This window comes from Streptomyces sp. NPDC053560 (genome assembly GCF_044544605.1).
Taxonomy (GTDB): domain Bacteria; phylum Actinomycetota; class Actinomycetes; order Streptomycetales; family Streptomycetaceae; genus Streptomyces.
Map to the genome: position 1 here is coordinate 1 of NZ_JBITXI010000020.1, position 115,066 is coordinate 115,066.

General features: G+C 72.9%; 92 protein-coding genes and 1 pseudogene (1 of these 93 cut by a window edge). 46 read left to right on the plus strand and 47 right to left on the minus strand.

The window, feature by feature from the left end; genetic code table 11:
* The 4 genes and pseudogenes from ACIGQF_RS35225 to ACIGQF_RS35240 form a co-directional block, all read left to right on the plus strand.
* Window positions 1–95 (plus strand): annotated as a pseudogene (locus ACIGQF_RS35225) (2-hydroxy-3-oxopropionate reductase); the annotation flags it as partial.
* A gap of 27 nt (window positions 96–122) precedes the next feature.
* Window positions 123–1,637, plus strand: a complete 1,515-nt coding sequence (locus ACIGQF_RS35230; protein ID WP_399719107.1) for a thiamine pyrophosphate-binding protein — start codon at window positions 123–125, stop codon at window positions 1,635–1,637.
* A 205-nt stretch (window positions 1,638–1,842) separates the two neighbouring features.
* Window positions 1,843–3,315, plus strand: coding sequence for a catalase (locus ACIGQF_RS35235; RefSeq protein ID WP_399719396.1), 1,473 nt, complete (start codon window positions 1,843–1,845; stop codon window positions 3,313–3,315).
* A gap of 450 nt (window positions 3,316–3,765) precedes the next feature.
* Window positions 3,766–4,488, plus strand: coding sequence for a hypothetical protein (locus tag ACIGQF_RS35240; protein ID WP_399719109.1), 723 nt, complete (start codon window positions 3,766–3,768; stop codon window positions 4,486–4,488).
* Window positions 4,489–4,713: 225 nt separating this feature from the next.
* Here the strand turns inward: ACIGQF_RS35240 and ACIGQF_RS35245 are convergent, their stop codons facing one another.
* From ACIGQF_RS35245 to ACIGQF_RS35275, 7 genes are all read right to left on the minus strand, one after another.
* On the minus strand, window positions 4,714–5,715 hold the full coding sequence (locus ACIGQF_RS35245; protein WP_399719111.1) for a proline racemase family protein: 1,002 nt from the start codon (window positions 5,713–5,715) through the stop codon (window positions 4,714–4,716).
* Window positions 5,712–6,653, minus strand: coding sequence for a dihydrodipicolinate synthase family protein (locus ACIGQF_RS35250; protein WP_399719114.1), 942 nt, complete (start codon window positions 6,651–6,653; stop codon window positions 5,712–5,714). Before ACIGQF_RS35250 ends, ACIGQF_RS35245 begins: the two co-directional genes overlap by 4 nt.
* Window positions 6,650–8,125: an FAD-dependent oxidoreductase gene (locus ACIGQF_RS35255; protein ID WP_399719117.1), complete on the minus strand. Its 1,476-nt coding sequence runs from the start codon at window positions 8,123–8,125 to the stop codon at window positions 6,650–6,652. The genes ACIGQF_RS35250 and ACIGQF_RS35255 overlap by 4 nt, the downstream gene beginning before the upstream one ends.
* The gene (locus ACIGQF_RS35260; RefSeq protein ID WP_399719120.1) at window positions 8,122–8,451 is read right to left on the minus strand and encodes a (2Fe-2S)-binding protein; all 330 of its coding nucleotides are present in this window, start codon (window positions 8,449–8,451) and stop codon (window positions 8,122–8,124) included. The genes ACIGQF_RS35255 and ACIGQF_RS35260 overlap by 4 nt, the downstream gene beginning before the upstream one ends.
* Window positions 8,448–9,659, minus strand: coding sequence for an NAD(P)/FAD-dependent oxidoreductase (locus ACIGQF_RS35265; protein ID WP_399719399.1), 1,212 nt, complete (start codon window positions 9,657–9,659; stop codon window positions 8,448–8,450). Before ACIGQF_RS35265 ends, ACIGQF_RS35260 begins: the two co-directional genes overlap by 4 nt.
* A gap of 126 nt (window positions 9,660–9,785) precedes the next feature.
* Window positions 9,786–10,394 carry a helix-turn-helix domain-containing protein gene (locus ACIGQF_RS35270; RefSeq protein ID WP_399719123.1) on the minus strand — a complete coding sequence of 203 codons (609 nt, stop codon included), beginning with the start codon at window positions 10,392–10,394 and terminating at the stop codon, window positions 9,786–9,788.
* 208 nt (window positions 10,395–10,602) lie between these two features.
* Entirely contained in the window at window positions 10,603–11,385 is a 783-nt protein-coding gene (locus ACIGQF_RS35275; RefSeq protein ID WP_399719126.1) for a glucose 1-dehydrogenase, read from the minus strand.
* Between the two features lie 209 nt (window positions 11,386–11,594).
* Between ACIGQF_RS35275 and ACIGQF_RS35280 the strand changes: the two genes are divergently transcribed.
* From ACIGQF_RS35280 to ACIGQF_RS35300, 5 genes are all read left to right on the plus strand, one after another.
* Window positions 11,595–12,986 (plus strand): nucleotide sugar dehydrogenase, encoded by a 1,392-nt coding sequence (locus tag ACIGQF_RS35280; RefSeq protein ID WP_399719402.1) that lies wholly within the window; start codon window positions 11,595–11,597, stop codon window positions 12,984–12,986.
* Window positions 12,983–14,440: a glycosyltransferase gene (locus ACIGQF_RS35285; RefSeq protein WP_399719129.1), complete on the plus strand. Its 1,458-nt coding sequence runs from the start codon at window positions 12,983–12,985 to the stop codon at window positions 14,438–14,440. The genes ACIGQF_RS35280 and ACIGQF_RS35285 overlap by 4 nt, the downstream gene beginning before the upstream one ends.
* A 100-nt stretch (window positions 14,441–14,540) precedes the next feature.
* Window positions 14,541–16,148 carry a polysaccharide deacetylase family protein gene (locus ACIGQF_RS35290; RefSeq protein ID WP_399719131.1) on the plus strand — a complete coding sequence of 536 codons (1,608 nt, stop codon included), beginning with the start codon at window positions 14,541–14,543 and terminating at the stop codon, window positions 16,146–16,148.
* On the plus strand, window positions 16,148–17,056 hold the full coding sequence (locus ACIGQF_RS35295; protein WP_399719134.1) for a hypothetical protein: 909 nt from the start codon (window positions 16,148–16,150) through the stop codon (window positions 17,054–17,056). Before ACIGQF_RS35290 ends, ACIGQF_RS35295 begins: the two co-directional genes overlap by 1 nt.
* Before the next feature lie 4 nt (window positions 17,057–17,060).
* Window positions 17,061–17,423: an MmcQ/YjbR family DNA-binding protein gene (locus tag ACIGQF_RS35300; RefSeq protein ID WP_399719136.1), complete on the plus strand. Its 363-nt coding sequence runs from the start codon at window positions 17,061–17,063 to the stop codon at window positions 17,421–17,423.
* On the opposite strand, the gene ACIGQF_RS35305 is transcribed toward ACIGQF_RS35300, so the two are convergent.
* Window positions 17,404–19,062, minus strand: coding sequence for an AMP-binding protein (locus ACIGQF_RS35305; RefSeq protein ID WP_399719139.1), 1,659 nt, complete (start codon window positions 19,060–19,062; stop codon window positions 17,404–17,406). The genes ACIGQF_RS35300 and ACIGQF_RS35305 overlap by 20 nt on opposite strands.
* Window positions 19,059–20,744 (minus strand): AMP-binding protein, encoded by a 1,686-nt coding sequence (locus ACIGQF_RS35310; protein WP_399719142.1) that lies wholly within the window; start codon window positions 20,742–20,744, stop codon window positions 19,059–19,061. Before ACIGQF_RS35310 ends, ACIGQF_RS35305 begins: the two co-directional genes overlap by 4 nt.
* Before the next feature lie 93 nt (window positions 20,745–20,837).
* Here ACIGQF_RS35310 and ACIGQF_RS35315 point away from each other — a divergent pair, with 93 nt between their 5' ends.
* Both ACIGQF_RS35315 and ACIGQF_RS35320 read left to right on the plus strand, forming a co-directional pair.
* Window positions 20,838–21,677 (plus strand): response regulator transcription factor, encoded by an 840-nt coding sequence (locus ACIGQF_RS35315; protein ID WP_399719144.1) that lies wholly within the window; start codon window positions 20,838–20,840, stop codon window positions 21,675–21,677.
* A 118-nt stretch (window positions 21,678–21,795) separates the two neighbouring features.
* Window positions 21,796–23,487 (plus strand): SpoIIE family protein phosphatase, encoded by a 1,692-nt coding sequence (locus ACIGQF_RS35320; RefSeq protein ID WP_399719147.1) that lies wholly within the window; start codon window positions 21,796–21,798, stop codon window positions 23,485–23,487.
* A 9-nt stretch (window positions 23,488–23,496) separates the two neighbouring features.
* Here the strand turns inward: ACIGQF_RS35320 and ACIGQF_RS35325 are convergent, their stop codons facing one another.
* The 6 genes from ACIGQF_RS35325 to ACIGQF_RS35350 all read right to left on the minus strand — a co-directional run bounded on the left by ACIGQF_RS35325 (window position 23,497) and on the right by ACIGQF_RS35350 (window position 30,616).
* Window positions 23,497–23,652, minus strand: a complete 156-nt coding sequence (locus tag ACIGQF_RS35325; RefSeq protein ID WP_399719149.1) for a hypothetical protein — start codon at window positions 23,650–23,652, stop codon at window positions 23,497–23,499.
* 107 nt (window positions 23,653–23,759) lie between these two features.
* Complete coding sequence (locus ACIGQF_RS35330; RefSeq protein ID WP_399719152.1) at window positions 23,760–24,953, minus strand: XdhC family protein; 1,194 nt, start codon at window positions 24,951–24,953, stop codon at window positions 23,760–23,762.
* A gap of 81 nt (window positions 24,954–25,034) precedes the next feature.
* Complete coding sequence (locus ACIGQF_RS35335; RefSeq protein ID WP_399719155.1) at window positions 25,035–26,474, minus strand: NCS2 family permease; 1,440 nt, start codon at window positions 26,472–26,474, stop codon at window positions 25,035–25,037.
* Between the two features lie 226 nt (window positions 26,475–26,700).
* Window positions 26,701–29,085 carry a xanthine dehydrogenase family protein molybdopterin-binding subunit gene (locus ACIGQF_RS35340; RefSeq protein WP_399719158.1) on the minus strand — a complete coding sequence of 795 codons (2,385 nt, stop codon included), beginning with the start codon at window positions 29,083–29,085 and terminating at the stop codon, window positions 26,701–26,703.
* A gap of 2 nt (window positions 29,086–29,087) precedes the next feature.
* Window positions 29,088–29,723, minus strand: a complete 636-nt coding sequence (locus ACIGQF_RS35345; protein WP_399719160.1) for a (2Fe-2S)-binding protein — start codon at window positions 29,721–29,723, stop codon at window positions 29,088–29,090.
* Window positions 29,714–30,616: an FAD binding domain-containing protein gene (locus ACIGQF_RS35350; RefSeq protein WP_399719162.1), complete on the minus strand. Its 903-nt coding sequence runs from the start codon at window positions 30,614–30,616 to the stop codon at window positions 29,714–29,716. The genes ACIGQF_RS35345 and ACIGQF_RS35350 overlap by 10 nt, the downstream gene beginning before the upstream one ends.
* Before the next feature lie 299 nt (window positions 30,617–30,915).
* Between ACIGQF_RS35350 and ACIGQF_RS35355 the strand changes: the two genes are divergently transcribed.
* The 3 genes from ACIGQF_RS35355 (at window position 30,916) to ACIGQF_RS35365 (ending at window position 35,310) form a co-directional block, all read left to right on the plus strand.
* On the plus strand, window positions 30,916–32,592 hold the full coding sequence (locus ACIGQF_RS35355) for a PucR family transcriptional regulator (RefSeq protein ID WP_399719165.1): 1,677 nt from the start codon (window positions 30,916–30,918) through the stop codon (window positions 32,590–32,592).
* Window positions 32,593–32,707: 115 nt separating this feature from the next.
* Entirely contained in the window at window positions 32,708–33,985 is a 1,278-nt protein-coding gene (locus ACIGQF_RS35360; protein ID WP_399719168.1) for a DUF1266 domain-containing protein, read from the plus strand.
* A 476-nt stretch (window positions 33,986–34,461) separates the two neighbouring features.
* On the plus strand, window positions 34,462–35,310 hold the full coding sequence (locus ACIGQF_RS35365; protein WP_399719171.1) for a hypothetical protein: 849 nt from the start codon (window positions 34,462–34,464) through the stop codon (window positions 35,308–35,310).
* 44 nt (window positions 35,311–35,354) lie between these two features.
* Here the strand turns inward: ACIGQF_RS35365 and ACIGQF_RS35370 are convergent, their stop codons facing one another.
* Window positions 35,355–36,185: a GntR family transcriptional regulator gene (locus tag ACIGQF_RS35370; protein WP_399719174.1), complete on the minus strand. Its 831-nt coding sequence runs from the start codon at window positions 36,183–36,185 to the stop codon at window positions 35,355–35,357.
* Window positions 36,186–36,301: 116 nt separating this feature from the next.
* Between ACIGQF_RS35370 and ACIGQF_RS35375 the strand changes: the two genes are divergently transcribed.
* Window positions 36,302–37,150: a (2Fe-2S)-binding protein gene (locus ACIGQF_RS35375; protein ID WP_399719176.1), complete on the plus strand. Its 849-nt coding sequence runs from the start codon at window positions 36,302–36,304 to the stop codon at window positions 37,148–37,150.
* Window positions 37,151–37,359: 209 nt separating this feature from the next.
* On the plus strand, window positions 37,360–38,493 hold the full coding sequence (locus ACIGQF_RS35380; RefSeq protein ID WP_399719179.1) for a DUF2637 domain-containing protein: 1,134 nt from the start codon (window positions 37,360–37,362) through the stop codon (window positions 38,491–38,493).
* Between the two features lie 170 nt (window positions 38,494–38,663).
* Here ACIGQF_RS35380 and ACIGQF_RS35385 read toward each other — a convergent pair whose 3' ends face one another.
* From ACIGQF_RS35385 to ACIGQF_RS35430, 10 genes are all read right to left on the minus strand, one after another.
* On the minus strand, window positions 38,664–39,146 hold the full coding sequence (locus ACIGQF_RS35385) for an ATP-binding protein (protein WP_399719182.1): 483 nt from the start codon (window positions 39,144–39,146) through the stop codon (window positions 38,664–38,666).
* A 407-nt stretch (window positions 39,147–39,553) separates the two neighbouring features.
* On the minus strand, window positions 39,554–41,296 hold the full coding sequence (locus tag ACIGQF_RS35390; RefSeq protein ID WP_399719185.1) for a pyruvate dehydrogenase: 1,743 nt from the start codon (window positions 41,294–41,296) through the stop codon (window positions 39,554–39,556).
* A 149-nt stretch (window positions 41,297–41,445) separates the two neighbouring features.
* Complete coding sequence (locus ACIGQF_RS35395) at window positions 41,446–42,870, minus strand: protein phosphatase 2C domain-containing protein (protein ID WP_399719188.1); 1,425 nt, start codon at window positions 42,868–42,870, stop codon at window positions 41,446–41,448.
* A gap of 64 nt (window positions 42,871–42,934) precedes the next feature.
* Entirely contained in the window at window positions 42,935–43,441 is a 507-nt protein-coding gene (locus tag ACIGQF_RS35400) for a methylated-DNA--[protein]-cysteine S-methyltransferase (RefSeq protein ID WP_399719191.1), read from the minus strand.
* The gene (locus tag ACIGQF_RS35405) at window positions 43,419–44,879 is read right to left on the minus strand and encodes a bifunctional transcriptional activator/DNA repair enzyme AdaA (RefSeq protein ID WP_399719404.1); all 1,461 of its coding nucleotides are present in this window, start codon (window positions 44,877–44,879) and stop codon (window positions 43,419–43,421) included. Before ACIGQF_RS35405 ends, ACIGQF_RS35400 begins: the two co-directional genes overlap by 23 nt.
* 96 nt (window positions 44,880–44,975) lie before the next feature.
* Window positions 44,976–46,100 (minus strand): ribosome small subunit-dependent GTPase A, encoded by a 1,125-nt coding sequence (gene rsgA / locus ACIGQF_RS35410; protein WP_399719194.1) that lies wholly within the window; start codon window positions 46,098–46,100, stop codon window positions 44,976–44,978.
* Window positions 46,101–46,419: 319 nt separating this feature from the next.
* Window positions 46,420–47,220: an inositol monophosphatase family protein gene (locus ACIGQF_RS35415; RefSeq protein ID WP_399719197.1), complete on the minus strand. Its 801-nt coding sequence runs from the start codon at window positions 47,218–47,220 to the stop codon at window positions 46,420–46,422.
* Entirely contained in the window at window positions 47,210–47,857 is a 648-nt protein-coding gene (locus ACIGQF_RS35420; protein ID WP_399719199.1) for a hypothetical protein, read from the minus strand. The genes ACIGQF_RS35415 and ACIGQF_RS35420 overlap by 11 nt, the downstream gene beginning before the upstream one ends.
* A gap of 1 nt (window position 47,858) precedes the next feature.
* On the minus strand, window positions 47,859–48,842 hold the full coding sequence (locus ACIGQF_RS35425; RefSeq protein ID WP_399719202.1) for a hypothetical protein: 984 nt from the start codon (window positions 48,840–48,842) through the stop codon (window positions 47,859–47,861).
* Window positions 48,839–54,658, minus strand: a complete 5,820-nt coding sequence (locus ACIGQF_RS35430) for a TIR domain-containing protein (protein ID WP_399719204.1) — start codon at window positions 54,656–54,658, stop codon at window positions 48,839–48,841. The genes ACIGQF_RS35425 and ACIGQF_RS35430 overlap by 4 nt, the downstream gene beginning before the upstream one ends.
* A 46-nt stretch (window positions 54,659–54,704) precedes the next feature.
* On the opposite strand from ACIGQF_RS35430, the gene ACIGQF_RS35435 reads away from it, so the two are divergent.
* From ACIGQF_RS35435 to ACIGQF_RS35445, 3 genes are all read left to right on the plus strand, one after another.
* Entirely contained in the window at window positions 54,705–55,916 is a 1,212-nt protein-coding gene (locus ACIGQF_RS35435) for an SLC13 family permease (protein WP_399719207.1), read from the plus strand.
* 281 nt (window positions 55,917–56,197) lie between these two features.
* A complete protein-coding gene (locus ACIGQF_RS35440; RefSeq protein ID WP_399719209.1) occupies window positions 56,198–57,163 on the plus strand; it encodes a hypothetical protein in 966 nt (321 codons plus the stop codon).
* A gap of 176 nt (window positions 57,164–57,339) precedes the next feature.
* Window positions 57,340–58,791: an amino acid permease gene (locus tag ACIGQF_RS35445; RefSeq protein WP_399719406.1), complete on the plus strand. Its 1,452-nt coding sequence runs from the start codon at window positions 57,340–57,342 to the stop codon at window positions 58,789–58,791.
* Window positions 58,792–59,081: 290 nt separating this feature from the next.
* On the opposite strand, the gene ACIGQF_RS35450 is transcribed toward ACIGQF_RS35445, so the two are convergent.
* Window positions 59,082–60,290 (minus strand): YihY/virulence factor BrkB family protein, encoded by a 1,209-nt coding sequence (locus tag ACIGQF_RS35450; protein ID WP_399719212.1) that lies wholly within the window; start codon window positions 60,288–60,290, stop codon window positions 59,082–59,084.
* A gap of 406 nt (window positions 60,291–60,696) precedes the next feature.
* On the opposite strand from ACIGQF_RS35450, the gene ACIGQF_RS35455 reads away from it, so the two are divergent.
* The 14 genes from ACIGQF_RS35455 (at window position 60,697) to ACIGQF_RS35520 (ending at window position 73,149) form a co-directional block, all read left to right on the plus strand.
* Window positions 60,697–62,004 carry a GAF domain-containing protein gene (locus tag ACIGQF_RS35455; RefSeq protein WP_399719215.1) on the plus strand — a complete coding sequence of 436 codons (1,308 nt, stop codon included), beginning with the start codon at window positions 60,697–60,699 and terminating at the stop codon, window positions 62,002–62,004.
* Between the two features lie 162 nt (window positions 62,005–62,166).
* A complete protein-coding gene (locus tag ACIGQF_RS35460; RefSeq protein ID WP_399719218.1) occupies window positions 62,167–62,688 on the plus strand; it encodes a cytochrome P450 in 522 nt (173 codons plus the stop codon).
* Between the two features lie 67 nt (window positions 62,689–62,755).
* On the plus strand, window positions 62,756–63,322 hold the full coding sequence (locus tag ACIGQF_RS35465; protein ID WP_399719220.1) for a GNAT family N-acetyltransferase: 567 nt from the start codon (window positions 62,756–62,758) through the stop codon (window positions 63,320–63,322).
* Window positions 63,323–63,453: 131 nt separating this feature from the next.
* Entirely contained in the window at window positions 63,454–63,537 is an 84-nt protein-coding gene (locus tag ACIGQF_RS35470) for a putative leader peptide (RefSeq protein WP_351598321.1), read from the plus strand.
* A 221-nt stretch (window positions 63,538–63,758) separates the two neighbouring features.
* Window positions 63,759–65,450, plus strand: a complete 1,692-nt coding sequence (locus ACIGQF_RS35475; RefSeq protein ID WP_399719222.1) for a nitrite/sulfite reductase — start codon at window positions 63,759–63,761, stop codon at window positions 65,448–65,450.
* A complete protein-coding gene (locus tag ACIGQF_RS35480) occupies window positions 65,447–65,629 on the plus strand; it encodes a hypothetical protein (protein WP_361565413.1) in 183 nt (60 codons plus the stop codon). Before ACIGQF_RS35475 ends, ACIGQF_RS35480 begins: the two co-directional genes overlap by 4 nt.
* A complete protein-coding gene (locus tag ACIGQF_RS35485) occupies window positions 65,626–66,327 on the plus strand; it encodes a phosphoadenylyl-sulfate reductase (protein WP_399719226.1) in 702 nt (233 codons plus the stop codon). Before ACIGQF_RS35480 ends, ACIGQF_RS35485 begins: the two co-directional genes overlap by 4 nt.
* Before the next feature lie 40 nt (window positions 66,328–66,367).
* Entirely contained in the window at window positions 66,368–66,901 is a 534-nt protein-coding gene (gene cysC, locus ACIGQF_RS35490) for an adenylyl-sulfate kinase (protein WP_399719229.1), read from the plus strand.
* The gene (cysD, locus tag ACIGQF_RS35495; protein WP_399719232.1) at window positions 66,898–67,854 is read left to right on the plus strand and encodes a sulfate adenylyltransferase subunit CysD; all 957 of its coding nucleotides are present in this window, start codon (window positions 66,898–66,900) and stop codon (window positions 67,852–67,854) included. The genes cysC and cysD overlap by 4 nt, the downstream gene beginning before the upstream one ends.
* A 2-nt stretch (window positions 67,855–67,856) precedes the next feature.
* Entirely contained in the window at window positions 67,857–69,191 is a 1,335-nt protein-coding gene (locus ACIGQF_RS35500) for a sulfate adenylyltransferase subunit 1 (protein ID WP_399719235.1), read from the plus strand.
* 241 nt (window positions 69,192–69,432) lie between these two features.
* The gene (locus ACIGQF_RS35505; protein WP_399719238.1) at window positions 69,433–70,557 is read left to right on the plus strand and encodes an aliphatic sulfonate ABC transporter substrate-binding protein; all 1,125 of its coding nucleotides are present in this window, start codon (window positions 69,433–69,435) and stop codon (window positions 70,555–70,557) included.
* Window positions 70,558–70,593: 36 nt separating this feature from the next.
* Window positions 70,594–71,397 (plus strand): ABC transporter ATP-binding protein, encoded by an 804-nt coding sequence (locus ACIGQF_RS35510; protein WP_399719241.1) that lies wholly within the window; start codon window positions 70,594–70,596, stop codon window positions 71,395–71,397.
* Window positions 71,384–72,310 (plus strand): ABC transporter permease, encoded by a 927-nt coding sequence (locus tag ACIGQF_RS35515; RefSeq protein ID WP_399719244.1) that lies wholly within the window; start codon window positions 71,384–71,386, stop codon window positions 72,308–72,310. Before ACIGQF_RS35510 ends, ACIGQF_RS35515 begins: the two co-directional genes overlap by 14 nt.
* 80 nt (window positions 72,311–72,390) lie before the next feature.
* Window positions 72,391–73,149 (plus strand): sirohydrochlorin chelatase, encoded by a 759-nt coding sequence (locus tag ACIGQF_RS35520; RefSeq protein WP_399719410.1) that lies wholly within the window; start codon window positions 72,391–72,393, stop codon window positions 73,147–73,149.
* A 41-nt stretch (window positions 73,150–73,190) separates the two neighbouring features.
* Here ACIGQF_RS35520 and ACIGQF_RS35525 read toward each other — a convergent pair whose 3' ends face one another.
* From ACIGQF_RS35525 to ACIGQF_RS35555, 7 genes are all read right to left on the minus strand, one after another.
* Window positions 73,191–73,997 (minus strand): pentapeptide repeat-containing protein, encoded by an 807-nt coding sequence (locus ACIGQF_RS35525; RefSeq protein WP_399719247.1) that lies wholly within the window; start codon window positions 73,995–73,997, stop codon window positions 73,191–73,193.
* An 81-nt stretch (window positions 73,998–74,078) separates the two neighbouring features.
* Entirely contained in the window at window positions 74,079–75,245 is a 1,167-nt protein-coding gene (locus tag ACIGQF_RS35530) for an aldose epimerase family protein (protein WP_399719249.1), read from the minus strand.
* Between the two features lie 44 nt (window positions 75,246–75,289).
* On the minus strand, window positions 75,290–76,525 hold the full coding sequence (mmsB, locus tag ACIGQF_RS35535) for a multiple monosaccharide ABC transporter permease (protein ID WP_399719252.1): 1,236 nt from the start codon (window positions 76,523–76,525) through the stop codon (window positions 75,290–75,292).
* Window positions 76,526–76,533: 8 nt separating this feature from the next.
* Entirely contained in the window at window positions 76,534–78,069 is a 1,536-nt protein-coding gene (gene mmsA, locus ACIGQF_RS35540; RefSeq protein WP_399719413.1) for a multiple monosaccharide ABC transporter ATP-binding protein, read from the minus strand.
* A 38-nt stretch (window positions 78,070–78,107) separates the two neighbouring features.
* Window positions 78,108–79,211 carry a multiple monosaccharide ABC transporter substrate-binding protein gene (gene chvE, locus ACIGQF_RS35545; RefSeq protein ID WP_399719254.1) on the minus strand — a complete coding sequence of 368 codons (1,104 nt, stop codon included), beginning with the start codon at window positions 79,209–79,211 and terminating at the stop codon, window positions 78,108–78,110.
* 61 nt (window positions 79,212–79,272) lie between these two features.
* Window positions 79,273–80,274: a zinc-binding dehydrogenase gene (locus ACIGQF_RS35550; RefSeq protein WP_399719257.1), complete on the minus strand. Its 1,002-nt coding sequence runs from the start codon at window positions 80,272–80,274 to the stop codon at window positions 79,273–79,275.
* A complete protein-coding gene (locus ACIGQF_RS35555) occupies window positions 80,271–81,431 on the minus strand; it encodes a mandelate racemase/muconate lactonizing enzyme family protein (RefSeq protein WP_399719260.1) in 1,161 nt (386 codons plus the stop codon). The genes ACIGQF_RS35550 and ACIGQF_RS35555 overlap by 4 nt, the downstream gene beginning before the upstream one ends.
* Window positions 81,432–81,662: 231 nt before the next feature.
* Here ACIGQF_RS35555 and ACIGQF_RS35560 point away from each other — a divergent pair, with 231 nt between their 5' ends.
* On the plus strand, window positions 81,663–84,185 hold the full coding sequence (locus tag ACIGQF_RS35560) for an alpha-L-arabinofuranosidase C-terminal domain-containing protein (RefSeq protein ID WP_399719263.1): 2,523 nt from the start codon (window positions 81,663–81,665) through the stop codon (window positions 84,183–84,185).
* A 58-nt stretch (window positions 84,186–84,243) separates the two neighbouring features.
* The gene (locus tag ACIGQF_RS35565) at window positions 84,244–85,296 is read left to right on the plus strand and encodes a family 43 glycosylhydrolase (RefSeq protein ID WP_399719265.1); all 1,053 of its coding nucleotides are present in this window, start codon (window positions 84,244–84,246) and stop codon (window positions 85,294–85,296) included.
* Window positions 85,297–85,312: 16 nt separating this feature from the next.
* Here the strand turns inward: ACIGQF_RS35565 and ACIGQF_RS35570 are convergent, their stop codons facing one another.
* The 6 genes from ACIGQF_RS35570 to ACIGQF_RS35595 form a co-directional block, all read right to left on the minus strand.
* On the minus strand, window positions 85,313–85,606 hold the full coding sequence (locus ACIGQF_RS35570) for a YkvA family protein (RefSeq protein WP_399719268.1): 294 nt from the start codon (window positions 85,604–85,606) through the stop codon (window positions 85,313–85,315).
* 70 nt (window positions 85,607–85,676) lie between these two features.
* Window positions 85,677–86,699, minus strand: a complete 1,023-nt coding sequence (locus ACIGQF_RS35575; protein ID WP_399719271.1) for a LacI family DNA-binding transcriptional regulator — start codon at window positions 86,697–86,699, stop codon at window positions 85,677–85,679.
* A gap of 180 nt (window positions 86,700–86,879) precedes the next feature.
* Window positions 86,880–88,082: a S8 family serine peptidase gene (locus ACIGQF_RS35580; RefSeq protein ID WP_399719274.1), complete on the minus strand. Its 1,203-nt coding sequence runs from the start codon at window positions 88,080–88,082 to the stop codon at window positions 86,880–86,882.
* A 275-nt stretch (window positions 88,083–88,357) separates the two neighbouring features.
* Complete coding sequence (locus ACIGQF_RS35585; RefSeq protein ID WP_399719416.1) at window positions 88,358–89,677, minus strand: ABC transporter substrate-binding protein; 1,320 nt, start codon at window positions 89,675–89,677, stop codon at window positions 88,358–88,360.
* A gap of 206 nt (window positions 89,678–89,883) precedes the next feature.
* On the minus strand, window positions 89,884–90,756 hold the full coding sequence (locus ACIGQF_RS35590) for a carbohydrate ABC transporter permease (protein ID WP_399719277.1): 873 nt from the start codon (window positions 90,754–90,756) through the stop codon (window positions 89,884–89,886).
* A complete protein-coding gene (locus ACIGQF_RS35595) occupies window positions 90,753–91,682 on the minus strand; it encodes a carbohydrate ABC transporter permease (protein WP_399719280.1) in 930 nt (309 codons plus the stop codon). Before ACIGQF_RS35595 ends, ACIGQF_RS35590 begins: the two co-directional genes overlap by 4 nt.
* Window positions 91,683–92,194: 512 nt before the next feature.
* Between ACIGQF_RS35595 and ACIGQF_RS35600 the strand changes: the two genes are divergently transcribed.
* The 3 genes from ACIGQF_RS35600 to ACIGQF_RS35610 all read left to right on the plus strand — a co-directional run bounded on the left by ACIGQF_RS35600 (window position 92,195) and on the right by ACIGQF_RS35610 (window position 94,657).
* The gene (locus ACIGQF_RS35600; RefSeq protein ID WP_399719283.1) at window positions 92,195–93,106 is read left to right on the plus strand and encodes an aminoglycoside phosphotransferase family protein; all 912 of its coding nucleotides are present in this window, start codon (window positions 92,195–92,197) and stop codon (window positions 93,104–93,106) included.
* 210 nt (window positions 93,107–93,316) lie between these two features.
* Window positions 93,317–94,180, plus strand: a complete 864-nt coding sequence (locus ACIGQF_RS35605; RefSeq protein WP_399719286.1) for an SAM-dependent methyltransferase — start codon at window positions 93,317–93,319, stop codon at window positions 94,178–94,180.
* A 126-nt stretch (window positions 94,181–94,306) separates the two neighbouring features.
* The gene (locus ACIGQF_RS35610) at window positions 94,307–94,657 is read left to right on the plus strand and encodes a VOC family protein (protein ID WP_399719288.1); all 351 of its coding nucleotides are present in this window, start codon (window positions 94,307–94,309) and stop codon (window positions 94,655–94,657) included.
* Between the two features lie 33 nt (window positions 94,658–94,690).
* Here the strand turns inward: ACIGQF_RS35610 and ACIGQF_RS35615 are convergent, their stop codons facing one another.
* A complete protein-coding gene (locus tag ACIGQF_RS35615) occupies window positions 94,691–95,401 on the minus strand; it encodes an exonuclease domain-containing protein (protein ID WP_399719291.1) in 711 nt (236 codons plus the stop codon).
* A gap of 221 nt (window positions 95,402–95,622) precedes the next feature.
* Between ACIGQF_RS35615 and ACIGQF_RS35620 the strand changes: the two genes are divergently transcribed.
* Window positions 95,623–96,387, plus strand: coding sequence for an SDR family NAD(P)-dependent oxidoreductase (locus tag ACIGQF_RS35620; protein WP_399719295.1), 765 nt, complete (start codon window positions 95,623–95,625; stop codon window positions 96,385–96,387).
* 125 nt (window positions 96,388–96,512) lie between these two features.
* Here the strand turns inward: ACIGQF_RS35620 and ACIGQF_RS35625 are convergent, their stop codons facing one another.
* On the minus strand, window positions 96,513–97,751 hold the full coding sequence (locus ACIGQF_RS35625) for an SAV2148 family HEPN domain-containing protein (RefSeq protein WP_361565340.1): 1,239 nt from the start codon (window positions 97,749–97,751) through the stop codon (window positions 96,513–96,515).
* Window positions 97,752–98,266: 515 nt separating this feature from the next.
* Between ACIGQF_RS35625 and glgX the strand changes: the two genes are divergently transcribed.
* Entirely contained in the window at window positions 98,267–100,396 is a 2,130-nt protein-coding gene (gene glgX / locus ACIGQF_RS35630) for a glycogen debranching protein GlgX (protein ID WP_399719298.1), read from the plus strand.
* Here the strand turns inward: glgX and ACIGQF_RS35635 are convergent.
* Complete coding sequence (locus ACIGQF_RS35635; RefSeq protein ID WP_399719300.1) at window positions 100,350–101,741, minus strand: MFS transporter; 1,392 nt, start codon at window positions 101,739–101,741, stop codon at window positions 100,350–100,352. The two genes, glgX and ACIGQF_RS35635, sit on opposite strands and share 47 nt — an antisense overlap.
* A 121-nt stretch (window positions 101,742–101,862) precedes the next feature.
* Here ACIGQF_RS35635 and treY point away from each other — a divergent pair, with 121 nt between their 5' ends.
* Window positions 101,863–104,481, plus strand: a complete 2,619-nt coding sequence (gene treY, locus ACIGQF_RS35640) for a malto-oligosyltrehalose synthase (protein ID WP_399719302.1) — start codon at window positions 101,863–101,865, stop codon at window positions 104,479–104,481.
* On the opposite strand, the gene ACIGQF_RS35645 is transcribed toward treY, so the two are convergent.
* On the minus strand, window positions 104,468–105,013 hold the full coding sequence (locus ACIGQF_RS35645) for an FHA domain-containing protein (RefSeq protein ID WP_399719304.1): 546 nt from the start codon (window positions 105,011–105,013) through the stop codon (window positions 104,468–104,470). The genes treY and ACIGQF_RS35645 overlap by 14 nt on opposite strands.
* Before the next feature lie 286 nt (window positions 105,014–105,299).
* Between ACIGQF_RS35645 and ACIGQF_RS35650 the strand changes: the two genes are divergently transcribed.
* On the plus strand, window positions 105,300–106,217 hold the full coding sequence (locus tag ACIGQF_RS35650) for a GNAT family N-acetyltransferase (protein WP_399719308.1): 918 nt from the start codon (window positions 105,300–105,302) through the stop codon (window positions 106,215–106,217).
* Window positions 106,218–106,285: 68 nt separating this feature from the next.
* Entirely contained in the window at window positions 106,286–108,076 is a 1,791-nt protein-coding gene (treZ, locus tag ACIGQF_RS35655; protein ID WP_399719311.1) for a malto-oligosyltrehalose trehalohydrolase, read from the plus strand.
* A 25-nt stretch (window positions 108,077–108,101) separates the two neighbouring features.
* Here the strand turns inward: treZ and ACIGQF_RS35660 are convergent, their stop codons facing one another.
* Window positions 108,102–109,574, minus strand: a complete 1,473-nt coding sequence (locus ACIGQF_RS35660; RefSeq protein ID WP_399719314.1) for a purine-cytosine permease family protein — start codon at window positions 109,572–109,574, stop codon at window positions 108,102–108,104.
* 196 nt (window positions 109,575–109,770) lie between these two features.
* Between ACIGQF_RS35660 and ACIGQF_RS35665 the strand changes: the two genes are divergently transcribed.
* Window positions 109,771–111,291 (plus strand): PucR family transcriptional regulator, encoded by a 1,521-nt coding sequence (locus ACIGQF_RS35665; protein WP_399719419.1) that lies wholly within the window; start codon window positions 109,771–109,773, stop codon window positions 111,289–111,291.
* A 19-nt stretch (window positions 111,292–111,310) separates the two neighbouring features.
* Here ACIGQF_RS35665 and ligD read toward each other — a convergent pair whose 3' ends face one another.
* On the minus strand, window positions 111,311–112,393 hold the full coding sequence (gene ligD / locus ACIGQF_RS35670; protein ID WP_399719316.1) for a non-homologous end-joining DNA ligase: 1,083 nt from the start codon (window positions 112,391–112,393) through the stop codon (window positions 111,311–111,313).
* A gap of 74 nt (window positions 112,394–112,467) precedes the next feature.
* On the opposite strand from ligD, the gene ACIGQF_RS35675 reads away from it, so the two are divergent.
* Entirely contained in the window at window positions 112,468–113,541 is a 1,074-nt protein-coding gene (locus ACIGQF_RS35675; RefSeq protein WP_399719318.1) for an ATP-dependent DNA ligase, read from the plus strand.
* A 36-nt stretch (window positions 113,542–113,577) separates the two neighbouring features.
* On the opposite strand, the gene ACIGQF_RS35680 is transcribed toward ACIGQF_RS35675, so the two are convergent.
* Window positions 113,578–114,168 (minus strand): cysteine hydrolase family protein, encoded by a 591-nt coding sequence (locus ACIGQF_RS35680; protein ID WP_399719321.1) that lies wholly within the window; start codon window positions 114,166–114,168, stop codon window positions 113,578–113,580.
* 195 nt (window positions 114,169–114,363) lie between these two features.
* Here ACIGQF_RS35680 and ACIGQF_RS35685 point away from each other — a divergent pair, with 195 nt between their 5' ends.
* Window positions 114,364–115,066, plus strand: partial view of a GlxA family transcriptional regulator gene (locus tag ACIGQF_RS35685; RefSeq protein WP_399719324.1) — the 5' portion only. 314 nt of this gene lie beyond the right edge of the window; only the first 703 of its 1,017 coding nucleotides appear in the window; the start codon lies at window positions 114,364–114,366; its stop codon lies beyond the right edge, outside the window.

Sequence of the window (115,066 nt, forward strand, 5' to 3'; positions counted from 1 at the left end):
TCGCCTCCCTGCGCGCCCAGGGCGACGGCGGCCTGGACCACTCCGCCCTCCTCCGCGGCGTCGAACGCCTCTCCGGCCTCCCCACCCAGGCCTGAGGGACGGGCCGAGAGGGGGAGCGACCGATGCCGACACCGAGGACGACCGCAGCGGCGGTGGCCGCCCGGATCGTCCGGGACGAGGGCGCCGACCACGCCTTCGGCTGCCCGGACGCGCCCGGCGACCCGCTGTACGCGGCGTTCCCGGCGGCGGGCCTCGGTCGCCGTACGGCCCGTCATCCCCAGTCGGCCGTGCACATGGCCGACGGCTGGGCCCGCGCGAGCGGGCGGCCGGGGGTGGTCGTCGCGGGCGCGGCGTCCGGACCGGGACTGGCGCCCGGCCTGCACGCCGCGCACGCCGACGGCGTCCCGCTGGTCTGCCTCGCGGCCGGGCCCGGCGCCGCCGGACCGGCCCGGCCGGTGACCAAGCAGGTGCTGCCGGCCGTCTCCGCCGCCCGCCTGCCGTGGGTGCTGCGCGAGGCGTTCCGCACGGCCCGCGAGGGCCGGCCGGGCCCGGTCCTGGTGGAGCTGTCCCCGGGGACGGCCGAGACGGAGATCGCGTACGTGCCTGCGACCGACGCGTCACTGCCGGTACGGAGCGGCACGCCCCGGCCCACGCAGGTCACGGCCGCGCTGGAGCTGCTGCTGGCCGCGCGCCGGCCGCTGCTGCTGGCGGGCGGCGGGGTGCCGGAGTCAGGGGCCGGCACCGCGCTGCGCACGTTGGCCGAGCGGCTGCGGGTGCCCTTCGTCGACACTCCCGGCGGCCGTGGCTGCGCGGGGGACGGCCACGCCCTCCACGTGGGGAGCGTCGGGTGCCCGTCGGGGACGGGAGGCCGGGCGCTCGCCGCTGCGGACTGCGTCCTCGCGCTCGGCACCGGCCGCGGCAGCGACCTCCTCACGGGGGCGCGGACGGTGGTCCAGGTGGACGCCGACCCCGCGGCGCTCGGTGGGTACGGCACGCCGGGCATCGGCATCGTCGCCGACGCGCGGCTGTTCCTGGAAGCGCTGCTCGGCGCCGCCGGGGAGCGCGCGGAGCGGCCGCCCCACCCGTGGGCCGAGCCCGCCGGGGCCGCGGTCCGGGCGGCGGGCCCGCGGAGCGGCCCGGTACCCGCCGGGCAGGTGCACGCAGCGATCGACGCGGTCCTCGGCACGGACCCCGACACCTGCTTCGTGCTCACGGAGGAGGTGTACGCGGAGTGGGGCGCCGCGGCGTTACCGGTCCGCCGGCCGCGCCGGCTGCTGCTGCGCGGCCGCGGCGGACCGCCGGGGTGGGAGATCCCCGCGGCGCTCGGGGCCCGGGCGGCACTGTCCGCCACGGCGCCGGACGCACTGGTGGTGGGGATCGCCGCGGGGCCCGGACTGCCGCCGTTCGCCGAGGAGATGGCGGGGGCGGCGGAGGACGGAGTGCCGTACGTGCAGCTGCTGCTCGACCGTGACGAGCGCGGCCCGGACACGGTGCGCCTCGCCCAGGCGTACGGCTGCTCGGGGCGCCGGGTCACCGGCCGGGGGGACCTGCGCTCGGCATTGGAGTGGGCCCGCAAGGAGACCGTCTCCACGCGGCGCCCGGTACTGGTCTCCGTCCTGGCCGCACCCGAGGCGTGAGCCTCGCACACAAGCTTCCGGCGGCGGCGCCGACACCTGTCCTGTCGCGCCCAGGTGCCGCCGCCGGGACCCTTTTCCGGCCGCTGCGTGCGGTGGTAGAAGGACCCCAGCAAGTTTTCAACAAACTGTTGACGTTTGGTTGGAGCCCTCCATACGCTCCAACATGCGGAAGTCGGCTTCCGCGCTCTTCGTACGGAAGGTCACCATGTCGAAGCCCACGCTGACGGCGCGCACACTCACCACGGAGTCGGGCGCCCCCGTCGCCGACAACCAGAACTCCGCCACCGCCGGCGTCGGTGGCCCGATCGTCCTCCAGGACCAGCACCTCATCGAGAAGCTCGCCCGCTTCAACCGGGAGCGCATCCCGGAGCGCGTGGTCCACGCCCGCGGCTCCGGCGCCTACGGCTACTTCGAGGTGACCGACGACGTCACCGGCTTCACCCGCGCCGACTTCCTCAACACCATCGGCAAGCGGACCGAGCTGTTCATCCGCTTCTCGACCGTCGCCGACAGCCTCGGCGGCCCGGACGCCGCCCGTGACCCGCGCGGCTTCGCGGTCAAGTTCTACACCGAAGAGGGCAACTACGACCTCGTCGGCAACAACACCCCGGTGTTCTTCATCAAGGACCCGATCAAGTTCCCCGACTTCATCCACTCCCAGAAGCGCGACCCCTTCACGGGCAAGCAGGAGCCGGACAACGTCTGGGACTTCTGGGCGCACGCCCCCGAGGCGACCCACCAGGTCACCTGGCTGATGGGCGACCGCGGCGTGCCGGCCTCCTACCGCCACATGAACGGCTACGGTTCGCACACCTACCAGTGGACCAACGCCAAGGGCGAGGCCTTCTTCGTCAAGTACCACTTCAAGACCAACCAGGGCATCCGCTGCCTGGACGCCGACCAGGCGGCCGAGCTGTCCGGCAAGGACGCCAACTCGCACCAGACCGACCTGCTCCAGTCCATCGAGCGCGGCGTGTACCCGTCCTGGACGCTGTACGTGCAGGTCATGCCGGCGGCCGAGGCGGCGGACTACCGCTTCAACCCGTTCGACCTCACCAAGGTGTGGCCGCACAAGGACTACCCGCTGCAGCGCGTGGGCCGGATGGTACTGGACCGCAACCCCGACAACGTCTTCGCCGAGGTCGAGCAGTCCGCGTTCTCGCCGAACAACTTCGTGCCCGGCATCGGCCCGTCGCCCGACAAGATGCTCCAGGGCCGGCTCTTCGCCTACGCCGACGCGCAGCGCTACCGCCTGGGCGTCAACCACACCCTGCTGCCGGTCAACGCCCCCAAGGCGACCACCGCGAACAACTACGGCCGGGACGGCCTGATGGCCGCCAACTCCCAGGGCCGGGGCGCCAAGAACTACGAGCCGAACAGCTACGACGGCCCGGTGCAGACGAACGAGGCGCTGTCCTCCCCGTTCGCCGTCAACGGGCACACCGGCACCCACGAGGCCCCGCAGCACACCAAGGACGACGACTTCTTCCAGGCCGGCGAGCTGTACCGGCTGATGTCGGAGGACGAGAAGAAGCGTCTGGTGGCGAACATCGCCGGCGGCCTCTCACAGGTCTCCCGCGACGACGTCATCGAGAAGAACCTCGCGCACTTCCACGCGGCGGACCCGGACTACGGCAAGCGCGTCGAGGCCAAGGTCCGCGAACTCCGCGAGGACTGACACCGGTCCTTCGTCCTTCGAGGCTGCGTGAGGGCTGACGGGAGGTCAGCACCCTTGCGCGTCCGTACCGTCCGGCCCGTTGAGGGGTGGCCGGACGGTACGGACCGGCCGGCGGCCTCGGTCGCCGGCCGACGGTGGCTCCGCGGTGCCGTGGGAGTAACCAGTGCGGTGGGACGGACGCGTCTCATAGGGAAGGGCGCGTCCTCTCCCCGTCACCGCGGAGCACGCCATCGTCACTCCGGCCCCCTCCACCAGACTCCGTCCGGTGGCGCGTGTCCTGTCGCGCCTGTAACCCGCGTCACCGGACGGGCACCACCCGCAGGGCCCGGCACTCCGTACGGTCACGGAGCGCCGGGCCCTGTGTCGCTCTCCGCGCGTTTCGCCGCGCGAACGACGTATTCCGGGGGACCATGGGCGGTGATGAACCGACCAACCCGCCAGGAGCCGAACATGGCCGACAGCGTGCCGGTGCGCTGCCCTACGTGCCGCCGCGAGAACGCCTTCACGCCGCCCACCTTTCCGTGCGCGTGCGGGGCACCGCTGACCATGCCCGTGCTGCGCGGCGGGGTGCCCGTCGAGATCCAGCACCGCACCTGGCAGAGCTCCTGGGTCGAGGTGCGGTGCGAGTCGTGCGGGCGGCTGGACGAGTGGCCGGCGCCGGAGTCGGCTTGCTCCTGCGGTACGGTCGCCCGGGTCCCGGTGATACCGGCACCGGGGCCGCCGGCCCCGGAGACCACCCCGCCCGGCCGCGCTTCGCACCGCTACCGCTCCCCCGCGCCGCCGGCCGTGCTGCGTCCCGCGTTCCGGCCCGTGACGATACGGACCGCGCGGGACTGCGTCACCGCGGCCGTCCAGTACCTGAAGTGGCTGGGCTTCACCGAGGTCGTCCGGGCTCCTGAGCGCAGCTCTTCGGGGGTGGACGTGCGGGGGCGCGGACTGGTCGCCCAGGTCGATCCGACCACCCGCCCCACCCGGCTCCGCGAGATCGAGACGGTCTGGCTGAACGGCCTCAACGACTCGGCGCTCGCGGTGTTCTTCTCCCTGGCGGGCTACGCAAATGACGCCCGGACCCGGGCCGACACCCTCCACCTCCCGTTGTTCGTCATGGACCTCACCGGCACACCGCAACCGGTCAACGACGCGGCGGACGAACTGATCAGGAGCGGGCCCTGACGGTTGCGTCCGGGGCGCGGTCCTGGGGCACGTGGTGGTGCCGGGGGCGGGGGCTGCGGGGTGGGGTCCTGGACCCATGATTTACGGCCCGTACGGCGCCGTCGCACATGCGGCCCCCGTTGGGCCACAAATCACGGGCAGTCGTCCAGGACCCCACCCCTCCGCCCCCACCCCCTTCGGTGCGATGTCAACCGCAGCGGCAAGGCCCGCGCAGCGCCCCCCCTTTCAGAGGACGAAGCCCTCGGGGAAGGGGTCGCGTGGGTCCAGTAGGTAGTTCGCTGTGGCGGTGATCCAAGCGCGGCCTGCGAACTCCGGTATGACGGCCGGTCGTCCGCCTACCTCGGTGGTGCCGGTCAATCGGCCCGTGAAGCGGGTGCCGATGAAGGACTCGTTCACGAAGGCGGTGTGGAGCGGGAGTTCGCCTCGGGCGTGGAGTTGCGCCATGCGTGCCGAGGTGCCCGTGCCGCAGGGGGAGCGGTCGAACCAGCCCGGGTGGATGGCCATCGCGTTGCGGGAGTGCCGGGCGTTCGAGTCCGGTGCGATGAACTGGACGTGTTTGCAGCCTGCGATGAGGGGGTCAATGGGGTGGGCGGGGCGGTTCTGGTCATTGATCGCGGCCATGATGTCCAGGCCCGCGGAGAGGATGTCGTGCTTGCGGGATCGGTCGAACGGGAGGGAGAGGTCGGCCAGTTCGACGATTGCGTAGAAGTTGCCGCCGTATGCCATGTCGTAGCGGATCTCGCCGAGGCCGGGTACGTCCACCTTGGCGTCGAGTTCGAGGGCGAAGGCGTCCACGTTTCGGAGGGTGACCTTCTCGGCGGTGCCGTCGCGTACCGATACGCGCGCCTCGACCAGGCCGGCCGGGGTGTCCAGGCGGACGGTGGTCTCCGGTTCGGTGACCGGGACCATGCCGGTCTCGACCAGGACCGTGGCGACGCCGATCGTGCCGTGGCCGCACATCGGCAGGAAGCCGCTGACCTCGATGTAGAGGACGCCCCAGTCGGCGTCGGGGCGGGTGGGCGGCTGGAGCAGGGCGCCGCTCATCGCGGGGTGGCCGCGCGGCTCGTCGACGAGGAAGCGGCGGAGGCCGTCCAGGTGTTCGACGGCGTACCGGCGGCGGTCGGCCATCGTGGCGCCGGGGATCGGGGCGACCCCGCCGGTCACCACGCGGGTGGGCATGCCCTCGGTGTGGGAGTCGACGGCGCTGAGGGCGCGGATCGATCTCAACGGGACGCTCCCAGCTTTTCGAGGGCGGTGATGGCTCGGGCCATGTCGGTCTGGAGCTGGGCGCGGTGTTCGGGGACGAGCGGGCCGCGCGGTGGGCGGCAGGGGCCGCCGTACCGGCCCACCTGGTCCATGCCCGCCTTGATGGCCTGCACGAATTCGGTACGGGAGTCCCAGCGGAAGGCGGCGACCAGCGGCTCGTACAGTGCGCGTGCCTCCTCCAGGCGCCCGGCCCTGGCCAGCGCGTAGAGCCTTGCGGACTCGGCGGGGAAGACGTTCGGGAAGCCGGCGAACCAGCCGGTCGCGCCCATCAGCAGGCTCTCCAGCACGACGTCGTCCGCGCCACTGATGACGTCCAGGCCGGGGGCCTGTTCCTTGATCTGCAGTACGCGGCGGACGTCGCCGGAGAATTCCTTCACCGCCACGATGTTGTTGATTTGGGCGATCTCGTGGAGGAGGGCGGGCGTGAGGTCGAGTTTGGTGTCGTAGGGGTTGTTGTAGACCATGACGGGGAGGCCTGCGGCGGCCACCGCCTCGAAGTGGGCGATCACTTCGGCGGGGTTGGCGCGGTACATCGTGGGTGGGAGGCAGAGCACGCCGTCGGCGCCGTCCTCGGCGGCCGCCTCGGCCCAGTGGCGGGCCTGGTGGCTGCCTGCGCCGTGTACGCCGACGATGACGGTGCCGTCGCCGTTCGCCGCTTCGACCGCGGTCCGGGCGACCGCTCGGCGTTCGGCTTCGGTGAGGGAGGAGTACTCCCCCAGCGAGCCGTTCGGGCCGATCCCGTCGCACCCGTTGTCCAGTAGCCAGCGGCAGTGTTCGGCGTAGCGGTCCAGGTCGACGGCGAGCCCGGCGGGCGCTGCGGGGTCCTCGCGGTACGGCAGCGCGGTCGCGACGACCACGCCGCCGAGACCTGCGGGGCGGTGGGAGGCGGTGCTGTTCATGCGGTGCTCTCCTTCGGGTCGGTGGGAGTGCCGGCCAGTTCGCCGAGGCGGATGGGCTGGGCCAGGGGGCGGCGGTGCGGGGACGCGGGTGGCAGGCCCTCCGCCGGGTGGGCGGGCGGGGTGCCGCGCGGCCGGGTGGTGAGTGCGGCGGCGGTGGGGCCGCAGATACGGGCCTGGCAGGGGCCGAGGCCCGCGCGGGTGGCGAGCTTGGTGACGCGGGGTGCGGCGCCGGACGCGTCGGTGGCGGCGCGGCAGAGCGTGCCGTAGTCCGTCCCCTCGCAGCGGCAGATCACCGTTTCTGGGCGCAGCCAGCCGGGCCAGGCGGGGCCGATGGGGTGGGCCGCGGCCAAGCGGGCTGCGAAGGCGCGGCCGTGGTCGCGGTTGCGGCGTACCCGGCGCAGTGCGGGGGCCGCGGGGTCACCGCCGGCGGCGAGCCAGCCGGCGAGTGCGCCTTCGGTACGGGCGGCGGGTGCGCCTGCGATGCCGGTGGTCTCGCCTGCCGCGTAGACGCCGGGAACGCTGGTGAGCTGGTCGTCGTCGACGGCGACGAACTCACCGGCCGGGGTGCGCAGCAGCGCGCAGCCCGCGGCGAGCGGCAGTTCCAGCTGCGGGCTGAAGCCGTGGCCTACGCAGAGGGCGTCGATGGGGACGGTGCGCTCGGTGCCCGGGACCACTGACCAGTCGGTGCGCAGGCGTGCGGTGACGGCCTCTTCGACATGGCCCTCGCCGCGTGCCTCGATCACCGTCCGGGCGGTTTTGTACGGGACCTGGTGCTGGATCAGGAGGGTTACGTAGTGAGCCAGTTCAGCTGTCTTGGTGGGCTGGGATGCGAGCTCCCAAGGGCGGTTCGTCCAGCCGCGGGCGACCGTCGCTGCCGGGTTGGCCTCCAGGACGGCCCGCAGGCCGGCGCCGGCGGCCAGCAACGTGGCGGCGACCGGGAGGAGGAACGGGCCGGTGCCCGCGAGCAGTACGGTGTCGCCGATCACCAGCCGCTCGCCCTTGACGAGCGCCTGCGCGGCACCGGCCGTGTACACCCCGGGCAGGTCCCAGCCGGGGAAGGGCAATACGCGGTCGTGGGCGCCGGGGGCGAGGACCAGGGCGTCGGGGGCGAGGACGCGGCGGGGCCTGTTGGTGCCGTCGGCGGGGCCGGTCAGGGTGTGGACCAGGGGCGGGCCCGGCTCTCCGGGGGCTGGGCGCTCCAGTGCCCAGACGGAGGTCTCGGCGAGCCAGGTGCAGCGGGGGTGGCCGAGGACGCGGCGGCGGAGGCGGTCGAAGCGGGACCCGGTGTCGTGGGGTCCGCCGAACTCCTCGGCGAGCGTGCGGTGGTACTGGCCACCGGGCCGCTCCGCCGCGTCGGCGAGGGTGACCCGGGCCCCGGCCGACAGTGCGGAAGCGGCGGCGGCGAGGCCGGCGGGCCCGGCCCCGACGACGACCACATGGCGGCGGGCGTCGGTGCGCGGTGCGGCCGTCATGCCTCGTCCTCCCCGCCGTCCGGTGCGGTCCGCGTCTGTGTCGCCACCACGTCTCCGTCCGCGGCGCGGCGGCGGCAGGCCCGTACGTCGGGGACGCCGTTGACGGTCAGGACGCAGTCGAAGCAGACGCCGATGCCGCAGAACACGCCGCGCGGGGCGCCCGAGCGCGCGGTGCGCCAGGACGTGCGGCCGGCCGCGAGCAGCACGCCCGCGATGCTCTGGCCCGCGATGCCGGTGACCGGTTCGCCGTCCACGGTGATCCGCAGCGGGCGTTCGGGCCGCTGTCCGGGGGTGCGGGCAGGAGTGCGGAACAGTCGGGGGCTCATGCGCTCTCCTCACTCGGGGCGGTGGCGTCGGTGCCCAGTACGGCCGGGCGGTCCACCCGGAAGGGGGCCGGGTCGATCTCCGGGGCGTTGCCGCGCACCAGGTCGCTCAGCAGGCGGGCGGTGCCGAGGGAGAGGCCGATGCCGGCGCCCTCGTGGCCGCTCGCGTGCCACAGGCCCGGCAGCCTCGGGTCGGCGCCGATGACGGGGAGGTGGTCGGGGACGTACGGGCGGAAGCCGCCGTAGGCGCGCATCACGGCCACGTCGGCGAGGCCCGGGAAGAGCCGGAGGGCCTTGGCGGCGATCGCGGACAGCACTTCGGGGCGCAGCCGGTCGTCGAAGCCGGCGCGGCGGCGGGAGGAGCCGAGCAGCACGCTGCCGCCGCGGGTCGCCTCGACGACGGCCGAGGTCTGCAGGTCCTCGGCGCTGCTGCCGACCGCGCCCACGTAGTCGGCGTCGTAGACCTTGTGGAAGACGGTGGGCGGCAGCGGCGCCGTGACGAGGATGTCGCCGCGGCGCGGGCGGACGTCGACGGGCGCGCCGAGGCGGGTGGCGAGCCGCCCGGACCAGGGGCCTGCCGCGTTGACGAAGAGGTCGGCCGGCAGGTCGCCTTCGGCGGTACGGACTGCGGTGAGCCGGCCGCCTCGGGTGCGGGCGCCGAGCACCTCGCAGCCGGTGCGGAGGGTGGCGCCGTGCGTGAGGGCGTCGCCGAGCAGGGCGGCGGCCGCTGCGGCGGGCTGGACCTGGGCGTCCTCGGGGTAGTGCAGAGCCGCGGTGTGGTCGCGGGTGAGGTGCGGCTCGGCCGCGGCGAGTGCGGCGGCGTCCAGCGCGTCGGCCCGTACGCCGGCCGTGCGCTGGGCGGCGGCGAAGCGGGTGAGTTCCGCGGCGCCGGCCTCGGTGGTGGCGACGACGATGCCGCCCTTGGGGTCCCATTCGACGGCGCGTACGGCGTCGGCGGCGCGGGGCGAGCGGCCGGCGACGGCGGCCAGCGTCTCCGGCCACAGGCGGCGGGAGAGCTGGGCCAGCCGGAGTTCGGGGCCCGGGCCCTTGTCGGAGACGAGGACGTTGCCCTCGCCGTGTGCGGTGGTCGCCTCGGCGGCGCCGCCCCGGTCCACGACCGTGACCCGGAAGCCGCCGGCCAGGGCGAGTTCGCGGGCGCAGGCCGCGCCGACGATGCCGGCGCCGATGACCACCACCCGCGTTCCGTTCATCGACTGCATAGGCCGCTCCTTCGTTCGCTTTACCGAACGATGCGAGGCTAGGAGGGGCTCAGGGGAAGGTCAATGGGGCGGGTAGGGGATTGGCCTGACGAGGCGTCAGGGATGGGTGTCCGCCCTTCAGGCGTGCGGCCCCAGAGCCGGGTGCGCGTCCTGGCCCGCCGGGCGCCGGCCCTTTCCGTAGTGGAGCAGCAGTACCGAGCGGACGGGGCCGCCGAGCGCGGTGTAGGCGTGCGGCCGCGAGGCGTCGAAGCCGATGTAGTCACCGGGCCCGAGCTCGATGCGCTCGCCCTCGACGTCCACGGCGAGCCGGCCGGCCTGCACGATCGTGTGCTCGGTGCCGACATGACCCAGCGAGTTCTGCCGCGCCCCCTCGCGCACCTGCTGGTCGTACACCTCGAAGCCGCCCTCCCCCGGCTCGAAGCGGCGCAGCGGGCGCAGGTCCACCGCGTCGCCGCTGAGCACCTCCACGTCCGCGGCGCGCACCACGGTCGGGCCGTCGGCGGGGCGGGTGTCCAGCAGTCCGGAGATCGGCACCTCCAGTGCGCGCGAGAGGCTGAAAACCGTCTCGATGGTGGGGTTTCCGGTGCCGGACTCCAGCTGTGACAGCGTCGCCTTGCCGATCCCGGAGCGGCGGGACAGTTCGGAGAGCGAGAGGCCGCGCTGCGCCCTGGCGTGCTTCAGGTTCGCCGCCAGCGTGTCCCGGATCGAGCCCTCGGGGACGCTCATCCTGCCCGCCCTTCCGCGGCGATGCGGCCGCGCTCCTGTTCCGTCGACCGAACACCACGACCGGAGGTGTCGTTCGTCTTCCCGAACAGTTTACGGACTGCGGCGGCAGCAAGAAGGGCGCACGGAACCGGCCGTGAACCAGCCGGTACCGTGCGCCCGTTCTGTCGTGCCACGCCCCCTTCGCCCCTGGCGGAACGGCGGGCGAGACTTATCCCACAGCGGCCGCCTCGCCCTGCGGGGCGGCCGGCGGCACCGGGCCCGCCGACGAGCCGCCGTCCACGGCGATCTCGGCGCCGGTGAGGTAGGCGGAGGCGTCCGAGGCGAGGAAGGCGACCAGGCCCGCGACGTCGTCCGGCAGGCCGATGCGGCCCAGCGCCACGCCCGGCGCCGCGCCGCCGTTCGGCATCGCCGCCACCTCGGCCACCATCGGGGTGTCGATGACGCCCGGGTGCACGGAGTTGACCCGGATGCCGTACTCACCCAGCTCCAGCGCGGCGATCTTCGTCAGGCCGCGCAGACCCCACTTGGACGCGCCGTAGCCGCCGGTGCGGGGGATGCCGGTGAGGCCGCCGACGGAGGAGATGTTGACGATCGAGCCGCCGCCGGCCGTGATCATCGCCTCCCGGACCGCCTTGATGCCGAGGAACGGGCCGACGAGGTTGATCCGCAGCGTGCGCTCGAAGTTCTCCATGGTCTCGTCGGCCAGCGGCATCGAGCGCAGCACGCCCGCGTTGTTGATCAGCACGTCCACGCCGCCGAACTCCGCGACCGCGGTGGCCACGACCGTCTGCCACCCCGCCTCGTCGGTGACGTCGAGGTGGACGTAGCGCGCCGCCTCACCGATCTCGTCGGCGACCCGCTTCCCGGGCTCGTCCAGCACGTCGGCCAGGACCACGCGCCCGCCGAGCCGGGCGAACAGCCGCGCCTCCGCCTCTCCCTGGCCGCGGGCGGCACCCGTGATGACCGCGGTCTTGCCTTCGAGCGTGAGCACAGAGCTTTCCTCCATCACCTCGTCAAGGGGCCTTTCAATCAGCCATATGACGAGTAGACAGGTCAAGAGCGTTGCGCGATCTTCCCCGAAGGACGCCGCCCGCTGTGACCTCCTCCTCCGGCCGGGTGAACTTGGCCGGTCATGTGCTTGCTGTTGCCGCATCAATTTCATCGCATGACAGGACGGGCTGAAATGTTCCTTGTGTGAGCATCCACGACGACACACGTAGTCAGCGGCCGGCGCCCGAGACGCGGGCGGCAGCCCGTACACCGGTCCTCGCCCCTCCCGACGCACCGGAGACCGCCGACGGCCCGAACGTACCGGCCCAGCAGCCGGCCCACCGCTGCGCGACCGTCGCCGTGGTCGGCCTGGGGTACGTGGGCCTGCCGATGGCGCTCGCCCTGCGCGCCGCCGGGACGGCGGTCGTCGGCATCGACACCAGCGCGCCCCGGCTGCGGCAGATCCGCGCCGGCGAGGCCGACCTGCTCCCGGAGCAGCGCCACGCGCTGCGGACCGCGGTCACCGAACCCGGATTCCGGCTCACCGCCGAACCCGCGGCCGTGAGCGGCGCGGACGCCGTGATCATCTGCGTACCGACCCCGGTCGACCGGCACCTCGTCCCCGACCTCGGTGCCCTCTCGGCCGCCTGCGCCTCCGTAGTGGCCCACGCGGTGCCCGGCCAGCTGCTGATGCTCACCTCCACCAGCTACGTCGGCACCACCCGCGACCTGCTCGTCGAGCCGCTCGCCCGACGGGGGCTGCGGGCCGGTACGGACGTCTTCGTCGCCTCCGCGCCGGAGCGGATCGACCCGGGCGACACCGGGCACACCCCGGACCGCACGCCCCGGGTGGTCGGCGGGGCCGGTCCCCGCAGCACCGAACTCGCCGCCGCACTGCTGGCCCGTACGGCGCCCGCGGTGCACCGGGTCGACAGCCCCGAGGCGGCCGAGATGAGCAAGCTGTGGGAGAACACCTTCCGGGCCGTGAACATCGCGCTCGCCAACGAACTGGCCGACCACTGCCTGGACCTGGGGCTCGCTCCGCTGTCCGTCATCGAGGCCGCCGCCACCAAGCCGTACGGCTTCATGCCCTTCTACCCGGGGCCCGGCGTGGGCGGCCACTGCATCCCGTGCGACCCGCACTACCTCCTGTGGCAGCTGCGGGGCAGACGCGCCGCCTCGCCGCTGGTGGACACCGCCATGACCGCGATCGCCGGCCGCCCCGCGCAGATGGCCGGGCGGGCCCTGGCAGCGTTGGCCGCCCGGGGGCTGCCCGCGGCCGGCGCCCGCGTGCTGCTCGTCGGCGTCACCTACAAGGCGGCGGTGGCCGATGTCCGGGAGAGCCCGGCGCTGGAGATCATGGACCGGCTCGCCGCCGCCGGCGCCCGGGTGGCGTACGCCGACCCGCTGGTGCCGAGCCTGGAGCGGAACGGCACGGTCCTGCACAGCGTCGAACCCGCGACGGGCGGCGACTGGGACCTGGTGATCGTCCACACCGTGCACCCCGGCACGGATCTGGCCTGGCTGGCCGGGAGCACCGTACTGGACGCGACCCATCGCCTGCCGGCGGCGCGGGCCGAGGCGGCCGGAGCGGCCGGATGAGCGTGCGTACCAACGCCGGTCCCTGGCGCGGCCGCCGGGCTCCGGCGCGCCGGGCGACGGCGCTCATGGACCGGCTGGACCCCGCCACCCGGCACGCCCTGCGCCGGGTCCTCACCCTCTGCTGCCTGCTGCCCGTGCTCCTCGTCCTCGCCCGTCAGGCGGTACGGCTGCCCGAAGAGGCGAGCCTGCCCGCGCTCTACGGCATCACCGTGCTGACCGGCACCCTCACCATGCTCCACCTCGCCTACACCCGCTACGACGACCCGGCCGTCCGCGAGCTGCGCCGGCGCCCGCGGGCGACCGAGGAGTTCCCGCCGCTGCCCGCCGAACCCCGCGTCAGCTTCCTGCTCGCGGTCAAGGACGAGGTGCACCGCATCGAGGACTGCGTACGCTCCATGGCCGCCTCCGACCAGCCGCGCACGCAGATCGTCGTGGTGGACGACCACTCCGAGGACGGCACGGCCGAGGTACTGGAACGTCTCCGCGACGAGCTGGGGGTGACCGTCCTGCGGCTGCCGGAGAACGTCGGCAAGAAGCACGCGCTGGTCCGGGCGTGCGAGATCGCCGACGGCGACGTCCTCGTCTTCACCGACTCCGACTGCGTCCTCGCCCCCGACGCGCTGCGGCGCTGCGTGGACGCGCTGGTCCGGCACCCGGAACTGGGCGCGGTCAGCGGCCACTGCCGGGCGCTCAACGCGGAGACCAGTCTGCTCGCGCGCGCCCAGGATGTCTGGTACGAGGGGCAGTTCAGGATCGCCAAGGCGGCCGAGGCGTCCTTCGGGTCGGTGTCCTGCGTCTCCGGCCCGTTGGCGGCCTTCCGCCGCGACGCCGTCTACAACTACCTGCCGGCGTGGGCGGCGGACAGGTTCCTCGGCGCCCCTTTCCGCTTCGCCACCGACCGCCAGCTCACCGGCTACGTGCTCGGCCAGCTCTGGCGCGGCGAGGCCCTGAAGCAGGCCTACCGGGACTCCCCCTTCGTCGCCGGGCACGACTACCCCGCACGCAAGTGGCGGGTGGGCTACGTCCGTTCGGCGCAGGTGTGGACCGACGTACCCGCCCGCGTACGGCCCTTCCTGCGGCAGCAGGTCCGGTGGAAGAAGAGCTTCATCCGCAACCTCTTCTTCACCGGTTCCTTCATGTGGCGCCGCGGCCCCGGCCCCGCCGCGCTGTACTACGGGCACGTCCTGTGGGTGGTCGCTGCCCCCGTCATGGCCGCCCAGCACCTGCTCTGGGCGCCCCTGCACGGCCTCGGCTTCCTGACCCTCCTCTACCTGTGCGGCGTCCTGCTCAAGGGCTGCGTCTGGGGGCTGGCCTACAAGGCGGACCACCCCGGGGACACCCGCTGGCGCCACCGCCCGCTGATGAGCCTGGTCTCCTCGGTGCTGCTGGCCTGGCTGCTGCCGTACTCGCTGCTGACCGTCCGGCGCGGCATCTGGTCCAGGGGGACGGCATGAGAGCCGCGTTGCGCACCGCCGGCCGGGCGCTGGCCGCCCTCCTGGTCACCGCGGCGGTCGTCGCGGTCTACCTGCTGGTCCTCACCCGGGGACGGCCGCTGTGACGGCCGCGCCGCGCTCCGGGAAGCGCGCTGCGGCCCGCCCGTTCGCCCGGGTGCTGCTGTCCCTGCTGGCCGCCGTCCTGCTGTGCCTGCCGTTCGGTGCGGCCTGGCAGTACCACGCGTACCGGCAGGCCGTCGCCCGGCAGGAGCCGGTTCCGGAACATGCTCCGGAACCGGCTCCGGAGGCCGGGAAGAACCCCGGAAGCCCGGCCGCCGCCCTGGCCCGGCAGCCGCGCCCCAGCGGCCCCGTGGTGCTGGCGTACCACGACGTCCGGCCGGACGGCCACAGCCCGTACACCGTCACCCCCGAGGCCTTGGACGCCCAGCTCACGGCGCTCGCCGACGCCGGCTACACCACCCTGACCAGCGCGGAGTTCACCCGCTACCTGCGCGGCGGGCGGGTCCCGGCACGGTCGGTGTACCTCACGTTCGACGACGGTGCGCAGGGCCTGTGGCAGTACGCCGACCGCGTCCTGGCAGCGCACCGGATGCGTGCGGCGGCCTTCCTGATCACCGGGCAGGTCGGCCGGCGCCACTCCTACTACCTCTCCTGGGACGAGATCCGGCGGATGGCGGAGTCGGGGCGCTGGGACTTCCAGGGCCACACCCACGACTCCCACCACCGCGCCACGGTGGACGCGGCCGGGCACCGCGGCTCCGCCCTCACCAACCGGCTCTGGCTGCCCGGCGCGGGGCGCCGCGAGACCCCGGCGGAGTACCGGCGGCGGGTGGTCCGCGACCTGGACCGGTCGGTCGCCGAGATGACCGGGCACGGCCTGCCGCGGCCGACGGTCTTCGCCTACCCGTTCTCCGAGACGGCGGAGGACTCCAATCTGCGGCCCGGCGAGCCGTCGCCGCAGCGCCTCCTGCGGCAGCGGTTCGCCGTCACCCTGACCAACGCCACCGGCAGCGCGCTGCCGCCCGGCCCGCGGGCGGCGGCGGCCGGGCGTGTCCAGCGCCTGGAGGTGACCGCCCGCACCGGGGTCCGGGAGCTGATGGAAGGGATCGCGGAGTGGACGCCGGTCGCCCCCGGCGCGGTCCCGCGTCCCCTCCGGGACCCGGCCCGGTGGCGGCTCCGCGGCGACCTGGCCACCGCGGGCGGCGTGCGGCCCGGCTCCCTCGCCGGCCACGGCCCCCTCCCGGCGCGCCGCGGCTGCCTCGCGGCGGACTACCGGAGCATCGGCTCCGCCGATTGGACCGGCTATGCGGTGGGGGCCACGGCGGCGGGGCTGCGCGGTACCGGCAACCACACCGTGCTCACCGTGCGGAAGGGCAGCCGGCACCCGCTGACGGTCTACCTCAGCCGGGACCGCGTCCGGGTCGCGACCGGCAGCCCGGCCCGCCTGCGTACCGCCGCCGTACGGGAGTTGGCGCCCGCGTCCCGGCACCGGCTGCGGGTGCTCGTCGGCCCGGGCCGGATCGCCGTACGGGTGGACGGCAGCACCCGGATCGCCGTACGGACGCCGGCCGGCACGCCGGCTTCCCGGACGGCCGGCGGCATCGCCCTCGGCATCTGCACCACCGGTGCCCGCGCGCCGTGGCCGCACTTCGCGGCCCTCACCCTGGCGGACCGGCGGCCCGCCACGACGCCGGACGGAGGCCGCTGATGGCGGGACGACCGCAGGCGTACGGCCGGGACGGTGCGCGGGGCACACGCAGGTCCGCGCTGTCCCGGCGGGCGCTGCTGACCACGGCACTCGGCACAGCCGCCGGCACGCTGGCCGCGGCCGCGCCCCTGTACGAGGCGCGGCGGAGCCCGGCCGGCGGGACGGCGTCCGCGGCGGTGCGGGGCAGCGGCGGCACGCCGCCGGATCAGGAGGCCTGCCCGTCCTGGCCGCGTCCGTTCCGCCCGGACTTCCCGCCGGCGGGGCTGGTGACCAATGAGTACGCGTACCGCCGTCCGGACGCCGCCGACGCCCGCACCAGCGCCGACTGGCAGGTGACCAGCGGTTCGCTGTTCGCGCGCCGGGGCTGCGGCTGGACCGGCGTCCCCGACGGGGAAGCGCCGGGCCCGGACTCCCGCGAGCACACCGGCTCCGCCGTCTTCCGGCTGGTCGGCCGGCGCCGGGACTTCGGGGACGCCACCGTGCGGTGCTGGGTGCTGCTCGACCGCCCCGTAACCACCGCGCGGACCCCGGCCGTGGACTGGGACGGCGGGCACCTCTGGCTCCGGTACCACGGCCCGCAAGAGCTGTACGCGCTGAGCTTCCGCCGCCGGGACGGCGCGGTGGTCCTCAAGCGGAAGCACCCGGCAGCGGGGCGCACGGGCGGTACGGAGGGCGAGTACACCACCCTGGCCGAGGGCCGGCACGCCCTGCCCTACGGCCGCTGGCACCAGGTCACGGCGGCCGTGCGCACGGTCGCCGAGGACACCGTCCGGCTCCGGCTGGCCCTGAACGGGCGCACCGTGCTGGACGCCGAGGACCGCGCGCCCGGCCGGCTGGTGGCGCCGGGCGGGGTCGGCCTGCGCGGCGACAACACCGAGATGCGGTTCGCCCACTTCTCGGCACAATGACCTCATGTTCGATCACCGCGCCCTGCGCGCCTTCTGCCTGGAATTCAACGGCGCCGTCGAGGAGTTCCCCTTCAACCCCGACACGGCGGTCTACAAGGTGGGCGGGAAGATCTTCGCGCTCTCCGCGCTCGACGCGGCCGACCCGCTCACCGTCAGCCTCAAGTGCGACCCCGAGGAGGCGGTGCGGCTGCGCGCAGCGCACCCCGAGATCGTCCCCGGCTACCACCTCAACAAGCGGCACTGGAACACCGTGACGCTGACCGGTGACCTCCCGGAGCACCAGGTCAAGGAGCTGATCGAGGACTCCTACGACCTGGTCGTCGCGGGGCTGCCGCGCGCGCAGCGCCTCAGGCTGGACCGTCCCTGAGCTCCGCCGCCAGCCTGTCGCGGAGTTCGACCTTGCGTACCTTGCCGCTGACCGTCATCGGGAAGGCGTCCAGGAGGTCGAGGTAGCGCGGGACCTTGTAGTGGGCGAGCCGGTCGCGGCAGAAGTCGGCCAGCTCCGCCTGCGTGAGGGTGTCCGCCGGGTCCTTGAGGATGACGCAGGCGGCGATCTCCTCGCCGTACTTCTCGTCCGGTACGCCGACCACCTGCACGTCCGCGATCTTGGGGTGGGAGTAGAGGAACTCCTCGATCTCGCGCGGATAGACGTTCTCGCCGCCCCGGATGATCATGTCCTTGATGCGGCCGACGATGCGGAGGTAGCCGTCGTCGTTCATGACGGCGAGGTCCCCGGTGTGCATCCAGCCGTCCGCGTCGATGACCTCGGCCGTGCGCTCGGGCTCCTCCCAGTAACCGAGCATCACGCTGTACGCGCGGGTGCACAGTTCGCCCGGCTCGCCGCGCTCCACCGTCTCCCCCGTGGTCGGGTCCACGACCCGCACCTCGATGTGCGGCAGCACCCGGCCGACGGTCTCCGTGCGGTGCTCCAGGTCGTCGTCGCGGCGGGTCTGGGTGGAGACCGGCGAGGTCTCGGTCATGCCGTAGCAGATGGAGACCTCCGCCATGTGCATCTCGGCGACCACCCGCTTCATGACCTCCACCGGGCAGGGCGAGCCGGCCATGATGCCGGTGCGCAGCGAGCTCAGGTCGTAGGAGGCGAAGTCGGGGAGGTTCAGCTCGGCGATGAACATGGTGGGGACGCCGTAGAGCGAGGTGCAGCGCTCCTGCTGGACGGCGCGGAGCGTCGCGGCCGGGTCGAAGGCGGGCGCCGGGATCACGGAGCAGGCGCCGTGCGAGGTGATCGCGAGGTTGCCCATGACCATGCCGAAGCAGTGGTAGAAGGGCACCGGCAGGCAGACCCGGTCCGCTTCGGTGTAGCCGACGGCCTCGCCCACCCAGTAGCCGTTGTTGAGGATGTTGCGGTGCGAGAGGGTGGCGCCCTTGGGGAAGCCGGTGGTGCCGGAGGTGTACTGGATGTTGATGGGGTCGTCGGGCGTGAGGGTCGCCGCGATCTCCGCCAGCCGTGCCGCGGGCACCGAGGTCCCGGCCGCCAGCAGCTCCTCCCAGGTGGGGTCGGCGATGAAGACGACCTCGCGGAGGCGCTCCGCGTCCGGGCGCACCTCCGCGACCATCCGCCGGTAGTCGCTGGACTTGTGCGCGGTCGCGGAGACCAGCACCTCGATGCCCGACTGGTTGAGCACGTAAGCCAGTTCGTGCGTCCGGTAGGCCGGGTTGATGTTGACCATGACGGCGCCGATGCGGGCCGTGGCGTACTGGGTCAGCGTCCATTCGGCGCAGTTGGGCGCCCAGATGCCCACCCGGTCGCCCTTGGTCACGCCCTTGGCGAGCAGGCCGAGCGCGACCTCGTCGACGGCGCGGCCGAACTGCTCGTACGTCCAGCGCCGGCCGCCGGCCACGTCGACCATCGCCTCGCGGTCGCCGAACCGCTCGATGGCCAGCTCCAGGTCGGCGCCGATCGTCCGGTCCAGCAGGGGCCGGTCGCGCTCGCCGCTCTCGTAGGACAGCGGACGGCCGTCCGGCGCCGTGGTCTCGTGCGTGCTCATCGGTGGTCCTCCTCGCGGTACTCGGCGCCGCGGTCGCCGCCGGCGGTGCGCTCGCGCAGCTCGATGCGGCGGATCTTGCCGGACACGGTCTTGGGCAGCTCGGCGAACTCCAGGACGCGGACGCGCTTGTAGGGGGCCAGCACCTCGCGGGAGTGCTCGAAGAGCGCCTTGGCGGTCGCCGGGCCCGGCTCCCAGCCGGCGGCCAGCACGATGTACGCCTTGGGCACGGCGAGCCGCAGCGGATCGGGCGCGGGGACGACGGCGGCCTCGGCGACCGCCTCGTGCTCCAGCAGCGCGCTCTCCAGCTCGAACGGGCTGATCTTGTAGTCGGAGGCCTTGAAGACGTCGTCGGCACGCCCGATGTAGGTCAGACAGCCGTCGCCGTCCCGGGAGCCGATGTCGCCGGTGCGGTAGTAGCCACCGGCCATCGCCTCGGCGGTGCGCTCGGGGTCGCCGTGGTAGCCGGCCATCACGCCGACCGGCCGGTTCCGCAGATCGAGCGCGATCTCGCCCTCGTCGCCCGGCTCGCCGGTCACCGGGTCCAGCAGGACCACGTCGTAACCGGGCGTGGGGCGGCCCATGGAGCCGGGCTTGAGGGGCTGGCCCGGGGTGTTGGCGACCTGGACGGCGGTCTCGGTCTGGCCGAAGCCGTCGCGGATGGTCACGCCCCAGCTCTGCCGGACCTGTTCGATGATCTCCGGGTTGAGCGGCTCGCCGGCCGCGACGGTCTCGCGAGGCGCGGTCTTCAGCGCGCTCAGATCGGCCTGGATGAGCATCCGCCAGACAGTGGGCGGCGCGCAGAAGGTCGTGACGTGCGCCCGGTCCATCTCCGCCATCAGCCGGGCCGCGTCGAACCGGGTGTAGTTGTAGAGGAAGACGGTGGCCTCGGCGTTCCAGGGCGCGAAGAGGTTGGACCAGGCGTGCTTGGCCCAGCCCGGCGAGGAGATGTTCAGGTGCACGTCGCCCGGCCGCAGGCCGATCCAGTACATCGTCGCGAGGTGGCCGACCGGGTACGAGGTGTGGGTGTGCTCCACCAGCTTGGGCCGGGCCGTCGTCCCGGAGGTGAAGTACAGCATCAGCGGGTCGTCCGGCGCGGTGTCGCCGGTGGGCTCGAAGGTGTCGGGGCTGTCGTACGCGTCCTCGTACGCGAGCCAGCCGGGCGCCGCGCCGCCCACCGCGATCCGAGTGTACTCGCCGGGCACGCCGTCGAACTTGGCCGTGTCGGAGGACCGCACGATCACATGGCGGGCGCGGCCCCGCTCGACGCGGTCGGTGAGGTCGGCGGGGCCGAGCAGCGGCGTCGCGGGGATGACGACGGCGCGCAGCTTCATCGCGGCGAGCGCGGTCTCCCACAGTTCGGCCTGGTTGCCGAGCATGACGATGATGCGGTCGCCGGCGCTTACCCCTTTCGAGGTGAGCCAGTTGGCCGCGCGGTTCGACCGGCGGCGCATCTCCTCGAAGGTCAGCCGGGTCTCCCGGCCGTCCTCCTCGACGATGTGCAGCGCGAGCCGTTCGTTGTCGCGGGCGATGGCGTCGAACCAGTCCAGCGCCCAGTTGAAGCGCTCGGGGCGCGGCCAGCTGAAGCCCTCGCGTGCGGCCTCGTAGTCCTCCCGGTGCCGCAGCAGGAAGTCCCGTGCTGCCCGGAACGTTTCCGTCGGGCTCGTCCCGCGCGTGTCCGCCATGTGTCCTCCTCATTGCCCCGCGGCTTCCGGCCATCGTGTAATCAGTGACGCAGGTCTCACCACCCCCGAACGGGGGGAAGCGGAGGGTAGCGCGTGCGGAACGATGCGGAGCGGAACGAGTCCGCCGAAGTCAGGGCGGCGCTGCTGCGGCTGCGCCGGGCCAGCGGACTGCCCGTGGCCTTCGGCGGTCTGCTCTCGGGCAGCGGCCGCTTCCGCATCGGCGAGATGACCGGTACCGCCACCACCGCGCTGCGCGGTCTGCGCATCGACTCCGGCAACGGGCTGGGCGGCAAGGCAGCGGCCCGCTCCCGGCCGTTCGCGGTGACCGACTACCACTCCTCCGTGGTGATCAGCCACGAGTACGACGCGGCGGTGGCGGCCGAGGGGCTGAAGTCCGTCCTGGCGGTGCCGGTCGTGGTGCGGCGCCGGGTGCGCGGCGTGCTGTACGGGGCGCTGCGGCAGCCGCTGCAACTGGGTGACCGGCCGCTGTCGGCCGCGCTGGAGGCGGCCAGGGAGCTGGAGCAGGCGCTGGTGGTGCAGGACGAGGCGGAGCGGCTGCTGTCGGTGGCCCGGCAGCCGACCGCCGCCGATCCGGTGATGTGGGAAGAGGTCAGGGAGGCGCACAGCGCGCTGCGTGCCCTGGCCAACCGGGTCGGCGACGAAGCACTGCGGCAGGAGATGCTGGCGGCCTGCGGCCGGCTCGCGGCGGCCTCGGGCGGGTCCCACGGCGGCCCCGCGGTGGCCCTCGCGCCGCGCGAGGTGGACGTGCTGTCCTGCGTGGCCTCCGGCGCGACGAACGCGGCGGTCGGCGAGCGGCTCGGGCTGCGCCCGGAGACGGTCAAGGGGTACCTGCGCTCCGCCATGCGCAAGCTGGGCGCCCACAGCCGGCTGCAGGCCGTGGTCGCGGCCCGCCGGGCCGGCCTGCTGCCCTGAGGCGCCGGGCCGCGCGTACGCCACGCGCCCGGCCCACCGGGCAGGCCGCGGACGCGTTCCTGGGAGAGGCTGGAGGCTGCCGTCGGTCGGTGTGTGGCGTCAGTGAGGAGGGCGGCCCGTGTCAGGTCCCGCGACCGGGAGCGAGGGAGGGCCCGTGCTGCCGGCGGGGCTGGCGGCCGGGGTCTACGTCCAGGACGGCTTCGGGCGGATCTCCTATGTCAACGCCCGGGCCGAGGAGCTGCTGGGCCGCCCGGCCGCCGAGCTGGTGGGCGGCGATCCGCACGAACTGCTGCACCGCAATGCCGACGGCACCCGGCTGCCGCGCCCGAACTGCACGCTGCTCCAGGCGTTCCTGGCCGGTGAGACCGTGGCCCTGGACGGCTGCCAGTGGTTCGCGCGCGGGGACGGCGAGCAGATCTGCGTCGGCGGGCTGTCCGTGCCGTACGAAGTGGACGGCGCACCGGCCGGCGCCGTCGTCCTCTTCTTCCGGCGCCCGCCCGAGGAGGAGCGCGAGCCCGCCGACGCGGCGAACGTCGCGGCCCTCACCGACCTCGCCGACCGGCTGACCATGGTCGCCGAGACCACCGCCGTGCTGACCTCCACCCTTGATCTGGACGAATCGCTGAAGCGGCTCGTACGGCTGGTAGTGCCCCGATTGGCGGACTGGGCGGTGGTGGATCTGCTGGAGGAGCAGCACTCGCTGCGCCGGGTCGCCGTCGTGCACCACGTGAACGGGCAGCACGTACGGGTGGACGAGCTGGCGGGTCCGATGCCGCCGGTGCTGCAGACCTCGCGGATGCCGCTGTCCAGCGTGCTGCGCGGGGCAGCGCCGCGGATCGTCTCGCCGGAGGTCTACGAGGGGCCGCCGGACTCGGGCATCGCCGTCCAGCAGCGCGAGATGTTCAAGGCGATCGGCATGCGCTCCGCGGTGATCGCGCCGCTGCGCGGCCCGGGCAAGGTGCTCGGCGCGCTGACGCTGGTCCGCACGGGCCAGGAGAAGCCGTTCGACTCGGCGGAGCTGGCGCTGGTCGACGACATCGCCCGCCGGGCCGGGCTCGCGGTGGACAACGCGCAGCTGTACGAGCGGCAGCGGCGGGTCGCCGAGACCATGCAGCGTCACCTGCTGCCGCCGCTCCCCCGCATCGAGGGCCTGGAGATGACGGTGCGCTACCACCCGGCGCCGCACGCCTCCCGGGTCGGCGGCGACTGGTACGACGTCTTCGGGCTGCCGGACGGGAAGACGGCGCTGGTCATCGGGGACGTGGTGGGCCACGACCTGCAGGCGGCCGCCTGCATGGCCCAGGTGCGCAACATGCTGCGGGCGTTCGCCTGGGAGCACACCGAGGCGCCCTCGGTCACCGTCGACCGGCTGGACCGGGCGCTGGTGCACATCAGCGAGGTGCAGCTGGCGACCATGATCCTGGCGCAGGTCGAGCGGGACGGCGACTGGCGGCTGCGCTGGACCAATGCCGGGCATCCGCCGCCGCTGCTGGTGCACGCCGACGGCCGGGTGTGCTTCCTGGAGCAGGACGCCGCCGACCTGGTGCTCGGTACGGAGCTGTCGCCGGGGCGCACCGACTTCCGGCAGGTGCTCCCGCCGCGGAGCACGGTGGTGCTCTACACCGACGGGCTGATCGAGGCGCGCGGCCTGCCGCTGAGCGAGGGGCTGGACCAGTTGGCCCGCTTCGCCGCCGCGCTCGCCGACCGCTCGCTGGACGACTTCTGCGACCAGCTCATCAGCCGCGCCCTGTACGCCGCGAACGAGGACGACGTGGCGCTGCTGGCACTGCGGGTGCCAGGGGACGGCTGAGGCGGGGCGCTACTGCGCCGAGGGCGCGGGCATCCCGAAGTCCAGTACTTCGTTGGCTTCCCGCTCGGTCTTCTCGGCGTACTCGCGCGCCTCGGTGGCGACGTCACCCTGCTCGGTGATGAGCTGATCGTAGATCGGGGTGAGCGGTCTGTCCGGCGAGTTCATCGTGCAGTGTTCCTTCGTTCTCGGACATGGCGACAGCCGCCCACGAATGGCGCGGACGGCCGGCCGCCGATCTTATCGTCCGCCTACCGGGAGCAGTACCCGCTGTCTCAGGCAACGGACCCGATACGGCGTGCGGTGACCGATGTGTCGTGATGGATCGGGGTATGTGCGCCGGTGAGCGGCGTGCCCGTACCGCCGCGGCGCGCTGCGACGATCTCGGCGGCGATCGACAGGGCGGTTTCCTCGGGCGTACGGGCACCGAGGTCGAGGCCGATCGGCGAGCGGAGCCGGTTCAGCTCCAGGTCAGTGAGGCCGGCCTCGCGCAAACGGCGCAGCCGGTCCAGGTGGGTGCGGCGGGAGCCCATGGCGCCGACGTAGGCGACGGGGAGCCGCAGGGCCCGCTCCAGCAGCGGGACGTCGAACTTGGCGTCGTGAGTAAGCACACAGAGCACGGCGCGGGGGTCCAGCTCCTGGGAGTCCAGGTAGCGGTGCGGCCAGTCGACCACGATCTCGTCGGCGTCGGGGAAGCGCGCCTGCGTGGCGAAGACGGGCCGGGCGTCGCAGACCGTGACGCGGTAGCCGAGGAATTTCCCGGCCCGGACCAGGGCTGCGGCGAAGTCGATGGCGCCGAAGACCAGCATCCGCGGGGCCGGCACGGACGATTCGACGAGCAGGGTCAGCGGGACGCCGCACCTGCTGCCGTCGGCGCCGATCTCCACGGTGGTGGTGCGGCCCGCGTCCAGCAGGGCGCGGGTCTCCTGGAGCGCGGTGCGGTCCAGCTCGGGGTGGCCGCCGAGGCTGCCGGCGCGGCTGCCGTCGGCGCGGACGAGGAGGGCGCGGCCGAGGAGGTCGGCCGGGCCGGAGACGATGCGTGCGAGGGCCGCCGCCTCGGCGGAGACGGCGGCGGCCACCGCGGCCACGAGCGTCCTGGAGGTGCTGTCCACCGGGGCCGAGGGGTCGTCCGGCCCCTGCGATGGCTCCGGGGCGCTCGCGCGTACCGGGGTGACGAGGATGTCGATGATGCCGCCGCAGGTCAGGCCGACGGCGAAGGCGTCCTCGTCGCTGTATCCGAACTGCTCCAGTACCGGCTCACCGGTCTCCAGGGCCTGTTGGCACAGCTCGTACACCGCACCCTCCACGCAACCGCCGGAGACGGACCCGATCGCCGTGCCGTCGCGGTCGACGGCGAGCGCGGCGCCCGGTTGCCGGGGCGCGCTGCCGCCGACGCCCACCACGGTGGCCACGGCGAAGTCGCGTCCCTGCTCGACCCACCGGTTCAGCTCGTCGGCGATGTCCAGCATGTCCAGCTCCTTGTCTGCGATTGCGCGGAGGGCCGATGCGGCCTCCGCCCGGGCACGGTGCCCGGCTCGGGCGGGTCTCCCCTACCCGATGTCGTTGAAGGCGAAGTTGGCGATGAAGACCAGCGCCAGGATCCACATCAGCGGGCCCGGCTCGCGCCACTTGCCCTGCGCGAGCTTGATCGCGCAGTACGAGATGATGCCGACGGCCACACCGTTCACGATCGAGTAGGTGAACGGCATGATCACCACGGTCAGGAAGACCGGGATGGCCACGGACCGGTCGCGCCAGTCCACGTGCCGTGCGTTCTGCATCATCATCGAGCCGATGACGACCAGCGCGGCGGACGCGACCTGGGCGGGCACGATCTCCGCCAGTGGGGTGAAGAGCAGTGCCGCACCGAAGAGCAGGCCGGTGACGGTGGCCGACAGGCCGGTACGGGCACCCTCGCCGACGCCGCTCGCGGACTCGATGAAGACGGTCTGGCCCGAGGCGCCGGAGACGCCGCCGATCGCACCGCCCGCACCGTCGATGAGCAGCGCCTTGTTCAGCCCCGGCATCCGGCCGAGGTGGTCGGCGAGCTTGGCCTCCTGGCCGACGGCGATGATCGTGGCCATGGCGTCGAAGAAGCCGGCCAGGACCAGGGTGAAGACGACCATCGCCACGGTGGTGGCCCCGAGCTCGGCGAAGCCACCGAACTCGATCTTGCCGAACAGGCTGAAGTCCGGCGACGAGACCAGGGTGTCCGGCAGCGACGGAGTGGCCAGGCCCCACTGCTTGTCGCCCAGCCCGAAGGCCGCGGTGACGATGAGCGAGAAGACCGTGCCGACGGCGATGCCGATCAGGATCGCGCCGGGGATGTTCCGGGCCAGCAGCATGAAGATGACGACGAGGGTGAGGCAGAAGGCCAGGACGGGCCAGCCGGACAGATGGCCGTGGACGCCGAGGGTGACCGGCGCCGAGGCGTTGCCGATGCCGACGAACCCGGCCTTGACCAGGCCGATCATGGTGACGAAGAGGCCGATGCCGATGGTGATGGCGTGCTTGAGGCCCAGCGGGATCGCGTTCATGATCTTCTCGCGGAGCCCGCTGATCACCAGGAGCATGATCACGACACCGTAGATCACACACATGCCCATGGCCTGCGGCCACGACATGTCACTGATCACCTGGGTGCCGAGCACGCCCGAGACGCTCAGACCGGCGGCGAGCGCCAGCGGGACCTTGCCGACGACGCCCATGAGCAGCGTCGCGACCGCGGCCGCGAAGGCGGTCGCCGTGATCACGGCGCCCGGCTCGAGTGTGCCGCCCACCGCGTCCTTGCCGCTGAGCAGGACGGGGTTGAGCAGGAGGATGTACGCCATCGCCATGAAGGTGGTGATGCCGCCGCGCAGCTCCCGGCCGAGGGTGGAGCCACGCTCGGATATGTGGAAGTACCGGTCGAGCCATGACCGGCCGGCGGGCTGGCGCGAACCCGCGCCTGCGTCCTCCGCCGTGGTCGGCTCGATGGTGGGCTGGGTCATGGTGCCTATCTCCCAAGGTTCATAGGGGCACTCACAAGGGGGGAAGTGTGAGATTTGGGATGGAGCGGGCCGCACGACCCGGGGGACGGCCCGAGACGAACGTTTTTCAGCCAATGCGGCGCCGGAGGGATCCTAGGAGCCGCTGCTGATGTGGGGGAAACTCCGGGCGGTACGAACCGCGGGAGGACGGACAGGACACCCCAAACCATCCGTACCGCCCGGAGCATCAGGTGCCGGTGAGGTGTTCGGGCCGCACCGGCGTTTTCGTGAGCGCCAGACCTGTCGCCGCCCGGATGGCGGAGAGGACAGCCGGGGTCGAGGACAGGGTCGGCGCCTCACCGATGCCGCGCAGCCCGTAAGGAGCGTGTTCATCGGCAAGTTCGAGGACGTCCACCGGGATGGTGGGCGTGTCCAGAATGGTGGGGATCAGGTAGTCGGTGAACGAGGGGTTGCGGACCTTCGCCGTCTTGGGGTCGACGACGATCTCCTCCATGACCGCCACGCCCAGGCCCTGGGTGGTGCCACCCTGGATCTGGCCGACGACGGACAGCGGGTTGAGCGCCTTGCCGACGTCCTGCGCGCAGGCCAGCTCGATGACCTTGACCAGGCCGAGCTCGGTGTCGACCTCGACGACCGCGCGGTGCGCCGCGAAGGAGTACTGCACGTGGCCGAAGCCCTGGCCGGTCTCCAGGTCGAAGGCCTCGGTGGGGCGGTGCCGCCACTCCAGCTCGACCTCCACGGCCTCCTCGCCCAGCACGTCCGCGATGTCGGCGAGCACCTCGCCGCCGTCGGTTACGACCTTGCCGCCCTCCAGGAGCAGCTCGGCGGTGGCCCACGCCGGGTGGTACGTGCCGAACTTGATCCGGCCCTTCTGCAGGACCTGCTCGCGCACGGCCTCGCAGCTGTTCTTCACCGCGCCGCCGGTGACGTAGGTCTGCCGGGAGGCGGAGGTGGAGCCGGCGGAGCCGACCTGGGTGTCGGCCGGGTGGATGGTGACCTGCTGGACGCCCAGCTCGGTACGGGCGATCTGCGCGTGCACGGTGATGCCGCCCTGGCCGACCTCGGCCATCGCGGTGTGCACGGTCGCGACCGGCTCGCCGTTGATGACCTCCATCCGCACCTTCGCGGTGGAGTAGTCGTCGAAGCCCTCGGAGAACCCGACGTTCTTGATGCCGACGGCGTAGCCGATGCCGCGGACGACGCCCTCACCGTGGGTGGTGTTGGACAGGCCGCCGGGCAGCGCGCGGACGTCGGCGCCCTCGGTGGTCTCCCACTGGTTCTCCGGCGGCAGCGGCATGGCCTTCACGCGGCGCAGCAGCTCGGCGACCGGCGCGGGCGAGTCGACCGGCTGCCCGGTCGGCAGGAGCGTGCCCTGCTCCATGGCGTTGCGCTGCCGCAGCTCGACGGGGTCCATGTCCAGCGCCTTGGCCAGCTTGTCCATCTGCGCCTCGTAGGCGAAGCACGCCTGGACCGCGCCGAAGCCGCGCATGGCGCCGCACGGCGGGTTGTTCGTGTAGAGCGCGACGGCCTCGATGTTCACGTCGTCGACGACGTACGGGCCGACGGCGAGCGAGGAGGCGTTGCCGACCACGGCCGGGGAGGCCGAGGCGTACGCGCCGCCGTCCAGCACGATGCGGCACTTCAGGTGGGTGAGCTTGCCGTCCTTGGTGGCGCCGTGCTCGTACCAGAGCTTGGCGGGGTGCCGGTGGACGTGCCCGAAGAAGGACTCGAACCGGTTGTAGACGATCTTGACGGGCTTGCCGGTGCGGAGCGCCAGCAGGCAGCCGTGGATCTGCATCGACAGGTCCTCGCGGCCGCCGAAGGCACCGCCGACGCCGGAGAGCGTCATGCGTACCTTCTCCGGCGGCAGGCCGAGCACCGGCGCGATCTGGCGCAGGTCCGAGTGGAGCCACTGGGTCGCGACGTACAGGTCGACGCCGCCGTCCTCGGCCGGCACCGCGAGGCCGGACTCCGGGCCGAGGAAGGCCTGGTCCTGCATGCCGAAGTCGTACTCGCCGGTGACGATCACGTCGGCGCGCTTGGCGGCCTCGTCCGCGTCGCCGCGGATGATCGGCTGGCGGTGGACGATGTTCGGGTGCGGTACGTGACCCGCGTGGTGGTCGTTGCGCCCCGGGTGGAGCAGCGGGGCGTCCTCGGCGAGGGCCGAGGCCTCGTCGGTGACGACCGGCAGCTCCGCGTAGTCGATCTTGATCTTGGCGGCGGCCCGCCGCGCGGTCTCCGGGTGGTCGGCCGCGACCAGCGCGACCGGCTCGCCGTGGTGCCGTACCCGGCCGTGGGCCAGTACGGGCGTGTCCTGGATCTCCAGGCCGTAGTTCTTCACCGCGGTGGGCAGGTCGTCGTAGGTGAGGACCGCGTAGACACCGGCCTGGGCGAGCGCCTCGGAGGTGTCGATGGAGCGGATCTCGGCGTGCGCGACGGTGCTGCGCAGCGTGAAGCCCCACAGCATGTCCTCGTGCCACATGTCCGAGGAGTACGCGAACTCGCCGGTCACCTTCAGCGTGCCGTCCGGGCGCAGCGTGGAGGCCCCGATACCGGCCGGCGTCTTGCTGCCCTGGGTGAGATTGGTGGGTGTCCGGGTGACTCCGGCCATGGTCAGGCCCCCGTTCCTGCGGTCTCGTTCTCGCCGCGGGCGGCCGCGAGGCGGACCGCGTCGAGGATCTTCTCGTAGCCCGTGCAGCGGCACAGGTTGCCGGACAGCGCCTCGCGGATGTCGGCGTCGGACGGCTGGGAGTTGCGCTCCAGCAGCTCGTCGGCGGCGACCAGCAGACCCGGCGTGCAGAAGCCGCACTGGACGGCGCCCGCGTCGATGAAGGCCTGCTGGATGGGCGAGAGAGCCGTATGCGGGGAGGTGCCCTGCTCACCCGTCCGGCTGTCCTCCGGACCGGCGGGCTTGGCGGCCCAGCCCTTGGCCTCGTCCAGCGTGGTGCCCTTGGCCCCGCCACAGGCACCCGTGCCGCAGCCGGTGCGCTCGGCGCGCTGCTGGGCGAAGTCGGCCAGGCCCTCGACGGTGACCACGTCGCGGCCCTCGACCTGCCCGGCGGCGACCAGGCAGGAACACACCGGCACGTCGTCCAGCCGGACCGTGCAGGAGCCGCACTCGCCCTGCTCGCAGGCGTTCTTCGAACCCGGCAGGCCCATCCGCTCGCGGAGCACGTACAGCAGGCTCTCGCCTTCCCAGACGTCGTCGGCCGTCTGCTCGCGGCCGTTGACGGTGAACTTCACGCGCACTGTGCGCCTCCCTGTGCCGTGCGGCCGTTGCCGCGGTAGGACTCCCACACCCAGCCGAGCGTGCGGCGGGCCATCACACCGACCGCGTGCCGGCGGTACTTCGCGCTGCCGCGCACGTCGTCGATCGGGTTGCAGGCACCCGTCGCCAGCTGCGCGAACTGCTTCGCCACGGACACCGGGACCGGTGCGCCGGACTCCCAGAGACCGGCCTCCTCCAGCGCCGCCGCGAGGAAGGTCTCGGCCTCCTTGGCACGTACCGGGGTGGGCGCGGCCGAACCGATGCCGGTCCGTACCGTCTTCGTCTCCGGGTGCAGCGCGATACCGAACGCGCACACCGCGATGACCATGGCGTTGCGCGTACCGACCTTGGAGAACTGCTGGGCCCCGGTGGCCTTGGGCAGGTGGACGGCGCGGATCAGCTCGTCCTGCTCCATGGCGTTGCGCTTGACGCCTACGTAGAAGTCGTCGATGGGGATCATGCGCACGCCGCGGGCCGCCGACTCCACCTCGACCTCGCCGCCCGAGGCGAGCAGCGCGGGGTGCGCGTCGCCGGCCGGGGAGGCGGTGCCGAGGTTGCCGCCGACGCCGCCGCGGTTGCGGATCTGCGGGGAGGCGACGGTGTGCGAGGCGAGCGCCAGGCCCGGCAGCTCGGTACGCAGGTTCTCCATGATCCGGGTGTACGGCACGGAAGCGCCGAGCCGTACGGTGTCCGCTCCGGTCTCCCACTCCCGCAGATCACCGATGCGGTTCAGATCCATCAGGTATTCGGGGCGGCGGTGGTCGAAGTTGATCTCGACCATCACGTCCGTGCCGCCCGCGATCGGCACAGCGGTGGGGTGCTCGGCCTTCGCGGCGAGCGCCTCCTCCCAGCTGGCGGGGCGAAGGAAGTCCATGTGTGGCTCTCTTCTCGGAAAATCGTGCCGTAACCACTACGGTCGGCGGTGTCAACGGGCCCTACGGTGACGGGGCCGCCGCCGTAGCCATCCGGCCGCCGTCTCTCGGGTTGTTCATATGTCGTTCACGCGATGTGACCCAGTACACGCGCCCAGCGCCCGCCCGGTGCAGTCACCGAAACCATGAAGCGGTTGGCTGGCCAGGGCACCCGTCTTGTAGATTCGAACGAAAAGCGGGGCCCGGCAACCTCGCGGTATTCCACCGGCAACACGAGACGGAAAGATCGGCGGGCGAGGTCATGCGGCTCCGCGCACTTCTGGACACCGACTCCCTTGGCCTGCGGCTTCTCGGGGGCGAGGACGAACTGGACCGCACGGTGCGGGGGGTGATGACCACCGACCTGCGGGATCCCAGCCGCTACCTCAACGGGGGCGAACTGGTCCTCTCCGGCCTGGCCTGGCGGCGGGAGCCCGAGGACTCGGAAAACTTCGTCCGGATTCTTGCCACGGCCGGAGTGGCCGGGCTGGCGGCCGGCGAGGCGGAGCTGGGCTCCGTCCCCGAGGACCTGGTGCTCGCCTGCGCGCGCCACCGCCTGCCGCTGTTCTCCGTCTCCGAGGCGGTCTCCTTCGCCTCGATCACCGAGTACGTCGTACGGCAGGTCTCCGGTGAGCGCGCCGGCGACCTGGCCGCCGTCGTGGACCGGCACCGTCGCCTGATGACGTCGGGCCCGGCGGGCGGCGGCCCCGAGGTCGTCCTGGACCTCCTCGGCTCCGACCTCGACCTGGCCGCCTGGGTGCTCTCCCCCACCGGACGGCGGATCGCGGGCGCAACGCCCGGGGGCGAGGCGGCGGGCGCGGAGGACACCGCCGGCACGGCGGACGGCGCGCGGCTGGCGGGCGAGCACCTGGCGGCGGCCCGCAGCGGGCGCCGCAGCCCGCACCGGGTCCTGCTCGGCAACACCACGTACTCCCTCTTCCCGATCCGCAGCGGCGGCCGCGACCTGCGCGAGACGCTGCTCTCGGACTGGCTGCTGGCGGTCGAGGCGGACGCCGGCGACTGGCCGGCGGAGCGGCTGGACCTGCTGCACGGCGTCACCCAGCTGATCGCCGTCGAGCGGGACCGGCGCGACGCGGCCCGTACGGTGCGCCGCCGGCTCGCCCAGGAGGTCCTGGAGCTGGTCCAGACGGGTGCGCCGCCCGCCGAGATCGCCGCCCGGCTGCGGGTCGCCGCGCCCGTGTTGCTGCCGGGCCTCGGCACCGCGCCGCACTGGCAGGTCGTGGTCGCCCGCGTGGAGTGGGAGGGCGGCGATCTCCCCGGCGGCCCGGTCGCCCAGTCCCTCCTGGAAGAGATCCTGGTCGACCCCGGGGCCGCGGGGCCCGACCCGGCCGACCGGATCGCCGTGGCGCACACCGGGGACGAGGCGGTCGCGCTGGTACCGCTGCCCGCCCTGCACGACGACGACTCCGACGCCAAGGCCGAGGGGCTGCACGCCGGCGCGCTGCTCGCCGCGGTCCAGGAGCCGCTCTCCCGCGGGCTGGCCGACGACGGCCGGCTCACCCTCGGCGTGAGTGCCGCCGTCCACTCGGCGGAGGGCCTGCGCGGCGCGCTGGAGGAGGCCCGGCACGCCCGCCGGGTCGCGGCGGCCCGGCCCGGCGCGGTGTGCGCCGCCGGCCACGAGGAGCTGGCCTCGCACGTCCTGCTGCTGCCCTTCGTCCCCGACGACGTGCGCCGAGCCTTCACCGCCCGGCTGCTGGACCCGCTCCGGGACTACGACCGGCGGCACCGTGCCGAGCTGATCCCCACCCTGGAGGCGTTCCTGGACAGCGACGGCTCCTGGACCCGCTGCGCCGGCCGCCTCCACCTGCACGTCAACACCCTCCGCTACCGCGTCGGCCGCATCGAGCAGCTCACCGGCCGCGACCTGTCCCGCCTGGAGGACAAGCTGGACTTCTTCCTGGCCCTGCGGATGACGTGAGGACCGTTCCGGCCGAGGACGTGACCGCCCCGCGGAGGACATGAGCGCGGGTGGCGCCGGGGGCCGCGTGCCGGGCCCCGCACACCCCCTGATCACGGCTCGATAAGGTTTTCCCATGGCGATGACGGACGGGCCGGAGGCGGCCGCCGAGCCGGGGCCGGCGGAAGCGGCGGCACCGGACTGGCAGGCGCCGAGCGAGGTCGAGCAGCAGCTGTACGACGCGAAGGCGCGCGGGGACTGGTCCGCGTACTTCGACGTGCTGGCCCGTACCGAGCTGTACATCGCCGACTCCCGGGCCGCGGCCGACGCGCACCCGGGAACGGTGCGCTTCCAGCCGTACTGGGACCAGCGGACCGGGACGCCCTGCCTGGCCGCCTTCACCACCGGCATGCTGCCCGCGCCCGTCGCCGACCCGGTCTTCTGGTCCGGCTCGCTGGACTGGTACGCGCGCAACTGGGAACCGCACGACCCGCCGTGGCTGGCCGTCAACCCCGGCAGCCCGTGCGAGGCGTACTTCCCGGCCTCGCCCGAGCACCGCGCCCTGTGGCAGCGGCACGCCGCGGCCGCCGCCTCCGCCCAGGAGGAGCCCATCAGGCTGCGCGCGCTGCACCTGGGCGGGCCGCTGCACGGCCCGGTGGCGCACGGACTCGCCTGCGGGGCGCTGCTGTTCGTCAAGAACGGCCAGCCGTGGAACGCCATGGCCCACCACGGCCGGGGCTACTACCCGGAGAAGAAGCAGCTCGCCGAGTTCTGGGGCGTCACCGACCGGGCCGGCTGGCAGCAGTCCCAGGAGCGGCTGATCGCCGCCGACATGGTCAGCGAGGTCTGGGAGTTCGCGCTCGCCGTACGGCGCTCCCTCGCGCTGGACTTCGCGGGCGCCGTCAGCGTGGACCACTGGCGCGGGGTGGCCGAGCGGGTGCTGCGGCACAACGCGGCGAAGGGCGCCGAGGTCAAGATCGGCCCGGAGGGCGTGACGAAGACCGAGCCGCCCGGCGAGGCGGAGGTCGCCTCGCAGGTCGCGGGGGTGCAGCGGCTGATCGGCCGGATCGCCCGGTACGAGGCGCGGTTCCGCGCGGACGGTGTGCTGCCGGAAGGGAAGTTCGTCCGCTCCACCGAGGCGTGGGACTACGGGCGCGCCTCCGGCATGGCCCGCTGGGGGCTCGGCGCGCGCTACTGCGACCTCCAGGAGGCGGAGCAGGCCGTGCTGCGGGCCGGCCGGGCGAGCCGGAACGCGTACCGGTCCTGGGAGGACTTCTCGGCCGGTTTCATCCTCGGCCGCTGCCTGCAGTTCGACGAGGAGGAGTTCGGCCACTGGTACGGGGACATGGTCACGGCGCACCGCATCCTGACCACCGACCCGGCCAGCCCCTGGCGGAACATCCCCTGGGAGTGACGCCCCGCCTCCGGTGACGCACGGCTCTCGACGCGCACGTCACCCCGCGCGCGTCCCCGCGCCCGCCGCGCACCCCCCGATCCGGTGGACCGGACCCCGCCAGGCGTCCACTGCCGCCTCCTGCAGCGGGACCGGGCGACGGGATCATGGGGCGGCCGGCGAGCGGCGGACGGCGCGCGGCCGACGGCACGACACCACGTCACTCCTTCGAGCGTATTTCGCGTGACGCCGCTGTGCCGATCGAAGCGCCAGGTCACGGCATTCCAGGACGGACCGCCCGGCCCGTACGCCCCACCGGAGAGCCGCGATCCGCTCTCCTAGCGGCTCAACTCCGCCCCGTACACGGCCCGTGGGAGATTGTGAAATCATTCACCCAGCCCCTTGGCCCCACGCCGAAATTCGTGCTGAGATTCGCCCACTGCTTCCAGTCCAGGCTCAAAGGTGCGCTCGGGGAGGGCAATGTGGCGGATACCGCCATGCCGGAATCTGCGGAATCCGACGGCTCCGAAGGGACCGTCGAACGACTGCCGGTGCCGGGGGCACCGGTGACGGGACTGCCGGCCGCGCGGACGGCCGAGGGAGCCGCCGACGAGGACGGCCCACTGGACCGGGCCGTGTGGCGACTCCGCTCCCGCGGCTGCTGGGAGGACGCGGCCGCCCTGCTGGAACCGCACGCCGCCGCGCACGCGCCCGCCGCGCTGCGCCGCGCCGCGCTTCTCGTGGAGCGCTCCATGTTCACCTGCGCGGGCTGGGCCGAGGCCGAGGACGCCCTGCGGTACGCCGAGGCCCGCGCGGCCACCGACGACGAACGCGGCGACGCGGCCTGCGAGCGCGGCCATCTCGCCTACGCCGCCACCGTCCTGGGCGTACGGGACCGCGCCGACGAGGCGCGCGCGGCACTCGGCCGCGCCGCCGCCCTGCTGCCCCCGGCGGCGCCGGGACGCGCCCTGCTGGACTTCCGGCGCGGCCTCATGGCCGAGCACCTCGCCGACAGCCCGCAGTCGGCCCGCGCCGCCTACCGCCGCGCGCACGCCGCCGCCACCGCCCACGAAGACCCGCTGCTGCTCTCCTTCACCTGGCGGCACCTGGCCGGACTCGCCCTCCGCGACGGCGAGTTGGCGGAGGCCCGGCACGGCTTCGCCGAATCCCTCCGGATCCGCGAGGAACTGGGCTACCTCATCGGCACGGCCCCGGCACTCGCCGCCCTCGCCGACGCCGCCCCCGAAGAGGAGGCCCCCCGCCTCCGCGCCGAGGCCGCCCGCCTCTTCCGCCTCATGGACGGCGTCCCCACCTGGCTCGCGGACCACCTGCCGACGGCGGCATAGCACGGCTCCGCCGGGCGCCGTGGAGGCGCCCGGACGGCGCGGGCTCAGTGCGGGAAGCGCGTGCCCGTGAGGTGGTCGCGGAGGATGCGTTCGGCGAGGGCCGGGTCCTGGGCCGTGAGGGCGTCGAGGAGGGCCATGTGGTCGGCGGCGTCGGCCAGGAGGTCGGCGACGCCCGCCGTAGCGCCGCCGCAGGGCCAGCCCGTGCGGCGGTGCAGGTCGTCGGCGACGAGCATCAGCTGCCGGTTGCCGGTCAGGTCGAGGAGCGCGCGGTGGAAGGCGCGGTCGGCCTCCGCGTACGCCACGCAGTCACCGTGGCCCGCGGCCGTGACCGTCGCGGCGGCCGCGGGGCGCAGCTCCTCCCAGCGCTCGGGCGGCAGGGCGCGGGCCAGCCGCAGTACGGCCGGCACCTCCAGCATCGACCGGACCTCGGCCAGTTCGGCGAGGTCGCGGGGGGTGCGCTCGGCGACCCGGAAGCCGCGGTTCGGCACCACCTCGACCGCGCCCTCGACCGCGAGCTGCTGCATCGCCTCGCGGACCGGGGTGGGGGACACGCCGAAGCTCTCGGCGAGCGCGGGCGCCGAGTAGACGGCGCCGGGCGCCAGCTCGCCGGAGAGCAGGGAGTCGCGCAGTGCTGCCAGGACCTGCGCGCGTACGGAGTGCCGCTGGGGCTTGCGCACGGTCGCGGCGGGGGGCGGCGCGGCCGCGGCGTGGATGCGGGCCGCGGGCTCGGAGTCCGCGCGGGGGCCCGGCGTGGCCGGTACCCGCTGCGCGCCGTCCGCGTCGGCGGGGTGCCGCCCGCGCACCGGCTCCGCGCGCCCCTGAGCGGGCACGCGGGCGCGTATCCGCGGGGGCTGCTCCGCCGCGCGCTGCTCCATGGGTACCTCCTGATGTCCTTGTGCACCATAGGCGGCCCCCGTCGCAGGTCAAACCTCGCAGTCTTCCGCTAAGGTAAGCCTTACCTGCCAACGACAGCGATTCGGTGGTCCCTCGCATGGCTTCTTCCGCGCTCGCCGCCCCGCCGTCCACTTCCCCCGTGACCGGCGCGTATGCCCGGCTCACCGAGGTCTTCCCCCATCTGCGGATCACCGAGCTCGGTCCGGAGGACCCGGCCCCGACGGGCGAGGGCTGGACCGGCGCGGCGGAGCTGGCGGCCGGCGGCGCGGCCCTGGACGCGTTCCTGGCCTGGGACGACGCGCAGGTGGTCGAGAACTACGGGAAGCAGGCGCGCCCCGACGTGGTCGCCAGCTTCGGCCTGCACCGTTACGCCTGGCCCGCCTGTCTGCTGATCACCATGCCGTGGTTCCTGCACCGCCGGGTGCCGCGGCTGCCCGCCGGCGCCGTCTTCTTCCCGCGCGAGATGGGCCACGCGGCGGTCCGCATCACCTCCTTCGCGTGCCTGCCCGGCGACCCGGCGGCCGAGCTGCCGGGCGCCGTGGTCGTCGCCGACGAGGAGGCGCTGCGCGCCGAGGTGCGGTCCGCCGTCGCCGAACACCTCGCGCCCGTACTGGACGGCTTCCGCCCCCGCGTGCGGCGCGGGCCGCGCGCGCTGTGGGGCATGGCGACGGACGAGATCGTCGAGGGCATGTGGTACCTCGGCCATCTGCTCGGCGAGGAGCCGCGCGCGGTGGCCGAAGTCGAGCGGCTGCTGCCGGGCGCGACCGCGCCGTACGTGGGCGGCGCGGGCTTCCGCGAGCTGACGGGGCCGGCCGGGGAGAAGCTTCCGACGCGGGACCGCGCGAGCTGCTGCATGTTCTACACGGTGCGTCCGGAGGACACCTGCGTCACCTGTCCGCGTACATGTGACGCGGACCGGGTCGCGCGGCTGACCGCGAGCGCCTGACTCCGAGCCACTCCTCCATCCGCACCCGATCGAGCGGCGAAAATCGAACTCAACTGCCACCCCTCTCAAGGGTGTACGAACAGTTCACCCCTCCCGGCGGGCCCCGGCGCCTCCTTGGCGTTCTCTTGCCCCGAAAACCCCTGCGGAACCGGCCGACTCCGCCAGGATGTCGCGCGAAAACGCGTACCGCGATGCACAAGGGGTCCCAGATGGCAATGACGGACATATCGCTGGACTGGCTCATTCCGGGAGCCCTGCTGCTCATCGGTGTCTCGGCAGCCGTCGCCGTGGTCCTGCGCGGCAAGCGCGGCCCGGCGAAGACGACGGCCGACGACTCCTGGGAGCGCAGCGAGGAACGCCGGCGCCGCAAGGAGGCCGTCTACGGCTCGGCGGCCTACCTGCTGCTCTTCTGCTGTGCCGCGGTGGCCGCCGCGCTCTCCTTCCACGGCCTGGTCGGCTTCGGCCGGCAGAACCTCAACCTCTCCGGGGGCTGGGAGTACCTGGTGCCGTTCGGCCTGGACGGCGCGGCGATGTTCTGCTCCGTTCTGGCGGTGCGCGAGGCCAGCCACGGTGACGCGGCGCTCGGCTCCCGGATATTGGTGTGGACGTTCGCGGGCGCGGCCGCGTGGTTCAACTGGGTGCACGCGCCGCGCGGCCTGGACCACGCGGGCGCCCCGCAGTTCTTCGCGGGCATGTCCCTGTCGGCCGCCGTCCTCTTCGACCGCGCGCTGAAGCAGACCCGCCGGGCGGCGCTGCGCGAACAGGGCCTGGTGCCGCGGCCACTGCCGCAGATCCGCATGGTGCGCTGGCTCCGCGCGCCGCGCGAGACCTTCGCGGCCTGGTCGCTGATGCTGCTGGAGGGCGTACGGAGCCTGGACGAGGCGGTCGAGGAGGTACGCGAGGACCGGCGCGAGCGGGAGCGCACCCGGCGCCGCCGCCGCGAGCACCGGAAGCTGGACCGGGCCCGGGTACGGGCGCTGAACCGGCAGCACCGATGGGGCCGCGGCGCCCGTCAGCTGCCGGCCGTGGACGCCGGGCGGCCCGCCGCGCAGCAGTCCGAGGCCCCGGCCCTCGAAGGCCAGGCGGTCGGAGTGCCGGCAGCGGGGGGCCGGGCCGCCGAGAACCCCGCACTCGACGGCCCGGCGGCCGATGACGGGACGGTCGCCGGTGACACGCTCCGGTCCCGTCCCACTCTGAAGGCCGTGGCCGGCCGTACCGGCAGCGGTGCCGAGCGGTCCGGCGGGCGGACCGTGGACCTCACCGCCGAGGACGACACGCAGACGCTCCCGCGGCTGGACTCCCTGGAGGAGAAGCTCGCCGAGATCGAGCGGCAGTTCGGCTGAGCGGACCGTGGCCCCGGGCCACGGCGGGGGGGGGGGGGGGGGGGGGGGGGGGGGGGGGGGGGCGGGGGGGGGGGGGGGCGGGGGGGGGGGGCGCCGCCGCCCCCCCCCCCCCCCCCGCCGCCGTGTGCCGGTGCGCGGCCCGCGCGTACGGGAGGTACGGAGAACGGCCTTCAGGTCCCCGTGCCGCCCAGTTCGAACCACACGCACTTGCCGACTCCGTGCATCCGTATGCCCCAGGCGTCGGCGAGCGAGCGCACCAGCATCAGTCCCCTCCCCGAAGTGCCTTCGGTGGTCGGTCTGCGGGACCGCGGCCGCCGGGACACGAAGTCCCGCACCTCCACCCGCAGACGGTCGGTCACCGTGGCGGTCACCACGGCCCCCCGGTCGGTGTGCACCAGAGCGTTGGTCACCAGCTCGCTGATGAGCAGCTCCGCGATGTCCGACCTGCCGGTCTCCCCCCAGTGGAGCAGCAGATGACGCAGGTCCTTGCGGACTTCCGCGACCGCCGTGAGGTCGGCGCGGCGCAGCCGACGCCGGATGGCCCTCGGCCGCTGCCCCTCGGTCCATGTGTCGATGCAGGTGTCGGCGGGCCCGATGACCGGCCCGCCGCCCCGTCCGTGCACCTGCTCGCCCCGTACAGGCTGACGATTCATCCTCCCCGCCCCGAGCGTTCCCGTGTCGCCGATCTTCCGGGCGACCTCACGGCGAACCATGCCCACCGGGCGACATGCCAAGCTTCACCCCGTGCTCCCGCATATGCCATGGGATGCCCGTTTGGTACCGACCAAGGGCCGGTCCGGCGGTCATGACAAGGGCGGCAACCCGGCGGCGGTGCGGTCGTCCGTAGGACCAATTCGCCCCCGCTGCCGACCGGTCCGCTGCCGCAGCCGGTGCTCCGCCTCCCGGTGGGCCGTCGAGGGAGCGGGTCCGCCGACCGGCCCGGTACGTCTACGCCCGCGTCTGCGCGGCTACGGCGGGCCGTCGCACCCCGGAAGCCCCTGACGTCTTCTGCCATCGCCGGGCACAGGTGCGGGGCATGCGCCCCGCTGGCGGTGACGGCTCACATGCGCGGGATGTTGCGGAGATTGGACCGGGCCATCTGCACCATCCGGCCCACTCCGCCGTCCAGCACGATCTTGCCCGCCGAGAGCGCGAACCCGGTCACCATGTCCGCGCTGATCTTCGGCGGGATGGACAGCGCGTTCGGGTCGGTGACGACGTCGACGAGCGCGGGACCGTTGTGCTTGAAGGCGTCCCGCAGCGCCCCGCGGAGCTGCTTGGGCTTCTCCACCCGGACGCCGTACGCGCCCGCCGCCCTGGCGATGGCGGCGAAGTCGGGGTTGTGGTTGTCGGTGCCGTACGAGGGCAGCCCGGCGACCAGCATCTCCAGCTCGACCATGCCGAGCGAGGAGTTGTTGAACAGCACGACCTTCACCGGCAGGTTGTGCTGCACCAGGGTGAGGAAGTCGCCCATGAGCATGGAGAATCCGCCGTCGCCCGACATCGAGACGACCTGCCGCCGGCGGTCCGTCAGCTGCGCGCCGATGGCCTGCGGCAGCGCGTTGGCCATCGAGCCGTGGGTGAACGAACCGATGACGCGGCGGCGCCCGTTGGGGGTGAGGTACCGCGCCGCCCAGACGTTGCACATGCCCGTGTCGACCGTGAAGACCGCGTCGTCGGCGGCCTCCTCGTCGAGCACGGAGGCGACGAACTCCGGGTGGATCGGCACGTGCTTGTCGACCTTGCGGGTGTACGCCTTGACCACGCCCTCCAGCGCGTCGGCGTGCTTCTTCAGCATCCGGTCGAGGAACCGGCGGTTCCTCTTCTCCTCGACCAGCGGGGTCAGGCAGCGCAGGGTCTCGCGTACGTCGCCCCAGACGGCGAGGTCCAGCGTGGAGCGGCGGCCGAGGTGCTCGGGACGCACGTCCACCTGCACGATCGGCACGTCCTTCGGCAGGAAGGCGTTGTACGGGAAGTCCGTGCCGAGCAGGATCAGCAGATCGCACTCGTGGGTGGCTTCGTAGGCGGCGCCGTACCCGAGCAGACCGCTCATCCCGACGTCGAAGGGGTTGTCGTACTGAATCCACTCCTTGCCGCGCAGCGCGTGGCCGACCGGTGACTTGATCTTCTCGGCCAGTTCCATGACCTCGGCATGGGCGCCCGCCGTACCGCTGCCGCAGAACAGCGTGACCTTGCCGGCCCCGTCGATCATGCGGGCGAGCTGCGCGATCTCCGCGTCGCCGGGGCGGACGGAGGGCCGCGAGGTGACCAGCGCGTGTTCCTCGGCGCGCTCGGGCGCCGGCTCTCCCGCGATGTCGCCGGGCAGCGCGACCACCGAGACGCCGCTGCGGCCCACCGCGTGCTGGATCGCGGTCTGCAGGACGCGCGGCATCTGCTTGGTGCTGGAGATCAGCTCGCAGTAATGGCTGCACTCCTGGAAGAGCTGGTCGGGGTGGGTCTCCTGGAAGAAGCCGGTGCCGATCTCGCTGGAGGGGATGTGCGAGGCCAGGGCCAGTACGGGGGCCATCGAACGGTGCGCGTCGAAGAGGCCGTTGATGAGGTGGAGGTTGCCCGGCCCGCAGGACCCGGCGCAGGCCGCGAGCCGGCCGGTGATCTGGGCCTCGGCCCCGGCCGCGAACGCCGCGACCTCCTCATGCCGGACCTGCACCCACTCGACGGCCGAGGTGCGACGGATGGCGTCGACGACGGGGTTCAGGCTGTCGCCGACGACTCCGTAGAGCCGCTGGACCCCGGCCCGCGCCAGGATGTCGACGAACTGCTCGGCCACGGTCTGCTTCGCCATCGCGCGCACGCCCTTCGGGTGGGGATCAGTGGCTCGCGCCGCCGGCGGGGGTTTGTCCGCCTTTGCGGCATCGGGTCGGTTCTACCACTCTTCCCCGGGGCGGCCCCGGAAGGCGTGCTGCGGGGCCGCCGCGTCCCCCGGCTGCCCTTTCAGCCGTCCCAGACCGCCGCGGCCGTCCGGTCCTTCGCGTGCCCCTTGAGGCGCAGCTGGGCGTCGGCCAGGAAGGCGGCCAGCCCCGGCGGCTCGGTCTCGGCCCACCGCCCGGCCAGCCGCGCGGCGAAGTCGGGCGCCTCGCGCAGCGGCTCGGCGAGGCCCGCACTGCACAGCAGCAAGGTGTCGCCGGCGCGTGCCACGGAGGCACGGAAGCGGAACGGTTCACCGGCCGCGCCGGAAGGCCCGCCGAGCGCCGGACCGTCCGCCGTACCGGTCCCGTCGGCCGACGCACCGGCCCCTCCGGCCGCCTCGGTCTCCCCGGCGCTCTCGTGGGCGCCCGGCGCCCCGGTGACGCCGAGGTTCATCGTCGGGTCCGGGTCGGCGAGGCCGCGCTGCGCCGGGATGCCGGGCCGCCGCGTGCCGTATCCGACGACCGGCCCGCCGGTCGCCTCCTCCGGCGGCAGTGGCGGCTCCAGGTCCTGCCAGACGCCGTCCCGGAGCCGGAAGAGGCCGCCCCCGCCGACGCCGAAGAAGACCCGGGTGCGGCAGGCCGGATCGGCGGGCAGCAGCAGGCAGCGCAGCGACGCGGTGTACGCGTGCGGCTCCAGGCCCAGCTCGGCGGCGCGGGCCCGCAGCCGGCCGTAACCGCGGTCGGCGAGCCGCTGCAGCCCGGACTTGAGGGCTTCCCGGCGGCCGGAGCGGATGTCGTCGGCCAGCCGGGCGCCGGAGCGGCCGACGGCGGCGCCGATCCACCGGCAGGCGTCGCGGGCGGCGCGGTGACTCTCGGGCGAGGCGTGCGCGCCGGAGGCGACCGCGACCAGGATCAGGGTCTGCCGCCCGGCGCCGAAGCGGGCGGTGAGCAGGGCGTCGCGGCGCGGGTCGCCGCGGTAGCGCGCCGAGTCGCCCCGTACGGAGGCGGCGCGCAGCGTGAGCGTGCCGTACTGCGCGCCGTCCAGCTCGGTGTCCGGGACCAGCCCGGCGAGGTCGGCCGGGTCGGCGGCGGGCAGCGCGACCGGCTCGGCCGCGTACGGGGGCGGCCGGTCCCCGACGAACTCCACGGTGGGCAGCGGCACGGGCGGCGCGAGAGCGGCGGCCCCGGCGACGGGCGCCGGACGGGCGGCCTCCGGGCGGCCGGTCACCGGCTCCGGAGGGCCGGCCACCACCTCTGGGGGCCCGGTCACCGGCTCAGGGACCTCTTCAGCGGCGAGCGGCGGCCCCGGCACCGGCCCGGCCGCTTCCGGCGGCCCCGTGATCGGCCCGGCACCGGCGGCACCGACCGCGCGCAGGGCGGAGTCCACGCGGTCGTCGAGCGAGTCGGGCGCGGCCGAGGGGCCCGCGTCGACGGGCTTGCCGTCACCCGCTTCGTACAGTTCGTGCCACCAGTCGTCCTCGTGTCCGCGTGTGTCCCCCTGCTGGCTCATGCCCCGTATTGTCCATCGCGGGTGGGCCGGGAAACAGTGCACGAACGGGTGCTCCGCGAACGCATCAGCGGACCGCGGCGGCGTCCTCCAGCGTGAGCAGCGCGCGCTTGCGGTCCAGGCCGCCCGCGTACCCGGTGAGCGAGCCGTCGGCGCCGATGACGCGGTGACAGGGGCGCAGCACCAGCAGCGGGTTGGCGCCGATCGCGGTGCCGATGGCCCGTACGGCGGGCCGGGAGGCCCCGATGCGCCGGGCGATCTCGCCGTAACTGACGGTCTCGCCGTACGCCACGCCGTCCAGCGCCGCCCAGACGCGCTCGCGGAAGGCCGTGCCGCGCGCGGCCAGCGTCAGGCCGAACTCCCGGCGCTCGCCCGCGAAGTACTCCTTCAGCTGCCGCTCCGCCTCGGCGAAGGCGGCCGGCTCGCGGGTCCAGTCCGGCGCGGGCACGACGCCGCCCTTCTGCTCCGGGACGGAGAGGGCGGTCAGCACCGTGCCGCCGGGGGCACCGGCCGACGCCTCGCCCACCAGGGTCAGCCGGCCGAGGGGGCTGTCAAGCTGCGTGTAGAGCGGCATGGTCGCAGACGTCCTTCTGGTCGTGGTCTTCGGATCCGGGTGCGGCACCGGTACTGAGGCCGGCGTGCCGGAGGTACTGGAGGGCGTACGAGCGCCACGGCCGGTGGTCAGCGCCGGCGGGGGCGAGGCCGGGCGGGCCCACGTCGGGGTCGCCCAGCGCGCGCCGCCTGATGACCGCCGCCGCGGCCGGGCCGACGCCCGGGAGCGCGGCGAGGGCGCGTTCGGCGGCGTCCCGGTCCGCGCCCGCTTCGAGGTCGACGGCGCCGTCGGCGAGCGCGGCGCACAGGGCCCGCACCCCCTCCCCCGCGTCGGCCGCCACCAGCTCGGCCGGGGCCGGAAAGAGGTGGGTGAGCGTGCCGTCGGGGGCGTCCAGGGGCTTGCCGTACGCCCGCACGAGGGCGGCGGCGCGCTCCGGGGGCCCGCCGAGCACGGTCCGTACGGCCAGCTCGGCCGGGTCGGCCGCGCCCGGCGAGCGCAGCCCGGGGCGGGCGGCGACCAGCGGCCGGAGCAGCGGGTCGGCCGCCAGCCGGGCTGCGACCGCGTACGGGTCGGCGTCCAGGTCGAAGAGGCGGCGCAACCGCTGGTTCGCGGTCGGCAGGTCGCGCAGGTCGGTGAGGTGCAGCCGGCTGTCGAGCCAGCCGGAGCCGGCCGGTCCGCCGGGCCTGCCGGGCCGCTCGTCGACCTCGGCGACGGCGGTGCCGTACGTGAGGCGGAGGGTGCGGCGGTACGTGCGGGTGCCGGGCCTGCCGACGATCTCCTCGATGCCGGGCACGGCCGCGGCCGCCAGGTCGTCGAAGATCTCCCGGGCGGCGTACGGGCCTCGGAAGGCCAGCCGGAGCGGGACGCCGCCGGGCGAGCCGCCGTTCCCCGGCGCCGCGTGGCCGCGGGCGCGGGCGCGAAGCTCGCTGGGGGTGGAGCCGTAGATCTCCCGCATGGTGGCGTTGAACTGCCGGACGCTGGCGAAACCGGCGGCGAAGGCCAGCTCGGTGACCGGCAGCGGGGTGGTCTGGAGGAGGATCCGCGCGGTGTGCGCGCGGCGGGCGCGGGCCAGGGCGACCGGCCCCGCGCCCAGCTCGGTGGTGAGCTGGCGCTGCACCTGGCGGGCGCTGTAGCCGAGCCGGTCGGCGAGGCCCGCGACGCCCTCACGGTCGACGACGCCGTCGTCGATGAAGCGCATGGCGCGGCCCACGAGGTCGGCCCGGACGTTCCAGTCGGCCGAGCCGGGGACGGCGTCCGGGCGGCAGCGGCGGCAGGCCCGGAAGCCGGCGCCCTGGGCGGCCGCGGCGGACGGGAAGAATCGCACGTTGACGCGCTTCGGGGTGACCGCCGGGCAGCTCGGACGGCAGTAGATGCCGGTCGTGACCACGGCGAAGAAGAACTCTCCGTCGAAGCGCGCGTCCCGGCTCGCCACCGCCTCGTACCTGCTGCTTTCGTCCATCACACCGTCCAGTGTGCGGGATCATCGGGACGGCTTCCGGCGGAAATCGGACATGGCGTCCGGGCCGCCCGCGTACGGGCGGCCCGGACCGCCCGGCTACCCCCGCATCCCCCGCTTCCGCTCGCCCAGGTGCCGGCCGAGCGCCTGCTTCTGCTTCCAGTCCCGGCGCAGCTCGGCGCGGAGCCGGGCGTCGGTCTTGGCGACGAGGCGCTGGTTCTCCCGGAGCAGCTTGCGGTAGCTGTCCAGGCGGCGCTCCGCCAGCCCGCCCGTGTCCACCGCCGCCAGCACCGCGCACCCTGGCTCGGACGTGTGCGCGCAGTCGTGGAACCGGCACTCGGCGGCCAGTTCCTCGACGTCGGTGAAGGTACGGGCGAGGCCGTCCTCGGCGTCCCACATGCCGACGCCGCGCAGCCCCGGGGTGTCGATCAGCACCCCGCCGGCGGGCAGTACCAGCAGGTCACGGGTGGTCGTGGTGTGCCGGCCCTTGCCGTCCCGGTCACGTACCGCGTGCACGTCCTGCACGTCGGTGCCGATCATGGCGTTGGCGAGGGTGGACTTGCCGGCGCCGGACCGGCCGAGCAGGACGGCGGTGCCGCCGGCCAGCGCCGCGGCGAGGACGTCCAGGCCCGCTCCGGTGGCGGCACTGACGCCCACTACCTGCACGCCGGGCGCCGCGCCCTCGGTGTCGGCGACGAGATGGGCCAGGCCAGCCCCGTCCGGCACCAGGTCGGCCTTGGTCAGAGCGACGAGCGGGGTGGCGCCGCTCTCCCAGGCCAAGGACACGAAGCGTTCGACGCGTCCGAGGTCGAGGGGTTCGGCGAGCGAGACGGCGATGACGGCGGTGTCGAGGTTGGCGGCCAGGATCTGGCCCTCGGACCGCTTGGAGGACGCGGAGCGCACCAGCGCGGTGCGCCGCGGGAGCAGCGCGCGGACGACGGCGTCCGGCCCGCTGCCGGGATCGATGACGGCCCAGTCGCCGGTGCACGGGACCTTCAGCGGGTCGCCGGTGGCCACGAGCGCGGTGGAGGCGAGGACGGTGCGGACGCCGTCGGCGTCGGGCACGACGGCGTCCACCCGGCCGCGGTCGATGCGCACCAGGCGGCCGGGCAGCAGGCCCTGCCCGGCGAAGGGGGCAAAGCTCTCCGCGAACCCGTCGTCCCAGCCGTACGACGACAGCGGGCTCGACGAGGACGCGGCAGATGCATCAGAGGAGAGAGACAAGGGAAACCCTTCACAAGGGCGACCCCGGCACTGCGCGCCACGGAGGGCGCGGAAAGAAAAGTCGAAAGGGTCAGCCGGAGATCGCGGAAGCGGAACTGATGATCGTCCGAGTGCGGGCAGCACCCATCGCAAAGACAGCCATCGGTCACACCTCCTTCGTCCTCCACAGCCGAAACACACGCCGGCGAACAGCAATCGACCGGTCGTCGTGACGTGTGATCCCACCGTAGCCGTGCCACCGGCCGGCACGCCACGCAATTTCCGCGACCGGGCATCAGCCTGCCGCGCCGGAGTCAAGTACGGGAAGGCCGACCGCCTCTCACACGGAGCACCTGAGACGCCCCCACGCGAGGTTCTCCCCGCGCGCCGCCACGAAACTCCGTCCCTCCGCCGGTCCGGTGTGGTCCGGTGTGAACACCTCGCCGTCCAGCGTGCGCAGTTCGGCCCCGGCCTCGGCGGCCAGCAACGCCCCGGCCGGCAGGTCGACCCCCTCGGCGCAGTACCCCACGAACGCGTCGATCGTCCCCCGCGCCAGCAGCACCCACCCCAGCAGCGGCGCCCACAGCTGCAGCACCCGCCAGGACTCGCGCTCCAGTTCGGCACGTATCCGAGCAGCGGTCGGGTCACGGCCCACGCCGTACCCCTGCGTCCAGGCGACCACGGGCCCGGACTCGGGGAGGACCGAGTCCGGCCCGGTGAGCCGGCCGGCGGGGCCGTATGCGCCCCGGCCCGCGACGGCGTGGAAGGTGGCGCCGGTCACGGGCTCGTGGACGACGCCGAGGACAGGCCTCCCGCCGTCCATCAGACCGATGCCGACGGCGTACGCGGGCAGCCCGATGGCCACGTTGTTCGTCCCGTCGAGCGGGTCCACCAGCCAGGTGCGGCCGCCCTGCGGCCCGTGGTCCCCGGCCTCCTCGGAGACGATCCGGTCGTCCGGGAACGCCTCCCGCAACCGCGTCACGATGATCTTCTCGGCGGCGAGGTCGAGGTTCAGCACCACGTCCCGGCCGCCTTTGGCGTGCACGGTGTGCGCGGAGTGGAAGGATGCGGCGAGCAGGGCGCCGGCCTCCTCGGCGGCGGCCATGGCGGTGCGGCGTTCACGCTCCAGATCACCCGGCATGCAGCCTCCTCAGGGCGGTGCGCAGCAGTCGCGAGGTGTCGGCTCCGGCGCAGCGCCGCCGGGTGGTGGTGCGGCCCCGGCCCCGGGCGTCGACCGGGCCGAGCGACAGGTCCCGGCCGCCGGGGCGGGAGCGGCCCAGGACGAGGGTGGCGGCGGGCCCGTCCGAGCGGGAGGCGTGGAAGAGACCCGCGGGAAGACGATACGTTTCGCCTGCTGTGCACACGTGGGGCGGGCACGGCTCGCCATGCACCAGGGTGTCGGTGGGGTGCACTTCGTCCCTGCCGCCGGCCTCGCTGAGCACCTCGTATATCCGGTGCGTCGGCTCCCCGGACTCGGCCACGTCCATGGGCTCGTGCGCGACGCGCCCGTACAGGACGTGGCTGGTCAGGTCCCAGCTGTGGGCGTGGTGCGGTTCGACACCCGGCTCGGTGTCGGTGCCGTGGCCGAAGAAGTGGAGGCAGACGCCGAGTTCGCCGTCGCGGACGACGGGCAGGCACACGAAGCCCAGGGGGTGGTGGACGACGGGTACGTCAAGGGTCTCGGCCGACACCTGCTCCAGCAGGCGCGCGGAGTACGCGGTGGCAGCGGCGGCGGCCATCGGGCCGTCCAGCTGCTGTTCGAGGTCGTGGAAGTGCATGTCACCTCCGGTACGGGTCCACGCCGTTCAGGGCCAGTTCGATGATCTCGCTCACCTCGGAGTCGGAGTACGACGGCAGCGGCTTGCCCACGGCGTCGAAGAATGTCCGGGCCTCGTCGGCGGTCGGGTAGTCCGACAGCTCCGTCGCCCCCGAGAAGTCGATGCGCGGTGCGTGGTTCCGGCTCTGGTGGAGCTCGATCTCGAAGTACTTGTAGAGGAGGGATTCCCGCTCGATGAGGAAGTTCTCCCTCGTCGGGTCGTCCTGCGTGAGGATCAGGTACCTGTCGGAGAGGTCGTAGCGCAGGGCGCTGACGCGCGTGGTGGTGTGCACGCTGATGTCGAGTGTGGGCAGCCGGTTCAGGTGCCAGAACGCCGCCAGGACCGTGGCGTACGAGCCCTTGCGGGTGCGGTCGAGCGTCCAGGGGCCGGCGCTGCCCGGCGGGCTGAAGCTCTGCCGGAAGCGGGAGTACTCCTGACAGGATTCGGTCGAGCCCGGGTCGATGATCTCGATGTGGACGGTGAGCCGTGAGCGGCGTTCGCGGGCGGCCTGGACCAGCTCGGGCAGGGTGACCGGGCGGATGTGGGAGCCCGTGCCGCCCTTGAACTGCCACTGCGTGGTGTCCTGCCGGGCACGGCGGTGGACGTCGTACATCTCGTCGGGGCGCACGGTCCGGATGAGCGCGTTGTCCTCAAGGCTGCGCGCTGTCCGCTCGACCTGCTCCTCCAGCGGTCCCACGGACCGGGTGACCGACTCCTCCACGGTCTTGCCGTGCGCGGAACGGTCCTTGAAGCTGGCGATGGCCATGATGCCGAGGACAGCCATGGTGAAACCGAAGCGCGCGTCCTCGGGAACCAGGTCGCTGGTGAAGTCGATGAGACCGACGCTGAAGGCCAGCACGATGGGCAGCAGGACGTCGAGGTAGTCGTACAGCCAGCGCAGCGCGCGCTGGAGACGGCGCGAGCGCCGCTGGTCCGCGGTGGTCACGCGTCACCCCTGGTGGTGTCGAGTCCGGGCAGTACCTCGCCCATGGCCATGCGGCGGACCGAGGGCAGATGGTCCTCCAGGTCGCCGGGTTCGAAGCGCGTCATGCCGATGACGTGCCAGAACTCGTCGCTGACGGTGCCGTGGGACTTGTAGCGGCCGGTGGGTGAGAGGGCGGCCCAGCCCTCCGAGAGGCCGAGGAAAGTGCCGCGCAGGGCGGGCTCCCCGTCCAGGGTCCACAGCCGGGCCACGCCGTCCTCTCCCCCGCTGACCAGCAGCGAGCCGTCCGGCGAGAACGCGAGGGACAGGACGCGGCCGGTGTGCCCGGACAGCGCGTGCACCTCGGCGCCGGTCTCCGCGTCCCGGATGCGGATGACGCGGTCGTCGCCAGCCGCGGCCAGCAGGGGCCGGGACGGGTGGGCGGCCAGCGCCCAGAGACGCTCACCGGAGCCGCGCATCCGCAGGGCCTCGGCGCCGCCGCGCCAGACGATGACGTCGCCGTCCCAGCCGGCGCTCGCCACCCAGGAGTCGTCGTGGCCGAACGCCACCCCGTACACCCGGTCCTGGTGGCCGCGCAGCGTGTGCCGGATGGAGCCGCCCCGCACGTCCCAGATGCGCACCACGCTGTCGTCGCAGCCCGTGGCGAGGCGCTCGGAGTCGTGGCGGAAGGCGATGGAGCGGACCCGTCCCGCGTGCTCGGCGAGGGTGGTGACGTGCCCTCCGGAGCTGCGGAGGTTCCATACTCCGACGGTGTCGTCGTCGTTGGCGGTGGCCAGGAGTTCGCCGTCGCGGCTGAAGGCCAGTGCCCACACGTGCTCGGTGTTGGCGTCGAACTGCCGCTGGTACTCGCCGTCGGACGAGCTGAACAGGTACACGTCGCCGTCGTTGCTGGCGGCCGCCACCTGCCCCTCCGGCGCCGGACTGAACAGGGCCGACACCAGCCGGTCGCCACGCCCCTGCAAGGTGGACAGGCACTTGCCGGTACGAGCCGCCCACACGCGCACCGCACCGTCGTTGCCGCCCACGCTGATCCGCTCGCCGTCCGGGCTGAAGCTGACAGCGACGACCCGGCGGTTGTGCCCGTTCACCAGCCGCTTGCCGCGTCCGGCGGCGATCTCCCAGATGTGGGCCCCGCCGTCGTTGCCGACCGTGACCAGCTGGGACCTGCCCTGCGAGGCGTCGCCGGCGCGGGCGGACCGGAAGGCGACGCACCAGGCGGACCCGCGGTGCGCCTCGGGCTGCTTCGGGTGCTGCCGCAGGTCCGGGGTCGACGTGCCCGCCACCGTCCACAGCCGTACGGAGCCGTTGCTGCCGCAGGCCGCCAGATGGTTGCCCGCCGGCTCGAAGCGGACTTGGTACACGCCGCCTCCCAGCGTCTCCAGGCAGCCCAGCGAGGCACCGACCGAGACGTCCCACAGCCGCACCTGGCCGGAGGTGTCGCCGCTGGCCAGCCACTTGCCTCCTGGGTGGAAGGAGAGGGTGTAGACGCGTTCGGGGTGGCCGGCGAAGTCGTGCAGCAGCCGTCCGGTTTCCGTCTCCCACACCCGGACGTGTCCGCCCTCGCCGTCGCCGTTGTCCGCGGTGACGAAGCGCCGGCCGTCCGGGGCGAACGCGGCCCGGTACACCGAGCCGCGGTGCCCGTCGATCTCGCGGACGCATTGCCCGGTGGCCAGGTCCCACATCCGGACCCGGCTGGAGGCGTCGCCGGTGAGCAGCAGCGTGCCGTCCGGGCTGAAACCGGCGGTGTAGACCGGAGCCGCGTGCCCGGCCAGGTGGTGGACCGGGCGGCCGTCGGCCGGGTCCCACACGGTGACCAGGCCCTCCTTGTCGCCGGTCACGAGCAGCTTGCCGCTCGGCTCGACGACGACGGGCCAGACGCCGTCGGGATGCACTTCGAAGCGGTGTTGCTCCCTGCCGGTGGCCGGGTCCCAGGTGACCACGTGGCCGTCGGCGCCGCCCGTCACCAGCAGGTCGTGCGCGAACTTCACGGCGTACACACGCCCGTGGTGCCCGCGCAGGGTGCGCAGCGGCCGCCCGTCGTCCGGGTCGCAGATGAGGACACCGCCGTCCTCGGTGCCCACGGCCAGCAGCTCGCCGTCGCGCGCGTACGCCATGGGCTCGGGCAGCCGGACGTGATGGAGGTCGAAGCCGTACGGGACGCCGACGGCCGCGGGCCGCAGGCCCACGTCGACGGGCATGCCCGGGGCGATCGCGGCGGAACGCAGCTCGGGCGCGGCCGGCTGCTCGGGGTCCATGCGGGTGCTGACCAGGGCGGCCCTGCTCCAACGGCTGCCGGACAGGCGCGCGCCGCGCAGGTCGGCGCGGATCAAGCGGGCACGGGAGAGGTCCGCGCCCTCCAGGCAGGCGCCGGACAGGTCGGCGTCGTCGAGGTTGGCGGCCGACAGGTTGACGCCGGTGAGGTCAGCACCGGCGAGCTTCGCCCCGGTCAGTACGGTTTCGCCAAGGTCGGCGCCGGTGAAGTCGACGCCGGAGAAGTCGCGGTGGGAGAGGTTCTCCCCACGCAGCACGACGCCGCGCAGGGCCACGTCGGTCGGGATGCGCAGCCGGTGGTTGACGCGCACCGCGTTCTGCCGGGCAGGACTGTCCGGGGCAGTGACATCGCCGAGGACCCGGCGCACCCATTCCTGGCAGTCGCCCCGGTCGGCCAGGTCGCAGAAGAACTCCACGGCCAGCTGCGTCAGCGGCCGCGCCGCCAGCAGCGGCGGCGTGCCCTCCTCCGGCCCGGCCAGCTGGCGTGCGGCTTCGCGGGCGATCAGCCACTCCACGACGGAGGTGTGGATGAACTGGAACAGGTTGTCCTCGGTCCGCACCAGAAGGCTGCCCGCGCCGACGGCCTGCGCCCGCTCCTCGGCCGTCATGTGCGACCGGGTGAGGCCGTCCAGGGCCCGCCCGGTGGTCTCGGCCAGTTCGTCCAGCCGCAGCACGCTGCGCCGCGTCTCCCACAGCCGTACGGCCAGCGAGGACACGGCCTTCCACAGGTCCTCCAGCGACAGGCCCGGTGCTGCTCCCGGCCCGCCGCTGCCCCGTTCGACCTCGAACTCCAGCCAGGCGGTGAGCACTTCCTCGTACAGTCCGGCGGCGCTCAGGGTCCGCCCGGCGCCTGCCACGGACTGCAGCTGCTCGTGGCTGAGGGCGGTGACGAAGGACAGCAGCCGCGGGTTGCCGCACAGCTCCAGCAGGTTGGGGATGCCGGCGAGGAGGTCGTACCGCTGCTCGGCCTTCTCCCGGGAGTCGTACGTGCGCTCCAGATACTCCTTGATCTGCTGCGGCTGGAAGCTCTCCACGGTCAGCACGCGGCGCTGCGGCAGGGCGCCGACGCGCTCGCCGAGGGCGGTGAAGACCTGCTCGGTGGACTTGAAGTGCTGGGTGCGGCTGGTCACCACGATCTTGGTGTGGTCGACCGCGGCGTCCAGGAGCGCCTGCAGGTGGTCGGCGGCGCGGTCGTAGCTGACGCGGTTGACCAGCTCGTCGAAGCCGTCGAAGAGCAGCACGATGCGGCCCTGGCGGATCATGTACTGCAGGGCGTTGGTGTCGATGCGGCTCACACCGTGATTGGCGAGGTGCGTGGTGACCAGGCCCATGAGGCTGTGCGCCCGGTCGAAGGTGTTGAGGGGGATGAACACCGGCGTCAGGTGCGGGGACTGCTCGGGCAGCCGCCGGGCCAGCTCCCGCAGGGAGAAGGTCTTGCCGTGGCCGAAGTCGCCGAGGAGCAGCACGAACCGGCCGTGCTCGGTGTCCAGGGTGTCCAGCAGTTCGTCCACGAGGCGGCCGTGCCCCCCGCCCCCGGACCCCGGAGTGACCTCTCGGTAGCGCTGCGGCAGGTACAGCTCCGGCCGGTAGGCGCGGTCGGAACTCAGCCGCGCGGTCTGGTCGGCCACGTACGCGCGCAGATCGATCAGGCCCTGGAACTCCAGGAAGCTCCGTACCCGGATGCGGTCGCCGAAGCGCTCCACCACGTCCCGCGGTGGCGCCTGGCCGCCGTACACCAGCACGTTCTCCGCCGTGGTGCCCTCGGCTGCGCGGACCTGCTCGGCGAAGCGCGCCAGGTCCTCCTCGCGGGGGTCACCGGGCAGCGCGGCGATACGGGACTGGAACACGAGGCCGTCGCGCTTCCAGGTGGCGACGAACTGGGTGGTGGGGTCGTCGCTGCGCCGCACGGTGACATCGCGGATGCCGACGTCCTGCCACTTGGCGCGGCAGATCTCCTTCACCTGGTCGGTGAACGTGTCGCGGACCGGGTCGGGCTCCTGCCTCGGCGCCTGCGAGGGGAACGCCTGAGGGCCCAGCGGGGTGCGGACGCGCCGCCACTCCTCGCGGAACTCGGCGGCGGGGGCGGTGGGAGAGTGCCAGCGGGTGACCCCGGAGGCGGAGACCTTCAGCAGCTGGAAGCGGGCCGGTGCCGCGGCGCCGAAGACGGGGAGCGTGCCGAGGCGGGTGTCGACGGGGTCGCGGCGGGTGGTGCGCGGGTCGTTGACCGGGCCGTGCAGCAGCAGGTTGAGCCGGGGTGCGGCCAGCCGCTGGAACGCCTCGGCGTCGCGGATCGCGCCGACCCCCGGGCCGCCGGTCGCCGCGGGGGTCTCCAGCGGGTGCCGTATCGCGCCGATGCGCAGCCAGCCGTCCCGCTCGTACTGGTGGAGGGCCTCGGCGAACCAGGTGATCTGGTCCCGGCCCACGTAGCCGAACTGGTCCTCGGGCCGGTGGCTGTACGCCATCGTCGAGTTGAAGCCGGCGACGACGGTGTTGAGCTCCGGTACGGGGAACAGCGTCCAGGGCTGGTCGGCGGCGAAGACCCGGTCGATGCCCTCGTAGAACTCGTGGAACAGCTTCGCGTAGTGCCGCCACTTCTCCCAGTACGGCTGCTGCGGCGTGACCTCGTCGGCCTCGCAGGAGGAGAAGTAGGAACTGCACGCCTTCAGGCTGACGTCCTCCGCACCCGGTACGAGGACGATCTGGTGGGGGCGGAGGTCGAGCTGGGCGCGCAGGGAGGTCAGGAAGGAGAGCGCCTGCCCGCACTCGCGCGGCGTGCCGGAGGCCGTCAGATTGCCGGTGACCACGACGAGGTCCGGTCTGGGAGCATCGGCGTCCTGCAGCTCCAGCAGGTCGCCGCGCAGCTCGTGGAGCGTGTCGTCCGGCTCGTTGCCGCGCCCGAAGTCCGGGCCCGGCAGGTGCAGAACGCTGATGTGGTCGCCCTCGCGCTCCGGAGCGTTCAGCGGAAAGGCCGGAGCGGTCCGCGGCCGGAGCCGCCCGGGGAACCACGGGTCGCCGTTGCGGGTCGCCGCCGTCCGCTGCGGCGGCACCGGCGGGGAACTCGCCGCCGTTCCGGGGAAACCCGGCCGCCCCGACGACTGCGCCCGTCCGTTCAGCGCGTCCCGCGCGCGGGCCAGCAGCATCTCCCGCGCTTCCGCCTCGCCCCGGGCAGCCACGAGGTCGATGTATGTGATGGTGGCGAGCAGTCCGTCGATCGGCGCCTCGTCGATCCGTACGGTGATCAGGCGCTGTTCCGGGTTGTCCGGGGAGGCCCGCAGGGCGGCCTGCCACTCCATCCGCCCGTACCGCGAACGCGCGTAGTTCTGCGACAGCACGGCGATCACCGCGGCGGACTCGCTCACCCCGCGGTCCATGTAGTCGATGAAGTTCGTGCCTGCGGTGAAGTCCCACGCCTGGATGACCGTGCGGTATCCCTCACGCTCCAGCGTCCACGCGATCCACGTCGCCCAGGCCTCGTCCGCGGGCGAATAGCTCACGAAGAAGAGCGGGCGGTCGCCGGGACCGGTCTGCGTTCCCCCCTCGGATAACATGCGCACCATGGTAGGAGACCTGAGCCTCCGTGGCAGGTGGGCGAGAGTGTTCTCCTCACCTGCCGTCGCTTTTGTACGGAGACGCGTCCTCAATCTCGACGGGCTGGCCGTGGCACTGCTCGCGGCCGGCCTTCTGCTGTGGGGCACCGGCGCCCTGCCCTCCGACCGGGCATTCGAAGTGGGCGAGCGCATCGCCCCGTTGCTCGCCTTTCTCCTCACCGCCGTGGTGCTGGCCGAACTGGCCGGACGTGCCCAGGTGTTCGACGTTGCCGCCACGTGGGTCGCGCGCCTGGCGCGCGGCAGTTATCCCCTGCTGTTCCTGTGGTGCGTCGCCCTCGCCTCGGCCACCACCATCGCCCTGAACCTCGATACGACGGCGGTGCTGCTGACCCCCGTCATGCTTGCCCTGGCCTCCCGCGTGGGCATCCGCCCGGTGCCGTTGGCCATGACCACCGTGTGGCTCGCCAACACCGCGAGCCTGCTGCTGCCGGTGTCCAACCTGACGAACCTGCTGGCCGCTCAGCGAGTGGTGCTGGTGCCCACGGAGATGGCGGCCGTGATGTGGGCCCCGCAACTCGCGGCCATCGCCGTGACGATGGTGTGCCTGTGGGGTTTCTACTGGCGGCGGTCGGCGCGGGGCGACGAGGTGTACGTGCCGCCGGAGCGCCCGAAGGCCGCCGACCCGTTGCTGTTCGGCGTGTGCGCAGCGGCGTGCGGACTGTTCCTGCTGGCCATCATCGGCTTCGACGTCGCGCTCCCGGCCGCCTCCGCGGGAGCCGCTCTCCTCGCCGCCGCCGCGTTCTTCGTGCGGCGCCGGGGCGAGCTGCGCTGGTCGCTGGTGCCGTGGCGGCTGCTGGCCCTCGTCCCGGGGATGTTCCTCGTCGTCGACTGGATCAGTTCGCTGGGGCTGCGGGACCTGCTGATGTCCGCTGTCGGCAGTGACAGCGGGTTCGCCGGCCTGCTGCGTACGGCCGCCGTCGGTGCGGGCCTCTCGAACGTGCTGAACAACCTGCCTGCGTACCTGTCGACGGAGTCGGTGATTCCGGCCGACGCGCACACGCAGCTGCTCGCGCTGCTGATCGGCGTCAACGTCGGTCCGCTGGTGACGCCGTTCGCGTCGCTGGCCACGCTGATCTGGTTCGAGAGGTGCCGGGCGCACGGCATCCGGATCGCGAAGCTGCCGTTCGCCGGGGCCGGTCTGGTGCTGGCGAGTGCGGGAGTGGTGGCCTGCACAGGGGCCCTGTACCTGGTGGCGTAGGAGCCCCTGGACCGCATCGTCGGCACACCACTTGCTCGGTATTCCAGGTCCGGCAGGTCACTAATCACCTGGAGATCTGGTTCTCCCACGGCCGGCCCCAAGGGGACACGGCAGCGCCTGACGTATTGCCAGGAAAATTTAGTTGCTCCGGTGCCTCTTTTCGGTCTGTGTGACACCTGAGTAAGGTGTGGCGTCAGCTGGGCCCTCGGAGCAATTCCGACCACGCCGCGGGCTCCGTAATTCCACATCGCCGGACGACGGGGAAAGGAACGGCACGCAGCATGGCCGCTGGCCTGTTCGAAGGGCAGTACGTATGGCATCCGGCGGCCGACGATCGCCGGCTGGCGAGCGCCTGTGTGGATGTGCGCGCCGGACGCTACTTCAGCGCCCGGGAGGTGTTGCGGGAGACCCGGCGCGATTACGGGGTACGCGCCCACCGTTCGCTGGTTCTCGCCTCCGAAGCGGCCGATTCGGATCTGACCGAGCGCTGGCTCGCCGAGGAACCGGGCACGGAGGCGGCCCTGTTGTGGGCACGGGTCGCGACGCTACGCGCCACCCGCGCCGCCGAGACCGGCGACCGGCACGCCACCACGCTGAGCCGGATAGCACTGTCCGCCTGTGACCGGGCGGCGGAGCTGGCCCCGCTGGACCCGACCCCGTGGGCCGCGAAGCTCTCACTGGCCCGCTTCCAGCGCCATCTGGACCCGGCGCCGGAGGGGTTGATCACCGCGCCGCCGGGCCCGTGGTCGCTGTTCTCGCACATCCTGCGGCTGGACCCCTGGCACCGCGAGGCCCACCACCGCTTCCTGGGCTGCTTCTTCGCCCGGCACGGCGGTTCGGCGGGCGCCGCGTGGGACGTCGCCGCGTTCCTCGCCCAGCGCGCGCCCGCGAACTCCGCGCTGCGGGTGCTGCCGTTGGTGACCGCGGTCGATGCGTACGACCCCGCGGCGCCGCTGGCCGACCACACGTGGGAACAGCCGCAGTGGCGTACGACGGCGCTGCGGATCTACCAGCACTGGCTGCCGGAGGTGGCGGACTACCGCTTCACGCCGGTGCTGGACCTGGCGTATCTGGCACACGCGCTGTGCATGGCGCGGCACGAGTTCGAGGCGCGGGCGGTCTTCACGGCCATGGGCCCGTACGCCTCGCGGATGCCCTGGAGCGTGTTCGGCGACCCGGCCGAGCAGTTGAGCAGGGCACGGCGCCGGTGCGGGCTGCCGGTCCCGCACGCGCCGGACTCCTCCTGAACCGGTTCCGACCCGCCGGCTCCCCCCACTGTGCTGCCGGCGCGCACCGCCCCTCCCCCCAGAAAGGTACGTCCGTGTCCGACTCCGCATCCGATTCCGCATTCCTCTCGCGGGTGCGTTCACCGAAGCCGGCGGCTCCGCCGACCGCCCTGGACGACGACGCCACACTGCACGCCATGGGATATCCGCGGAAACTCACCCGCAGATTCCGGGCTTTCGACAATTTCGCGATCTCGTTCACGATCATCAACATCATATCCGGGATCTTTTCGTCCTTCGGCTTCGGCATGAATGCCGGCGGACCGCGTATCCTGGTATTCGGCTGGATCGCGGTGTCGATCCTCGTGCTGTTCATCGGCGCCTCGATGGCGGAAATCACCTCCGCCTATCCCACGAGTGGCGCGCTGTATTTCTCGGCGGGCAAACTCGCCAAGCGGCACCGCGGCGCCTGGTCCTGGTACACGGGCTGGCTGAATTTCGTGGGCCAGGTCGGCGGAACGGCCGCCACCGGCTACGCGGCGGCCACCTTCATCCAGGCGTTCCTCGCGATGCAGTGGCCGTCCTACCAGGTGTCCGAGCAGCGCACGGTGCTCATCACGGCGGCGATCCTGCTGGTCCAGGCGCTGGCCAACACCTACACCGTGCACCTGGTCGCGATCCTGAACCGCATCTCGGTGTGGTGGCTGCTGATCGGCATGGTGGTGATCGTGGCGGCTCTGACCGTACTGCCCGAACACCACCAGTCGGCGTCTTTCGTGACGCATTTCGCCAACAACACCGGCTTCACGAACGGGCTTTACGGCGCGCTGCTGGGCCTGCTCGTCACCAGCTGGACGTTCACCGGTTTCGACGGCAGCTTCCACATGTCGGAAGAAACCGTGGGCGCCACCGTCAACGCGCCCAAGGGAATCATGCGGGCGATCGGCTACTCCGCGATCACCGGCCTGATCCTCATGCTCGCGCTGGTCTACGCGATCCGCGACTACGCAGCGGAAGCAAGCGCTGACGCGCCGCCCGTACAAATTCTGATCGACGCGCTCGGCACCGGCACCGCCAAGTTCCTGCTGCTGATCGTGATCGGCGCGATGCTGTTCTGCGGCCTGGCCAATATGACGAGCAACACACGGCAGATCTTCGCCTTTTCGCGGGACGGTGCGATGCCCGGCTCGCGCTGGTGGCACTCGGTCTCGCCGCGCACCCGTACGCCCGTCAAGGCCGTCTGGCTCGCCGCCGCCTGCTCGCTGGTGCTGGTGATCCCCGGCTGGTGGTCGCACACCGCCTTCACCGCCATCGTCAGCGTCAACGTCGTCGGCCTCTTCCTCGCGTACGGTGTGCCGATCTTCCTGCGGCTGCGGCTGGACACCTTCGAGCCGGGGCCGTGGAACCTGGGCCGCTGGGGCAAGCCCGTCGCGGCGGTCGCGGTGGTCTGGATCGTGCTGAGCAACGTGCTGTTCATGCTGCCGCAGGCCTCCCCCATCACGCCCGGCTCGTTCAACTACGCGCCGATCGCGCTGGCCGTGGTGCTGATCATCGCCACGGTGTGGTGGTTCGCCACCGCCCGGCACCGCTTCCAGGGTCCGGTCAGCTACGGCCGTCCCGACGAGGTCGCCGCGATGGACCTGATCTGAGCGACGCCCTTCGCACACACCGCCGTGCCCCGTTCCGCCACCGCGGAGCGGGGCACGGCCGTTCGCTCAGCCGTTGAGGACGGTGTACCCGAGGATCTGCGCGCCGATTTCCGTGCGCGGCCGGTGCCTGCTGCCCGGCGCGAACACCACGCAGGTGCCGGCCGGGTCGGGCTCTCCTCCACCGTCAGTCTGCGGCGCCGCTTCCGGGCTGCCGCGGGGACGACGCCGGGCGCGTACCGTCGCGGGTGTTCGGCGCGCGGCGGTGAGCGGGGCCCGGGCGCCGCGCCGTTTCACCCCTGGTCGTCGCGGTCGCGCGGGTCCTGGCGCGGGGCGTCCTTCTTGAAGTGGTGGAGGCGGGCGCGTACGTGGTGCACGGGGTGGAACTTCGACCAGCGCTCGGGGAACTCCGACGGCAGCTCGGGCCCCGGTTCGCCGTCCGGGCCGCCGTCCGTGTCCTCCTCCTCGTCCTCCTCGTCCTCGTCGTCGTCCAGTTCGTGCGCCCGTTCGGCCTCCTCCCGGGCGCGGCGCAGCACTTCGGCCTCCTCCTTGCGGCGCTCCTCGCGTTCGGCGCGGCCCGCCGCGGTGGCGAGCGAGGGCCAGACCCGGTCCAGGGCCGCGTTGACCGCCGCGCCGACCAGCACCGCGAAGGCCGAGACGCCGATCCACAGCAGGACCGCGACGGGGGCGGCGAGCGAGCCGTAGATGGTCGGCCCCTCGACCGTGGAGGCGAGGTAGACGCGGAGCAGCAGGCTGCCCAGTACCCACATCGCGAGCGCGACCACCGCGCCGGGGATGTCCTCCTGCCACGGGGAGCGGACCGGCACGGACACGTGGTACAGCGTGGTCAGGAAGACGACCGAGAGCAGCAGGACCACCGGCCAGTACAGCACCCGGACGGCGTTCTCGCTGGCCGGCAGCAGCTGCACGACCGTGTCCGGGCCCGCGACCATCAGGGGCAGCGCGATGGCGCCGAGGACCAGCGCGATGAGGTACAGGAAGAACGCCAGCAGGCGGGTGGCGACGATGCCGCGCTTGCCCTCCAGGCCGTACATGATCGTGATGGTGTCGACGAAGACGTTCAGGGCCCGCGAACCCGACCACAGGGCGATGGCGAAGCCGATCGAGATGACGTCGGGGCGGCCGCCGCGGAAGACGTCGGCCAGCAGCGGCCGGGCGATCTGGTCGACGCCCTTGTCGGAGAGGACGGCGGCGGACGCGTCGAGGATGTTCTGCCGGATGGCGTCGATGGTGTCGTGGCCGATCCACGGCTCCAGATAGCCCAGCAGTCCGATCAGGCCGAGGAGCAGCGGGGGCAGCGAGAGCAGGCAGAAGAAGGCGGCTTCCGCTGCGAGTCCGGTGACGCGGTACTCCATGCAGGAGTTGACGGTGTCCTTGAGCAGCAGCCAGCCGAGGCGGCGTTTGGACACGTGGCGGTACAGGACGCGAGCCCTGTGCAGACGGCCCCGGGGGTGGTCGGCTGGTTCATTCGCTTGCTGCACCTCCTCACCGTATCCGGCACGAAAGGTACGACTCGCACCCTGTCCGGCCCGGTCGGGCCCCGTCCACGGGCCGGGGCGCGCGGCGGCCGGAGGGGGCGCGGTGGCCGGGCCATGCCTCTGCTCGGGGGAGAGACGCGGCGTCCGGCCGCCACGCCCCGGCTCGGAAGCGGTGCCGCGCCGACTCGGCACCGCTTCCGACGGGACAGCCGGGCGTGGCACGGGCGGACCCGCAGAACGGGCCCGGCCACCGGTTCACGGGGACGGCTCGCACCCACCCTTTCCGCCCGTAACAGGGGAAGACAACCGTTGCACGACGTTGCAACGGATCTGCCGATTCCGCACTCTGCGAAGGCCGTGCCCCGGCACGATGGGCCGCGGCGATCACCAGAACTGCACAAGCGGAGCGATGTTGAGCACACGGCACCACGACAGGACCCGGACCCCCGTCCTGGCAACGGCGCTGGACTCCCGGGAAGCGGCCCGCCGGCTGGCTTCCGTACGAGAGGCCACCCTCGCGGGGGACGAGCCGCCCGACGCCCCCCGCACGGTGATCGGGGAATCCTGGCGGCGGATGCTCGGCACGGGACTCGACCCGGACCGGGACCGCCGCGAACGGCCGCTGTCCCGCACCGAGCTGGAGGAGCGCCGGCACCGCTCCGGACTCGCGCAGCTGCTGCCGGTGCTGCACTCCCACCTCCTGCCGTCCGCCGAGGCCGCCCGGCAGATCCTGGTGGTGACCGACCCCGAGGGCCGCGTGCTGTGGCGCGAGGGCTCGGCGGCGGTGCGGCGGATGGCCGACCGGCACGGCTTCGAGCCGGGCGCCGCCTGGACGGAGGACGTGGTCGGCACCAACGGCATCGGTACCGCGCTGGTCACCCGGCAGCCGGTGCTCGTGCACTCCGCCGAGCACTACGTCCGCACCCACCACCAGTGGACCTGCGCCGGGGCCCCGCTGCACGACCCGCGCGACGGGCGGCTGCTCGGCGTGGTCGACCTCAGCGGCCCCGCCCACTCCTTCCATCCGACCACCCTCCCGCTGGTCTCCGCTGTCGCCCGGCTCGCCGAGTCCGAGCAGCGCACCCGTCATCTGGCGACGCTGGACCGGCTGCGGGCGAGCGCGACGCCGCTGCTGGCCCGGCTCGGCGGCCGGGCGCTGGCGGTGGACCGGGACGGCTGGACGGCGGCGGCCGTCGGCACGGCTCCGCCGGAGCGGGTCGCGCTGCCCAGGCCCCCGCAGGCCGGGCCGGTATGGCTGCCCCGGTACGGCAGCTGCGTGCTGGAGCCGCTGCCGGGCGGCTGGCTGGTACGGATCGGGGACGACGGGCCGCTGGACCCGGGGCCGAGCCGGGTGGTGCTCGACCTCAGCGGCCGGGACCGCTGGACGGTGACGGTCGCCGGGCCGGCCGGCAGCTGGTCGCACGCGCTGAGCCCGCGCCACGCCGAACTGCTCTTCACCCTGGCCGCGCACCCCGACGGGCGCACCGCGGCGCAGCTCTCCCTCGACCTGTTCGGCACGGACCGCCGCACGACGACGGTCCGCGCCGAACTGTCCCGGCTCCGCCGCACCCTCGGCTGCGTCCTCACGCACCGCCCGTACCGCTTCGCCGACGGCATCCAGGTGGAACTCCTCCGCCCGGCCCACCCCACAGCGCTCCTCCCCCACTCCACGGCCCCCTCCGTCCTGACGGCCCGCGGCCACGCACCCCACGGCTGAGCTCCGCCACCGCGGAGACCCGGGTGCCGCGGCCGCTGCGCGGACACCACGCCCTTCCGCACGCCCGCCCTGCTCGGCTCGTGGACTGTTCGCGGCGGACGGGACCGGCTGACGCTCGTACGGGCCCAGGAGGCCGGCGACCGGCTGTCGCCCGGGGAGCTGGTGGGCACGCTCGCGCTGCTGCTGATGGCCGGGCACGAGACGACGGTCGACCTGATCGGCAGCGCGGTACTGACCGTGCTCCCCCATCCCGGGCAGCGGGCGCTGCTGGCGGAGCGGCCGGAGCCGTGGCCGCGGGCCGTGGAGGAGACGCTGCGCTGGAACGGCAGCGTGGTCATGGCCGTCTACCGCTTCCCGGTCGAGGACGTGGAGATCGGCGGGGTGCGGATACCGGCCGGCGAGCCGGTGATGATCTCGCTCCCGGGCGCGGGGCGCGGCCCGCGGCGGCACGCGGACCCCGGCACCTTCGACGTCGCGCGCGAGGACCACGGCCACCTCGCCTTCGGGCACGGCATCCACCACCGCCTCGGCGCCCCGCCGGCCCGCCTGGAGGCCTCGGTCGCCCTCCCCGCCCTCTTCGCGCGCTTTCCGGGGCTGCGGCTCGGCACGGAACCGGAACGGACCCGGTGGCACGAGTCGGCCGTGTCCCGCGGCCCGGTGGCGGTGCCGGTGCGCCTCACCTGAGGCGACGGCCCGGCGTGCCCGGGGACCGGCGGCCCGCGCCGGTCCCCGCCATGATTGGGTGACGGCCATGAGCGTCACTGTCACCACCTGGTACCTGGAGCAGACCGCCCCCTCCGACCTGGTGCCCGCCGCCGGGCCGCCCGCCGAGCAGGAGGTACGGGTCGTCCGGTCCGGGACGCCGCTGCCGGAGTTCAGCCGGTTCCTGTACTCGGCGGTGGGCCAGGACGTCACCTGGACCGACCGGCTGCCGTGGACGTACGCGGAGTGGGCGGCGCACCTCGGGCGGCCCGGTACGGAGACCTGGGTGGCGTACGAGCGGGGGACGCCGGCCGGCTTCATCGAGCTGCAGGCGGACGCCGAGGGTTCGGTGGAGATCGTCTACTTCGGCCTGATACCGGCGTTCCGCGGCCGGCGGATCGGCGGCCACCTGCTCTCGTACGGCCTCGCGCGCGCCTGGGACCTGGCCGAGCGGTGGCCGGAGTGCGCGCCGACGAAGCGGGTGTGGGTGCACACCTGCAGCAAGGACGGGCAGTACGCGATGGACAACTACCGGCGTCGTGGTTTCCGGCTGTACGACACCACCGTGGAGGAGGAGCCCGAGGTCGCCTCGCCGGGCCCATGGCCGGGCGCCTGAACCTCCCGCCGTCCGCCGGTCACGGCAAACGGAACGTGACCGGCGCCACAACGTCCCACTCTATAAGACATCTGCGTCCGCATTCTGGACAACGGTGGACTGGCCCAAGAGCGTCGTGACACGCTTCCGTCATGTCTCGAGCTGGAATTGCCTTGGTGAGTCGGCGCCACGTCGACCTTGCGCGCGTGTCCAGCGCCATCTGTCAGGCGCGCTGACGCTGTACCCCACAGGGGCTCATCACCCCTGACAGCACCCAGCTCCACCGACTTTTCCTCGCCGTCCCCATCGTCGCGGACGTGCGACCACCCCTGATCCGGCAAGTCATGCCAAGGCGCGCTCCGACGCGTCGTGAACCGGCACGTCTTCGCAGGTCACAGTGGGTGCATCCGTGCCTGAAACCGCATCCCCTGCAGCCGCCGAGAAGGACGTATTCACCATGGCCGCCACTCCGGAACGCCCCACCACGACCCGCCGCAAGGCCGGACGCCACCGCGGTGAGGGACAGTGGGCCGTTGGTCACCACACTCCGCTCAACGGCAACGAGCAATTCAAGAAGGACGACGACGGTCTCAATGTGCGGACACGCATTGAGACGATCTACTCCAAGCGCGGCTTCGACGCGATCGACCCCAACGATCTGCGCGGCCGGATGCGCTGGTGGGGCCTGTACACCCAGCGCAAGCCCGGCATCGACGGCGGCAAGACCGCGGTCCTGGAGCCGGAGGAGCTGGAGGACAAGTACTTCATGATGCGGGTGCGCGTGGACGGCGGCCGGCTGACCGTCGCCCAGCTGCGCGCCATCGGCGAGGTCTCCGAGCAGTACGCCCGCGGCACCGCTGACATCACCGACCGGCAGAACATCCAGCTGCACTGGGTACGCATCGAGGACGTGCCCGCCATCTGGGACAAGCTGGAGTCCGTCGGGCTGTCCACGACCGAGGCCTGCGGCGACTGCCCGCGTGTGATCATCGGCTCCCCGGTGGCCGGCATCGCCGCCGACGAGATCATCGACGGCACCCCGGCCGTGAACGAGATCCACGAGCGCTACATCGGCAGCAAGGAGTTCTCCAACCTGCCGCGCAAGTTCAAGACCGCGGTCTCGGGCTCCCCTGTCCAGGATGTGGTCCACGAGATCAACGACGTGGCGTTCGTCGGTGTGAACCACCCCGAGCACGGCCCCGGCTTCGACCTCTGGGTCGGCGGCGGCCTGTCCACCAACCCCAAGCTCGCCCAGCGCCTGGGCACCTGGGTGCCGCTGGACGAGGTCGCGGACGTCTGGGCCGGCGTGGTCGGCATCTTCCGTGACTACGGCTACCGCCGGCTGCGCAACCGCGCCCGCCTGAAGTTCCTGGTCGCCGACTGGGGCGTGGAGAAGTTCCGCCAGGTGCTGGAGGACGAGTACCTCCAGCGCAAGCTGGTCGACGGCCCGGCACCCGAGGAGCCCTCCTCGAAGTGGCGCGACCACATCGGCGTGCACGAGCAGCAGGACGGCCGCTTCTACGTGGGCTTCGCGCCGCGCGTCGGCCGCGTCGACGGCAAGACGCTCACGAAGATCGCCGAGCTGGCCGCCGAGCACGGCTCGGACCGGCTGAACACCACCGTCGAGCAGAAGATGATCATCCTCGACGTGGCCGGTGACCAGGTCGACTCGCTCGTCGCCGGGCTGGAGGCGCTGGGCTTCCAGGTCAAGCCCTCGCCGTTCCGGCGCGGCACGATGGCCTGCACCGGCATCGAGTTCTGCAAACTGGCCATCGTCGAGACCAAGGGCCGCGGCGCCGCCCTCATCGACGAGCTGGAGCGCCGGATGCCGGAGTTCCAGGAGCCGCTCACCATCAACCTCAACGGCTGCCCGAACGCCTGCGCCCGTATCCAGACCGCGGACATCGGCCTCAAGGGCCAGCTGGTCCTGGACGACGAGGGCAACCAGGTCGAGGGCTACCAGGTGCACCTGGGCGGCGCGCTGGCGCTGGAGGCCGGCTTCGGCCGCAAGGTCCGCGGCCTGAAGGTCACCGCCGACGAACTCCCCGACTACGTCGAGCGGGTGCTGCGCAACTTCGAGGCGGAGCGCACCGAGGGCGAGCGGTTCGCCCAGTGGGCGGCCCGCGCCGAAGAGGGTGCTCTCAAATGAGTGAGCGCGCTGCCCCGTTCTGCTGCCCGTACTGCGGCGACGAGGACCTGCGGCCCTCCGAGGAGGGCCACGGGGCGTGGGAATGCCGGTCCTGCAGCCGTGCGTTCCGGCTCAAGTTCCTGGGCCTGCTGGCCCCGGGCGCGTCCGGCAAGTCCCCTTCCGACGGAGGTGAGTCGTGACCACCGCAACCACCGCAGCCGACCTGGAGCAGCTCGCCGAGCAGGCGGGCCGCGACCTGGAGGACGCTCCCGCGCTGGAGATCCTCAAGTGGGCGGCAGAAACCTTCGGTCCGCGCTTCTGCGTCACCTCTTCGATGGAGGACGCGGTCGTCGCGCACCTGGCCTCGCGCGCCTTCCCCGGCGTGGACGTGGTCTTCCTGGACACCGGCTACCACTTCCCGGAGACCCTCGGCACCCGGGACGCGGTCGCGGAGGTGATGGACGTCAACGTCATCACCCTGACGCCGCGTCAGTCGGTGGCCGAGCAGGACGCCGAGCACGGCGCGAAGCTGCACGACCGCAACCCCGACCTGTGCTGCGCGCTGCGCAAGGTCAAGCCCCTGGAAGAGGGCCTGACCGCGTACGACGCGTGGGCGACGGGCCTGCGCCGGGACGAGTCGCCCACCCGGGCGAACACCCCGGTCGTCGGCTGGGACCCCAAGCGGCAGAAGGTGAAGGTCTCGCCGATCGCCAAGTGGACGCAGGCCGATGTGGACGCCTACGTCAACGAACACGGCGTGCTCACCAACCCGCTGCTCCAGGACGGCTACGCCTCCGTCGGCTGCGCCCCCTGCACGCGGCGCGTGCTGGAGGGCGAGGACGTCAGGGCCGGCCGCTGGGCCGGGAGCAACAAGACCGAGTGCGGACTGCACGGATAAGGCTGCTGACCGCACGATGACGGACACTCAGGAGATACGAATGACGGGCGCCACGATCTGGCTGACCGGTCTGCCGAGCGCGGGCAAGACGACCATCGCGCGCGAGCTGGCCGCGACGCTGCGCGGCGAGGGCCACCGCGTCGAGGTGCTCGACGGCGACGAGATCCGGGAGTTCCTCTCCGCGGGTCTCGGCTTCAGCCGGGAGGACCGGCACACCAACGTCCAGCGCATCGGCTTCGTCGCCGAACTGCTGGCCAGCAACGGCGTCAAGGCGCTGGTCCCGGTGATCGCGCCGTTCGCGGACAGCCGGGAGGCGGTGCGCAAGCGCCACCAGCAGGAGGGCACGCCCTACCTGGAGGTGCACGTCGCCACGCCCGTCGAGGTGTGTTCCGAGCGCGATGTGAAGGGCCTGTACGCCAAGCAGGCGGCGGGCGAGATCACCGGGCTCACCGGCGTGGACGACCCGTACGAGGCTCCCGAGTCGCCCGATCTGCGGATCGAGTCGCACACCCAGACCGTGCAGGAGTCCGCGGCGGCGCTGCACGCGCTGCTCACCGAGAGGGGACTGGCATGACGACGGCAGCAACGACCCGCACCGGTACCGGTCCGGCACCGGAGGGCGACGACTCTCCGTACGCGCTGTCCCACCTGGACGCACTGGAGTCCGAGGCGGTTCACATCTTCCGCGAGGTGGCGGGCGAGTTCGAGCGGCCGGTGATCCTCTTCTCCGGCGGCAAGGACTCCATCGTCATGCTGCACCTGGCGCTGAAGGCGTTCGCGCCCGCTTCGGTGCCGTTCTCCCTGCTGCACGTGGACACCGGGCACAACTTCCCCGAGGTCCTGGAGTACCGCGACCGCACCGTCGAGCAGCACGGGCTGCGGCTGCACGTCGCGTCCGTCCAGGACTACATCGACCGCGGCGCCCTCAAGGAGCGCCCGGACGGGACCCGCAACCCGCTGCAGACCGTGCCGCTGACCGAGGCCATCCAGCAGCACCGCTTCGACGCCGTGTTCGGCGGCGGGCGGCGCGACGAGGAGAAGGCCCGCGCCAAGGAGCGCGTCTTCTCGCTGCGGGACGAGTTCTCGCAGTGGGACCCGCGCCGCCAGCGCCCCGAGCTGTGGCAGCTCTACAACGGCCGGCACGCGCCCGGCGAGCACGTCCGCGTCTTCCCCCTGTCCAACTGGACCGAGCTGGACGTGTGGCAGTACATCGCCCGCGAGGGCATCGAACTGCCGGGCATCTACTTCGCCCACAAGCGGCCCGTCTTCCGGCGCAGCGGCATGTGGCTGACGGCCGGCGAGTGGGGCGGCCCCAAGGGTGACGAGACCGTCGAGACCCGGCTGGTCCGCTACCGCACCGTCGGCGACATGTCCTGCACCGGCGCCGTCGACTCCGACGCGACGACGCTGGACGCGGTGATCACCGAGATCGCCGCCTCCCGCCTCACCGAGCGGGGCGCGACCCGGGCCGACGACAAGATGTCCGAGGCCGCGATGGAAGACCGCAAGCGCGAGGGGTACTTCTAACCATGAGCACGATCACGATCGAGGATCTCGCGGAGACCACCCTGCTGCGGTTCGCCACCGCCGGCTCCGTCGACGACGGCAAGTCGACCCTGGTGGGCCGGCTGCTGCACGACTCCAAGTCGGTCCTGACCGACCAGCTGGAGGCGGTCGAGCGGGCCTCGGCCAGCCGCGGCCAGGAGGCGCCGGACCTGGCGCTGCTGACCGACGGTCTGCGCGCCGAGCGCGAGCAGGGCATCACCATCGACGTCGCCTACCGCTACTTCGCCACGCCGCGGCGCCGGTTCATCCTGGCCGACACCCCGGGCCATGTGCAGTACACCCGCAACATGGTCACCGGCGCGTCCACCGCCGAGCTGACAGTGATCCTCGTCGACGCCCGTAACGGTGTCGTCGAGCAGACCCGCCGGCACGCCGCGATCGCCGCGCTGCTCCGCGTCCCGCACGTCGTCCTCGCGGTCAACAAGATGGACCTCGTCGGATACGAGGAGTCCGTCTTCGCGAACATCGCCGAGGAGTTCACCGCGTACGCCGGCGAGCTGGGCGTTCCCGAGATCACCGCGATCCCGATCTCCGCACTCGCCGGCGACAACGTCGTGGACCCGTCCTCGAACATGGACTGGTACGGCGGCCCGACGGTCCTGGAGCACCTGGAGACCGTCGCGGTCAGCCACGACATGGCGCACTGCCACGCCCGGCTGCCCGTGCAGGTCGTGATCCGCCCGCAGACCCCCGAGCTCCCCGACTACCGCGGTTACGCGGGCCAGATCGCGGCCGGTACGTTCCGCGTCGGCGACGACGTCACCGTGCTGCCGTCCGGCAAGAAGTCGAAGATCAGCGGGATCGACCTGCTCGGCAAGCCGGTCGACGCCGCCTGGACCCCGCAGTCGGTCACCGTCCTGCTGGAGGACGACATCGACATCTCGCGCGGCGATCTGATCGTGCCGACCCCGGACGCGCCCGCGACCACGCAGGACATCGAGGCGACCGTCTGCCACGTGGCCGACCACCCGCTCTCCGTCGGCCACCGGGTCCTGCTCAAGCACGGCACCCGGACGGTCAAGGCGATCGTCAAGGACATCCCGTCCCGGCTGACCCTCGCCGACCTGTCGCTGCACCCGCACCCGGGTGAGCTCGTCGCCAACGACATCGGCCGCGTCAAGATCCGTACCGCCGAGCCGCTGCCGGTCGACTCCTACGCCGACTCGCGGCGTACCGGTTCGTTCATCCTGATCGACCCGAACGACGGCACGACGCTCACCGCCGGCATGGTCGGCGAGTCCTTCGCCGCGCCGGAGCCGGTGAAGACCGAGGCCGACGACGACGGCTGGGACTTCTGATCATGGCGGGCGAGGCGTTCTCGACGTTCGCGAAGGAGGGCGGCCGCGTAGGGCCCGGGGCCCTGGGCTGGGGGTCCCCCCGAACGGAGTTGGGGGGAGGGCAGGGCGGAGTCGGCCGATGTGTGCGCTGACGCCGCTCCGTTCCGCCCTGCCCGCCGGACCCTTCCGAAGATCACCCGACCTGCCGGGCGCGCCCTAGAGGGGCGCGTACCGCCCCGGCCCACCGAGAGGAAAACCTCCCGTGCTGCCCTCCGCTCGCCCCCGTACGACCGCTCGCCGCGTCCTCGCGGCGGCCGCCGCCGTCCCGCTGCTGATCGGGGCGCTGGGGGCGTGCGGCTACGGGTCCAAGGCGCCGAAGAGCACCGCGCCGGTGGCGGCGAAGGGGCCGAAGACGGACGGGCTGGACGCGGTCAAGGTCGGCTACTTCGGGAACGTCACGCACGCGACGCCCATGGTGGACCGGCAGAAGGGCTTCATCCAGCAGGAGCTGGGCGGCACGCAGGTCAAGCCGTACATCTTCAACGCCGGTCCCTCGGAGATCGAGGCGCTGAACTCGGGCACGATCGACATCGGCTGGATCGGGCCGTCACCGGCGGTCAACGGTTACGTGCAGTCGCACGGCAACAACCTGAAGATCATCGGGGGCTCCGCCTCGGGCGGCGTGTCGCTCGTGGTGAACCCCAAGAAGATCAAGTCGCTCAAGGACCTCAAGGGCAAGCGGATCGCCTCCCCGCAGCTCGGCAACACCCAGGATGTGGCCCTCCTCAACTACCTGCGCGAGAAGGGCTACCGGGTCGACCCGGACACCGGGAAGGGCGAGGTCGGGGTCTTCCGGCAGGACAACAAGGAGATCCCCAACACCTTCCGGCAGGGCGGCGTCGACGGCGCGTGGGTGCCGGAGCCGACCGCCGCCAAGCTGGTCGCCCAGGGCGGCCGGACGCTGCTGGACGAGAAGCAGCTGTGGAAGGACGGGAAGTTCGTCATCACGAACATCATCGTCCGCAAGCAGTTCCTCAAGGAGCACCCCAAGGCCGTCGAGGCCGTACTGCGCGGCTCGGTGAAGACCAACGACTGGATCAAGGGCCACCCGGGCGAGGCGGCCCGGGCGGTCAACACCTCGCTCGGCGACCCGAAGGTGTCCGGCACCCGGCTGCCGGACCGGGTACTCAACAACGCCTTCCGGAACGTGCAGGTCACCGACGACCCGCTGGCCTCCACCCTCAAGGACGAGGCACAGCACGCGGTCAAGGCCGGGCTGCTGAAGAAGCCCGACCTGAGCGGCATCTACGACCTCCGGCTGCTGAACAAGGTCCTCAAGGCCGAGGGCAGGCCACCGGTCGGCGCCGCCGGGCTCGGCGCACAGTAACCGATCGATCCGTACGGTCCCCAGGAGGTGACACCGATGACGACCCCTACCCTCACCCAGCAGGCCGCCACGGCCGGCACGACGGAGACGGCGGGCTACGCGGCGCGTATCGACCACGTCTCGAAGTCCTTCGGCCGCCCCGGCGCGGAGCAGCACGTCCTGGACGACATCACGGTCGATGTCGCGCCGGGCGAGTTCGTCTGCCTCCTGGGCGCGTCGGGCTGCGGCAAGTCCACGCTGCTCAACCTCGTGGCGGGGCTGGACAAGCCGTCCGCCGGGACCATCGACGTGCCCGGCAGCCGCCCGGCCCTGATGTTCCAGGAGCACGCGCTCTTCCCCTGGCTCACCGCCGGCAAGAACATCGAACTGGCCCTGAAGCTGCGCGGTATGCCGCGCGCCGAGCGCCGTACCGAGGCCGAGCGGCTGCTGGAGCTGGTCCGCCTGAAGGGCGCGTACGGCAAGCGGGTGCACGAGCTGTCCGGCGGCATGCGGCAGCGGGTCGCGATGGCCCGCGCGCTCGCCCAGGACAGTGGGCTGCTGCTGATGGACGAGCCGTTCGCCGCGCTGGACGCGATCACCCGCGACGTGCTGCACGACGAGCTGACCCGCATCTGGGAAGAGACGAACGTGTCCGTCCTCTTCGTCACGCACAACGTCCGCGAGGCCGTGCGGCTCGCGGAGCGGGTCGTGCTGCTGTCCTCCCGGCCCGGGCGCATCGCCCGGCAGTGGGAGGTCGACATCCCGCAGCCGCGCCGCATCGAGGACGCCGCCGTCGCCGAACTCTCCGTAGAGATCACCGAACAGCTCCGTGGGGAGATCCGCCGCCATGGCCAGCACTGACACCACCACCGAGACCCCCAACGCGGCCGACGCCAAGGCGGCGGGCGCGCGCGGGGCCGAGACCGCCGGGCTGGAGGCCGGGCTGGACGCGCTGGAGACCAAGGTCGTCAGCCGGCAGCCCGTGCTGCGTACGCTGGTCTCCAAGGTCCTGCCGCCGGTCATCGCCGTCGTCATCGTGCTGGCGCTCTGGCAGCTCGCTTACCACTTCGAGGTCAAGCCGCACTACCAGCTGCCGAGCCCGGTGGACGTGTGGGGCTCGCTCCGCGAGAAGTGGCTGGAGGGCACGCTCCTCAGCTACGTGTGGGAGTCCGTCTCGCGCGGCGCGCTCGGCTTCGTCGCCTCGCTCCTCATCGGTACGCCGCTGGGCCTGCTGGTCGCCCGGGTCCGCCCGGTGCGCGCGGCGATCGGCCCGATCCTCTCCGGACTGCAGTCGCTGCCGTCGGTGGCGTGGGTGCCGGCCGCGATCATCTGGTTCGGCATCACCGACGCCACCATCTACGCGGTGGTCCTGCTGGGCGCGGTGCCGTCGATCGCCAACGGCCTGGTCTCCGGCGTGGACCGGATTCCGCCGCTGTTCCTGCGCGCGGGCCGGACGATCGGCGCGACCGGCATGAAGGGCGTACGCCACGTCCTGCTGCCCGCCGCGCTGCCCGGCTACATCTCGGGGCTCAAGCAGGGCTGGGCGTTCTCCTGGCGCTCGCTGATGGCCGCCGAGCTGATCGCCACCTCGCCCGACCTGGGCGCGGGCCTCGGCCAGCTGCTGGACCAGGGGCGGGTCGGCTCCGACATGTCCCTCGTGCTCGGCGCGATCCTGCTCATCCTGATCGTCGGCATCGGCATCGAACTGCTGATCTTCGCCCCGATCGAGCGCCGCGTGCTGCGCAGCCGCGGCCTGCTCGCCAACTCCCGCTGACCCCTCCGAACGGAACCACCATGCGACCCCACCTGCTCGCCCCCACCCCCGGCACCGCCTCGGCCGCCGGCCGGTGCGGGCTGCGCGCGCGGCCCGCGCTGCTGGTGATCGCGCACGGCAGCCGGGACCCGCGCCACGCGGCAACCGTCGGCGCGCTGTGCGCACGGGTCCGCGACCTCCACCCGGAGCTGCGCGTCGAGGTCGGCTACCTGGACTTCAACGCGCCGAGCGTGCCGCAGGTGCTGGAGCGGCTGCACGCGGACGGCGTACGGGACGTGGTGGCGATGCCGCTGCTGCTGACCCGCGCCTTCCACGCCAAGACCGACATCCCGGCCGTGCTGCGTGAGGCGTGCGCGCGGCTGCCCCGGCTGTCCGTCCAGCAGGCCGACGTGCTCGGCCCGGCGCCCCTGCTCGTGGGCGCGCTGGAGCGGCGGCTCACCGAGGCGGGGCTCGACCCCGCCGACCGTGCCTCGACCGGGGTCGTACTGGCCTCGGCGGGCTCCTCAGACCCGGAGGCGATCGCAGTGATCGCTGAAATCGCGCGGGAGTGGCGGCGCACCACTGGTTGGTGTGCCGTGCGGCCTGCGTTCGCCTCCGCATCCCTTCCCCGCACGGCGGACGCCGTGCGGGAACTGCGGGCAGAGGGCGTCGAGCGGATCGCCGTGGCGCCGTACGTCATCGCGCCGGGCCGGCTGCCGGACCGGATCGTGGCCGGGGCCCGGGAGGCGGGCGCTGACGTGCTCGCCGACGTGCTGGGCCCGGCTCCGGAGCTGGCGCACCTGCTGGCCCTGCGGTACGCCGAGGCGCTGCGTCGCCCGGCGCCGGCGCTGACCGCCTGAGCCCGGGACACCGCCTGCCGGCTGCCTGAGCCCGGGGGCCGTCACTCCTGCCAGTGCGCCGGCCGGACCAGCTGCTCGGGCAGGTGCGTCCGCGCGTCTCCCCTGGCCGCGTTCAGCTGGATCTGCGTGAGGAAGACGCTGCCGGTCAGGTCGGCGCCGCTCAGGTCCGCGTCCCGGAGGTCGGCGCCGATCAGGTCGGCGGACCGCAGATCGGCACCGCTCAGGTCGGCGGCGACGAGGCAGGCGCCGCGCAGGCTCGCGCCCCGGAGATTCGCGCCCCGCAGCCGGGCACCGAAGAGGTCGGCTCCGCGGTGGTTCTTCTTCTTGCCGGGAACGGCCGCTCGTACCAGGTCCCCGGCGCGCAGCAGCGAGGCGTTGACCTCCTGGCGGACCGCCTCGGTGTCCAGCTCCGCCAGCACGTCGGCGGGACTGGTCGTGAGCCGTTCCAGGTCCGCCAGCGCGGTGCGGAGCCCGGCGTGCACGGGCCGGCACTCGGGCCGGTCCAGCGCCTCCGACACGTACGCGAGCAGTTCGTGCAGCTGCCGCATGACGGGGAAGACCGCGAACATCTGCCGGGCGGTGTCCGGGTGCTGCCGCCAGTCCCGGCCGCCGAAGGTGACCTGGGAGACCTGCTGCCCCGCGCCGAAGCAGTCGAAGACCGTGCAGCCGCGGAAGCCCTTGTCGCGCAGCCGGTCGTGGATGCCGCAGCGGAAGTCCGCCCGGAGGTTGGTGCAGGGCGTCCCGGCCTCCTTGTCCGCGGCGAAGTCGTTCGAGGCGGCGAAGGGCAGCGCGACGCAGCACAGGCCGAAGCACTGGGCGCAGTCCGCCTGGAGGGCGGCTGGGGACATGACGGTTCGTTCTCCTGCTACCGGCGGGCGCGGCCCCTGCCGCGCCCGGTCGAACGTCCATTGTCCCCCACCGCGTCCGGCTCAGCGCACCCCGAAGGAGTGCACCGTCGTCGTCCGGTAGGCCCGCCCGGGACGCAGCACGGTCGTGGGGAAGGTGGGCCGGTTCGGCGAGTCGGGGAAGTGCTGGGTCTCCAGGCAGAGGCCGTCGGCCTGCCGGTAGAGCGCGCCCGAGGTGCCGCGCAGGGTGCCGTCCAGGCCGTTGCCGCTGTAGAACTGCACGCCCGGCTCGGTGGTGGCGATGTCCATGGTGCGCCCGGACACCGGGTCGGCGAGGGTCACGGCGTGCTCGGCGCGTGCGGTGACGCCCTTGTCCAGCGCGTAGTTGTGGTCGTAGCCGCCGCCGAAGACGAGCTGCTCGTCGCCCTTGCGGATGTCCTGGCCGATCGGCTTGGCCCGCCGGAAGTCGAAGGGGGTGCCGGCGACCTTCGGCAGCTCACCGGTCGGGATGAGGGTCTCGTCGACGGGGGTGTAGCGGGACGCGGCGATCCGCAGGGTGTGGCCGAGGACGTCGCCGTTCCCCTCGCCCGCGAGGTTGAAGTAGGTGTGGTTGGTGAGGTTGACGACGGTCGCCCGGTCCGTCGTCGCCTCGTACGAGATGCGGAGGTCGCCGCGCCGGTCGAGGACGTAGTCGACGCGGACGGTCAGGGTCCCCGGGTACCCCATCTCACCGTCCGGACTGACCCGCCGCAGTGTGAGACCGGTGCCGGAGTTCCCGGCGTACGGCTCGACGTCCCACACCCGCGTGTCGAAGCCCTTGTCCCCGCCGTGCAGGCTGTTCGGGCCGTCGTTGACGGGCAACCGGTACGTCCGGCCGTCCAGGGTGAAGGTGCCGCGGGCGATGCGGTTGCCGTAGCGGCCGATCAGGGCACCGAAGTAGGTGCCCGCGGTCAGGTAGTCACCGAGATTGTCGAAGCCGAGCGACACGTTGGCCGGGCGGCCGTGCCGGTCGGGGATCTCCAGGGTCTGGACGATGCCGCCGTAGGACAGCACGCCCAGCCGCGTCCCGCCGCTCTCGACCGTCCAACGGTCGACGCGGGTGCCGTCGGGCAGGGTGCCGAAGTGCTCCTTGCGCGGCCGGCCGGTGCCGCCGGCGGCGGGCGCCGCGGCGAAGGCGGGTCCGGCGCCGACGGCGGTCGCCGCGAGCCCGGCCGCCGCCGCGGCCATCACGGTACGTCTGCTGGTCGTCATGGCTGTCTCCTCGGGAAATCCGGGCGGGGTCGGGCACCTGCTGATCAAGAACCGGCCTTGCGCTTGTTGTAGATGTCGAAGCCGACCGCGGCGAGCAGCACCAGGCCCTTGATCACCTGCTGGTAGTCGGTGCCGACGCCGACCAGCGACATGCCGTTGTTGAGGACGCCGAGGACGAGGCCGCCGATCACGGCGCCCATGACCGTGCCCACGCCGCCGCTCATCGAGGCGCCGCCGATGAACGAAGCGGCGATCGCCTCCAGTTCGAAGTTCAGGCCCGCCTGCGTGGTGCCCGCGTTCAGCCGCGCCGCGTACACACATCCCGCGAGCGCCGCCAGTACGCCCATGTTCACGAACACCAGGAAGGTGACGCGCTTGTCCTTGACGCCGGAGAGCTTCGCGGCCGCCTTGTTGCCGCCCAGCGCGTACACATGGCGGCCGATCACGGCGTTGCGCATGACGTACCCGAGGCCGAGCAGGAGCGCGCACATCACCAGCATCACGACCGGCACGCCGTGGAAGCTGGCCAGGGTCAGGGTGAAGGCGACGACGGCCGCGGTGAGCGCGACGCACTTGGTGACCCACAGCCCGGTGGGCAGGACGTCCAGGTCCAGGGCGAGCTGACGGCGCCGGTCGCGCCACTCCCGCAGCAGCAGGAAGACGATGGTGACCAGGCCGATGACGAGGGTGGGGTTGTGGTACTGGGTGTACGGGCCCATCTCGGGGATGAAGCCCTTGGCCAGGTCCTGGAAGCCCTCGGGGAACGGGGCGATGGACTGGCCCTCCAGCACGATCTGTGTCAGGCCGCGGAAGAGCAGCATGCCGGCCAGCGTCACGATGAAGGACGGGATGCCGACGTAGGCGATGAAGAAGCCCTGCCACGCGCCCGCGACCGCGCCGATCAGCAGTGACAGCACCAGCGCGAGCACCCATGGCACGTCCTGTTTGACCATCATCACCGCCGCCATGGCGCCGACGAAGGCGACCAGTGAGCCGACGGAGAGGTCGATGTGGCCCGCGATGATGACGATCATCATGCCGATGGCCAGGATCAGGATGTAGCTGTTCTGCTGGATCAGGTTGGAGACGTTGTTCGGCAGCAGCAGCGTGCCGTCGGTCCATATCTGGAACAGGATGATGATGAAGGCCAGCGCGGTGAGCATGCCGTACTGGCGCATGTTGGCGCGCACGCTGTGCAGCAGCACGGCCCCGGCGGACCGCGCGGCGCTGCCCGCGGCGGCCGGTGGGGTGTCCTTGGGCGGAGTGGTCGTGGTGGTCATGGCGGGCCTCAGCTTCTGGTCTTGGTCATCTGGCGCATCAGGAGTTCCTGGGTCGCCTCGGCGCGGGCGACCTCACCGGTCAGCCGGCCCTCGGCCATGGTGTAGATCCGGTCGCACATGCCGAGCAGTTCGGGCAGTTCGGAGGAGATGAAGAGCACCGCCTTGCCCTGTGCCGCGAGCCGGTCGATGACGGTGTAGATCTCGTACTTGGCGCCGACGTCGATGCCGCGGGTCGGCTCGTCGAGGATCAGCACCTCGGGGTCGGCGTGGATCCACTTGCTCAGCACGACCTTCTGCTGGTTGCCGCCGGAGAGCCGCCCCACCTGCTCGAAGACCGTGGGCGCCTTGATGTTCATCGAGGTGCGGTAGCGCTCGGCGACGGACCGTTCGTGGTGCTCGTCGACGGCGCCGCGGCGGGTCATGCCGCGCAGCGAGGCGAGCGAGACGTTGCGGTGGATGGTGTCGATGAGGTTCAGGCCGTACTGCTTGCGGTCCTCGGTGACGTACGCGATGCCGGCGGCGATGGCGGCGGGCACCGTGGCGGTGTTCACCTCGCGGCCGCCGACCGTCACCGTCCCGCCCTCGTGGACCCCGTACGAGCGGCCGAAGACGGACATCGCCAGTTCGGTACGGCCCGCGCCCATGAGGCCCGCGATGCCGACGATCTCGCCGCGGCGGACGGTCAGCGACGCGCCGTCGACGACCTTGCGGGTCCGGTCGACGGGGTGGCGCACGGTCCAGTCCCGTACCGTCAGCGCGACCTCCCCGGCGTCCTCCCCCTCGTACGCGGTGCGGTCGGGGAAGCGGTGGTCGAGGTCGCGTCCGACCATGCCGCGGATGATGCGGTCCTCGGACAGCTCCGGCTCGGCCTCCGGGGTCTCCCGCACGGCCAGCGTCTCGATGGTGCGGCCGTCGCGCAGGATCGTCACCGCGTCGGCGATCTCCCGGATCTCGTTGAGCTTGTGGGAGATGATGATGCAGGCGATGCCCTGGTCGCGCAGCTCGCGGATGAGGTTGAGCAGGGTGGCGCTGTCCTCGTCGTTCAGGGCCGCGGTCGGCTCGTCGAGGATGAGCAGCCGGACTTCCTTGGACAGCGCCTTGGCGATCTCCACGAGCTGCTGCTTGCCGACGCCGATGTCGGCGACGGGGGTCTGCGGGTTCTCCCGCAGCCCGACCCGCCTGAGCAGCTTGGTGGCGCCACTGAGGGTCGTGGGCCAGTCGATGACGCCGCGCTTGGCCTGCTCGTTGCCGAGGAAGATGTTCTCGGCGATGGACAGGAAGGGGACGAGCGCCAGCTCCTGGTGGATGATCACGATGCCGCGCCGCTCGCTGGCGTTGATGTCCTTGAAGGCCACCGGCTCGCCCGCGAAGCGGATCTCGCCCTCGTAACTGCCGTGCGGGTGGACGCCACTGAGCACCTTCATCAGCGTGGACTTGCCCGCGCCGTTCTCGCCGCAGACGGCATGGATCTCGCCGGGCCGCACGGTCAGGTTCACGTCCGAGAGAGCCGTGACGCCGGGGAACGTCTTGGTGATGGAGCGCATCTCCAGTACGGGGCGCTCCGACGCCGTGCCGTGGCCCGTCACTTGAGCTGCCCCGCCGTGAAGTAGCCCTCGTCGACGAGGAGCTCGGTGTTGGACTTGTCGACGGAGACCGGATCGAGCAGGTAGGCCGGGACGACCCGCTTTCCGTTGTCGTAGTCCTTCGTGTTGTTGACCTCCGGCTTCTTGCCGGTGAGCACGGCGTCGCCCATCTGGACGGCCTGCTTGGCGAGCTTGCGGGTGTCCTTGAAGACCGTCTGGGTCTGCTCGCCCCTGTTGATGGACTTCACCGAGGCCAGCTCGGCGTCCTGCCCGGTGACCACCGGGAGTTCCTTGCCGCTGTACCCGGCGCTCTTCAGCGCGGAGATGATGCCGATGGACATGCCGTCGTACGGGGACAGGACCGCGTCGACCTTCTCGTCGCCGTAGCTCTTGCTGATGAGGTCGTCCATGCGCTTCTGCGCGATGCCGCCGTTCCAGTCCTGCGTGGTCGCCTGGTTCATCTCCGTCTGCTTGCTGCGGACCACGAGCTGACCGGACTTGAAGTAGGGATCGAGGACCTTCATGGCCCCGCCCCAGAAGTACTTCGTGTTGTTGTCGTTCGGCGAACCGGCGAACAGTTCGATGTTGTAGTGCTCGTCCGCGTTCTTGTCGGGCTTCTTCAGCTTCAGCCGGTCCAGGATGTACTGCCCTTGGAGCCGGCCGACCTTCTCGTTGTCGAAGGAGGCGTAGTAGTCGACGTACGGCGTGCCCAGGATGAGCCGGTCGTAGGAGATCACGGGGATGCCCGCGTCGTGCGCGCGCTGGAGGACGTCGGTGAGCGCGGAGCCGTTGATCGCGGCGATCACCAGCAGCCGGTGCCCCTTCGCGATCATGTTCTCGAGCTGGGCGACCTGGTTCTCTACCTTGTCGTCGCCGTACTGGAGGTCGGTCTTGTACCCGGCCTTCCGGAACTGCTCGGCCATGTTCTTGCCGTCGGCTATCCACCGCTCGGAGGACTTGGTGGGCATCGCCAGGCCGATGGTGCCGCCCTTGCCCTTTTCCGGGACGTAGCGGCTGCCGCCGCGGGCCTCCTGGCCACAGGCGGTGAGCGAGCCGATGAGGAGGACGGCGGCCAGGGCGGCGGCTCGTCTGCGGGTGGGCATGGTCGGTTCCCTTCGGGTGGTGGAGCGGAGCGCGTCGAGGTGCCCGGCGGGCGGGCGGCGATTACGGGTGCAGCAGCACCTTCCCCGCGCCCGGCCGGCCGGCGGTTTCGATCGCCTCGGCGAAGGCGTCCAGCGGCAGGCGGTGGGTGACCAGGGGCAGCAGGTCGAGCAGTCCGGCGTCGAAGGCGCGTACGGCATGGGCCCAGGCGGCGGGCGGAGCGCCGAAGACGGTCCGCACCTCGGCCTGGCGGACCACCAGGCCGGTCGGGTCGAGGCCGGTGGCGCCCGCGGCCGGAAGGCCGGTGAGGACCAGCCGGCCACCGCGCCGCAGCAGCCCCAGCGACGTGCGGGCCGCGTCGGCCGACCCGGCGGCCTCGATCACCACGTCGAAGTCGTCCGGCAGCGGCTCGTCCGCCGTACGGAAGGACGTCGCCCCGAAGCCGAGCGCGAGCTTCTCCCGCTCCCGTCCTCTGCCGACGGCCAGCAGTTCGGCGGGCGAGGCGGCGGCGAGGAACTGTACGGCGATCATGCCGAGCGTGCCCGTGCCGACCACCGCGACCCGGTCCCCCGCCCGTGCCTCCGCCTTGAGTGCGGCGGCCGCGACGCAGGCGGCGGGCTCCAGCAGCGCGGCGGCCGTGAGGTCGGCCCCGTCGGCGAGCGGGTGCAGCAGCCGGGCGGGCAGCACGAGCGTGTCGGCCATCGCGCCGGGCTGCGTGAACCCGGTCTCCTCGTACCCGGCCGTGCACAGCGTGGTCTCCCCCGCGTGGCAGCGGGCACACACCTGGCAGTTGCGGAAGCCCTCGCCGACGGTCTTCCGGCCGAGCAGGGCCTCCGGTACGCCGGCGCCGACCGCCTCGACCGTGCCGGACCACTCGTGGCCGGGGATGACCGGGTACCGCACGTAGTCGGCGGGCCGGTGGCCCTCCCACAGCTCGCGGTCGCTGCCGCAGATACCGGAGGCGTGCACCGCGACGCGTACCTCACCGGGCCCGGGGGCGGCCGGTGCGGCATCGGTGAGGTGGCAGGCGCCGGGCCCGTCCAGGACGAGCGCGCGGCCGGTCACCGGCCGGTCCCGGCGGGGTCGCGCTTCTCCCAGCCCTCCGCCCAGAGGTCGAAGCGGGCCTGCTGCTGCGGGAACTCGGCGGCCGCTTCGGTGTCCAGCTCGACGCCGAGGCCGGGTGCCTGGGGCAGTGCGAAGTAGCCGTCGACGACCTGCGGGGCGCCCTTGACCACCTTCTTGATCTCCGCGTCGGCGAAGTCGTTGAAGTGCTCCAGGATCTTGAAGTTGGGGGTGCAGCCCGCGACCTGGAGGGAGGCGGCGGTGAGCACAGGGCCGCCGACGTTGTGCGGCGCGATCAGGGTGTAGTGGGTCTCGGCGGTGGCGGCGAGCTTGCGGGTCTCCAGGATGCCGCCGAGGTGGCCGACGTCGGGCTGGATGATGTCGGCGGCCTGCGACTCGAACAGCTCGCGGAACTCGATGCGGTCGTGGATGCGCTCGCCGGTGGCGACGGGGATGTCGACCTTCGCGGCGACCTTCTCCAGCGCCTTGAGGTTCTCCGGCGGCACCGGCTCCTCCAGCCAGGCGGGCTTGAAGGGGGCCATCTCGTGCGCGAGCCGGACGGCGGTGGACGGGCTGAACCGGCCGTGCATCTCCAGCATCAGCTCGCGCTCGGGCCCGATGGCGTCCCGTACCGCCTCGATGAGGGAGACCGCGTACACGGTCTGCTCGTGGTCGAGTTCGAAGTGGCCGGTGCCGAACGGGTCGATCTTCAGCGCCCGGTAGCCGCGCTCGACGACCGCCTGCGCGGCCTTGTGGTACGCCTCCGGGGTGCGCTCGGTGGTGTACCAGCCGTTGGCGTACGCCTTGACCCTGTCGGTGACCTTGCCGCCCAGCAGCTGCCAGACGGGCACGCCCAGCGCCTTGCCCTTGATGTCCCAGCAGGCCATCTCCACGCAGGCGATGCCGGACATCACGATCTCGCCGGCCCGCCCGTAGTCGCCGTACTTCATGCGGCGCACCAGGTCCTCCACGGCGAACGGGTCGGAGCCCAGGATGTGGTTGGCCTCCGCCTCCCGGAGGTAGCCCAGCAGCGCGTCGGTGTGGCCGAGCATGCGGGTCTCGCCGACGCCGGTGAGCCCCTCGTCGGTGTGGACCTGGACGTACGTCAGGTTGCGCCAGGGCGTGCCGACGACATGAGTGGTGATTCCGGTGATGCGCACGGAAAGTGCCCCTTCACGGCTCGCGGTGTCCGACTGCTCATGTTCGAGATTTCGTCAGACGTTCGAAATGCTGCGAGACAGGTAATGCCACGACGCGAGCGGTGTCAACGGTCACGGCACGGATTTCCCGGATACGCAGGGGTGTTGACGGGGCGACAGGGCTGACGTCATCCTCACCGGGCGATATCCCGAGCACTGTCCGGCATTTCGAACAGCCTGTCAGGAGCGCACATGCCCACCACGGCACCCGCATCCGCCGCCGCCCGGCCCCGGCCGCGAAGACGCGGCCGGCTCGCCCTCCTCACCGGGGCGCTGGCCGTCGCGCTCGCGGTGCCCGCCCTCGCCGCTCCCCCGGCGGCGGCGGACGTCACCGACTACACCCTGGACGTCGACCCGGGCAGCCGCGGCCCGGCCATCGACGACACCATGTACGGCGTCTTCTTCGAGGACATCAACCGGGCGGCCGACGGCGGCCTGTACGCCGAACTCCTCCAGAACCGCTCGTTCGAGTACGCCACCGCCGACAACGCCGCGTACACTCCGCTGACCTCATGGGACACCACCGGCTCTGCGAAGGTCGTGAACGACGACGGCCGGCTGAACGCGCGCAACCGCACCTACCTCGCGCTGGGCGCCGGCTCCTCGGTCACCAACTCCGGCTACGGCACCGGCGTCACCGTGCGCAAGGGCGAGCGGTACGACTTCTCCGTCTGGGCCCGCGCCGACCGCGCGACCGCCCTCACCGTCACCCTCCGGGACGCCGACGGCGAGCTCGCCCGGACCCGCCGCGTCGCCGTCCGGGGCGGCTGGACCAAGTACACGGCAGCGTTCACCGCGACCCGGGCGAGCACCACCGGGCGGCTGGCCGTCGCCGCGGACGGGCCCGCCGCGCTCGACATGGTCTCGCTCTTCCCGAAGGACACCTACAAGGGCCGCCCGAACGGGCTGCGCAAGGACCTCGCCGAGAAGATCGCCGCGCTCGGCCCCGGCTTCGTGCGCTTCCCCGGCGGCTGCCTGGTCAACACCGGCAGCCACGAGGGGTACGACGCGGCGTCCGGCTACCGGCGCAAGCGCTCGTATCAGTGGAAGGACACCGTCGGCCCGGTCGAGCAGCGCGCCACCAACGCCAACTTCTGGGGCTACAACCAGTCCTACGGCCTCGGCTACTACGAGTACTTCCAGTTCGCCGAGGACATCGGCGCCATGCCGCTGCCGGTCGTCCCGGCGCTGGTCACCGGCTGCGGCCAGAACAAGGCCACCGACGACCCGGCCCTGCTGAAGCGGCACGTGCAGGACACCCTGGACCTGATCGAGTTCGCCAATGGCCCGGTGACCTCGGAGTGGGGCAGGAAGCGCGCCGAGATGGGCCACCCGAAGCCCTTCCGCCTCACCCACCTCGAAGTGGGCAACGAGGAGAACCTCCCCGACGAGTTCTTCGCCCGCTTCAAGGAGTTCCGCGCCGCCATCGAGGCGAAGTACCCGGACATCACCGTCATCAGCAACTCCGGGCCCGACGACAGCGGCACCACCTTCGACCGCGCCTGGCAGCTCAACCGCGACGCCGGCGTCGCCATGGTCGACGAGCACTACTACAACAGCCCGCAGTGGTTCCTGGAGAACAACGCACGCTACGACTCCTACGACCGCAAGGGCCCCAAGGTCTTCCTCGGCGAGTACGCCTCCCAGGACAACCGCTTCCGCAACGCGCTGTCCGAGGCCGCGTTCATGACGGGCCTGGAACGCAACGCCGACGTGGTCGAGCTCGCCTCCTACGCCCCGCTGCTCGCGCGCACCGACTCCGTGCAGTGGCGCCCCGACATGATCTGGTTCGACGGACAGAAGTCCTGGGGCTCGACGAGCTACGAGGTCCAGAAGCTGTTCATGAACAACACCGGCGACCGGGTCGTGCCGAGCACCGCCTCCGGCACCCCGGCCACCACCGCGCCGATCACCGGCGCCGTCGGCCTGTCCACCTGGGCCACCGCGGCCGCGTACGACGACGTGCGGGTCACCGGCGCGGACGGGAGGACGCTGTTGGGCGACGACTTCTCGGGCGGCGCCGGCCAGTGGACCGAGGCCGCCGGCCGCGGCAGCTGGAAGGTCGAGGACGGCGCGTACGTCCAGTCCGACGCCGCGGCCGAGAACACCCTCGTCACCGCCGGCGACACCGGCTGGCAGAACTACGACCTGCACGTGAAGGCCACCAAGAAGGCCGGCAAGGAGGGCTTCCTCGTCGCCTTCGGCGTCCAGGACACCGGCAACCACTACTGGTGGAACCTCGGCGGCTGGGGCAACACCCGCTCCGCCGTGGAGAAGACCACCGGCGGCGCCAAGCAGACGCTGACCGAGGACGCCACGAGGATCGAGACCGGCCGGAGCTACGACATCGAGGTCAAGGTGCGCGGCCGGCAGGTGACGCTGTACCTCGACGGCAAGAAGTGGGGCGAGTTCACCGACGACGCCAAGGCGGAGCCGTTCCGCCAGGTCGTGACCGAGGACCGGAAGACCGGCGAGCTGATCGTCAAGGTCGTCAACGCGCAGGAAACGGCCGCCCGGACCCGGATCGACCTCGGCGCCCGGCCGGCGTCCTCGACCGCCCGCCTGACCACGCTCCAGGGCGACCCGGACGCGGAGAACACCGCCGAGGCACAGCCGATCGCACCCCGCACCTCCACCCTGCGCGGCGTCGGCCGCCAGTTCACGTACACCTTCCCGGCCGACTCGGTCACCTTCCTGCGGATCAAGCGCGGCTGACGTTCCCGGGGCGGCCGCCCGGCCGGCGGCCGCCCCGCCGACCACGGAGGACAGCACCATGCACGCACCCACCCGAAGAGGCGTCCTGCTGGGCACGCTGGCCGTGGGCGCCGCCGCCGCGCTACCGGGCACGGCACACGCCGCGGCCGCCGTCCGGCACCACCCCGCTGCCCCCTGCCCCAACCCCCTCGTGCGGCAGCACGCCGACCCGCACATCCACCGCCACACCGACGGCTTCTACTACTTCACCGCGACCGTCCCGGAGTACGACCGCATCGTCCTGCGCCGCTCCCGCACGCTGCGCGGCCTGACGGACGCCGCCGAGGCAGTGCTGTGGCGCAAGCACACCACCGGTGAGATGGGCGCCCACATCTGGGCGCCGGAGATCCACCACATCGACGGCCGCTGGTACATCTACTTCGCCGCGGGCTCCGCCGAAGACATCTGGAAGATCCGGATGTACGTCCTGGAGAACAGCCACCCCGACCCCTTCAAGGGGACATGGACCGAGAAGGGCCGGCTCACCACCGCCTGGGACACCTTCTCCCTCGACGCCTCCACCTTCACCCACCACGGCGTCCGCTACCTGATCTGGGCCCAGCAGGAGCCGGGCATCGTGAACAACTCCAACCTCTACATCGCCCGGCTGCGCAACCCCTGGACGCTCGGCAGCCCGCCGGTCCGGCTCTCCTCCCCCACACTGGACTGGGAGACCATCGGCTTCAAGGTGAACGAGGGGCCCTCGGTCCTCGTACGCAACGGGAGGGTCTTCCTGACGTACTCCGCCAGCGCCACCGACAGCAACTACTGCATGGGGCTGCTGACCGCCGACGCGCGCGCCGACCTGCTCGACCCGGCCTCCTGGACCAAGTCCCCGGTACCGGTCTTCACCAGCAACGACGCCACCGGCCAGTACGGGCCCGGACACAACAGCTTCACGGTCGCCGAGGACGGCCGCACCGACGTCCTCGTGTACCACGCGCGGCAGTACAAGGACATCACCGGCGATCCCCTGAACGACCCCAACCGGCACACCCGCGTCCAGACCCTGGGCTGGCGCGCCGACGGCACGCCCGACTTCGGCGTGCCGGTGCCGGACACGGCCCGCTGACCGGCACGCCCTGTGCTCAGTCGCGGCGGGGGCGCAGGCCCGCGGCCTCCGCCGCGGAGTACAGGGAGCGGAGCGCCAGCAGCAGGATGCCGATGTCGTCGAGGTACACGGGGTCCGGCAGCAGGTCGACCGGGGAGACGAGGTAGAGGATCGCGCCCCAGAACACGGCCTTGTTCTGCACGGGGATGCCGGCCTCGCGCAGCAGCCCGCGGGCCTTGACCAGCCGCACCAGGAGGCGGACGGCGAGGACGAGCGTCACCAGGACGAGCACCCCCGCGACCACCACGACGATCCACGCTTCGGTGCTCATCCCGCCTCCTCGGTCCGCCGACGTGCCGTGCCCTCAAGCTTCGCACTGCGGCGGGCCGTACCGGGAACGCTCAGGCCCGGCCCGGGAGGGAGGAAGCACGGACCACCAGTTCCGGCGCGAGCACGACCTGGCGGTGCTCGTGCGCTTCCGCCTGGTCGCCGGTCTCCTCGATCAGCATCTCGGCCGCCGTCCGGCCCATCTGCCGGGCCGGCTGCCGTACGGAGGTGAGCGGCACGGCGGCGGCCGCGGCGAACTCGATGTCGTCGTACCCCACCAGGGCGATGTCGTCGGGGACCGCCACCCCGGCGTTGTAGAGCGCCTGGAACGCCCCGAGGGCGAGCAGGTCGTTGGCGCAGAACACGGCGGTCGGCCGGGGCGACATGCCCAGCAGCCGGGCGGCCGCGTCCCGGCCCGCCGCCACGTCCATCCGCTCGGTCTCGATGTGCCGCAGCGCCGACTCGGGCAGGCCCGCCTCGCGCAGCGCCTGCAGTGCCCCCGTACGCCGGTCCTGGCACTGGGTCAGGAACATCGGCCCGCTGATGTAGACCAGCCCTTCGTGGCCCTGTTCGACGAGGTGCCGGGCCGCCAGCGCGCCGCCGGCCACGTCGTCCACGGAGACCGAGCAGCCCTCGCCGCTGCCGAGGACGCGGTCGACGAAGACGAGCGGGATGCCGCGCGGCCGGAACCGTGCGAGCGTGCCGCCGGTCAGATCGGCCGGGGTGATCATCACGCCGCGTACCTGCTGCTCGGCGAAGAGGGAGAGGTAGTCGGACTCCTCGGCCGGGCTCTGGGCGCTGTTGCACAGCATCACGCCGAGCCCCGCCTTGCGCGCGGCGCGCTCCGCTCCCGCCGCGACGTCGACGAAGAAGGGGTTGGCCATGTCCAGCACGAGCAGCGCGATGATCCGGCTGCGGCCCGCGCGCAGCTGGCGCGCCGACTCGCTGCGGACGTAGCCGAGCGCCGTGATCGCCGCCTGGACCCGCTCCCTGGTCTCCCTCGCGACCATGTCGGGACGGTTGATCACATTGGAGACCGTGCCGATGGAGACGCCGGCCTGGCGTGCCACATCCTTGATACCCACCGTGTGCGCCACAGGCGCCATGCTACGCACTCCGCTTCCGGCACTCGACGCCGCCGGCCGCCGCGCCCCGTGGGGGCGAGCGCGGCGGCCGTCGGCCGTCCCGGCAGGGGCGCCCCTGCCGGGCGGCGTCGCGGGTTCTGCTCCACGACCTGCGCGGACGCGTTCCACGGCAGGCCGCTTCCTGACCGGGTCCTACTCGACGATCTTCAGCAGCTTGTTCGGCGTGCCCTCACCCGGGTTGGAGATCTTGTCCGGGGTGGCGCCGTCGGTCAGCGCCTTGGCGACATCGGCGGGCTTGGCGTCCTGGTGGCCTGCCAGGTAGACCGCGGCGGCACCCACGACGTGCGGGGTGGCCATCGAGGTGCCCGAGATGGTGTTGGTGGCGTCGTCACCCTCGTTCCAGTCCGACGTGATGTCGGTGCCCGGGGCGTAGATGTCGACGACGCTGCCGTAGTTCGAGTACTCCGCCTGCTTGTCGTCCTTGTCGCTGGCGGCCACCGTGATGGCCTCCTTGACGCGGGACGGCGAGCCCTGGCCGGCGTCGGTCGACTCGTTGCCGGCCGCGACACCGAAGGTGACACCGGACTCGACGGCCTTCTGCACGGCCGTGTCGAGCGCCTCGTCAGCGCCGCCGCCGAGGGACATGTTGGCGACCGAGGGGCCCTTGTGGTTCTTGGTCACCCAGTCGATGCCCGCCACGACCTGCTCGGTGGTGCCGGAGCCCTGGTCGTCCAGCACGCGGACGGCGACGATCTTGGCCTTCTTGGCGACGCCGTGCGCGGCACCGGCGATGGTGCCGGCGACGTGCGTGCCGTGGCCGTTGCCGTCGTCGGCGTCGTCGTCGTTGTCGACCGCGTCGAAGCCGGAGGACGCGCGGCCCTCGAAGTCCTTGTGCGTGGTGCGGACGCCGGTGTCGATGACGTACGCGGTGACACCCTCACCCGCGCTGTCCGGGTAGGTGTACTTCTTGTCGCCCGCGGTGTCCTCCTGGTCGATGCGGTCCAGGCCCCACGAAGGCGGGTTGTCCTGGGTACCGTCGATGGAGAACTTCTTGTTCTGGACGACCTTGTCGACGGCCGGGTCGGCGGCGAGCCGCTTGGCCTCGGTCTCGTTCAGCCCGGTGGCGGAGAAGCCGTCGATGGCCGAGCTGTAGGTGCGCTTGACCTTGCCGCCGTACTCCGCGGCGAGGTCCTTGCTCTCCGCCGTACGGGCCTGGTCCTTGAGCATGACGATGTAGCTGCCGCTGACGGCGGACTTGGCACTCGCTCCGTAGATCTTCCCCTCTGCGGGGGAGGCGTCGGCGGTGACCGCGGTGACGGCCGCGATGCCGGTGGCGGCGACTACGGCGGTTATGCCGGTGATCAGCCGCTTCTTGCTGGAACGCTTGTGAGCCATGGCGAGGGTTCTCCTCGTTCGTGGTGTGGGGGGAAAGCGTTGCGTGATCGCCCGGAGAAACAAGAAGATCTCCGCCGGGCTGGCTCGAAACCCTGACTGATTGACGCGTCCAATTCAAGGGCCCCCCGCCGGTGTGACATAGGCAACAAGATTGCAAAATTGCAAATACCGTCACACTCGGTCAAATTGAGCACTCGCCTTGACTCTGGTTGCCTCAACTCCCGTCACATTGCAGCAACATGAGGAAATAATTGCTTCCTGGGAGTGGACAAGGCTCAGCGCTGGTACCGGGCGAGCACGAGGTTGCCGTCCTCGACGAGCCGGTTCTCCAGCTCCGCCATCCCGATCGCCCCGCTGTAGTACTCCTGGAGTCCCGGCGTGGCGATCTTGTCCTTCCACTCCGGGTAGCCGCGCACGGACTGGGCCGGCGCCGCGTGGAGCGAGCCGGCGAGCGCCGTACCGGTCGCCCAGCCGTACTTCCGCACCCGCAGCCGCGGGTCCCGGAGCGCGGTCGTGCCCGTGGGCAGCATCCAGTCGCCGAGCGCCAGCCGCGCCATGTTGGCGGGCTCCAGCAGGAAGGCGATGAAGGCCATCGCCGATTCCTTCCGCGGGCAGTCCGCGGCGATCGAGAGCGTCTGCGGGCTCACGCCCTGGGCCGGCGCGCCGTCCGCCGGGGCCGGGAGCACCGTCCAGTCGAATCCCTCGGGGGCCTGCTGAACGATCTGCTGCCGGTACGAGAACCCGAGCGGCACCATCGCGTACCGCTCCGCGAAGAAGCCGGGGAGCGTGTCGGAGCCGCCCATGCCCAGCGTGGTGCGTGCCGCGCTGCCGTCGACGTTCACCTGGTCGTGGACGGTCCGCGGGACGACCTGGTCGGCGGCGTCGAACCGGACCTCGGCCCGGCCGTCGGCCCGGCGGTGGAAGAGCCGGCCGCCGGTGGAGAGCGCGAGATTGAGGGTGGCCGACACCGGTTCCTTCAGCGGCCAGGCCACTCCGTACCGGCGGTCGCCGGCCCGGCTCCCGGCGGGGCTCCCTGTGCGGCCCCCGGCGCGGCTCAGCTTCTCGGCCGCCGCGCGGAACTCCGCCCAGCTCCAGGGCTCCTCCGGCGTGGGGACGCGCACCCCGGAAGCGGCGCGCAGCAGCTCCCGGTTGGCGATCAGGACGCGCGGCTCCTGGAGGAACGGCACGCCGTACACCCGCCCGTCGAACGTGCCGGTCCGCCAGCTGTGCCGCGGAATGTCGGCGGCGAGCCGGTCGGGCAGCAGGCCGGTGAGGTCGGCGAGGTTGCCGCCGTACGCGAAGTCCGCGAGGTCGTCGGCGGCGTCGTGGATGATGTCGGGCGCCTCGCCGCCTTCGAAGGCGGTCAGCAGCTGGTCGTGCACGGTGGGCCAGGCGCCCTGCACGTACTCGACGCTGGTGCGCGGGTGCCGCCGGTTCCACTCCTCGACCAGCGCCTTGTTGGCCGCCACGGACTCCGCCTGCCAGGCGAGCGACTGGAACCGCAGCGGCCGCCGGCGCGCCGCCGCGTCACCCCCGCCGGAACACCCGGCGAGCAGGGCCCCCGCGCCGGCGCTCCCCAGGGAGGCGGCCCCCACGGAGGCGGCGGCGCTCAGGAAGGTACGCCGGCGCACCGGGGCGTGGGCGGGCGCGGCGGCGCCCGTCGTAGGCGCGGCGGCGCCCGTCGTAGGCGCGGCGGCGCCCGTCGTAGGCACGGCGGCAGCCTTCGTAGGCACGGCAGCAGCCTTCGTAGGCACGGCGGCAGCCTTCGCGGGCGCGGCGGCAGCCTTCGTGGGCGCGGGCATCAGTGCTTCACCGCCCCGGCGAGCATGCCGCCCGTGATGCGGCGCTGAATGACGGCGAAGAGGACCAGCCCGGGCAGGGTGGCGAGGAGCGCGGCGGCCGCGAGCGGGCCGAGGTCGGCGACGCCCTCGGCCCCGAGGAAGTGCGTGAGCACGACCGGCATCGTCTGTTTCTCCGGCGACTTGAGCAGCACGAGAGCGAAGAAGAACTCGTTCCAGGCGGTGATGAAGGCGAACAGCCCGGTGGCGACGATGCCCGGCACGAGGAGCGGCGCGGTCACGGACACGAGGGTGCGGACCCGGCCCGCCCCGTCCACGGCTGCCGCCTCCTCCAGTTCGGCCGGCACGGCCCGTACGTACCCGGTGAGCATCCACAGCGCGAACGGCAGCGACCACACGAGGTACACGAGGGTGAGCCCGCCGAGCGAGTCCACCAGGCCCACCGCCTTCAGCAGCAGGAACAGCGGGATGATGACGAGGACCAGCGGGAACGCCTGGCTGACCACCACCCACCCGGTCGCCGCCCGCGCCATGCGGGTGCGGAAGCGCGCGAGGACGTACGCCATCGGCGTGGCCACCACGACGGACAGCACCGCGGCCCCGGCCGCCGCGAGCAGGCTGTTGGCGGCCGAACGCAGCAGCGGCTGCTCGGCGAAGGCGGCCCGGAAGTTGCCGAGGGTGGGGTCGTGCGGGATCCAGCTGGGGGCGATGCTGCCCAGCTCGCGCGGCGGCTTGAAGGCCGTGGACAGCAGCCACAGGAAGGGCACCAGCAGGAAGACCAGATAGCCGAGCAGAGCCAGGTACTGGCCCGCACGGGCCGCGGCAGTACGCCTGCGACGAGCGGTCATCGGCCGTCCTCTGCGACGGGCGGTCATCGGCCGTCCTCCTCGGACCGCAGCCGGCCCGCCAGGTAGACGGCCAGCAGGACGGCGATGACGGCGACCATGGCGAGCCCCATCGCCGCCGCGTACCCGAACTGCCCGTACCGGAACGCCTCCTCGTACGCGAACAGCATCGGCAGCCGGGTGCGCCCGCCGGGACCGCCGTCCGTCAGCACGAAGACCAGCGCGAACGAGTTGAAGTTCCAGATGAAGTTCAGCGCGGTGATGGCCAGCGCCACCGGACGCAGCGCGGGCCAGGTCACCGTACGGAACCGCCGCCAGGCGCCCGCGCCGTCCATGGCCGCCGCTTCGTGCAGCTCACGCGGCACGTTCTGCAGGCCGGCGAGCAGCGGCACGGTGGTCTGCGGCAGACCCGCCCAGATGCCGACGACGATGACGGCGGGCAGCGCGGTCGCCAGGCCGCTCAGCCAGTCGTGGCCGCCGCCGAACCCGAAGGTGCGCAGCGTGTCGTTCAGCACGCCCGCGTCCGGGTGGTACACCAGCCGCCACATGATGCCGACCACGACCTCGGGCATCGCCCACGGCACGATGGCCAGCGCCCGGGCCAGCCAGCGCAGCCGCAGCTTCTCGTTGAGCAGCAGGGCGAGGCCCAGCGCGAGGAAGAACTGCGGGACGGTGACGCCCACCGCCCAGACCAGCCCGATCCGGAAGGACTCCCAGAACAGCGTGTCCTGCAACAGGTCGCTGAAGTTCAGCAGCCCCACCCAGCGGGTGGGTTCGGTACGCCCCGACTGCGCGTCCGTGAAGGCCAGCGACACTCCGTACAGGAGCGGGCCGACGCTCAGCACGAGGATCGGTATCAGCGCGGGCAGCACGAGGAACCACACGCCGTGGTCACGGCGCGGTCCCGCACCGGCCGGTCGGCGGGCGGACCGCCGTGGCGCGGTCACGAGGGTCACGGCGGGGCTCCTTGACGCGGCTCGGTCCGAAACGTCCGGTACATCCGATACGGAACGGCCGCGCGCGCCCGTACACGCGGACAGCCGACGTCATAGTCGTAACCCCCCGCGACGCCGTCAAGCCATCGCGGGGGCGGGTGAGCGGCGGGACGGCGGGAAGCGGAGGGGCGGGGCCGTCTGGGTCGGGGCGCGTGGCCCGGCGGGCGGTGCGTGGCCCGGCGGGGGTGGGTCGCCCTAGCAGGGATCGGAGTCGCCCCCGCGGGGATCGGAGTCGCCCTGGACGGGCGAGGATCGGGGCCGTCCGGTGCGGGCGGGGTCCCGGCCGTCCCGGGTGGTGCGGGCCCGGTGGGGGTGGGGTCCGGGCCGTCCGGTGCGGGCGGGGTCGGGGCCAGCCCGGGTGGTGCGTGGTCCGTCGCGGGTGGGTTGTCGGACCCGCCTGAGAGACTGTGGGTGATCGAGACACCGGAGCGGTCGGAGCACCGGGGTGCTCACGGAGCGCAGGAGGCAGCAGCATGACCGAGGCCAGCGGCGGAGCCGGCTCCGTGCCGGGCACACCCTTCACGGAGGCGCGCGCACGGGAGGTGCTGGCCGCGGCCGGACGACCGGACGCCGCGGCGGACGCCAAGCTGCTCGCCCTCGGCGAGAACGCCGTCTTCGCGGTCGGCGACACCGGCCCCGTGATCCGGGTGGGCCGCAGCGCCGAACTGCTCGCCCGCGCCGAGCGGGAGCTGCGGGTGGCCCGCTGGCTGGCGGAGTCGGACGTGCCGGCGGTGCGCGCCGCCGAGCCCGAGGCGAGGCTGGTGGACGGCCACCCCGTCACCTTCTGGGAGCGGCTGCCCGAGCCGATACGCCCCGCCGGGCCCGCCGACCTCGCCGAGCTGCTGCGACGGGTGCACGCCCTGCCCGAGCCGCCGTTCGAGCTGCCCCGGCGGGAGCTGCTGGGCGGCGTGGAGCGCTGGCTGCGGCTGGCGGGGGACGCGGTGTCACGGGAGGACGCGGAGTACCTGCGCGGCCGGCGGGACGCGTTCGCCGCCGCGGCGACGGCCCTGGAGCCGCACCTGCCGCGCGGCCCCATCCACGGAGACGCGCTGCCGCGGAACGTCCATGTCGGCCCCGACGGCCCGGTCCTGGTCGACCTGGAGACCTTCTCCCGCGACCTGCGCGAGCACGACCTCGTGGTCATGGCCCTCAGCCGCGACCGGTACGGCCTGGGTGCCGAGGCGTACGACATCTTCGTACGGGCCTACGGCTGGGACGTCCGGGACTGGGAGGGCTGTGCCGTATTGCGCGGCTCCCGCGAGACCGCGAGCTGCGCCTGGGTCTCCCAGCACGCCCCGGGCAACCCCGCGGCCCTGAAGGAGTTCCGCAGCCGCATCGCCTCCCTCCGCGAGGGCGACGCCTCGGTGCGCTGGTACCCCTTCTGACACCCCGTCGGAGCGAGGCGGCCTCCCGGCCCGGTGGAGAGGGGCGGCCTCCCGGCCCCAATGGAGCGAGGCGGTACCGCGACCCGGGCAGAGCGCCCCGGTACCGTGGCCCCATCGGAGCGACGCGGTTCCGCGGCCCGGGCGGAGCGGCGCCGTACCGCGGTTTATTCGGTACCGCCCGCGCCCTCTCACGGACTAACGTCCCGCCCCATGCCCGACACCACGCCTCCCGTGCGTCCCACACCGCCAGCGAACGCGACACAGCCGGCACCCGCGAACGCGGCACAGCCGGCGTCCAGGGCCGACGACGGGCCACCGCGGCTCACCCGGCTCGACTTCCACGGACCGCTGTCCGAGGAACGCGCCGGGCGGATGATCCAGCGGCTCGCCGCCGCCCGTCCGGCCACCGTGCTGGACATCGGCTGCGGCTGGGGCGAGTTCATGCTGCGGGTACTCGACGCCACGCCCGGCGCCACCGGGGTCGGCATCGACCTCGCCGCTGACGACCTCGCCAGGGGCCGGACCAACGCCGCGGCCCGCGGACTCGCCGACCGCGTGGAGTTCGCCGAGGAGTCCGGGCACGGCACGGCCAGGGGCCCCGCCGACCTCGTCCTGTGCCTCGGCGCCGGCCACGCCGTGAGCGGCCCCGAGTCGCCGCACAACTTCCGCACCGTACTGCGCGAACTGCGCCGCCTCGTCGCCCCCGGCGGCCGCGTGCTGTACGGCGAGGGCTTCTGGCAGCGCCCGCCGGCCACGGCGGAACTGGCGCGGATGTGGCCGGGCGCCACCGCCGAGGAGCACGTGAGCCTGGCAGAACTGGTCGACCTCGCCGTCGAAGCCGGCTTCCGCCCGGCCTGGGTGGAGACCGCGAACAGCGACGAGTGGGAGACGTTCGAGTCGGGCTACCGCAGCGACGTGGAGGAATGGCTGGCCACTCATCCCGACCACCCGCTGGCTCCCGAGACCCGCGAACGCGCCGACACGCACCGCACATCCTGGCTCAGCGGCTACCGTGACCTCCTCGGCATCGCCTACCTGACCCTGATCCCGACCGAGCCCCCGGCCCACCCGTAACGAACCCCTCCTTCCCTCTCCCCCTCCCCCTCGCCCGCACTCCCCTCCACCACCGCCGCCTCGCCCCCGCTCCCCCGCCGTTCGCTCGCCCTCTCGTTCCTCTCGTCCTCTCGTCTGGAGTCATCGATGGCCGTTCGCCGTGTCGTGCCCAATGTCCCCTCCGAGGCGATGGAGGAGAGCCGGGATTTCTACGGGCTGCTGGGCTTCGAGGAGGTCATGGACCTGGGGTGGATCACGACGCTCGCCTCCCCGTCCCATCCGGCCGCGCAGGTCAGCTTCATGACGGCCGACCGGACGGGTCCGGTCGTCCCCGACATGAGCGTGGAGGTGGAGGACGTGGACGCGGCCTACGAGGCGATGCGGGAGAGGGGCGCGGAGATCGTCCACCCGTTGCAGGACGAGGAGTGGGGCGTACGGCGCTTCTTCGTCCGCGACCCCAACGGCAAGGTGGTCAACGTGCTGAGCCACCGCCGCTGACCCCCGCCCTCACGCCCTCACTCGCGCCGCGCCTCACCCCCGCGGTATCAGCGGCCAGGCCGGTTCCACGTGGGCCGCGGGGTTGCTCGTACGGCGCAAGTAGCGCTGGAAGGAGGCGGCCTGGTCCGCCGCCGCCCGGCGCTGGAGGGCATGCAGCGCGGGCAGCGTGAGCCCGGCGACCTCCGGGTGCTTCGCGCCTATTCGGCGGGCCACGCCGACCGCGGCCACGGCGTCCGCCCCCGCTTCGTGCGCCGCGTCCAGCGCCACGCCGTAATGCGCGCACAGCGCCTGAAGGGTGCGCTTCCCCTTTCGGTAGGGGTCGAGGTGCTTGTCGAGGACGAGCGGGTCGACGACCGGCGCCGGGTCCGTGCCGAGCCGTTCGGACAGCGGCTCCACGCCGTGCCGCCGGCACTCGCGGTCCAGCAGCGAGAGGTCGTACCGGGCGTTCATCACCACGAGCGGGAGGCCCGCGCCCAGCGCGGCGGCGAGCGCATCGGTGATCTCGGCCAGGCCCACGGCGGCCGGACGGCCGTGCTGCCGCACGTAGTCGGTCGAGAAGCCGTGGATGGCCGAGGCCTCGGACGGTATCGGCACGCCCGGGTCGAGGACCCAGCTCAGTGCCGGTGCCGCCGCTCCCGCCCCGTCGAGCCGGATGACGGCGGCGGTGACGACCCGGTCGGTCTCGACGTCGGTGCCCGTGGTCTCCAGGTCGAAGCCGACCAGTGGTTCCTTGTGCCAGCTCATGCGGCCTCCTTCGGTGGTGCGTCCCCCGTGTCGCACGCGATCGTCCGCCCGTGTCGTACGGCTGTGATCTCGTGTTCCCTCACTCTCCCACGCACCACTGACAACGCCGCCGGATCCCCTCGCCGGCCCGCCCCGACTCGCCGGCGCGCGCCTCCCGCCGCCGGCACCCGCGTCCCACAACCACCCGGCGCGCCCCGCCCGCCGCCCGTAGGGTCGCCGGTATGGATCTTCAACTGGCCGGACGGCGCGCGGTGGTGACGGGAAGCAGCGGCGGCATCGGGGCGGCGGTCGCCGGGATGCTGGCGGCAGAGGGCTGTGACGTGCTGGTGCACGGGCGGAACGCGGACGCCGCCGCCGGGGTCGCGCGCCGGGTGACGGACCACGGCGTCCGCGCCGACGTCGTGCTCGGCGACCTCGGGGAGCCCGGCGGCGTGGAGCGGGTGGCCGCCGCGGCGCGCGACTTCGGGGCGCACGTCCTGGTCAACAACGCCGGGCCGTTCGTGGAGCACGACTGGGACTCCGTACGGCCCGAAGACTGGCGGACGGCGTTCGAGGGCAACGTGTTCTCCGCGGCGCGGCTCACCCAGGCACTGCTGCCCTCGCTGCGCGCGCACGGCTGGGGCCGGGTGATCAACATCGGCACCCGGGCGGTACGGACCCCGCTGCCCAACATGGTCGAGTACTCCGCCGCCAAGGCCGCCGTGGTGAACATGACGACCAGCCTGGCCGGGCACCTGGCCGGCACGGGCGTCACGGCGAACTGCGTCAGCCCCGGTGTCATCGAAACACCCTCGATGCGCCGGATGTTCGAGGAGCGCGGCGAGACGGCGGCGGACGCGGCGGCCCGGTACGCGCCCAATCCCGTGGGGCGCCTGGGGCGCGCCGAGGACATCGCGGGCGCGGTGCTGTACCTCGCGAGCCCCCTGGCCGACTACGTCAACGGCATCGAGCTGCGGGTGGACGGCGGCATCACGGGCACGCCCTGACACGCCCTGAACCGTGGCCGGGACCGCTGAGCCGTGGCCGGGACCGCCCGGGACCGCGGCCGGGACGCCCGGGTCCGCGGCCGGGACGCCCGGGACCGCGGCCGGTGAGGCACCGGGCCTCAGTGTCAGGACACCGGCCGCGCGTCCGCCCACACGCTCTCGAACTCCTCGCGGTACACCTCGAAGAGTCCGTGGTCGCTCTCCCGGCCGTCCTCGTGGCGCACGACCTCCCGGCCGCCGCCGCGCAGCACCAGGACCGGCACCTCCATGCCGCGGCTCTTGCGGAGGTAGGACTGCACGACGGCGATGCCGCCCGGGCCGTCGCCGTCGACGAGGTACGCCGTGAAGCGCGGGGTCTCGTCGAAGACCTGGATCTCGAACGCACCGGGGTCGCGCAGCCGGGCCCGCACCCGCCGCATGTGCATGATGTTCATCTCGATCGACCGGCTCATCTCGCCCTTCTTCAGGCCCAGCTCCCGCTCACGGCGGCGGACCGCGCTGCTGGCCGGGTTGAGGAAGAGCAGCCGTACGCGGCAGCCGGACTCGGCGAGCCGGACCAGCCGGCGGCCCGAGTAGTTCTGGACGAGCAGGTTCAGGCCGATGCCGACGGCGTCGAGGCGGCGCGCGCCGCCGAAGAGGTCCTCGGCGGGCAGCTGGCGCTGGAGGCGTACCCGGTCGGAGTGAACGCCCACGACGTCGGCGTAGCGGTCGCCCACGAGGTCCTCGACCGCGTCGATGGGCAGCCGCCCGGCCGTACGGGTGCCGATGCCGGAGCCCAGTATCTCCAGGAGGCGCGCGGAGGCGCGTTCGGCCTGGGCGAGCACCGTCTCGGAGAGCGCGCGGTTGCGGGAGACGATGTTCCGGGCCACCTCCAGCTCGTCCAGCCCCAGCTCGACGTCGCGCCGGTCGTCGAAGTACGGCTCGAAGCAGGGCCAGTGCTGGACCATCAGCTCGCGCAGCTGCGGAAGGGTGAGGAAGCTGATGATGTTGTCGTCGGCCGGGTCGAGGAGGTAGCCCTTGCGGCGGCTGACCTCGCGTACGGCGACGGCACGCTGCACCCACTCCTGGCCGGCGGGCCCGGCCGCCGCGACCACCCATTCGTCGCCGTGCACCGGCTCGTAGATGGGGCGCAGCACGGCCGCGACCACGGCACGCAGCCGCTGTTCGACCAGATTGAGCCAGATGTAGGCACGCCCGGCGCGTCTGGCGCGGGTGCGTACCTCGCTCCAGGCCTCGGCGTCCCACTCCAGCTCCGCCCCGATCTCCAGGGGGCGTGCGAGGGACACCGCGCCGGGCGGTGCGTCGATGGAGCCGCCCTCATGACCATCGTCACCAGGAGGCAACTCCAACCCGCCCGAGCTCACCTGTACACCGCCTTCCGAACCTCCGTGCCAACGATCAAGGCACCCTACTGCGGGTCCGGGAGAGGGTGCAGCCGGATGCGCCGACTCTTCCACCAACTCCCCTTATTCGCCGTGCCCGTTGTGTCCGGAAAGGGAAGCGGGCGTGAGCGGAGTCATAGTCGTGCGGCGGGGAGCCGCACGGGAGTCCCGGCGGACTCTCCCCTCGTCACGCACCTCGTCAGGGGTACGGAGGGATTCCGGAGGCCGTCGGGAACGAGGCCGAAAATGATTGCCCAGGAGTCGCGACACGCCCAGTAAGCACCTTGCGGCGCATTATGTCGCTATACATCGTGATTGAGGTCGGACACCTGATCGTTCCCCCGGTCGGAGGACCCTCATTCGCGGCAGGTTGCCTGACTTTCGGCGAAGATCTCGCGAACGTCCCACTGTTTGGCGCTCATCGGGGAAGAATTCCGGTTCGGTCCGCGGTCGTCAGTCCGTCGCGGCGCCCCTCTAGGAAGTGGAAGAGTCGACGCATGCAGGTCTGGCCGGGACAGGCGTATCCGCTAGGTGCCACGTACGACGGTGCGGGCACCAATTTCGCGGTGTTCTCCGAGGCGGCACAACGTATCGAGCTGTGTCTGCTGCACGACGACGGTTCGGAGACGGCCGTCGAGCTCCGCGAGTCCGATGCCTTCGTCCGTCACGCTTATCTGCCCGGCATCATGCCGGGGCAGCGGTACGGCTTCCGGGCGCACGGCCCGTACGAGCCGGCGCAGGGTCTCCGCTGCAATTCCGCGAAACTGCTGCTGGACCCGTACGCCAGGGCGGTCAGCGGCAGCATCGACTGGGACGAGGCGGTCTACGGCTACCACTTCGGGAAGCCGGACAGCCGGAACGATCTGGACTCGGCGCCGCACACGATGGCGTCGGTCGTCGTCAATCCGTATTTCGACTGGGGTGACGACCGCCCGCCGCGTACGGATTACCACGAGACCGTGATGTACGAGGCGCACGTCAAGGGCCTCACGATGCTGCACCCCGAGCTCCCCCAGGAGCTGCGGGGTACGTACGCGGCGCTGGCGCATCCCGTGATCATCGATCATCTGCGCGACCTGGGCGTCACGGCCCTGGAGCTGATGCCCGTACACCAGTTCGTCAATGACCACCGGCTGGTGGACGAGGGGCTGGCGAACTACTGGGGTTACAACACCATCGGCTTCTTCGCGCCGCACAACGCGTACGCCTCCTGGGGCGACCGCGGCCAGCAGGTGCTGGAGTTCAAATCGGCGGTGCGCGCGCTGCACCAGGCGGGCATCGAGGTCATCCTCGACGTGGTCTACAACCACACCGCCGAGGGCAACCACATGGGCCCGACGCTGTCCTTCAGGGGGCTGGACAACCCTTCGTACTACCGCCTCACGGACGACCCGCGGTACTACATGGACACCACGGGCACCGGCAACAGCCTCTTGATGCGCAGCCCGCACGTGCTCCAGCTGATCATGGACTCGCTGCGCTACTGGGTGACCGAGATGCGGGTGGACGGCTTCCGCTTCGACCTTGCGGCGACCCTGGCCCGGCAGTTCCACGAGGTCGACCGGCTGTCGTCGTTCTTCGACCTGGTGCAGCAGGACCCGGTGGTCAGCCAGGTGAAGCTGATCGCGGAGCCCTGGGACGTCGGCGAGGGCGGCTATCAGGTGGGCAACTTCCCGCCGCTGTGGACGGAATGGAACGGCAAGTACCGCGACACCGTGCGCGACCTCTGGCGCGGCGAACCCCGCGCGCTCGCGGAGTTCGGGTCCCGGCTGACCGGTTCCTCCGACCTGTACCAGGGCGACGGGCGCCGGCCGCTGGCCTCCGTCAACTTCGTGACCTGCCACGACGGCTTCACCCTGCACGACCTCGTGTCGTACAACGACAAGCACAACGAGGCAAACGGCGAGGACAACCGGGACGGCGAAAGCTTCAACCGCTCCTGGAACTGCGGCGCCGAGGGCGAGACGGACGACCCCGAGGTGCTCGAACTGCGGGCCCGGCAGATCCGCAACTTCATCGCCACCCTGATGTTCTCGCAGGGCGTGCCGATGCTCAGCCACGGGGACGAGTTCGGCCGCACCCAGCAGGGCAACAACAACGCCTACTGCCAGGACAACGAGCTGGCGTGGGTGCACTGGCCCGAGGCGGGCGAGGACGGCGGGGGCAAGGAGCCCCTGGAACTGCTGGAGTTCGTGCGCCAGATGGTGTGGCTGCGGCGCGACCACCCGGTGTTCCGGCGGCGCCGCTTCTTCCACGGGCGCCCCATGGAGGGCACGCACGACGAGCTGTCGGACATCGCGTGGTTCACCGCCGAGGGCGAGGAGATGAAGCAGCGCGACTGGCAGGCGGCGCACGCCAAGTCGCTGATGGTCTTCCTCAACGGCAGCGCGATCTCCGAGCCGGGCAAGCGCGGGGAGCGGATCTCCGACGACTCCTTCCTGCTGCTCTTCAACGCGCACGGCGAGGAGAAGGAGTTCACCGTGCCGATCGACCACGGGCGGCAGTGGCAGGCCGTGGTCGACACCGCGACCCCGAAGGCGGTCGCCGAGGGCGGCCCGAAGGTCCGCGCCGGGGACACGCTCACGCTGGTGGGGCGGAGTCTGATGGTGCTCCAGCGGCCCGCCTGACGGAGGCCCCGTCCGCTCCTGTGCCCGGCCCGACGCCTCCGTACGGGGGCGTGGCGGGCCGGGTGCGGAAGCGGACGGTCAGCGCGAGGCACAGCACGAGGACGGCGGCGGCGACCGCCACGGCGAAGGCGGCGACTGGGCCGTAGGACTCCGCCAGCCGCCCGGACAGGGCCAGCGCGAGGGCCTGCCCGCCGACGACCGAGCTGGTCAGGAAGGCCATCGACTCGGCCATCCGGCGGGCGGGGACCAGCCGTTCGGTGAGCGCGAAGATCGTGATGAGGTGCGGCGCGAAGGCCACCCCGAGCACCACGACCACCGCGTACAGCGCTCCGAGGGAGCCGACGAAGAGCAGCGGTACGGAGAGCACGGTCAGGCCCACGGCGGCGGCCCGCCAGCGGGCCGGCAGGCCGACGCGGGCCGGGACGAGGACCAGCGACAGCCCGGCCACGGCGCTCATGACGCCCATGGCGGCGTAGACCAGACCCGCGTGGCCGGGAGCGCCGAGCCGCTCGGTGAGCGCGGTGATGCCGGCCTGTGAGGCGCCGAACATGGCGCCCTGCAGGGCCATGGAGACGCGCAGGACGTGCGCGGCCCGCGGGATGCCGGGCCGGTCCCGCCGAGCCGCCCTGCGGCGTTCTCGCGCCTCGGCGTGTCGCTGCCGCCGGGAGAGCGGCCGCCCGGGGTGTGCGGTACGGCCGTACGCCGTGGGCCCGCCCGCCGCCCGCGCCCCGGGGGCCGTCAGCCGCGCCGTCGGGTGCAGCGCGAACGCCGAGCCGCAGCCGGCCAGGAGCAGCGCCGCCAGCCCCAACGCGACGGCGGGATGGGCGGCCGACGCGGCGACGCCCACGAGGGCGGGGCCCAGCACGAAGGACACCTCGTCCAGCGTGCCCTCCCAGGACAGCGCGGCGTTCACGGTGCGCTCGTCGGCCCCGCTCCGCCGTACCAGCGCGACCATCCGGGTCCTGGCGAGCGGCCCCACCTGGGGGACGGTCAGTCCGGCGAGCAGCCCTAGGAAGGCCAGCGGAAGCATGGCCAGGTGGGACAGCGCGGCGAGCACGAGGGCGGCGACGGCGAGGGCGTTGGCCCAGCAGGCCGCCAGGACCACCGGACGCTGGCCGTGCCGGTCGGCGAGCCGGCCGATGAGCGGCCCGGCCACCGTCTGTCCGGCGGCCAGCGCGCCGCCGGCCACGCCCGCCGTCGCCAGGCTGCCGCTGGTCTCGGCGACCAGCAGGACGCTGCCGAGCTGGCACATGGCCGTGGGCAGCCGGCCGAGGAAGGAGACGGCGGGCAGCACCGGGCCACTGGTGGCGAGCACGGTGCGGTAGGTGGCCAGGGCAGCGGTCATCGCACGACGCTATCGGGAGGGGCGCCGGCGCCCGTATGGGCAGGACGTACGAAGGAAAAACGGGGCACACCCCGCCCGATCGGATGAAGCAACAAGGCACCGCGCGGGTACGTGTGTCCCCATGACGCCCGAATCCAGCGCGCCGCCCACCGCCACCTACCGGTTGCAGCTCCAGCCCGGCTTCCCCTTCGCGGCCGCCGAGAAGGCCGTGCCGTACCTGGCCGACCTGGGTGTCTCGCATCTGCACCTGTCGCCCGTGCTCGGCGCCGTCCCCGGGTCCACGCACGGGTACGACGTGGTGGACCACTCCGTGGTGCGCGCCGAACTGGGCGGCGAGGAGGGGCTGCGCGCGCTGGCACGGACCGCCGCCGCACACGGTCTGCGGCTCGTGGTGGACCTGGTGCCCAACCACATGGCCCGGCCCGCCCCCGCCTCCTTGAACGGGCCGCTGTGGTCCGTTCTGCGGGACGGCCCCGCCTCGCCGTACGCCCGCTGGTTCGACATCGACTGGGACGGCGGGCACGGCGGGCGGCTGCTGATGCCCGTACTGGGCGGCCGACTGGCCGACGAGCTGCCCATGATGCGCATCGAGGGGGACGTGCTGCGCTATCACGAACACGCGTTCCCCATCCGCCCCGGTACGGAGCGCCTGCCGCTCCCCCGGCTCCTCGATGCGCAGTGGTACCGGCTCTCCTGGTGGCGGCTGGCCCGCACGGAGCTGAACTACCGGCGCTTCTTCACCATCTCCGAGCTGATCGCGGTCCGCGTGGAGGACCCCGAGGTCTTCCGGGCGACGCACGCGACGGTGCTGCGGCTCGTCGAGGACGGCGTGATCGACGGGCTGCGCATCGACCACCCGGACGGGCTCGCGGACCCCGCGGGCTACCTGGCGCGGCTGGCGCGGGCCACCGGCGGGCGCTGGACGGTCGTGGAGAAGATCCTCACCGGCGGCGAACGGCTGCCCCGGAGCTGGGCGTGCGCGGGCACCACGGGATACGACGCACTGCGCCACATCGACGGGCTCTTCGTGTGCCCGGAGGGCGCCGACGTGCTGTTCGGGGTCTACCGAGACACGGTGGCGCCGCTGGCGGACCGCGGCGGCGACTGGGAGGAAACGGTACGGCAGGCCGCCTGCGAAGTCGTCACCCACGAACTGGCGGCCGAGATCGACCGCCTGGTGCGGACGGCGACGCGCATCAGTGAGCGCACCCCGCACCACGGCGACCACGCCCCCTGGGCCCTGCGCCGCGCCCTGCACGAACTGCTCGTCCGGCTGCCCGTGTACCGGCCCTACGCGCAGGACCCGTGGTGCGCCGAACGGGACGCGGCGATGCTGGAGGCCGCCGCGGAGGGGGCGGCCGGCGCCTTCGAGGTGCGCGAGGAGGCCCGTTCCGTGGAGCTGGTGCGCGACCTGGCCCTGGGCCGCCTGGCCGACGGCGCCGAGGACGACGACGGCGCGGACCACGCCGACTTCGCCGCCCGCTTCGCGCAGACCGCCTCGGCGCTGCACGCCAAGTCGGTCGAGGACCGCGCCTTCTACCGCTACACGCCGCTGTTGTCGGCCTGCGAGGTCGGCGGCGACCCTGGGTGCCCGGCGGTCACCGTGGACGCCTTCCACGCCTTCTGCGGCCATCTCCAGGAGAACTGGCCGACCTCCGGGACCGTCCTGTCCACCCACGACACGAAACGCAGCGCCGATGTCCGGGCCCGGATCGCCGCGTTGAGCGAGTGCCCCGAAGGCTGGCGCGAGGTCCTGGCCCGCCTGAACACGCGCACTGCCCTCACCCTGGACAGCCCGGAGCCCGACCCGCAGATGGCGTGGACCGCCTGGCAGACCGCCTTCGGAATGGCACACCCGGGTCCGGGGGCGGGCACGGCGACCGCTCCGGAGGCAGGTGCGGCGACCGCTCCGGGTGCGGGCGCCTACGCCGCCTCTTGCCAGCAGGACGGCGCCGCCCCGTACCGGCAGGACGGCCCCGCTTCGTACGGGCACGACGGCGCCTCCTTCGAGAGGCTGGAGCCGGCGATCCTGAAGGCCGTGCGGGAGGCGGCGCTGCACACCACGTGGACCGAGCAGGACGCCACCTACGAGGAGTCGGTCACGGACTTCCTGGAGGCGGGCCCGTGCAGCCCCACCGCCGCCGCCGAACTGGCCGCGTTCGCCGACGAGCTGTCCCCCTTCGTCCGCGCCAACGTGCTCGGCGCGGCGCTGCTGCACCTCACCATGCCGGGCGTACCGGACCTCTACCAGGGCACCGAGCGGGAGTTCACCGCGCTCGTCGACCCCGACAACCGTGCGCCCGCGCGCTACTCCCCGGAGTTCCTGGCCGACGTGGACGGCGGTACGGACGGCGGCGCGCCGGCCGGCGACCCGCAGGGCTTCCCGGACCTCTCCGCCGAGAAGCTGCGGCTGACCGCGGCCGCGCTGCGGCTGCGCCGGGCGCACCCGGACTGGTTCGGCCCGGAGGGCACCTACCGGCCGCTGCACGCCGACGGCGACCCGTACCGGCACTGTGTGGCGTTCGCCCGCGCGGACCGCGCGGTGACCGTGGCCACGCGGCTCTCGCTGCGCCTCGCGGAGTCCGGCGGCTGGCACTCGGCCGCCCTGCGGCTGCCGGACGCGCCGTCCGGGGTCTGGCACGACCTGCTCACGGGCCGCGACTTCGAGGGCGCGTCCGTACCGCTGTCCGCGCTCCTGGACCGGCTGCCGGTCGCGCTCCTCGTGCTCAGCGCCCCGTGAGCACGTAGGCGACGCTGCCGAAGCTGACGTGGTCGCCGGGTGCCACGGCGACCTCGCCGAGGACCCGGCGGCCGTTGACGTACGTGCCGTTCATGGAGCCGAGGTCGCGCAGCAGCCAGGTCTCCCCCGAGGTGCGGAGCTGGGCGTGGGAACGGGAGACCGTGTCGTGGTGGAGGCGCAGCCCGGCCCCCGGGGCACGGCCGATCAGGAGGGGGAACGGTCCGGGGTCGGGCAGCAGGAGCTTGGGGAGGCGCTCCGTGCGCCACGCCCTGCGGACCGTGAGATGGAAGGAGGACGCCTTGCCGACCGCGCGCAGCACGGCGGCCTGGAAGCGGCCGCGGGTCGCCAAGTCGCCGGTCGCCCGCTCCAGTTCGCTGCGCTGACGGGCGGAGAGCACCAGTTCCAGGCGGCGCAGGAAGGTGTCCTGGGACAGCCGCCCGTCGGCCGCGCCCTCGCGCAGCAGATCCAGCGCGCGGTCCCGCTCTGCATCCGACAACCGGGCCGGCCGAGCCGGGAATTCGAGCGATGACATGTCCATGATTCTCCGGCGGGCCCGCGTTCCTGTCCAGACGAGGCCCGGCCGTCACCCGGCCTCCATCTCGGAGGACGGTGCGCAGGCCCGATCAGTTCCGGCGGAAAATCCCTGGCGCCCCGCGCGTGGCCCAGGATATGGTCTCGCCACAGCTTGGAACGCATGAGCGGAAGGAGGCGGAACGGCATGTACGGCACGGCCCATGACCTGTTCGCGCACTCCCGCGCCGCCCGCTCCATACGCTGACGGGCCATCGGGAGCGCGCTCCCCGAGAGGACCCCTCCCCATGACCGATCCGGTCATCCGCGCGCTCACCGAAGGCGACGCGCATCTCTTCCACACCCTGGACGACCCCACGGCCCCGCTCCTGGGCCACGAACTCTTCGGCCGCCCCTACGCCACGCGCACGGCCGGCGGCGAGTACCGCCCCGACTGGACCTGGGTCGCGCTGCGCGACGGCGTCGTCGTGGCACGCGCCGCGTGGTGGGCGGGCCCGGACGACTCCCGCCCGCTCTCCCTGGACCGGCTGGACTTCGCGCCCGGCGAGGCGGCCGCCGCGGCGGAGCTGCTGCGTACCGCCCCGCTGTCCGCCGAGTACGTGCTGATGCTGCCGCCCGACTGGCGCGACCGGCCCGACGTACGGGCCGCGGCGGAGGCCCGGATCGCCGTCGTACGGGCCGCCGGGCTGCGCCCCGTGGTCGAGCGCTTCCGGTACGACTGGACCCCGGAGTGCGGCGTGCCCGCGGACCCCGGGCGGCTGGTCTTCCGGCCCGAGCCGGACGACGAGGTGATCCTGGACGTGCTGCGGCAGGTCGAGCGGGGCTCGCTGGACATGCACGCCCGGCAGGCCGTCGCCGCGGGCGGCATCGAGCAGGCCGCCCGCGAGGAGCTGGCGTTCTTCCACTGGTGCCCGTCGCCGCGCGAGTGGTGGCGGGTGGCGTACACGCCCGCGGGCGACCTGGTGGGGCTGCACGTCCCGGCCCGTAACCACGCCGCCCCGATCGTGGGCTTCATCGGGGTGGTTCCCGGCCAACGTGGCCACGGCTACGCCTACGACCTGCTGGTCGACTGCACACGCCGGCTGGCCTCGCTCGGCGTGGACCGGATCGTCGCCGATACGGACCAGCACAACACCCCAATGGCGGCGGCATTCGCCAAGGCGGGCTACCCCGTCACCCAGGAGCGTGCTTTCTTCGACAGGTAGACGCGCGCAGGCGCATCGGTGTCCGCGGGGGCGCGTCGCCGTGCCGTGGCGAGGAGGGAGAGGCCGTCGTGCTCTTCGAGGTGTGGGCTCCGGAAGCCGAGCGGGTCGCGCTCGAACGGTGGGACGGCGACGGGGGCCGGGACGCGGCCCCCGTGACCGTCCCCCTGACGCGCTGCCCCTCCGGTACGGGCTGGTGGCGGGCGGAGGCGCCGGCCCGCCACGGGGACCGGTACGCCTTCCGGCTGGACGGCGGCGAGCCGCTGCCCGACCCGCGCGCCGCCCGGCTGCCGGACGGGCCCGGCGGCCCGGCGGCGGTCGTGGACCACGCCCGGTACGCCTGGCAGCACGACTGGCCGGGCCGCGGACTGCCCGGCGCCGTCCTCTACGAGCTGCACATGGGCACGTTCACGCCCGGCGGCACATTCGACACCGCCATCGAACGGCTGCCGCACCTGAAGGACCTCGGCATCACGCACATCGAAGTGATGCCGGTCTGCCCCTTCCCGGGCACCCACGGCTGGGGATACGAGGGCGTAGCCCCCTGGGCGGTGCACGAACCGTACGGCGGCCCGGACGGGCTGAAGCGCTTCGTGGACGCCGCGCACGGCCTCGGGCTCGGCGTCGTCCTGGACGTCGTGCACAACCACCTCGGCCCCGACGGCAACCACCTGTCCGCCTTCGGGCCGTACTTCACCGACACCCACCACACCCCCTGGGGCGCCGCCGTCAATCTCGACGCCCCCGGGTCCGACGAGGTACGCGCCTACTTCCTCGGCAGCGCCCTGTCCTGGCTGCGCGACTACCGGATCGACGGGCTGCGCCTGGACGCCGTGCACGCGCTGCACGACGGCCGGGCCCGGCACTTCCTCGCCGAGCTCTCGGAGGCGGTCGACGCGCTCGGCACGCAGCTGCGCCGGCCGCTGTTCCTGATCGCCGAGTCCGACCTCAACGATCCGCGCACCATCGCCCCTCGCCCCTACGGGGGGCACGGTCTGCACGCCCAGTGGAACGACGACTTCCACCACGCCCTGCACACCGCACTGACCGGTGAGTCGCAGGGCTACTACGCGGACTTCGCGCAGGCCCCGATGGCGGCCCTGGCCACCACTCTGAGCAGCGGCTTCTTCCACGCCGGCACGTACTCCAGCTTCCGGGGGCGTACGCACGGCGCGCCGCTGGACACGCACACCGTCCCTGCACATCGCCTGCTCGGTTACGCCCAGACGCATGACCAGATCGGGAACCGCGCGCTCGGCGACCGCCTCTCGGAGCAGCTCTCGCCCGCCCTCCAGGCGTGTGCCGCGGCCCTCGTGCTGTGTGCTCCGTACACGCCGATGCTCTTCATGGGTGAGGAGTGGGGCGCCGGTACGCCCTGGCAGTTCTTCACCGACCACACCGACCCCGGGCTGGCGGCGGCGGTGCGCGAGGGACGCCGCCGGGAGTTCGCCTCGCACGGCTGGCAGGCCGAGGACATCCCCGACCCGCAGGACCCGGCCACGCGGGAGCGTTCCTGCCTGGACTGGAAGGAGCCGGGCCGCGCCCCGCACGCCGATCTGCTCGGCTGGTACCGCACGCTGCTCGCGCTCCGCCGCGACCGTGCCGCGCTCACCGACCCGGACCTGACGCGGACGCGGGTGACGTACGACGAGGACGGGCGGTGGCTGCGGCTGGACCGTACGGCCGGCCACGGCCCCGGCGGGGTGCTGCTGGCCGTGAACCTGCACCCCACCCGTACGGCGGCCGTGCCGGTGCCGTACGAGGGGGCACGGCCGCTGGCGGGATGGCCCGCGCCGCAGGAGCCCGGCGGGGACGGGCTCCTGCGGCTGCCCCCGGAGTCGGTGACGGTCCTCGGGACGTGACGCGGCTCCGGGGGCCGGCGGGGCTTCAGGAGGTGCTGCGCTCCGCCTCGGGCGCGGCGGCCGGCTCACCGTCCGCCTGCTCCGGGTCGCCGTCCAGCTCCCGCTCGCTGACTGCCACGGCCGCCAGCTCCGCCTTCAGGTCGAGGTTGCGGGTGAGCAGGTAGTACAGGCCGCCGCCGATGAGCAGGCCGGGCACGAAGGACAGGTCGGCACCGCCCAGCGCCTCGGCGGCCGGGCCCTCGTAGGCGTGGGTGGCGAAGAACGGGATCATCGTGACGAAGCCGACGGCGTAGGAGACGATGCCGCGCCAGGACCAGCGGCCGTAGATGCCGCCCTTCGAGTCGAAGATCGCGGTGACCGCGTAGTGGCCGCGCCGCACGCAGTAGAAGTCCACCAGGTTGACCGCGGTCCACGGCACCAGGAAGTACAGCATCATCAGCACGAACGTGTTGAAGCTCTCCAGGTAGTTCTCCGGGAGCGACATGGCGACGACGAAGATGACGACGCCCACCGCCGCGATACCGGCGACCCGCAGCCGGACCGTCGGCTTGACCGTGCGGAAGGCGTCCACGGCGCTGGTGGTGGTGAGCATCGCGCCGTACGCGTTGACCGCCGTGATGCCGATCAGAGCGACGGAGGAGACCACTACGGCGAAGGTGCCGAAGCCGGGCAGGATGGCGTTGCCGACCTGGCGGATACCGGTGATCGCGCCCGGCTCGGGCAGCGCGGAGGACAGCAGCGCGCCGAGCGACATCAGCCAGACGGCGGAACCGGCAGCGCCGGCGTAGGTCCACCAGATGACCTTGCGGGCCGAGACGTCGCGCGGCAGGTAGCGGGAGTAGTCGGAGACGTAGATGGCGTAGCTGATCTGGTAGCCGGCCGCCGCGGAGAAGACGACCAGGAAGGAGGTCCAGGTCGAGCCGCCTCCGGACGCCGCGGCGTGCGCGGTACCCGGGTCCAGCTGGACGATCGCGCCGATGGTGAGGACGCCGAACACGGCGATCAGTACGTAGGTCAGCCAGCGCTGGACGAGGTGCAGCAGATCATGGCCGACGACCGCGAGGACGATCGCGACGGCGATGATCAGCGCGTACCAGAGGGTGGTGCCGCCGGGGAGCACCGTTTGCAGGCCCTCGGTGGCCAGCACGACGTTGAAGACGTTGAAGCCGATGTAGACGAAGACCACGGCGGCGAAGGGGACGATCACCCCGCGGGTGCCGAACTGGGCCCGCGACTGGATCATCTGCGGCAGGCCCATCCGGGGGCCCTGGTTGGCGTGGAACGCCATGAAGAAGGTGCCGAAACAGGCGCCGAGGACCACGGCCAGTACGGACATGCCCAGGCCGAGCCCCAGCTCGGGACCGAGGAACCCGGTGACCATCGTGGTGAGCACGAAGTTCCCGGTGAACCAGAACGGCCCCTGGTGCCAGACCTTGCCGTGGCGCTCGCGCACGGGCACGTAGTCGATCGAGCGTTGTTCGACCCTGGGGGCAGCCATGGGTCCTCCTCGGGTGGTGCGGTGAGCGGCGCGGGGCCGTACGGGAACGGTGAGCGGCTGGGGAGCCGCACGGGGACGGGAACGGCCCGCGGGGATGGTGCGGCCCGTGTCTCAGCACGGTGGTGTGAACCTACGGGCCCGTTCGGAGCCGCTTCGATCGCCCGATCGTCCATCCGATAGATATGTGATGGACACTATGTCTATGCCGCTGTACCTCACCGACCTCCTGGCCCGTGCCGACCTGAACCTCTCGGTCACCGGCGACCCGGCGCCCGGGCTGCTGGACCGCACGATCGAGGCCGCCACCGTCTCCGACCTGCTGCGTCCCGGGGAGTGGCTGCAGGGCGGCGAGCTGCTGATGACCATCGGCCTGCTGCTCCCGATGGAGCCCGCCGACTGCCGGGCGTACGTCGCCGACGTGGCGGCCGGCGGGGCCGCGGCCCTGGCGCTCGGCCTCGGGCACGGCCTGCCGTACCAGGCGGCGCCGCAGCCCCTGGTGGACGCGGCACAGGAGGCCGGGCTGCCGCTGCTCACCGTCCCGGACGAGGTGCCGTTCATCGCCGTCACGAAGGCGGTCTTCGAGGCGCGCGCCCACGAGGAGCGGCAGGTGCTCCAGCGGGCCTTCGCGACCCAGCGGCGGCTGACCGCGGCGGCCACCGACAACGGGCTGCGCCCGATGCTGGAGGAGTGGACGGCCGCCACCGGGGTCGGCGCCGCGGTCCTCGACCCCATGGGCCGGCTGCTCGCCTCGGGCGGGCCGGACGCCGCCCCCGTGGTGGACGACGCCCGCGACCTCATCGACCGGGTGGCCTCCCGAGGGCTGCGCGGCAGCGCCGCCAGTACGGCCGGCGGGCTGCAGCTGGAGGTGCAGCCGCTGGGCGCCCGCCGGCTGCGCGGCCTGCTCCTCCTCAGCGGCGGCACGGACGCCGCGGCCCGCGCCGTCGTACCGGGCCTCGTCTCGCTGCTCTCCCTGGAGCTGGAGCGCCGCCACCTCATGGACGAGCCCGAGCGGCGCCGCCGCTCCGCACTCCTCGCCGAACTGCTCGCCGAGCCGGAGGCCGGCCAGGAGCGGGCCACGGGCCGTGCGCGGGACATCCTCGCCTCCGTGGGGCTCGCCGCCGACCGCGTACGGGGCGTGGTGTTCGAGGCCCCACGAGAGACCGCCCAGGAGTCGGCCGCCGATCTCGCCCTCGCCGTGCCGGGCGGGCTGGTGCGGGCCACGGAGGGCGGCCTCGTCGAGGCGGTGGTCGGTGCGGAGCTGGACGTACGCGACGTCCTCGGCCGCTTCGCCCCGGGCAGCCCGGCCGGTCTCGGCCCGCTGACGGCCCCGGAGGCCGTCCGGACGTCCCTGCGGCAGGCCGCCGGGCTGCTGGGCCTGAGCCGGGCCGCGGGCGAGCCTGTCGAGGCCCGGGAGAGCCAGGCCAGCCGACTGCTCCTGGAGCTGGGCGACCGGCGCACCCTCCTCGGCTACGCGGACGCCGTCCTCGGCCCCCTCGACCTCACGGACAACGGCGAGGAGCTGATCGGGACGCTGGCCGCCTGGCTGGAGTCCGGCGGCTCCTGGGACACCACCAGCCGCCGGCTGGGCGTCCACCGGCACACCGTCCGCAACCGGCTCGACAAGGCGATGGCCCTCACCGGCCGCCGGCTCGACGACGCGGACGACCGCTTCGACCTGTGGCTGGCGACGCGCATCCGGCGCGGGGGCCGGGTCTAGCACCCGGCGGGCCGGCGCCTCAGTGCCGGGCGCGGCTCGGCTGGACGCGGGTGGGCTCGCCCGGCATCTTCGGGTGATCGGGCGGATAGGGCAGGTCACCGAGATCGGCGTCGCGCTCGGCGAGTTCAAAGACGCGTTCCAGTCCGAAGGCGTGGTCGGCCATGTCGGCGTGCACGTCGCCCCGTTCCGCGTACCGGGCCGGCATCGTGCCCAGGTCGAAGTCGAACGGCTCGGCGTCGTCCAGCTCGTCCCAGTCCAGCGGCGCGGACACGGTGGCACGCGGCCGCGGGCGGACCGAGTAGGCGGAAGCGATGGTGCGGTCCCGTGCCATCTGGTTGTAGTCGACGAACACCCGGGTGCCGCGCTCCTCCTTCCACCAGGCCGTGGTGACCCGGTCCGGCATCCGGCGGGACAGCTCGCGGCCGAGGGTGATGGCCGCGCGCCGCACCTCGGTGAAGGTCCAGCGCGGCTCGATCGGTACGTAGACGTGCAGACCGCGGCCCCCGGAGGTCTTCGGCCAGCCGCGCAGCCCCAGTTCGTCCAGGAGCGCGTGCAGCTCGTGGGCGGCCCGTACGGCGTCCTTGTAGTCGGTGCCCGGCTGCGGGTCGAGGTCGATGCGCAGCTCGTCGGGGTGGTCGGGCCGGTCGCGGCGGACCGGCCAGGGGTGGAACGTCAGGCAGCCGAGGTTGGCCGCCCAGAGCACGGCGGCGACCTCGGTGGGGCAGATCTCGTCGGCGGAGCGGCCGCTGGGGAAGGTGATGTGGGCCGTCGGGAGCCAGTCGGGCTTGTTCTTCGGGGCACGCTTCTGGAAGAACGATTCACCCGTGACGCCGTCCGGGTACCGCTCCAGGGTCGTCGGCCGGTCGCGCAGCGCACGGATGATGCCGTCGCCGACGGCCAGGTAGTACTGCGCCACGTCCAGCTTCGTGAAGCCGCGCTCCGGGAAGTAGACCTTGTCCGGGTGCGACAGCCGTACGGTACGGCCGCCGGCCTCGATCTCCGTCGCCGCGCTCTCGGCGTCGCCCGCAGCGCCGCCCGCACCCCTGGTCCCGCGCGCAGCTCCGGCGCCCCGCGCGCCTCCGGTACCGCCTGCACCGCCCATGACCGCCACGGTAAGGGCGCGCGGCCGGGTGCGCTCGCCGGGCGACACAAGGGACGTACGCGCACAATCGAGACATGGATCTCCCGGTGATGCCGCCCGTGAAGCCGATGCTGGCGAAGCCGGCGGCGAAGATCCCGCCCGGCATGCAGTACGAGGCCAAATGGGACGGGTTCCGGGCCATCGTCTACCGGGACGGCGACGAGGTCGAGCTCGGCAGCCGTACCGGCAAGACCCTCACCCGCTACTTCCCTGAACTGGTCGAGGCGCTGCGCGCCAATCTCCCCGAACGCTGCGTCCTCGACGGGGAGATCGTGATCGCGCGCGGCGACCGGCTGGACTTCGACGCGCTCACCGAACGCATCCACCCCGCCAAGTCCCGGGTGGACCTGCTCGCCGAGCGCACCCCGGCCGGCTTCGTGGCGTTCGACCTGCTGGCACTGGACAACGAAGCGCTGCTGAGCACGCCCCAGAAGGAGCGGCGAACACGGCTCACCGAAGCGCTGCGGGGCACCGAGGCCCCCGTACACCTCGCGCCCGCCACCACCGACCGCGACGTCGCCGCCGAGTGGTTCACGCAGTACGAGGGCGCCGGGCTGGACGGCGTGATCGCCAAGCCGCTGGACATGCCGTACCGGCCCGACGAGCGGGTCATGGTCAAGGTCAAGCACGAACGCACGGCCGACTGCGTACTGGCCGGCTTCCGCTACCACAAGAGCGGTCCGGTGGTCGGCTCGCTGCTGCTGGGCCTCTACGACGCGGCCGGGACGCTGCAACACGTAGGGGTGTGCGCCGCGTTCTCCATGAAGCGGCGCGAGGAACTGGTGACGGAGTTGGAGCCGCTGCGCATGACGTCGGCGACGGGCCACCCCTGGGCCGACTGGGCGAACGAGGAGGCCCACGAGTCCGCGCGGATGCCCGGCGCGCCCAGCCGCTGGAGCGGCAAGAAGGACCTGTCGTGGGTGCCGCTGCGCCCGGAGCGCGTCCTGGAGGTCGCGTACGACCACATGGAGAACGGGCAGCGCTTCCGGCACACCGCTCAGTTCCGCCGCTGGCGGCCGGACCGTACGCCGGAGAGCTGCACGTACGCACAGCTGGAGGAGCCGGTGCGGTATGACCTGGGGAAGGTGCTGACCCGCACGGTGAAGTGAGCCGCGCGGCAGGCCCCGTGGCCGTCGCGCCGGGCGCTACGCCAGGTCGGCACCCTTGGCGACGACGACGCCGTAGTGGTCTCCGATCGTGGCGAGCGCGCTGTGGTGGATCTGCTCGGCGGACAGGTCGGTACCGGCGCCCGTCAGGGGCCGCGTGGCACAGGCGTCGGCGACGACCGTGGGCGCGTAGCCGCGCAGGAACGCGCCCTCGGCGGTGAAGGTGACGCACATGTGCGTCATGAAGCCCGCGATGATCACGTTCTTGCGGCCGGCGGCCTCGACCTTCTGCTGCAGGTCGGTGTCGTGGAACGCGTTCGGCGCATGCTTCACCACGACCGGCTCGCCGTCCGCCGGCGCCACGTCGGGGTGGAGGGAGCCGATCTCCGCGCGGATGTCGTACGGGGTGCCGGGGCCGCCGTCGTGGGCGACGTGGACGACCGGTGTCCCCCCTTCGCGCGCCCGCGCCAGCAGCGCCGCGGCGGCGTCCAGCGCCGTGCGCCAGCCGGGCAGCTCCAGCACGCCCCGGGTGTAGGTGCGCTGGAAGTCGACCATGATCAGCGTGGCGTCGGCGAGGGAGGCCGGGGCCTCGTCGAATCCGTTGAGCTGCCGCAGCGTCGTCGTAGTCATGGTAAAAGCCCTTCTCAGGCGGGGTGTTGGGGCGCCGGTCGCCTGGCGGCGCCGATGTGTTCGACGCTACGATCCGCTCGTCGATGTCGGCAATGTCAGGCAACTTGCAGATCCGGACACGCGACTGCTCCGGACACTCAGCGGGGTCGGCAACTCCGGACACTCAGCAGTTCCAGTCACACACGAGGGGGATGCGTGCCCGCACCGGAACGACTCGTCGTCATCGTCGTCTTCGACGGCGTCGACCTGCTGGACATCACCGGGCCGCCGGAGGTTTTCGCCCTGCTGCGGCGCGAGATCGGCACCGATACCGATGCCGAAACCGGCGCTGGTACCGGCTATGAGGTGCTGCTGGCCGCGGAGACCGCGGAGCCGGTCACCACCGCCGCCGGGGTGCGGGTCCTGCCCGACATCACGTTCGACGAGGTGACCGGCCGGGGCATCGACACACTCCTGGTACCCGGCTCCGTACGCATCGACGCCGACCGGCGCGTGACCGCCCTGGCGGAACCGGCCGTCACCGCCCGCGTCGAGCAGCTCGCCGGCACCGCGCGCCGCGTCGCCTCCGTGTGCGTCGGCGCCCACATCCTGGCCGCCGCCGGCCTGCTCGACGGGAAGCGCGCGACCACGCACTGGTCGACCGCCCGCCAGCTCGCCGCCGACCATCCGGCCGTCACCGTGGACGCCGACCCGATCTTCATCCGCGACGGCGCCGTGTGGACCGGCGCGGGCATCAGCTCCTGCCTCGACCTGTCCCTGGCCCTGGTCGCCGAGGACTTCGGCGAGGCCGCGGCGCTGCGCGTGGCCCGCCAGCTCGTGATGTACCTCAAGCGCCCCGGCGGACAGAGCCAGTTCTCCGTGCCCCTCGAACCCGTCTCCCCCACCCGCCGGATCGAGG

What these genes read in the sequence shown, in the direction of transcription:
- mmsA (WP_399719413.1), bottom strand. Translation starts at nt 78,069, where the DNA reads ATGCGCTCCATCACCAAGACGTTCCCCGGCGTCACGGCTCTCTCGGAC.
- ACIGQF_RS35370 (WP_399719174.1), bottom strand. Translation starts at nt 36,185, where the DNA reads ATGGAGCAGCGCGCGGCGGAGCAGCCCCCGCGGATACGCGCCCGCGTG.
- ACIGQF_RS35430 (WP_399719204.1), bottom strand. Translation starts at nt 54,658, where the DNA reads ATGTTATCCGAGGGGGGAACGCAGACCGGTCCCGGCGACCGCCCGCTC.
- ACIGQF_RS35235 (WP_399719396.1), top strand. Translation starts at nt 1,843, where the DNA reads ATGTCGAAGCCCACGCTGACGGCGCGCACACTCACCACGGAGTCGGGC.
- ACIGQF_RS35610 (WP_399719288.1), top strand. Translation starts at nt 94,307, where the DNA reads ATGGCCGTTCGCCGTGTCGTGCCCAATGTCCCCTCCGAGGCGATGGAG.
- ACIGQF_RS35230 (WP_399719107.1), top strand. Translation starts at nt 123, where the DNA reads ATGCCGACACCGAGGACGACCGCAGCGGCGGTGGCCGCCCGGATCGTC.
- ACIGQF_RS35380 (WP_399719179.1), top strand. Translation starts at nt 37,360, where the DNA reads ATGGCAATGACGGACATATCGCTGGACTGGCTCATTCCGGGAGCCCTG.
- ACIGQF_RS35510 (WP_399719241.1), top strand. Translation starts at nt 70,594, where the DNA reads ATGACGACCCCTACCCTCACCCAGCAGGCCGCCACGGCCGGCACGACG.
- ACIGQF_RS35665 (WP_399719419.1), top strand. Translation starts at nt 109,771, where the DNA reads ATGTCTATGCCGCTGTACCTCACCGACCTCCTGGCCCGTGCCGACCTG.
- ACIGQF_RS35405 (WP_399719404.1), bottom strand. Translation starts at nt 44,879, where the DNA reads ATGGACGAAAGCAGCAGGTACGAGGCGGTGGCGAGCCGGGACGCGCGC.
- ACIGQF_RS35440 (WP_399719209.1), top strand. Translation starts at nt 56,198, where the DNA reads ATGGCCGCTGGCCTGTTCGAAGGGCAGTACGTATGGCATCCGGCGGCC.
- ACIGQF_RS35325 (WP_399719149.1), bottom strand. Translation starts at nt 23,652, where the DNA reads ATGAACTCGCCGGACAGACCGCTCACCCCGATCTACGATCAGCTCATC.
- ACIGQF_RS35340 (WP_399719158.1), bottom strand. Translation starts at nt 29,085, where the DNA reads ATGGCCGGAGTCACCCGGACACCCACCAATCTCACCCAGGGCAGCAAG.
- ACIGQF_RS35615 (WP_399719291.1), bottom strand. Translation starts at nt 95,401, where the DNA reads ATGAGCTGGCACAAGGAACCACTGGTCGGCTTCGACCTGGAGACCACG.
- ACIGQF_RS35570 (WP_399719268.1), bottom strand. Translation starts at nt 85,606, where the DNA reads ATGAGCACCGAAGCGTGGATCGTCGTGGTGGTCGCGGGGGTGCTCGTC.
- ACIGQF_RS35385 (WP_399719182.1), bottom strand. Translation starts at nt 39,146, where the DNA reads ATGAATCGTCAGCCTGTACGGGGCGAGCAGGTGCACGGACGGGGCGGC.
- ACIGQF_RS35600 (WP_399719283.1), top strand. Translation starts at nt 92,195, where the DNA reads ATGACCGAGGCCAGCGGCGGAGCCGGCTCCGTGCCGGGCACACCCTTC.
- ACIGQF_RS35580 (WP_399719274.1), bottom strand. Translation starts at nt 88,082, where the DNA reads ATGGCTCACAAGCGTTCCAGCAAGAAGCGGCTGATCACCGGCATAACC.
- ACIGQF_RS35240 (WP_399719109.1), top strand. Translation starts at nt 3,766, where the DNA reads ATGGCCGACAGCGTGCCGGTGCGCTGCCCTACGTGCCGCCGCGAGAAC.
- ACIGQF_RS35475 (WP_399719222.1), top strand. Translation starts at nt 63,759, where the DNA reads ATGGCCGCCACTCCGGAACGCCCCACCACGACCCGCCGCAAGGCCGGA.
- ACIGQF_RS35305 (WP_399719139.1), bottom strand. Translation starts at nt 19,062, where the DNA reads ATGAGCACGCACGAGACCACGGCGCCGGACGGCCGTCCGCTGTCCTAC.
- ACIGQF_RS35310 (WP_399719142.1), bottom strand. Translation starts at nt 20,744, where the DNA reads ATGGCGGACACGCGCGGGACGAGCCCGACGGAAACGTTCCGGGCAGCA.
- ACIGQF_RS35375 (WP_399719176.1), top strand. Translation starts at nt 36,302, where the DNA reads ATGGCTTCTTCCGCGCTCGCCGCCCCGCCGTCCACTTCCCCCGTGACC.
- ACIGQF_RS35400 (WP_399719191.1), bottom strand. Translation starts at nt 43,441, where the DNA reads ATGCCGCTCTACACGCAGCTTGACAGCCCCCTCGGCCGGCTGACCCTG.
- ACIGQF_RS35255 (WP_399719117.1), bottom strand. Translation starts at nt 8,125, where the DNA reads ATGACGGCCGCACCGCGCACCGACGCCCGCCGCCATGTGGTCGTCGTC.
- ACIGQF_RS35465 (WP_399719220.1), top strand. Translation starts at nt 62,756, where the DNA reads ATGAGCGTCACTGTCACCACCTGGTACCTGGAGCAGACCGCCCCCTCC.
- ACIGQF_RS35675 (WP_399719318.1), top strand. Translation starts at nt 112,468, where the DNA reads ATGGATCTCCCGGTGATGCCGCCCGTGAAGCCGATGCTGGCGAAGCCG.
- treY (WP_399719302.1), top strand. Translation starts at nt 101,863, where the DNA reads ATGACGCCCGAATCCAGCGCGCCGCCCACCGCCACCTACCGGTTGCAG.
- ACIGQF_RS35565 (WP_399719265.1), top strand. Translation starts at nt 84,244, where the DNA reads ATGCACGCACCCACCCGAAGAGGCGTCCTGCTGGGCACGCTGGCCGTG.
- cysC (WP_399719229.1), top strand. Translation starts at nt 66,368, where the DNA reads ATGACGGGCGCCACGATCTGGCTGACCGGTCTGCCGAGCGCGGGCAAG.
- ACIGQF_RS35500 (WP_399719235.1), top strand. Translation starts at nt 67,857, where the DNA reads ATGAGCACGATCACGATCGAGGATCTCGCGGAGACCACCCTGCTGCGG.
- ACIGQF_RS35480 (WP_361565413.1), top strand. Translation starts at nt 65,447, where the DNA reads ATGAGTGAGCGCGCTGCCCCGTTCTGCTGCCCGTACTGCGGCGACGAG.
- ACIGQF_RS35330 (WP_399719152.1), bottom strand. Translation starts at nt 24,953, where the DNA reads ATGCTGGACATCGCCGACGAGCTGAACCGGTGGGTCGAGCAGGGACGC.
- ACIGQF_RS35650 (WP_399719308.1), top strand. Translation starts at nt 105,300, where the DNA reads ATGACCGATCCGGTCATCCGCGCGCTCACCGAAGGCGACGCGCATCTC.
- cysD (WP_399719232.1), top strand. Translation starts at nt 66,898, where the DNA reads ATGACGACGGCAGCAACGACCCGCACCGGTACCGGTCCGGCACCGGAG.
- ACIGQF_RS35355 (WP_399719165.1), top strand. Translation starts at nt 30,916, where the DNA reads ATGCGGCTCCGCGCACTTCTGGACACCGACTCCCTTGGCCTGCGGCTT.
- ACIGQF_RS35470 (WP_351598321.1), top strand. Translation starts at nt 63,454, where the DNA reads ATGTCTCGAGCTGGAATTGCCTTGGTGAGTCGGCGCCACGTCGACCTT.
- ACIGQF_RS35265 (WP_399719399.1), bottom strand. Translation starts at nt 9,659, where the DNA reads ATGAACGGAACGCGGGTGGTGGTCATCGGCGCCGGCATCGTCGGCGCG.
- ACIGQF_RS35590 (WP_399719277.1), bottom strand. Translation starts at nt 90,756, where the DNA reads ATGACCGCCCGTCGCAGAGGACGGCCGATGACCGCTCGTCGCAGGCGT.
- ACIGQF_RS35620 (WP_399719295.1), top strand. Translation starts at nt 95,623, where the DNA reads ATGGATCTTCAACTGGCCGGACGGCGCGCGGTGGTGACGGGAAGCAGC.
- ACIGQF_RS35260 (WP_399719120.1), bottom strand. Translation starts at nt 8,451, where the DNA reads ATGAGCCCCCGACTGTTCCGCACTCCTGCCCGCACCCCCGGACAGCGG.
- ACIGQF_RS35515 (WP_399719244.1), top strand. Translation starts at nt 71,384, where the DNA reads ATGGCCAGCACTGACACCACCACCGAGACCCCCAACGCGGCCGACGCC.
- ACIGQF_RS35300 (WP_399719136.1), top strand. Translation starts at nt 17,061, where the DNA reads ATGTTCGATCACCGCGCCCTGCGCGCCTTCTGCCTGGAATTCAACGGC.
- mmsB (WP_399719252.1), bottom strand. Translation starts at nt 76,525, where the DNA reads ATGACCACCACGACCACTCCGCCCAAGGACACCCCACCGGCCGCCGCG.
- ACIGQF_RS35395 (WP_399719188.1), bottom strand. Translation starts at nt 42,870, where the DNA reads ATGAGCCAGCAGGGGGACACACGCGGACACGAGGACGACTGGTGGCAC.
- ACIGQF_RS35645 (WP_399719304.1), bottom strand. Translation starts at nt 105,013, where the DNA reads ATGTCATCGCTCGAATTCCCGGCTCGGCCGGCCCGGTTGTCGGATGCA.
- ACIGQF_RS35390 (WP_399719185.1), bottom strand. Translation starts at nt 41,296, where the DNA reads ATGGCGAAGCAGACCGTGGCCGAGCAGTTCGTCGACATCCTGGCGCGG.
- ACIGQF_RS35635 (WP_399719300.1), bottom strand. Translation starts at nt 101,741, where the DNA reads ATGACCGCTGCCCTGGCCACCTACCGCACCGTGCTCGCCACCAGTGGC.
- ACIGQF_RS35455 (WP_399719215.1), top strand. Translation starts at nt 60,697, where the DNA reads ATGTTGAGCACACGGCACCACGACAGGACCCGGACCCCCGTCCTGGCA.
- ACIGQF_RS35525 (WP_399719247.1), bottom strand. Translation starts at nt 73,997, where the DNA reads ATGTCCCCAGCCGCCCTCCAGGCGGACTGCGCCCAGTGCTTCGGCCTG.
- ACIGQF_RS35560 (WP_399719263.1), top strand. Translation starts at nt 81,663, where the DNA reads ATGCCCACCACGGCACCCGCATCCGCCGCCGCCCGGCCCCGGCCGCGA.
- ACIGQF_RS35360 (WP_399719168.1), top strand. Translation starts at nt 32,708, where the DNA reads ATGGCGATGACGGACGGGCCGGAGGCGGCCGCCGAGCCGGGGCCGGCG.
- ligD (WP_399719316.1), bottom strand. Translation starts at nt 112,393, where the DNA reads ATGGGCGGTGCAGGCGGTACCGGAGGCGCGCGGGGCGCCGGAGCTGCG.
- chvE (WP_399719254.1), bottom strand. Translation starts at nt 79,211, where the DNA reads ATGCCCACCCGCAGACGAGCCGCCGCCCTGGCCGCCGTCCTCCTCATC.
- ACIGQF_RS35445 (WP_399719406.1), top strand. Translation starts at nt 57,340, where the DNA reads ATGGGATATCCGCGGAAACTCACCCGCAGATTCCGGGCTTTCGACAAT.
- ACIGQF_RS35350 (WP_399719162.1), bottom strand. Translation starts at nt 30,616, where the DNA reads ATGGACTTCCTTCGCCCCGCCAGCTGGGAGGAGGCGCTCGCCGCGAAG.
- ACIGQF_RS35530 (WP_399719249.1), bottom strand. Translation starts at nt 75,245, where the DNA reads ATGACGACCAGCAGACGTACCGTGATGGCCGCGGCGGCGGCCGGGCTC.
- ACIGQF_RS35285 (WP_399719129.1), top strand. Translation starts at nt 12,983, where the DNA reads ATGAGCGTGCGTACCAACGCCGGTCCCTGGCGCGGCCGCCGGGCTCCG.
- ACIGQF_RS35415 (WP_399719197.1), bottom strand. Translation starts at nt 47,220, where the DNA reads ATGCCGGGTGATCTGGAGCGTGAACGCCGCACCGCCATGGCCGCCGCC.
- ACIGQF_RS35420 (WP_399719199.1), bottom strand. Translation starts at nt 47,857, where the DNA reads ATGCACTTCCACGACCTCGAACAGCAGCTGGACGGCCCGATGGCCGCC.
- ACIGQF_RS35605 (WP_399719286.1), top strand. Translation starts at nt 93,317, where the DNA reads ATGCCCGACACCACGCCTCCCGTGCGTCCCACACCGCCAGCGAACGCG.
- ACIGQF_RS35680 (WP_399719321.1), bottom strand. Translation starts at nt 114,168, where the DNA reads ATGACTACGACGACGCTGCGGCAGCTCAACGGATTCGACGAGGCCCCG.
- ACIGQF_RS35660 (WP_399719314.1), bottom strand. Translation starts at nt 109,574, where the DNA reads ATGGCTGCCCCCAGGGTCGAACAACGCTCGATCGACTACGTGCCCGTG.
- ACIGQF_RS35295 (WP_399719134.1), top strand. Translation starts at nt 16,148, where the DNA reads ATGGCGGGACGACCGCAGGCGTACGGCCGGGACGGTGCGCGGGGCACA.
- ACIGQF_RS35365 (WP_399719171.1), top strand. Translation starts at nt 34,462, where the DNA reads ATGCCGGAATCTGCGGAATCCGACGGCTCCGAAGGGACCGTCGAACGA.
- glgX (WP_399719298.1), top strand. Translation starts at nt 98,267, where the DNA reads ATGCAGGTCTGGCCGGGACAGGCGTATCCGCTAGGTGCCACGTACGAC.
- ACIGQF_RS35270 (WP_399719123.1), bottom strand. Translation starts at nt 10,394, where the DNA reads ATGAGCGTCCCCGAGGGCTCGATCCGGGACACGCTGGCGGCGAACCTG.
- ACIGQF_RS35335 (WP_399719155.1), bottom strand. Translation starts at nt 26,474, where the DNA reads ATGACCCAGCCCACCATCGAGCCGACCACGGCGGAGGACGCAGGCGCG.
- ACIGQF_RS35250 (WP_399719114.1), bottom strand. Translation starts at nt 6,653, where the DNA reads ATGAACAGCACCGCCTCCCACCGCCCCGCAGGTCTCGGCGGCGTGGTC.